General features: G+C 63.4%; 109 protein-coding genes and 2 pseudogenes (2 of these 111 only partly in view). 50 read left to right on the top strand and 61 right to left on the bottom strand.

The features are described from left to right. The 4 genes from uvrD to V9K84_RS22070 all read left to right on the top strand — a co-directional run. Window positions 1-2,111, top strand: partial view of a DNA helicase II gene (uvrD, locus tag V9K84_RS22085; protein ID WP_054916451.1) — the 3' portion only. Its footprint begins 73 nt before the window's first position; the window shows 2,111 of its 2,184 coding nt (coding positions 74-2,184); its start codon lies off the left edge, out of view; the stop codon is at window positions 2,109-2,111. Window positions 2,112-2,303: 192 nt separating this feature from the next. Then, a complete protein-coding gene (locus tag V9K84_RS22080; RefSeq protein ID WP_043861520.1) occupies window positions 2,304-3,155 on the top strand; it encodes a TIM44-like domain-containing protein in 852 nt (283 codons plus the stop codon). 111 nt (window positions 3,156-3,266) lie between these two features. Then, a complete protein-coding gene (locus tag V9K84_RS22075) occupies window positions 3,267-3,674 on the top strand; it encodes an SMI1/KNR4 family protein (protein WP_014720555.1) in 408 nt (135 codons plus the stop codon). A gap of 157 nt (window positions 3,675-3,831) precedes the next feature. Beyond that, window positions 3,832-4,644, top strand: a complete 813-nt coding sequence (locus V9K84_RS22070) for an alpha/beta hydrolase (protein WP_088513964.1) — start codon at window positions 3,832-3,834, stop codon at window positions 4,642-4,644. Here V9K84_RS22070 and V9K84_RS22065 read toward each other — a convergent pair. Then, window positions 4,641-6,401, bottom strand: coding sequence for a cation:proton antiporter (locus V9K84_RS22065; RefSeq protein ID WP_338792552.1), 1,761 nt, complete (start codon window positions 6,399-6,401; stop codon window positions 4,641-4,643). The two genes, V9K84_RS22070 and V9K84_RS22065, sit on opposite strands and share 4 nt — an antisense overlap. Window positions 6,402-6,724: 323 nt before the next feature. Between V9K84_RS22065 and V9K84_RS22060 the strand changes: the two genes are divergently transcribed. Beyond that, on the top strand, window positions 6,725-7,210 hold the full coding sequence (locus V9K84_RS22060; RefSeq protein ID WP_043861517.1) for an acyl-CoA thioesterase: 486 nt from the start codon (window positions 6,725-6,727) through the stop codon (window positions 7,208-7,210). Here V9K84_RS22060 and pdxY read toward each other — a convergent pair. Beyond that, entirely contained in the window at window positions 7,207-8,079 is an 873-nt protein-coding gene (pdxY, locus tag V9K84_RS22055) for a pyridoxal kinase PdxY (RefSeq protein ID WP_088513963.1), read from the bottom strand. The genes V9K84_RS22060 and pdxY overlap by 4 nt on opposite strands. Before the next feature lie 117 nt (window positions 8,080-8,196). Here pdxY and V9K84_RS22050 point away from each other — a divergent pair, with 117 nt between their 5' ends. Continuing rightward, window positions 8,197-8,589 (top strand): DUF3301 domain-containing protein, encoded by a 393-nt coding sequence (locus V9K84_RS22050; protein WP_043861515.1) that lies wholly within the window; start codon window positions 8,197-8,199, stop codon window positions 8,587-8,589. Between the two features lie 54 nt (window positions 8,590-8,643). Here the strand turns inward: V9K84_RS22050 and V9K84_RS22045 are convergent, their stop codons facing one another. The 3 genes from V9K84_RS22045 to zigA are packed head-to-tail and all read right to left on the bottom strand — an operon-like array spanning window position 8,644 to window position 11,456. Continuing rightward, entirely contained in the window at window positions 8,644-9,606 is a 963-nt protein-coding gene (locus tag V9K84_RS22045) for a CobW family GTP-binding protein (protein WP_088513962.1), read from the bottom strand. A gap of 42 nt (window positions 9,607-9,648) precedes the next feature. Further along, window positions 9,649-10,248 carry a DUF1826 domain-containing protein gene (locus V9K84_RS22040; RefSeq protein ID WP_088513961.1) on the bottom strand — a complete coding sequence of 200 codons (600 nt, stop codon included), beginning with the start codon at window positions 10,246-10,248 and terminating at the stop codon, window positions 9,649-9,651. Beyond that, window positions 10,248-11,456 carry a zinc metallochaperone GTPase ZigA gene (gene zigA / locus V9K84_RS22035; protein WP_088513960.1) on the bottom strand — a complete coding sequence of 403 codons (1,209 nt, stop codon included), beginning with the start codon at window positions 11,454-11,456 and terminating at the stop codon, window positions 10,248-10,250. The genes V9K84_RS22040 and zigA overlap by 1 nt, the downstream gene beginning before the upstream one ends. Window positions 11,457-11,549: 93 nt before the next feature. Between zigA and V9K84_RS22030 the strand changes: the two genes are divergently transcribed. Both V9K84_RS22030 and folE2 read left to right on the top strand, forming a co-directional pair. Next, window positions 11,550-11,927 (top strand): glutamine synthetase, encoded by a 378-nt coding sequence (locus V9K84_RS22030; protein WP_088513959.1) that lies wholly within the window; start codon window positions 11,550-11,552, stop codon window positions 11,925-11,927. A 75-nt stretch (window positions 11,928-12,002) separates the two neighbouring features. After that, complete coding sequence (gene folE2, locus V9K84_RS22025) at window positions 12,003-12,902, top strand: GTP cyclohydrolase FolE2 (protein WP_088513958.1); 900 nt, start codon at window positions 12,003-12,005, stop codon at window positions 12,900-12,902. On the opposite strand, the gene V9K84_RS22020 is transcribed toward folE2, so the two are convergent. After that, a complete protein-coding gene (locus V9K84_RS22020) occupies window positions 12,903-13,430 on the bottom strand; it encodes a DUF3617 domain-containing protein (protein WP_043861510.1) in 528 nt (175 codons plus the stop codon). 128 nt (window positions 13,431-13,558) lie between these two features. Here V9K84_RS22020 and cls point away from each other — a divergent pair, with 128 nt between their 5' ends. After that, window positions 13,559-14,998, top strand: a complete 1,440-nt coding sequence (gene cls / locus V9K84_RS22015; RefSeq protein ID WP_043861509.1) for a cardiolipin synthase — start codon at window positions 13,559-13,561, stop codon at window positions 14,996-14,998. A gap of 9 nt (window positions 14,999-15,007) precedes the next feature. Here the strand turns inward: cls and cfaB are convergent, their stop codons facing one another. After that, window positions 15,008-16,192 (bottom strand): C17 cyclopropane fatty acid synthase CfaB, encoded by a 1,185-nt coding sequence (gene cfaB, locus V9K84_RS22010; protein ID WP_054916443.1) that lies wholly within the window; start codon window positions 16,190-16,192, stop codon window positions 15,008-15,010. A gap of 188 nt (window positions 16,193-16,380) precedes the next feature. Between cfaB and lpdA the strand changes: the two genes are divergently transcribed. After that, window positions 16,381-17,781 carry a dihydrolipoyl dehydrogenase gene (lpdA, locus tag V9K84_RS22005; RefSeq protein WP_088513957.1) on the top strand — a complete coding sequence of 467 codons (1,401 nt, stop codon included), beginning with the start codon at window positions 16,381-16,383 and terminating at the stop codon, window positions 17,779-17,781. Between the two features lie 77 nt (window positions 17,782-17,858). Here the strand turns inward: lpdA and hcnC are convergent, their stop codons facing one another. The 3 genes from hcnC to hcnA are packed head-to-tail and all read right to left on the bottom strand — an operon-like array spanning window position 17,859 to window position 20,814. Beyond that, a complete protein-coding gene (gene hcnC, locus V9K84_RS22000) occupies window positions 17,859-19,103 on the bottom strand; it encodes a cyanide-forming glycine dehydrogenase subunit HcnC (protein ID WP_043861506.1) in 1,245 nt (414 codons plus the stop codon). Next, window positions 19,100-20,503, bottom strand: coding sequence for a cyanide-forming glycine dehydrogenase subunit HcnB (gene hcnB / locus V9K84_RS21995; RefSeq protein WP_043861505.1), 1,404 nt, complete (start codon window positions 20,501-20,503; stop codon window positions 19,100-19,102). The genes hcnC and hcnB overlap by 4 nt, the downstream gene beginning before the upstream one ends. Then, window positions 20,500-20,814, bottom strand: a complete 315-nt coding sequence (gene hcnA / locus V9K84_RS21990) for a cyanide-forming glycine dehydrogenase subunit HcnA (protein ID WP_043861504.1) — start codon at window positions 20,812-20,814, stop codon at window positions 20,500-20,502. The genes hcnB and hcnA overlap by 4 nt, the downstream gene beginning before the upstream one ends. Before the next feature lie 176 nt (window positions 20,815-20,990). Here hcnA and V9K84_RS21985 point away from each other — a divergent pair, with 176 nt between their 5' ends. Both V9K84_RS21985 and V9K84_RS21980 read left to right on the top strand, forming a co-directional pair. Next, entirely contained in the window at window positions 20,991-23,204 is a 2,214-nt protein-coding gene (locus V9K84_RS21985; protein ID WP_256582761.1) for an LTA synthase family protein, read from the top strand. A 428-nt stretch (window positions 23,205-23,632) separates the two neighbouring features. Further along, window positions 23,633-24,313 carry a nucleotide-binding protein gene (locus V9K84_RS21980; RefSeq protein WP_338792529.1) on the top strand — a complete coding sequence of 227 codons (681 nt, stop codon included), beginning with the start codon at window positions 23,633-23,635 and terminating at the stop codon, window positions 24,311-24,313. Here V9K84_RS21980 and V9K84_RS21975 read toward each other — a convergent pair. The 23 genes and pseudogenes from V9K84_RS21975 to rpmH all read right to left on the bottom strand — a co-directional run bounded on the left by V9K84_RS21975 (window position 24,310) and on the right by rpmH (window position 46,612). Then, window positions 24,310-25,460 (bottom strand): IS3 family transposase gene (locus V9K84_RS21975; protein ID WP_095160079.1). Its coding sequence is split into 2 segments (ribosomal slippage): window positions 24,310-25,217 and window positions 25,217-25,460, totalling 1,152 coding nucleotides; the frame shifts between segments, so codons are not numbered across the junction. The two genes, V9K84_RS21980 and V9K84_RS21975, sit on opposite strands and share 4 nt — an antisense overlap. A 65-nt stretch (window positions 25,461-25,525) precedes the next feature. Continuing rightward, window positions 25,526-26,080: pseudogene (locus V9K84_RS21970) on the bottom strand (TnsA endonuclease N-terminal domain-containing protein); the annotation flags it as partial. Between the two features lie 283 nt (window positions 26,081-26,363). Continuing rightward, window positions 26,364-28,199, bottom strand: a complete 1,836-nt coding sequence (gene glmS, locus V9K84_RS21965; RefSeq protein WP_088514193.1) for a glutamine--fructose-6-phosphate transaminase (isomerizing) — start codon at window positions 28,197-28,199, stop codon at window positions 26,364-26,366. Window positions 28,200-28,210: 11 nt separating this feature from the next. Further along, a complete protein-coding gene (locus tag V9K84_RS21960) occupies window positions 28,211-28,978 on the bottom strand; it encodes a DeoR family transcriptional regulator (protein ID WP_043860660.1) in 768 nt (255 codons plus the stop codon). Window positions 28,979-29,170: 192 nt separating this feature from the next. Further along, the gene (gene glmU, locus V9K84_RS21955; RefSeq protein WP_054916062.1) at window positions 29,171-30,538 is read right to left on the bottom strand and encodes a bifunctional UDP-N-acetylglucosamine diphosphorylase/glucosamine-1-phosphate N-acetyltransferase GlmU; all 1,368 of its coding nucleotides are present in this window, start codon (window positions 30,536-30,538) and stop codon (window positions 29,171-29,173) included. A 127-nt stretch (window positions 30,539-30,665) separates the two neighbouring features. Beyond that, the gene (locus V9K84_RS21950) at window positions 30,666-31,085 is read right to left on the bottom strand and encodes a F0F1 ATP synthase subunit epsilon (RefSeq protein ID WP_043860662.1); all 420 of its coding nucleotides are present in this window, start codon (window positions 31,083-31,085) and stop codon (window positions 30,666-30,668) included. 44 nt (window positions 31,086-31,129) lie between these two features. Then, the gene (gene atpD / locus V9K84_RS21945) at window positions 31,130-32,506 is read right to left on the bottom strand and encodes a F0F1 ATP synthase subunit beta (protein ID WP_043860663.1); all 1,377 of its coding nucleotides are present in this window, start codon (window positions 32,504-32,506) and stop codon (window positions 31,130-31,132) included. Between the two features lie 27 nt (window positions 32,507-32,533). Continuing rightward, on the bottom strand, window positions 32,534-33,394 hold the full coding sequence (gene atpG, locus V9K84_RS21940; protein WP_054916061.1) for a F0F1 ATP synthase subunit gamma: 861 nt from the start codon (window positions 33,392-33,394) through the stop codon (window positions 32,534-32,536). A gap of 50 nt (window positions 33,395-33,444) precedes the next feature. Next, window positions 33,445-34,989, bottom strand: a complete 1,545-nt coding sequence (atpA, locus tag V9K84_RS21935) for a F0F1 ATP synthase subunit alpha (protein ID WP_043860665.1) — start codon at window positions 34,987-34,989, stop codon at window positions 33,445-33,447. 21 nt (window positions 34,990-35,010) lie between these two features. Beyond that, window positions 35,011-35,547, bottom strand: coding sequence for a F0F1 ATP synthase subunit delta (locus tag V9K84_RS21930; protein ID WP_088514194.1), 537 nt, complete (start codon window positions 35,545-35,547; stop codon window positions 35,011-35,013). A gap of 12 nt (window positions 35,548-35,559) precedes the next feature. Then, the gene (locus tag V9K84_RS21925; protein WP_043860667.1) at window positions 35,560-36,030 is read right to left on the bottom strand and encodes a F0F1 ATP synthase subunit B; all 471 of its coding nucleotides are present in this window, start codon (window positions 36,028-36,030) and stop codon (window positions 35,560-35,562) included. 57 nt (window positions 36,031-36,087) lie between these two features. Then, window positions 36,088-36,345, bottom strand: coding sequence for a F0F1 ATP synthase subunit C (gene atpE / locus V9K84_RS21920; RefSeq protein ID WP_003097235.1), 258 nt, complete (start codon window positions 36,343-36,345; stop codon window positions 36,088-36,090). A 142-nt stretch (window positions 36,346-36,487) separates the two neighbouring features. Then, the gene (atpB, locus tag V9K84_RS21915; protein ID WP_043860668.1) at window positions 36,488-37,357 is read right to left on the bottom strand and encodes a F0F1 ATP synthase subunit A; all 870 of its coding nucleotides are present in this window, start codon (window positions 37,355-37,357) and stop codon (window positions 36,488-36,490) included. A gap of 16 nt (window positions 37,358-37,373) precedes the next feature. Next, window positions 37,374-37,781 (bottom strand): F0F1 ATP synthase subunit I, encoded by a 408-nt coding sequence (locus tag V9K84_RS21910; RefSeq protein WP_043860669.1) that lies wholly within the window; start codon window positions 37,779-37,781, stop codon window positions 37,374-37,376. Between the two features lie 149 nt (window positions 37,782-37,930). Next, entirely contained in the window at window positions 37,931-38,803 is an 873-nt protein-coding gene (locus tag V9K84_RS21905) for a ParB/RepB/Spo0J family partition protein (RefSeq protein WP_043860670.1), read from the bottom strand. A 9-nt stretch (window positions 38,804-38,812) separates the two neighbouring features. Further along, window positions 38,813-39,607: a ParA family protein gene (locus tag V9K84_RS21900; RefSeq protein ID WP_043860671.1), complete on the bottom strand. Its 795-nt coding sequence runs from the start codon at window positions 39,605-39,607 to the stop codon at window positions 38,813-38,815. An 18-nt stretch (window positions 39,608-39,625) separates the two neighbouring features. Further along, entirely contained in the window at window positions 39,626-40,276 is a 651-nt protein-coding gene (gene rsmG / locus V9K84_RS21895) for a 16S rRNA (guanine(527)-N(7))-methyltransferase RsmG (RefSeq protein ID WP_058541972.1), read from the bottom strand. Further along, complete coding sequence (gene mnmG, locus V9K84_RS21890) at window positions 40,273-42,165, bottom strand: tRNA uridine-5-carboxymethylaminomethyl(34) synthesis enzyme MnmG (protein ID WP_088514224.1); 1,893 nt, start codon at window positions 42,163-42,165, stop codon at window positions 40,273-40,275. The genes rsmG and mnmG overlap by 4 nt, the downstream gene beginning before the upstream one ends. A 514-nt stretch (window positions 42,166-42,679) precedes the next feature. Next, complete coding sequence (gene mnmE / locus V9K84_RS21885; protein WP_088514195.1) at window positions 42,680-44,050, bottom strand: tRNA uridine-5-carboxymethylaminomethyl(34) synthesis GTPase MnmE; 1,371 nt, start codon at window positions 44,048-44,050, stop codon at window positions 42,680-42,682. Window positions 44,051-44,133: 83 nt separating this feature from the next. Then, entirely contained in the window at window positions 44,134-45,816 is a 1,683-nt protein-coding gene (gene yidC / locus V9K84_RS21880; RefSeq protein WP_043860674.1) for a membrane protein insertase YidC, read from the bottom strand. Between the two features lie 2 nt (window positions 45,817-45,818). Next, the gene (yidD, locus tag V9K84_RS21875) at window positions 45,819-46,067 is read right to left on the bottom strand and encodes a membrane protein insertion efficiency factor YidD (RefSeq protein ID WP_078481305.1); all 249 of its coding nucleotides are present in this window, start codon (window positions 46,065-46,067) and stop codon (window positions 45,819-45,821) included. Continuing rightward, entirely contained in the window at window positions 46,060-46,464 is a 405-nt protein-coding gene (gene rnpA / locus V9K84_RS21870; protein ID WP_196933215.1) for a ribonuclease P protein component, read from the bottom strand. Before rnpA ends, yidD begins: the two co-directional genes overlap by 8 nt. A 13-nt stretch (window positions 46,465-46,477) precedes the next feature. Further along, entirely contained in the window at window positions 46,478-46,612 is a 135-nt protein-coding gene (gene rpmH, locus V9K84_RS21865; RefSeq protein WP_002551315.1) for a 50S ribosomal protein L34, read from the bottom strand. Window positions 46,613-47,215: 603 nt separating this feature from the next. Here rpmH and dnaA point away from each other — a divergent pair. The 4 genes from dnaA to gyrB are packed head-to-tail and all read left to right on the top strand — an operon-like array spanning window position 47,216 to window position 53,424. Further along, window positions 47,216-48,733 (top strand): chromosomal replication initiator protein DnaA, encoded by a 1,518-nt coding sequence (gene dnaA, locus V9K84_RS21860; RefSeq protein WP_058541975.1) that lies wholly within the window; start codon window positions 47,216-47,218, stop codon window positions 48,731-48,733. 42 nt (window positions 48,734-48,775) lie between these two features. Next, complete coding sequence (gene dnaN / locus V9K84_RS21855; RefSeq protein ID WP_043860677.1) at window positions 48,776-49,879, top strand: DNA polymerase III subunit beta; 1,104 nt, start codon at window positions 48,776-48,778, stop codon at window positions 49,877-49,879. A 19-nt stretch (window positions 49,880-49,898) separates the two neighbouring features. Continuing rightward, complete coding sequence (gene recF, locus V9K84_RS21850) at window positions 49,899-51,002, top strand: DNA replication/repair protein RecF (protein WP_043860678.1); 1,104 nt, start codon at window positions 49,899-49,901, stop codon at window positions 51,000-51,002. 4 nt (window positions 51,003-51,006) lie between these two features. Beyond that, the gene (gene gyrB / locus V9K84_RS21845; RefSeq protein WP_054916057.1) at window positions 51,007-53,424 is read left to right on the top strand and encodes a DNA topoisomerase (ATP-hydrolyzing) subunit B; all 2,418 of its coding nucleotides are present in this window, start codon (window positions 51,007-51,009) and stop codon (window positions 53,422-53,424) included. 124 nt (window positions 53,425-53,548) lie between these two features. Here the strand turns inward: gyrB and V9K84_RS21840 are convergent, their stop codons facing one another. Next, window positions 53,549-54,859, bottom strand: coding sequence for a sigma-54-dependent Fis family transcriptional regulator (locus tag V9K84_RS21840; protein ID WP_078481299.1), 1,311 nt, complete (start codon window positions 54,857-54,859; stop codon window positions 53,549-53,551). A gap of 252 nt (window positions 54,860-55,111) precedes the next feature. On the opposite strand from V9K84_RS21840, the gene V9K84_RS21835 reads away from it, so the two are divergent. The 3 genes from V9K84_RS21835 to V9K84_RS21825 are packed head-to-tail and all read left to right on the top strand — an operon-like array spanning window position 55,112 to window position 58,128. Next, the gene (locus V9K84_RS21835) at window positions 55,112-55,996 is read left to right on the top strand and encodes an MBL fold metallo-hydrolase (protein ID WP_088514196.1); all 885 of its coding nucleotides are present in this window, start codon (window positions 55,112-55,114) and stop codon (window positions 55,994-55,996) included. A 39-nt stretch (window positions 55,997-56,035) separates the two neighbouring features. Then, a complete protein-coding gene (locus tag V9K84_RS21830) occupies window positions 56,036-57,313 on the top strand; it encodes an FAD/NAD(P)-binding oxidoreductase (RefSeq protein WP_088514197.1) in 1,278 nt (425 codons plus the stop codon). Beyond that, window positions 57,310-58,128: a sulfite exporter TauE/SafE family protein gene (locus V9K84_RS21825; RefSeq protein WP_043862235.1), complete on the top strand. Its 819-nt coding sequence runs from the start codon at window positions 57,310-57,312 to the stop codon at window positions 58,126-58,128. Before V9K84_RS21830 ends, V9K84_RS21825 begins: the two co-directional genes overlap by 4 nt. Before the next feature lie 7 nt (window positions 58,129-58,135). Here V9K84_RS21825 and V9K84_RS21820 read toward each other — a convergent pair whose 3' ends face one another. Continuing rightward, window positions 58,136-59,023: a LysR family transcriptional regulator gene (locus V9K84_RS21820; RefSeq protein ID WP_054916053.1), complete on the bottom strand. Its 888-nt coding sequence runs from the start codon at window positions 59,021-59,023 to the stop codon at window positions 58,136-58,138. Window positions 59,024-59,159: 136 nt separating this feature from the next. Here V9K84_RS21820 and V9K84_RS21815 point away from each other — a divergent pair, with 136 nt between their 5' ends. After that, window positions 59,160-60,809 (top strand): GMC family oxidoreductase N-terminal domain-containing protein, encoded by a 1,650-nt coding sequence (locus V9K84_RS21815; protein ID WP_088514198.1) that lies wholly within the window; start codon window positions 59,160-59,162, stop codon window positions 60,807-60,809. Window positions 60,810-60,903: 94 nt separating this feature from the next. Next, window positions 60,904-62,526, top strand: coding sequence for an MFS transporter (locus V9K84_RS21810; protein WP_043862238.1), 1,623 nt, complete (start codon window positions 60,904-60,906; stop codon window positions 62,524-62,526). 179 nt (window positions 62,527-62,705) lie between these two features. On the opposite strand, the pseudogene V9K84_RS21805 reads toward V9K84_RS21810, so the two are convergent. The 4 genes and pseudogenes from V9K84_RS21805 to glyQ all read right to left on the bottom strand — a co-directional run bounded on the left by V9K84_RS21805 (window position 62,706) and on the right by glyQ (window position 67,047). Next, window positions 62,706-63,475, bottom strand: a pseudogene (locus V9K84_RS21805) (lysophospholipid acyltransferase family protein). Between the two features lie 21 nt (window positions 63,476-63,496). After that, a complete protein-coding gene (gene gmhB, locus V9K84_RS21800; protein WP_043862240.1) occupies window positions 63,497-64,039 on the bottom strand; it encodes a D-glycero-beta-D-manno-heptose 1,7-bisphosphate 7-phosphatase in 543 nt (180 codons plus the stop codon). 3 nt (window positions 64,040-64,042) lie between these two features. Next, the gene (gene glyS / locus V9K84_RS21795) at window positions 64,043-66,097 is read right to left on the bottom strand and encodes a glycine--tRNA ligase subunit beta (RefSeq protein WP_043862241.1); all 2,055 of its coding nucleotides are present in this window, start codon (window positions 66,095-66,097) and stop codon (window positions 64,043-64,045) included. Continuing rightward, entirely contained in the window at window positions 66,094-67,047 is a 954-nt protein-coding gene (gene glyQ, locus V9K84_RS21790) for a glycine--tRNA ligase subunit alpha (RefSeq protein WP_043862242.1), read from the bottom strand. The genes glyS and glyQ overlap by 4 nt, the downstream gene beginning before the upstream one ends. Window positions 67,048-67,128: 81 nt before the next feature. On the opposite strand from glyQ, the gene V9K84_RS21785 reads away from it, so the two are divergent. Together V9K84_RS21785 and V9K84_RS21780 are read left to right on the top strand one after the other, a co-directional pair. Further along, window positions 67,129-67,680: a DNA-3-methyladenine glycosylase I gene (locus tag V9K84_RS21785; protein ID WP_043862243.1), complete on the top strand. Its 552-nt coding sequence runs from the start codon at window positions 67,129-67,131 to the stop codon at window positions 67,678-67,680. A gap of 39 nt (window positions 67,681-67,719) precedes the next feature. Beyond that, window positions 67,720-68,607 (top strand): lysophospholipid acyltransferase, encoded by an 888-nt coding sequence (locus V9K84_RS21780; RefSeq protein WP_054916050.1) that lies wholly within the window; start codon window positions 67,720-67,722, stop codon window positions 68,605-68,607. Window positions 68,608-68,688: 81 nt separating this feature from the next. Here the strand turns inward: V9K84_RS21780 and V9K84_RS21775 are convergent, their stop codons facing one another. From V9K84_RS21775 to def, 5 genes are read right to left on the bottom strand one after another with little or no spacing between them, the layout of a single operon-like run. Beyond that, a complete protein-coding gene (locus V9K84_RS21775) occupies window positions 68,689-68,997 on the bottom strand; it encodes a tetratricopeptide repeat protein (protein WP_088514199.1) in 309 nt (102 codons plus the stop codon). A gap of 12 nt (window positions 68,998-69,009) precedes the next feature. Further along, entirely contained in the window at window positions 69,010-70,383 is a 1,374-nt protein-coding gene (trkA, locus tag V9K84_RS21770; protein ID WP_043862246.1) for a Trk system potassium transporter TrkA, read from the bottom strand. A gap of 19 nt (window positions 70,384-70,402) precedes the next feature. Next, window positions 70,403-71,716 carry a 16S rRNA (cytosine(967)-C(5))-methyltransferase RsmB gene (gene rsmB / locus V9K84_RS21765; protein ID WP_058541981.1) on the bottom strand — a complete coding sequence of 438 codons (1,314 nt, stop codon included), beginning with the start codon at window positions 71,714-71,716 and terminating at the stop codon, window positions 70,403-70,405. Then, window positions 71,713-72,645: a methionyl-tRNA formyltransferase gene (fmt, locus tag V9K84_RS21760; RefSeq protein WP_088514200.1), complete on the bottom strand. Its 933-nt coding sequence runs from the start codon at window positions 72,643-72,645 to the stop codon at window positions 71,713-71,715. Before fmt ends, rsmB begins: the two co-directional genes overlap by 4 nt. A 57-nt stretch (window positions 72,646-72,702) precedes the next feature. Then, window positions 72,703-73,209, bottom strand: a complete 507-nt coding sequence (def, locus tag V9K84_RS21755) for a peptide deformylase (protein ID WP_043862249.1) — start codon at window positions 73,207-73,209, stop codon at window positions 72,703-72,705. A gap of 209 nt (window positions 73,210-73,418) precedes the next feature. On the opposite strand from def, the gene dprA reads away from it, so the two are divergent. Further along, a complete protein-coding gene (gene dprA, locus V9K84_RS21750; protein WP_088514201.1) occupies window positions 73,419-74,516 on the top strand; it encodes a DNA-processing protein DprA in 1,098 nt (365 codons plus the stop codon). 39 nt (window positions 74,517-74,555) lie between these two features. Next, on the top strand, window positions 74,556-75,113 hold the full coding sequence (locus V9K84_RS21745) for an L-threonylcarbamoyladenylate synthase (RefSeq protein ID WP_043862251.1): 558 nt from the start codon (window positions 74,556-74,558) through the stop codon (window positions 75,111-75,113). Window positions 75,114-75,197: 84 nt separating this feature from the next. On the opposite strand, the gene V9K84_RS21740 is transcribed toward V9K84_RS21745, so the two are convergent. Continuing rightward, entirely contained in the window at window positions 75,198-76,175 is a 978-nt protein-coding gene (locus V9K84_RS21740) for an NADPH:quinone reductase (protein ID WP_088514202.1), read from the bottom strand. 155 nt (window positions 76,176-76,330) lie between these two features. Between V9K84_RS21740 and hemF the strand changes: the two genes are divergently transcribed. Together hemF and aroE are read left to right on the top strand one after the other, a co-directional pair. Beyond that, the gene (gene hemF, locus V9K84_RS21735; RefSeq protein ID WP_088514203.1) at window positions 76,331-77,257 is read left to right on the top strand and encodes an oxygen-dependent coproporphyrinogen oxidase; all 927 of its coding nucleotides are present in this window, start codon (window positions 76,331-76,333) and stop codon (window positions 77,255-77,257) included. Between the two features lie 52 nt (window positions 77,258-77,309). Continuing rightward, the gene (gene aroE, locus V9K84_RS21730; RefSeq protein ID WP_043862253.1) at window positions 77,310-78,137 is read left to right on the top strand and encodes a shikimate dehydrogenase; all 828 of its coding nucleotides are present in this window, start codon (window positions 77,310-77,312) and stop codon (window positions 78,135-78,137) included. Window positions 78,138-78,206: 69 nt separating this feature from the next. Here aroE and V9K84_RS21725 read toward each other — a convergent pair whose 3' ends face one another. Both V9K84_RS21725 and V9K84_RS21720 read right to left on the bottom strand, forming a co-directional pair. Beyond that, entirely contained in the window at window positions 78,207-79,778 is a 1,572-nt protein-coding gene (locus V9K84_RS21725; protein WP_088514204.1) for a SulP family inorganic anion transporter, read from the bottom strand. Window positions 79,779-79,838: 60 nt separating this feature from the next. Continuing rightward, window positions 79,839-80,360, bottom strand: coding sequence for an NAD(P)H-binding protein (locus V9K84_RS21720; protein ID WP_058541986.1), 522 nt, complete (start codon window positions 80,358-80,360; stop codon window positions 79,839-79,841). 78 nt (window positions 80,361-80,438) lie between these two features. Between V9K84_RS21720 and V9K84_RS21715 the strand changes: the two genes are divergently transcribed. Then, window positions 80,439-80,774 (top strand): DOPA 4,5-dioxygenase family protein, encoded by a 336-nt coding sequence (locus tag V9K84_RS21715; protein WP_043862256.1) that lies wholly within the window; start codon window positions 80,439-80,441, stop codon window positions 80,772-80,774. A 93-nt stretch (window positions 80,775-80,867) separates the two neighbouring features. Here the strand turns inward: V9K84_RS21715 and trpA are convergent, their stop codons facing one another. Both trpA and trpB read right to left on the bottom strand, forming a co-directional pair. Continuing rightward, complete coding sequence (trpA, locus tag V9K84_RS21710; RefSeq protein WP_043862257.1) at window positions 80,868-81,680, bottom strand: tryptophan synthase subunit alpha; 813 nt, start codon at window positions 81,678-81,680, stop codon at window positions 80,868-80,870. Then, window positions 81,677-82,894: a tryptophan synthase subunit beta gene (gene trpB / locus V9K84_RS21705; protein ID WP_043862258.1), complete on the bottom strand. Its 1,218-nt coding sequence runs from the start codon at window positions 82,892-82,894 to the stop codon at window positions 81,677-81,679. The genes trpA and trpB overlap by 4 nt, the downstream gene beginning before the upstream one ends. A gap of 111 nt (window positions 82,895-83,005) precedes the next feature. On the opposite strand from trpB, the gene V9K84_RS21700 reads away from it, so the two are divergent. Then, complete coding sequence (locus V9K84_RS21700) at window positions 83,006-83,902, top strand: LysR family transcriptional regulator (RefSeq protein WP_043862259.1); 897 nt, start codon at window positions 83,006-83,008, stop codon at window positions 83,900-83,902. Here the strand turns inward: V9K84_RS21700 and V9K84_RS21695 are convergent. Next, entirely contained in the window at window positions 83,899-84,225 is a 327-nt protein-coding gene (locus V9K84_RS21695; RefSeq protein ID WP_043862260.1) for a DUF883 family protein, read from the bottom strand. The two genes, V9K84_RS21700 and V9K84_RS21695, sit on opposite strands and share 4 nt — an antisense overlap. 157 nt (window positions 84,226-84,382) lie before the next feature. Here V9K84_RS21695 and V9K84_RS21690 point away from each other — a divergent pair, with 157 nt between their 5' ends. After that, window positions 84,383-84,598, top strand: a complete 216-nt coding sequence (locus V9K84_RS21690) for a dodecin (RefSeq protein WP_043862261.1) — start codon at window positions 84,383-84,385, stop codon at window positions 84,596-84,598. 52 nt (window positions 84,599-84,650) lie between these two features. Further along, window positions 84,651-84,875 (top strand): DUF1161 domain-containing protein, encoded by a 225-nt coding sequence (locus V9K84_RS21685; protein WP_054916042.1) that lies wholly within the window; start codon window positions 84,651-84,653, stop codon window positions 84,873-84,875. A 66-nt stretch (window positions 84,876-84,941) separates the two neighbouring features. On the opposite strand, the gene V9K84_RS21680 is transcribed toward V9K84_RS21685, so the two are convergent. Then, a complete protein-coding gene (locus V9K84_RS21680) occupies window positions 84,942-85,946 on the bottom strand; it encodes an LLM class flavin-dependent oxidoreductase (protein WP_043862263.1) in 1,005 nt (334 codons plus the stop codon). A 181-nt stretch (window positions 85,947-86,127) separates the two neighbouring features. Between V9K84_RS21680 and V9K84_RS21675 the strand changes: the two genes are divergently transcribed. Together V9K84_RS21675 and V9K84_RS21670 are read left to right on the top strand one after the other, a co-directional pair. Next, window positions 86,128-86,562 carry an OsmC family protein gene (locus tag V9K84_RS21675; RefSeq protein WP_088514205.1) on the top strand — a complete coding sequence of 145 codons (435 nt, stop codon included), beginning with the start codon at window positions 86,128-86,130 and terminating at the stop codon, window positions 86,560-86,562. 85 nt (window positions 86,563-86,647) lie between these two features. Beyond that, entirely contained in the window at window positions 86,648-86,881 is a 234-nt protein-coding gene (locus V9K84_RS21670) for a DUF1161 domain-containing protein (protein ID WP_043862264.1), read from the top strand. Window positions 86,882-86,884: 3 nt separating this feature from the next. On the opposite strand, the gene V9K84_RS21665 is transcribed toward V9K84_RS21670, so the two are convergent. Next, window positions 86,885-87,298, bottom strand: a complete 414-nt coding sequence (locus tag V9K84_RS21665; protein ID WP_043862265.1) for a hypothetical protein — start codon at window positions 87,296-87,298, stop codon at window positions 86,885-86,887. A gap of 52 nt (window positions 87,299-87,350) precedes the next feature. Further along, complete coding sequence (locus V9K84_RS21660) at window positions 87,351-87,764, bottom strand: hypothetical protein (RefSeq protein WP_054916040.1); 414 nt, start codon at window positions 87,762-87,764, stop codon at window positions 87,351-87,353. 66 nt (window positions 87,765-87,830) lie between these two features. On the opposite strand from V9K84_RS21660, the gene V9K84_RS21655 reads away from it, so the two are divergent. Next, on the top strand, window positions 87,831-88,937 hold the full coding sequence (locus V9K84_RS21655; RefSeq protein WP_088514206.1) for an aminopeptidase: 1,107 nt from the start codon (window positions 87,831-87,833) through the stop codon (window positions 88,935-88,937). 27 nt (window positions 88,938-88,964) lie between these two features. On the opposite strand, the gene V9K84_RS21650 is transcribed toward V9K84_RS21655, so the two are convergent. Further along, window positions 88,965-89,615, bottom strand: coding sequence for an HAD family hydrolase (locus V9K84_RS21650; RefSeq protein ID WP_088514207.1), 651 nt, complete (start codon window positions 89,613-89,615; stop codon window positions 88,965-88,967). Window positions 89,616-89,647: 32 nt separating this feature from the next. After that, window positions 89,648-90,196, bottom strand: a complete 549-nt coding sequence (locus tag V9K84_RS21645) for a gamma carbonic anhydrase family protein (protein ID WP_043862269.1) — start codon at window positions 90,194-90,196, stop codon at window positions 89,648-89,650. 90 nt (window positions 90,197-90,286) lie between these two features. Here V9K84_RS21645 and prlC point away from each other — a divergent pair, with 90 nt between their 5' ends. From prlC to V9K84_RS21615, 6 genes are all read left to right on the top strand, one after another. Next, window positions 90,287-92,338 carry an oligopeptidase A gene (gene prlC, locus V9K84_RS21640; protein WP_088514208.1) on the top strand — a complete coding sequence of 684 codons (2,052 nt, stop codon included), beginning with the start codon at window positions 90,287-90,289 and terminating at the stop codon, window positions 92,336-92,338. Next, entirely contained in the window at window positions 92,335-92,595 is a 261-nt protein-coding gene (locus tag V9K84_RS21635) for a YheV family putative zinc ribbon protein (protein WP_043862271.1), read from the top strand. Before prlC ends, V9K84_RS21635 begins: the two co-directional genes overlap by 4 nt. 99 nt (window positions 92,596-92,694) lie before the next feature. Continuing rightward, entirely contained in the window at window positions 92,695-94,719 is a 2,025-nt protein-coding gene (locus V9K84_RS21630; RefSeq protein ID WP_088514209.1) for a M3 family metallopeptidase, read from the top strand. A gap of 78 nt (window positions 94,720-94,797) precedes the next feature. Beyond that, window positions 94,798-95,856 (top strand): PA0069 family radical SAM protein, encoded by a 1,059-nt coding sequence (locus V9K84_RS21625; RefSeq protein WP_043862273.1) that lies wholly within the window; start codon window positions 94,798-94,800, stop codon window positions 95,854-95,856. A 243-nt stretch (window positions 95,857-96,099) separates the two neighbouring features. Then, on the top strand, window positions 96,100-96,819 hold the full coding sequence (locus V9K84_RS21620; protein ID WP_043862274.1) for a carbonic anhydrase: 720 nt from the start codon (window positions 96,100-96,102) through the stop codon (window positions 96,817-96,819). Window positions 96,820-97,013: 194 nt separating this feature from the next. Further along, window positions 97,014-98,540 (top strand): SulP family inorganic anion transporter, encoded by a 1,527-nt coding sequence (locus V9K84_RS21615; RefSeq protein WP_168186824.1) that lies wholly within the window; start codon window positions 97,014-97,016, stop codon window positions 98,538-98,540. 86 nt (window positions 98,541-98,626) lie between these two features. On the opposite strand, the gene V9K84_RS21610 is transcribed toward V9K84_RS21615, so the two are convergent. Continuing rightward, window positions 98,627-99,274, bottom strand: a complete 648-nt coding sequence (locus tag V9K84_RS21610; RefSeq protein ID WP_088514211.1) for a hypothetical protein — start codon at window positions 99,272-99,274, stop codon at window positions 98,627-98,629. Window positions 99,275-99,585: 311 nt separating this feature from the next. Between V9K84_RS21610 and coxB the strand changes: the two genes are divergently transcribed. From coxB to V9K84_RS21590, 4 genes are read left to right on the top strand one after another with little or no spacing between them, the layout of a single operon-like run. Beyond that, window positions 99,586-100,713, top strand: a complete 1,128-nt coding sequence (gene coxB, locus V9K84_RS21605) for a cytochrome c oxidase subunit II (RefSeq protein ID WP_043862277.1) — start codon at window positions 99,586-99,588, stop codon at window positions 100,711-100,713. Window positions 100,714-100,729: 16 nt separating this feature from the next. Beyond that, entirely contained in the window at window positions 100,730-102,322 is a 1,593-nt protein-coding gene (gene ctaD, locus V9K84_RS21600) for a cytochrome c oxidase subunit I (protein WP_054916033.1), read from the top strand. 10 nt (window positions 102,323-102,332) lie between these two features. Then, window positions 102,333-102,902 (top strand): cytochrome c oxidase assembly protein, encoded by a 570-nt coding sequence (locus V9K84_RS21595; protein ID WP_043862279.1) that lies wholly within the window; start codon window positions 102,333-102,335, stop codon window positions 102,900-102,902. Between the two features lie 12 nt (window positions 102,903-102,914). After that, a complete protein-coding gene (locus V9K84_RS21590; RefSeq protein WP_043862280.1) occupies window positions 102,915-103,802 on the top strand; it encodes a cytochrome c oxidase subunit 3 in 888 nt (295 codons plus the stop codon). A 6-nt stretch (window positions 103,803-103,808) separates the two neighbouring features. Here V9K84_RS21590 and V9K84_RS21585 read toward each other — a convergent pair whose 3' ends face one another. Beyond that, window positions 103,809-104,012: a twin transmembrane helix small protein gene (locus V9K84_RS21585; RefSeq protein WP_043862281.1), complete on the bottom strand. Its 204-nt coding sequence runs from the start codon at window positions 104,010-104,012 to the stop codon at window positions 103,809-103,811. A gap of 62 nt (window positions 104,013-104,074) precedes the next feature. Between V9K84_RS21585 and V9K84_RS21580 the strand changes: the two genes are divergently transcribed. From V9K84_RS21580 to V9K84_RS21560, 5 genes are read left to right on the top strand one after another with little or no spacing between them, the layout of a single operon-like run. After that, window positions 104,075-104,815 (top strand): SURF1 family protein, encoded by a 741-nt coding sequence (locus V9K84_RS21580; protein ID WP_054916032.1) that lies wholly within the window; start codon window positions 104,075-104,077, stop codon window positions 104,813-104,815. Then, window positions 104,781-105,368, top strand: coding sequence for a hypothetical protein (locus V9K84_RS21575; RefSeq protein ID WP_058541993.1), 588 nt, complete (start codon window positions 104,781-104,783; stop codon window positions 105,366-105,368). The genes V9K84_RS21580 and V9K84_RS21575 overlap by 35 nt, the downstream gene beginning before the upstream one ends. Window positions 105,369-105,380: 12 nt before the next feature. After that, complete coding sequence (locus V9K84_RS21570; RefSeq protein ID WP_054916030.1) at window positions 105,381-106,463, top strand: COX15/CtaA family protein; 1,083 nt, start codon at window positions 105,381-105,383, stop codon at window positions 106,461-106,463. After that, complete coding sequence (gene cyoE / locus V9K84_RS21565; RefSeq protein ID WP_043862285.1) at window positions 106,448-107,347, top strand: heme o synthase; 900 nt, start codon at window positions 106,448-106,450, stop codon at window positions 107,345-107,347. The genes V9K84_RS21570 and cyoE overlap by 16 nt, the downstream gene beginning before the upstream one ends. After that, the gene (locus V9K84_RS21560; protein ID WP_088514212.1) at window positions 107,344-107,976 is read left to right on the top strand and encodes an SCO family protein; all 633 of its coding nucleotides are present in this window, start codon (window positions 107,344-107,346) and stop codon (window positions 107,974-107,976) included. The genes cyoE and V9K84_RS21560 overlap by 4 nt, the downstream gene beginning before the upstream one ends. Window positions 107,977-108,064: 88 nt before the next feature. Here the strand turns inward: V9K84_RS21560 and V9K84_RS21555 are convergent, their stop codons facing one another. From V9K84_RS21555 to V9K84_RS21545, 3 genes are read right to left on the bottom strand one after another with little or no spacing between them, the layout of a single operon-like run. Next, a complete protein-coding gene (locus V9K84_RS21555) occupies window positions 108,065-108,838 on the bottom strand; it encodes a MetQ/NlpA family ABC transporter substrate-binding protein (protein WP_043862287.1) in 774 nt (257 codons plus the stop codon). A 60-nt stretch (window positions 108,839-108,898) separates the two neighbouring features. Further along, window positions 108,899-109,570: a methionine ABC transporter permease gene (locus tag V9K84_RS21550; protein WP_043862288.1), complete on the bottom strand. Its 672-nt coding sequence runs from the start codon at window positions 109,568-109,570 to the stop codon at window positions 108,899-108,901. Then, window positions 109,570-110,577 (bottom strand): methionine ABC transporter ATP-binding protein, encoded by a 1,008-nt coding sequence (locus tag V9K84_RS21545; protein WP_054916029.1) that lies wholly within the window; start codon window positions 110,575-110,577, stop codon window positions 109,570-109,572. Before V9K84_RS21545 ends, V9K84_RS21550 begins: the two co-directional genes overlap by 1 nt. A gap of 235 nt (window positions 110,578-110,812) precedes the next feature. Here V9K84_RS21545 and katE point away from each other — a divergent pair, with 235 nt between their 5' ends. Then, complete coding sequence (gene katE, locus V9K84_RS21540; RefSeq protein ID WP_043862290.1) at window positions 110,813-112,951, top strand: catalase HPII; 2,139 nt, start codon at window positions 110,813-110,815, stop codon at window positions 112,949-112,951. Between the two features lie 58 nt (window positions 112,952-113,009). Here the strand turns inward: katE and V9K84_RS21535 are convergent, their stop codons facing one another. After that, window positions 113,010-113,072, bottom strand: partial view of a PA5502 family lipoprotein gene (locus tag V9K84_RS21535; RefSeq protein WP_043862291.1) — the 3' portion only. The gene runs 651 nt beyond the window's last position; only the last 63 of its 714 coding nucleotides appear in the window; its start codon lies off the right edge, out of view; the stop codon is at window positions 113,010-113,012.

The following is a 113,072-nucleotide window of genomic DNA, read 5'->3' as shown; positions in this document are numbered from 1 at the left end:
GTCGCCAGTTGGTTCTGGCCGGTGCCGGCTCCGGTAAGACCCGAGTGCTGGTGCACCGTATCGCCTGGTTGATCCAGGTCGAGCAGGCCTCACCCCATTCGGTGCTGTCGGTGACCTTCACCAACAAGGCCGCCGCCGAGATGCGCCAGCGCATCGAGCAGTTGATGGGCATCAACCCGGCCGGCATGTGGGTGGGTACCTTCCACGGCCTGGCGCACCGCCTGTTGCGTGCCCATTGGCAGGAAGCGGGGCTGAACCAGAACTTCCAGATCCTCGACAGCGACGACCAGCAACGCCTGGTCAAGCGGGTGATCCGCGAGCTGGGCCTGGACGAACAGCGCTGGCCGGTACGCCAGGCGCAGTGGTTCATCAACGGGCAGAAGGACGAAGGGCTGCGCCCGCAGCACATCCAGGCCAGCGGCGACCTGTTCCTGGGCACCATGCGCAGCATCTACGAGGCCTACGAGGCAGCCTGCCAGCGCGCCGGCGTGATCGACTTCTCCGAACTGCTGCTGCGCGCGCTGGACCTGTGGCGCGACAACCCGGGCCTGCTGCAGCACTACCAGCGGCGCTTCCGCCACCTGCTGGTGGACGAGTTCCAGGACACCAACGCCGTGCAGTACGCCTGGTTGCGCCTGCTGGCCCAGGGCGGTGACAGCCTGATGGTGGTGGGCGACGACGACCAGTCCATCTATGGCTGGCGCGGCGCCAAGATCGAGAACATCCACCAGTACAGTGCCGACTTCCCCGACACCCAGATGATCCGCCTGGAGCAGAACTACCGCTCCACCGCCGGCATCCTCAAGGCGGCCAACGCCCTGATCGCCAACAACAGTGATCGCCTGGGCAAGGAGCTGTGGACCGACGGCGGCGACGGCGAACCGCTGAGCCTGTACGCCGCCTTCAACGAACACGACGAAGCGCGCTATGTGGTCGAGACCATCGAGAGCGCGCTCAAGACCGGCATGGCGCGCAGCGACATCGCCATCCTGTACCGCTCCAACGCCCAGTCGCGGGTGCTCGAGGAAGCCCTGCTGCGCGAGCGCATCCCGTACCGCATCTATGGTGGTCAGCGCTTCTTCGAACGCGCCGAGATCAAGAACGCCATGGCCTACCTGCGCCTGCTTGAAGGGCGTGGCAATGACGCGGCGCTGGAGCGGGTGATCAACGTGCCGCCGCGCGGCATCGGCGAAAAGACCGTGGAGGCGATTCGCGAACACGCCCGTCACGCCCAGGTATCGATGTGGGAGTCGATGAGCCTGCTGATCGCCAACAAGGGCCTCAAGGGCCGTGCCGCCAGCGCCCTGGCCGCGTTCATCGAGCTGATCGAGAACCTCTCGGCCAAGGTCATGGACATGCCGTTGCACCTGATGACCCAGACCGTGATCGAGCAGTCCGGGCTGATCATCTATCACCAGGAAGAAAAGGGTGAAAAGGGCCAGGCACGGGTAGAAAACCTTGAAGAACTGGTCAGCGCCGCGCGCAACTTCGAAAGCGCCGAGGAAGACGCCGAGCTGTCGCCGCTGGCTGCGTTCCTGGGCCACGCCTCCCTCGAGGCCGGGGATGCCCAGGCCGAGGAACACGAAGACAGCATCCAGCTGATGACCCTGCACAGCGCCAAGGGCCTGGAGTTCCCCCACGTGTTCCTGGTGGGCATGGAAGAGGGCCTGTTCCCGCACAAGATGAGCCTGGAAGAGCCCGGCCGCCTGGAAGAGGAACGCCGCCTGGCCTATGTGGGCATTACCCGCGCCATGCAGCAGCTGGTGATGACCTACGCCGAGACCCGGCGCCTGTACGGCAGCGAAACCTATAACAAGGTGTCGCGATTCGTGCGTGAGATCCCTGCGGGGCTGGTGCAGGAAGTGCGCTTGTCCAACAGCGTCAGCCGGCCGTTCGGCTCGGGTCAGAAACAGAATTCGAGCAGCCTGTTCGGTGCGGCGAACATCCCCGAAACCGCGTTCAACCTCGGCCAGCGCGTGCAGCACGCGGTGTTTGGCGAGGGCGTGATCCTCAATTTCGAGGGCGCCGGTGCCCAGGCGCGGGTGCAGGTGAACTTCGCCGAAGGCAGCAAGTGGCTGATGCTTGGCTACGCCAAGCTGGAGCCGCTGTAACGCCCTCCGCCGGCAAGGCCGTCCCCTGTGGGAGCCGGTCTTGCCGGCGAAGAGGTCGGCCAGTTCCTACACGCACTTGATAAACATCCCACAGCACCAAGCAAAAGATAGAAACATTATGGCGCTAGTCATGTGTCCTACAACCTGTGCACCATGGCGCGCGTGCACTCCACAAAACGGGAATACCCTTCTATGCAACGTTTTCTTAGCATCGCCTTGGCGCTGTGCATCGGCCTTACGCTGAGCCTCGACGCCAACGCCAAGCGCTTCGGCGGCGGCAAGAGCTCGGGCGCCGCGCCGACCCACCAGACGCGCCAGGCCGCTCCGGCCACGCCGGCCGCCACGCCAAATGCGGCAGGCCGTCCACCGGCAGCCGCCAGCGGTGCTTCGCGCTGGCTCGGCCCTCTGGCCGGCCTCGCCGCCGGTGGCCTGCTGGCCTCCATGTTCATGGGCGACGGCTTCCAGGGCATGCAGATCTTCGACATCCTGATCATGGCGGTCATCGCCTTCCTGATCTTCCGTTTCATTGCCGCCCGTCGCCGCAAGCAACAGCCGCAGATGGCCGCTGCCGGTCACGCGCCGTTCCAGCGTGAAGTTCACGAGCAACCGGCTCAGCCGTCGATCTTCGGTGGTTCTGCTGCACCTGCCGCGGCCCGCCCGGTAATCAACGCACCAGCCTGGTTCAATGAAGAGAGCTTCCTGGCCGCTGCACGCAACCACTTCCAGACCCTGCAGCAGCACTGGGACGCCAACGAGATCGACAAGATCGCCGAGTTCGTTACCCCGCAGATGCTGCAGTTCCTGAAAAAGGAACGTGCCGAGCTGGGTGAAGGCTTCCAGTCCACCTACATCGACGACCTGAACGTGCAGCTGGAAGGCGTGGATGACCGTGCCGACCGCACCATCGCCACCCTGACCTTCAGCGGTGTGTCGAAAACCTCGCGTTTCGACCAGGGCGAAGTGTTCAGCGAAAGCTGGAACATGGAACGTGCCCAGGGCGAAAACCAGCCTTGGCTGGTCGCAGGGATCCGCCAGAACGGCTGATCTTGAGGCATTGCACAAAAAACCCCGGGCTTGCCCGGGGTTTTGCTTTTAGCGTAGCGTCCTACTAGGGTATAACGCGCAGCGTGTCGTCAAGGTAAGAGGATTGAACCCGTGGAAGAAATCATCGAGCAACTGCGTGAAGCCAACGAACCGGTACCCGTACCGCTTGAGTTGCCCGACGAAGACCTGCTGGTCGAGATTGAAGAACAGCTGTTCATCGATATCCCGTTCGTCTTCAGAGAGTTCCTGTTGACCGTCAGCGATGTGGTGTACGGCAGCCTGGAGCCGGTGACCGTCACCGACCCGCAATCGCATACCTACCTGCCTGACGTGGCGGCCAATGCCTGGGATGCCGGCGTGGACCGTTCGCTGATTCCGATCTGCCAGGATGGTGACGATTACTACTGCGTCGAGGAAGATGGCACCGTGGTGCTGTGGTCGGCCGAAGAAGAGCTGGTGACCGAAGAAACCTGGGAATCGGTATGGCACTGGGCGCGCGACGTGTGGCTGGAAAGCTGATCCGTCAGTTTGTCGGACAAAAATGATGGCTCTGAGCCATCAATCTTCGTAGAATCGCCGCGCCTTCCTGTGCGCGGCGGTGTTGCTACCGCTCCATCCCCTCGGACATACGACCCGCGCGCACAGGAATGCACCTTCACATGCCGGGGCCCTGTCGATGTACTCCAGACTGTTCACACTGCTCGCCCTGCTGCTGGCGAGCGGCTGCCAGGCGCCGCTGACACAGTTGCAGACCCTCAGCCAGGCCCATGGCCATCGTGTCGAGATCCAGCCTACCCAGCCCTTCCCGCTGGCGCTGAGCGTTCCGCTCAAGGCGCCAGGCGCCCTGCGCCTGCGTGTCTATCTGGAAGGTGACGGACGCGCCTGGGCCACCGCCAGCCAACCCAGCCTGGACCCCAGCCCGCGCAACCTTTTGCTGGCGCGACTGGCCCTTGAAGACCCACAGCCCAGCCTGTACCTGGCGCGCCCTTGCCAATTCGTCAGTGCGCCTGGCTGCCGCGCAGCGATGTGGACCGACCAGCGCTTTGGCAAGGCAGTGCTCGATAGCCTGGACCAAGCCTTGAGCGGCATCAAGCAGCGCTATGGCAACCAGGAGTTCGAGCTGATCGGCTATTCCGGCGGGGGTGCGCTGGCCTTGCTGCTGGCCGCCCGGCGAAGCGACGTTACCCAGGTACAGACCCTGGCCGGCAACCTCAGCCCGCGGTACTGGGCACAGACCCTGCAACTGACGCCACTGGCGGGCTCACTGGAGCCGCTGGACTATCGCCAGCGCCTGCGCGACCTGCCGCAGCGCCACCTTCTCGGCCTGCAGGACCGCAGCGTGCCGGCCTCGCTGTTCGAGCACTACCGCGTGGAACTGGGCAGTGCCCGCTGCATGCAGCAGGTTGCGCTGCCCGGTGTGAGCCACGCCGAAGGCTGGACACAGGCCTGGGCCCAGTGGCGGGACCAGGCGCTGCGCTGCAAACCCTAGGGGTGATGTTCCTTCTGATTGTCGAGGGTTTCGAGCAGTGCGATCTGCATGCGCGTGTGCACCCGGATGAACCAGCGCCACAGCAACGCCACCACACCGGCCGCCACCACCGCGATCAGCAACAGCAGCTCGCTGGTGGGCAGGATGCTCGCCGACAGCGCCGACAGCAGCAGAAAGATCACCAGCAGCGACAGCAGCGGGATCACCTCGGCGATCACCCGGCGCACGCGCTGGGTATGGCGCCCGGCCATTTCCGGCTTGACCCCCATTTCGGCCAGCAGCATCGACAGCGCCTTGAGCTTGCGATACGCGGCAATCAGGAACGGCAATGACAGCAGCAACGCCGCGCCCCAGATCAGCGCTTTCTGCTGGGCCAGGTCGGGCAACCATTCGCTCAGGTACTCGCCGATGCGTGCCGCGAAGTAACCACCACTGAAGAAGATCGCCACCACCAGCGCCAGGTTGACCCCCACCTGCAGCAGGATGCGCCGGATCATCGCCGCCACCATCGCGCCCTCGCCTTGCGGCTGGATGCTGCGCAGCCATTCGCCGTACAGCGACAGCACCCGCGACAGGCGCTTGGGCACCACACTGGCAAGCTTGAGCGACAGCGGGTCGGCGGCGCGAATCAGGTAGGGCGTGAGCAAGGTGGTAATGGCCGACACCGCCACCGCCACCGGGTAAAGGAAGTCGCTGGTGACCTGCAGGGTCATGCCCAGCGCAGCGATGATGAAGGAGAACTCGCCGATCTGCGAAAGCCCCATGCCCACCCGCAACGAGGTGCGACCGTCGTTGCCGGCGATGAAGGCGCCCATGCCGCACGAGAGCATCTTGCCCAGGACCACCGCTACAGTGATGACCACGATCGGCCAGATGTACTCGATGAGCACGCTCAGGTCGATCATCAGGCCGATGGCGACGAAGAAGATGGCACTGAACAGGTCGCGAACCGGCTCGATCAACTGCTCGATCTTCAGCAACTGGCGCGATTCGGCCATGATCGCCCCGATCAGGAACGCGCCCAGTACCATGCTGTACTCGAGCTTGACCACCAGAAGGCAGAAGCCGAAGCACAGTCCCAGCACGGTAATCAGCAGCATCTCGTTGCTTTCGAACCTGGCCACGTAGGCCAGTACCCGCGGTACCAGCAGTATGCCGATGACCAGCGCCACGATCATGAACAGCGAGAGCTTGCCGACGGTGGAGAACACCTCGCCGGAACTGACCGCGCCGCTGACCGCAATGCCCGACAGCAGGGCAATGATGCCGATACCGAGGATGTCCTCGACGATCAGCACACCGAAGATCAGCTGAGCGAAGCGCTCGTTCTTCATCTTCAGGTCGTTGAGCGCCTTGACGATGATGGTGGTGGAAGAAATTGCCAGGATTGCGCCCAGGAACAGCGAGTCCATGGTGTTCCAGCCGAACCAGCGGCCGATCTCGAAGCCGATCCAGATCATCAGCACGATTTCGAGGAAGGCCGCAATGAACGCCGTGGCCCCCACCTTGAACAGCTTGCGCAGGCTGAACTCCAGCCCCAGGCAGAACATCAGGAAGATCACCCCGAGTTCGGCCAGCGTCTTGATCGTCTCTTCGTCGTGGATGAGGCCGAATGGCGGGGTGTGCGGGCCGATGATGAAGCCGGCGACGATATAGCCGAGTACCACCGGCTGCTTGAAACGGTGAAACAGGATGGTGACCACACCGGCAACCAGCATGATCACCGCCAGATCCTGAATAAAGCTGATGGCATGCACGGCGTGGAGCTCCTTACTTCGAACCGAAGAACAAGCCCGCCGCTCGATGACATGCCTGTCGTGGAGCGGCGGGGGAATTAGTCTGTCAAATGACGCCAGGCACCACATTGCATGGGCTTGGTCAGGTTAACACCGGCGCCTGCGACGAAATGGCGGTGTAATATCAAGAAACAGATAGACCGGTAACACGCCAAAGATGGCACGAACGGCGTGACGGCAACGGCGCTGTCAGCGTCCCGTTTTCATGGGATTCGAAATTGGGGAAAAGAAGCGTGACGACCACTCGCCACCCCGCCTCAGCGCAACCTTACCGTGAGCACACTATGGAACCTGGAAACGCCCAGCTGTCGATGACCGTCCTGATGACCCCGGACATGGCCAACTTTTCTGGCAACGTACACGGCGGCACCCTGCTCAAGTACCTCGATGAAGTCGCCTATGCCTGCGCCAGCCGCTACGCGGGCCGTTATGTGGTGACGTTGTCGGTGGATCAGGTGGTCTTTCGCGAGCCGGTACACGTGGGCGAACTAGTGACCTTCCTGGCGTCGGTGAACTACACCGGCAACACCTCGATGGAGGTCGGGATCAAGGTCGTCACCGAAAATATCCGCGAGCGCTCGGTGCGCCACAGCAACAGCTGCTTCTTCACCATGGTCGCGGTGGACGACGATCGCAAGCCGGTCGCCGTGCCGCCACGCCAGCCAGAGACCAGCGAGGAAAAGCGCCGCTTCGTGCAAGGCAAGCAGCGCCGCCTGATTCGCCAGGAACTCGAAAAGCGCTACCAGGAACTCAAGGGCGACGCCTTCTAGAGCGCCAGGCGCCGCGCCTCGAAGCGCACCCGCGGGTGCATGATGCGGTCCTGGGCACGCACCAGCTCCAGCTCGTAGCTGGTGCAAGCCTGGGTTTCCAGCAGCACCTCGTGCACGGCCGCGGCAGTGAATTCGAAAGCCGCCACCCAGCTGTCACCCAGCAGCACCCGCGCCAGGAACAGGCCGGAGGTCAGGTCGCCGACCCCTACCGGCTGCCGCGCAAACGCCAGCAGCGGTCGCTGCAGGTGCCAACTGCCTTCGGCAGTCACCAGCAGCATCTCGAAGTCTTCAGCCTTGCGTCCCGGGTATGCCAGGTGCTTGACCAGCACAGCCTTGGGCCCGCGGGCGAGCAGGCTGCGCGCCATGGCCACGCAGTCCTCCAACGACTCGGCCCGACGCCCGCAGAAGCTGTCGAGCTCCAACTGATTGGGGCACAGCACATCCGCCACCGCAACCGCTTCATCGAGCAGGAAGTCACTGACCTCGGCGGGTACGATGCAGCCTTTTTCCGGATGCCCCATGACGGGGTCGCACAGGTACAGGGCGTTCGGGTTGACCGCCTTGATCCGCGCCACCCCAGTGAGAATCGCACGGCCCTGGGCGGCGCTGCCGAGGTAGCCGGAAAGCACCGCATCACAGTTGCCCAGCTCGCCGATCGTCGCAATCCCGTCCACCAGCGCCGGAATTTGCTCTGGCGCAAGCACTTCGCCGGTCCACTGGCCATACTGAGTATGGTTGGAGAACTGAACGGTGTTCAGCGGCCAGACATTGACCCCCACCCGTTGCATCGGAAACACCGCGGCGCTGTTGCCGGCGTGGCCGAATACCACGTGTGACTGGATGGCGAGCAGATGCGGTATACGTTTCATGCAGGGCTTCCAAACGATCGAATGAAAAACAAGGCGCGCAGTATGGCGCCAAATGCCACCTGTACGACAGACCGGGGTGGCAGTTAAGCTGAGCCTATCTGGTTGGAGCGAACGTAGATGTTAACCCTCGAAAACCTTCTGGTGCTGATGCTGCTGGCCACCGCAGGCGCCTGGCTGTGGCATAACCACGGCCTGCGCGAAAAGGCACTGGAACGGGTCAAGCAGCATTGCGCCAAGCTCGACCTGGAACTGCTGGATGGCAACGTGGCGCTCAAGCGCATCGGTTTTGTGCGCGATGCCAACGGGCGCAAGCGCCTGGCCCGTGTGTACAACTTCGAATTCACAGTGACAGGCGAACATCGTCACCCCGGTACGGTGACGCAGTTTGGCGCGCATACGATGCAGATCGAACTGGCACCCTACCCGTTCGAGATCAAGCCGCCGGTGCAGGGCGGCAACGTGATCGAGATGAACCAGTGGCGCCAGGAGCACAATCGCTGGCGCCAGTGACGTTCCCTTTGTATACCGGGGCCAGCCTTGCCTGCAAAAAGGCCGGCCCTGTCTTCAGGGAATCCGGCATTCCTGCATCCCCTGCTCCAAGGCCGCCACTGCCTGCGGCTGTGCAAAAATCAGCTCGATACGCGAGTCGCGCCGCCACTCGCTGGCCTGCCAGCGCAGCGCCTGCCCCTCCAGCGCATTGGCCGACTGCCAACCCTCCGGGCTGTGGATAACCAGTTTGGCCCTGCGCCACCCAAGGCCTGCAAGCCATTGCTGCAAACGCTGCGGGTGCAACTGCTGGCTCGGGTGCCAGCGCCAGCCAATGCTCCAGCCCTGCTCCAGCTGTTGATAAAGACAGATCGGCGTCAGCGGGTTTATCCACAGCGCCGCCGGCAACGGCCTGGCCTCCGGCAGCTTGAAGTTATCCACCGGCAACGGATGCACACCAACGCCCGGCAGGCTGTTCAGCGCAATCTGCCCATGGTCCGTCCAAAGCTGGGGTACATCAGGCAACCCCTGGCTTATCCACAGGCGCGTGGCGGCCGCCAAGCCTTCAGATTTGTTGAGCACCAGCAGCCCCGCATCGTGCAGTGCCTGCGCCTGCGGCTGGGGTAGTACCTGGCCTGCCGCTAATGCCTGGGCGTCCAGTACCAGCACCGACGGCTGAACCGCCAGCACGCCTTGCCAGGGAGCCTCGCCAAGCTGTGCCAGCAACTGGGCAGGATGACCCAGCCCCGAAGGCTCGATGAACAGTCGATGAGGGCGCGCCTTGCGCAACAAGCGCCCCAGGCCCACCTGGAACGGTGCGCCATTCACGCAGCACAGGCATCCGCCCGCCACTTCGCCCATCGCCACGCCATCATCGTCGGTGGCGAGCAAGGCGGCATCCAGGCCGATCTGGCCGAACTCGTTGATCAGCACCGCCCACCGCTCGTGGGCCGGGCGCTGGGCCAGCAGGTGCCGAATCAGGCTGGTCTTGCCGGCGCCCAGGGGGCCGCCGATCAGGTGGGTGGGTATGTTCTGCAGCATACGCATCGATTCGTCAGGAAGGATACGCACTATGCTGCGCGCTCAGGCCATCCAGTCAAGCGTCAGCATAAGGCGGCGCTGCCCCGCAGGTACCGCCGGCGAACGGTGCACCAGCCCCTGCCCCTCATTGCCCAGCCACCTCTCGCCCTTGAGCACGGCCACATCACCGGTCGACAACTGCTCCACCTGCACCGCATCGGGCGCCGTCAGCCATTCACTGCCGGGGCCCGCATAGGTACAGATCAGCCGCGCCGGCACGTGGTCGACGTGAAAACGCGGGCACATTGCGCCCTCCAGTGCGCGCAGGCGCAGGCCCACCCGACGCGCGTCGAGCAGGCAGGCGTACGCGCCCACCAGCCAGCGCACATCGCAGATGAACCCCTCATACCCCTGCAGATCGGCACACGCTGCCGCCAACCCGCGCAGGGCGGGTGCGTCGTCATCTGGCTGCAACTCCAGGGTCAGGGACTCGGCCAGCGGCTGCCCAAGGGACAACAGCACCTGGGCAAAATCGGCCACATGCACCGGCAACTGGCGCTGCCACACGGCCAGATTGACGCCATCCTGCAGCACCTCGGTCAGCACCTGGGACGATTCGCCGACTGTTTGCCGGGCGCTGCCACGGCGTTTCAGGGCCAGCATCAGGCCGCCTCTTCGTCGTGCCAGTCGCCAAACGGGTCGGGCAGGCGTTGCCAGCCCTCGGCGCCCAATGCCATTTCTTCATCGCTCAGCAGGCAGGCGCCCAGCTCGGCATCCAGTTGCGCAAAGTCGATGTGCTGCCCGATGAACACCAGCTCCTGTCGGCAATCGCCGCATTCGGCCGTCCAGTGCTTGAGGATCGCCGCCGCGTCCTGCGGGTCCTGGGGCCATTGCCCGCGTGGTACGAAACGCCACCAGCGACCGGCAAAGCCGTGGCGCATCATGCCGCCGGCCTGGGACCAGCTGCCGGCTTCCTGGTGCTTGCTGGCCAGCCAGAAAAAGCCCTTGGAACGCAACAGGCGGCCGTTGCTCCAGGGCCTGTGGATAAAGTCGAAAAAACGCTGTGGGTGCAAGGGGCGGCGGGCCTGCCAGGTGGTGGCGGCAATGCCGTACTCCTGGGTTTCCGGCACATGCGTACCGCGCAGTTCCTGCAGCCAGCCCGGCGCCTGGGCAGCACGCTCGAAGTCGAACAGGCCGGTATCGAGAATCTGCGCCAATGGCACCTGCCCCATCACCATCGGCACGATCTGGGCGTGGGCATTGAGCGAGCGCAGAATGGCGCAGAGTTCTTCGCGCTCATCGCTGCCGATCAGGTCGATCTTGCTCAACAGGATCACATCGGCGAACTCGACCTGCTCGATCAGCAGGTCGCTGATGGAACGTTCATCGCCCTCGCCCAGGGTCTCGCCGCGCGAAGCCAGGCTGTCGGCGGCCTGGTAGTCACCCAGGAAATTCAGCCCGTCTACCACCGTGACCATGGTGTCCAGCCGCGCCTGGTCGGCCAGGCTGCGGCCTTGTTCATCACGGAAGGTAAAGGTTTCGGCTACCGGTAGCGGCTCGGATATGCCGGTGGACTCGATCAACAGGTAATCGAAACGCCCCTCGCGGGCAAGCCGCGCGACCTCTTCGAGCAGATCTTCGCGCAGGGTGCAGCAGATGCAGCCATTGCTCATCTCGACCAGTTTTTCTTCTGCACGATTGAGGCTGACGTTGCGCTGCACTTCGCTGGCGTCGATATTGATTTCACTCATGTCGTTGACGATCACCGCCACCCGCAGGTTGTCGCGGTTACGCAGCACATGGTTGAGCAGGGTGCTCTTGCCGGCACCTAGAAAGCCGGACAGCACAGTAACGGGGAGACGGTCGGTCATGGCGCAAATACCTCATCAGGGCGTCGGAGCATTCGAAGGATGCCTTTTTCAATGTTATATTATAACAATGCAATTTAGCCAATCGGAGATTGGATGAAAACCTTCGTACTGCTTCCGCTCCTGCTGATCCCCGTCGCGACGGTTCACGCCGCGATGCCGCGCAGTGAGCCTGCCCAATGCACGCGCAGCGCCAACCTGCTGGCCTGCCAAGATCGCGACGGCAATGTGTACAGCGTGCACAGCCAGGGCAACACCCAGTACGTGCGCGGCGTTGAGGTGCTGGGGCAGCGACGCTGGGTACAAACCAACAGCCTCTATGGGCCGCTGACCTTCTACACGGGCCTGGCCAGCGACGGCGAAGCCTGGGTCGGCTATAGCCGCCGGGTGGGTTGGACCACGCAGAACCGGGTGTCCAGCTCCAGCGGCCAACGCTTCAGCCTGCGTTGCAATCGCCTTGGAGGCTGCGAGTGAGGACTCGGAAAAAGCTATGATGAATGAATCGTTATAATGTAACGTATCGGTTTTTAATTCAGCGATGGTTTCAGCATGAACGCCCTGACCCTTCCCGATATCGCCGCTCAGGCCAGCCATCAATCCATGCCTCTGGAATGGGTTGGCATGTGCGGCATCGCACTGCCGATCACACTCGACGGCGTGCAGGTACGCGCCAGCGCCGATGCCGGCGTCAGCCTGGATGATGGAGCCTCGCGGGGGATTCACATGTCGCGCCTGTATCTCGCGTTGGAGGCATTCGAGCACGCGGCGTTTTCAGTAGGGTTGGTGCGCCAGGTCCTGGAACGGTTTATCGACAGCCATCAGGGCCTCTCTACCACCGCTTACCTGCGTCTGGGCTTTGAACTGTTGCTCAAGCGGCCTGCGCTGGTCAGCCCGCTGGCAGGCTGGAAGGCTTACCCGATGAGTGTGGACGCACGTTTGGAAAACGGAGTGTTCCACGTGGAACTAAACGCACAAGTCGAGTATTCCTCGACCTGCCCATGCTCCGCCGCGCTCGCCCGCCAATTGATTCAGCAGCAGTTCGTCGATGATTTCGCCAACCGCAGTAACCTCGATCATGCTGCCATCCTGCATTGGCTCGGCACCGCCCAAGGCATCGTGGCAACACCACACAGCCAACGCAGCACGGCCCATCTGCACCTGCGCCTGGCCCCAGGCGAGGAGCAAATGCCCTTTCGACAGCTGATCGACCTGGCCGAGGCAGCTCTCGGCACTGCTGTGCAGACAGCCGTGAAACGAGCCGACGAACAGGCGTTTGCGCTGGCCAACGGGCAGAACCTGATGTTCTGCGAAGACGCCGCGAGGCGCCTGCATCTGGCCCTGCAACCGCTGCCGTGGATCGACGGCTTCAAGCTGCGTGTGGAACATGCCGAAAGCCTGCATGCCCACGACGCTGTCGCGCAAAGCCAATGGCAGTGGCACCTGCGCTGATCAGGTGCGCGGCTTGACCGTGCCGCAATCGTTGCCCAGCCACACCGCACGGGTGTTCATGCTGCCCTTTTGCTCAACACCGGACGCATTGAACGTGCCGCTGACCTTGGTCAGAAATTCCCGATCGCTGAGAAACTGCGCTTCACCGTTGCCTTGAGCCTTGGGGCAACTGAAGGTGAACTTCCACACATTGCCGTTGCGCTCGGTGATCTTCTGCGTGCACCCCGACTGCGGGTCCTGCAGCGGAATGTCGTTGGTCTGAACCTGCTCCTGGGTCAGGCACGAACGCACCCCTTTGCCCCCGACGCTGATGCCTTGCTTGGCCAGGCCACCCTCGATCATCGCGCGCTGCTCGGGCGGCAGGTTCTTCAACTGGCCGAGCATGAATTCCATGTCGGGCAGTGGCTTGCCATCGACCTGCATGTTGCTGCTGGTCAACTCCCACAGGCCCGGTTGCAACATCTGCGCATGCACCAACGGGCTCGCCAGGCCCAGTACCAGTGCCAGCATCGGCAGACGACTTTTCATGTAGTGACTCCTTCAGAATCCGGCCCCAAGCCGGAACACAGCTTAGACGCGTTTTCGTGCTTTCAGTTGCAAGTGCAGGCGCGAACGTGCTCTGTTAGCGGGCAGTGCCCTCGGATAGCAGAATGTGTATGGATTACCACAGCCCTTACTTCTTCGGTTACCTCATCGGTGTGATTCACCTGCTGGGCGTGATTGCCGCCCTGCATGCCGTGTTCACCGTGCGCACCGCCCAAGGTGCAATTGCCTGGGCCATGTCGCTGCTGTTTATCCCCTACTTCACGCTGATTCCGTACCTGGTGTTCGGCAGTCGCACCTTCGACGCCTACATCCAGGCCCGCCGCCAGGCCAACCGCGAAATGCACGTGGCCATGGCCGACCTCAACTGGCGCCCCTGGGTGGAAGAGGCGCTGACCGCGCGCAACTCCGAATCCTATGCGGCGCTGCGGGCCATGCCCAAGCTTGGGCGCATGCCGTGCCTGGCCAACAACCAGGTCAGCCTGCTGATCGACGGGCAGGCCACCTTCGACGCGATCTTCAAGGCGATAGAAGCGGCCCACGACACGGTACTGATCCAGTTCTTCATCATCCACGACGACGGCATCGGCCGTGAGCTCAAGGCGCTGCTGCTGAGAAAGGCCGCTGAAGGGGTGAAGATCTACGTGCTGTTCGACAGCGTTGGCAGTCACGCCCTGCCCTCCGCCTATATACAGAGCTTGCGCGAAGGCGGCGTGAACATCCGCGCCTTCGCCACCCGCCGCGGTTGGTTCAACCGCTTCCAGGTCAACTTCCGCAACCATCGCAAGATCGTGGTGGTCGACGGCATGCTGGGGTTCATGGGGGGCCATAACGTGGGCGACGAATACCTGGGCGGCAACCCCAGGCTATCGCCCTGGCGCGACACCCATGTGCAGGTCAGCGGCCCGGTGCTGGCCTGCCTGCAGGAATCCTTTGCCGAAGACTGGTACTGGGCGGCGCGCCAGTTGCCGCCACTGATCCTGCCCGACACCTACCCCGACAACGGCGTACTTTGCCAGGTACTGGCCAGCGGGCCGGCCGATCCGCAGGAGACCTGTTCGCTGTTTTTTGTCGACGCCATCCACGCGGCGCGCGAGCGGCTCTGGATCACCAGCCCGTACTTCATTCCCGACGAGGCCGTGTCGGCCGCGCTGCGCCTGGCGGTGTTGCGGGGCGTCGACGTGCGTATCCTGATTCCCTCGCGCCCTGACCACCGTATCGTGTACGCCGCCTCCAGCCTGTTCGCCTTCGAGGCGGTGCAGGCCGGGGTGCGCATGTTCCGCTACGGGCCGGGGTTTCTGCACCAGAAGGTGGTGCTGGTCGACAACGAAGTCAGCGCCATCGGCAGTGCCAACCTGGACAACCGCTCGTTCCGCCTGAACTTCGAAATCATGCTGCTGACCGTAGACCTTGCCTTTGCCGCGCAGGTCGAAGCCATGCTCCAGCACGACTTCGACCAAGCGCGGGAAATCACCCCCGAGGACAGCCAGCAGACGCGCCGCCTGCAACAACTGGGGATGCGCATCGCCCGACTGATCTCGCCGATCCTCTGAGCGCGACTGTCAGCGGTACAGGTCCTCGCGGGTCAGCGGCAGGTCGTGGCCACCATCGGCGAACGGCTTGACTGCCAGAATCTGGTGCAGGTTGATCCAGCCCTTGGCAAAGGCATAGGAGCAACCGGCCAGGTACAGCCGCCAGATGCGCAGGGCCTTTTCCGGCACCAGGCTCGCGGCCTTGTCCAGCTGGCTTTCCAGGCGATCGCTCCACTGCGCCAACGTCCGTGCGTAATGCAGGCGCAGGCTCTCGACGTCGACCACTTCCAGCCCCGCTTCGCTGATACGCGCACTGATCATCGACAGGTGCGGCAGCTCGCCATGGGGGAATACATAGCGCTCGATGAAATTGCCCGCGCCGCGCCCCACCGGGCGCCCGTCCACATGCTTGGCGGTGATGCCGTGGTTCATCACCAGGCCGCCTTCGCGCACCGCGCCGAACAAGCGCTGGCAGTACAACGCCAGGTTGGCATGCCCCACGTGTTCGAACATGCCGACACTCACCACCTTGTCGAAGCGACCGTCCTGGGGCAGGTCGCGGTAGTCGAGAATCTGCAGTTCCACCTGATCTTCAAGCCCTTCTGCCTTGACCCGTTCACGCCCCAATTTGAGCTGCTCCTTGCTCAGGGTGATGCCGAACACCTTGGCGCCGAACTCGCGTGCGGCATAACGTGACAACCCGCCCCAGCCACAGCCCACGTCCAGCAGGTAGTCGCCCTGCTTGAGCCGCAGCTTGCGGCACAGGTGCTCGAACTTGTTCTGCTGGGCCTGCTCAAGGGTGTCGCCGGGGGTCTTGAAGTAGGCGCAGGAATACGCCATGTCGCGGTCCAGCCACAGCTGGTAGAAATCGTTGGACAGGTCGTAGTGGTAGGAAATGGCCGCCGCGTCGGTGGCCTTGTCATGCTCGCTGCGCACCGGCTGGTCTTCTTCCTCGTCCGTGAGCAACGCCTGACTGAGCTCGTCGCACACGCGGATGACTTCGCCGATGGTGCCCTCCAGTTCCAGCTTGCCCTCGACGAACGCCGCGCCCAGCTCATCCAGGCTGGGGTGGGTCAACTGGCCGATCAGCTGGGGATCCTTGACCACGATGGTGACCTGCGGCTGGGGGCCCAGATCGAATTCGTGACCATCCCAAAGCTTGAGTCGCAAGGGCAACCGCAGGCTTTGCAGAACAGGTGGAAGTTGCGCAAGCATGAAATGAGCCTCCCGTAATCTTCGGACGTCTGCACAAAAGGGTAGCCCATCCTCAAGAACAGGGAGGCATGCCGGACTATCGTCGTAGACCGGCCGATGCAAAAAGGTAGTGGCATAAATTGTATACAACCTCCAGATCGGCCCCTAACCTTGGCTGCATTGTCGATTCTTCATCCGGGAGTACAACAATGAAAACCTATGATGTCGTGATCATCGGCGGCGGCCCTGGCGGCTACAACGCTGCCATTCGCGCAGGCCAGCTGGGCCTGAGCGTGGCCTGTGTCGAAGGTCGCCCGACCCTCGGTGGCACCTGCCTGAACGTTGGCTGCATGCCGTCCAAGGCCCTGCTGCATGCCTCCGAACTCTACGAAGCGGCTGCCGGCAGCGAGTTCGCCAACCTCGGTATCGAGGTCAAGCCAAGCCTGAACCTGGCGCAGATGATGAAACAGAAGGACGAGAGCGTCGCGGGCCTGACCAAGGGCATCGAGTTTCTGTTTCGCAAGAACAAGGTCGACTGGATCAAGGGCTGGGGCCAGCTCGATGGCGTGGGCAAGGTCAAGGTCACCGATGACCAGGGCGCCGTGACCGAACTGCAGGCCAAGGACATCGTCATCGCCACCGGGTCCGAGCCGACTCCGCTGCCCGGCGTGACCATCGACAACCAGCGCATCATCGACTCCACCGGCGCCCTCGCCCTGCCCCAGGTGCCCAAACACCTGGTGGTGATCGGCGCGGGCGTGATCGGGCTGGAGCTGGGCTCGGTGTGGCGCCGCCTCGGTAGCCAGGTCACCGTGGTGGAATACCTCGACCGCATCTGCCCCGGCACCGACGAAGAAACCGCCAAGACCCTGCAGCGCGCATTGGCCAAGCAAGGCATGAGCTTCAAGCTGGGCAGCAAGGTGACCCAGGCCACGCCGTCGGCCGACGGTGTCAGCCTGACCCTCGAACCGGCCGCCGGCGGCACCGCCGAAACCCTGCAGGCCGACTACGTGCTGGTCGCCATCGGCCGTCGCCCCTACACCCAGGGCCTGGGCCTGGAAACGGTAGGCCTGCAGACCGACAAGCGCGGCATGCTCGAGAACCAGGGCCATCGCACCAGCGTGCCGGGCGTGTGGGTGATCGGCGACGTCACCAGCGGCCCGATGCTCGCCCACAAGGCCGAAGACGAAGCCATCGCCTGCATCGAGCGCATCCACGGCAAGGCCCACGAAGTGAACTACGGGCTGATCCCGGGGGTGATCTACACCCGCCCCGAACTGGCCAGCGTGGGCAAGACCGAAGAGCAGCTCAAGGCCGAAGGCCGCGCCTACAAGGTCGGCAAGTTCCCGTTCATGGCCAACAGCCGGGCCAAGATCAACCACGAGACCGAAGGCTTCGCCAAGGTGCTGGCCGATGCCGAAACCGACGAGGTACTCGGCGTGCACCTGGTTGGCCCGTGCGTCAGCGAGATGATCGGTGAGTACTGCGTGGCCATGGAGTTCTCGGCCTCGGCCGAAGACATCGCCCTCACCTGCCACCCGCACCCGACTCGCTCCGAGGTCTTGCGCCAGGCGGCGATGAACGTCGAAGGCATGGCCATGCAGATCTGACCCCGGTCAGCCTGCACGCTTGATCCGTGCGCCTGAACCGACGGCGACCATCACCGCAGGTTCAGGCACGCACCGGGTCAGGCCTGGGCGGCTTTGGGCTGAGTACCGAAGCGGTCCGCGAGGAACGGCGTCAGGTCCAGCGGCAGTGCCTCCTCATGCAGCACCTTGTCGATCAGCACGCCAGTGATCGCCGAGGTCAGGATGCCGGTACGAAAGTGCCCACAGGCATTGAGGTAGCCACTCACGCTCTGCACCGGGCCGAGAATCGGCAGCTCGTCCGGGGAACCGGGACGCAGTCCTGCCCAGCTGCGCTTGAGGTTGATCTGCGCCAGCTCCGGAATGCAGCGCACCGCGCCCTGTACCAGACCATTGATTTCCGGATAGGTGGTGGTGACGTCGAAGCCCTTGTCTTCGGTGGTGCTGCCGATCAGGATCTCGCCGTTGTCCTTCTGCGCCATGTAGCAATCGGCGGTGGTCAGGCAGCCCTGCAGCAGCTTGGGCATGCGCTCGGTGAGCAGGATCTGGCCCTTGACCGGCTTGACCGGAATGCTCAGGCCGGTGGCCATCTCGCTCAGTTCTGCCGCCCAGGCGCCGCCGGCGTTGATCAGGGTCTGGCAGTGAAACTCGCCTTCCACGTCGGTCTTGACCCCCACCACCCGGTCGCCCTGGTGCAGCACGCCGGTGACGTTGGTGTTGAGGAACAGGTCGACGCCGTTCTGCCGCGCACCTTCGGTGTAGGCATCGGCCAGACGGAACGGGCTGACCTGGTGATCGCACAGGAACTCCAGCGCGCCGTGGGCATGGTGGCTGACGGCTGGCTCGGCCTTGCGCAGGGCATCGCGGTCGAGCCAGCGAACCTCGTGGGCCAGGTGCGGGATCTGCGCGACGATATGCTCGGCGTACAGGCGGTCCTCGTCGTCGTAGATCACGTACTTGAGGCCGGTGCGCTCGAACTTGAAGTCCATGCCGTGGCGCTCCATCAGTTCCTGGTGCAGGCCTGGGTACAAGGCATTGGATTGCAGCGCGAAGTCGAAGAACGACTGCGGCAGGATGTGCGGGGTGCTGGAATCGACCGCCACGGCGGCGCCGTTGGCTTCGCGCTTGTGCTTTTGCGACATCATGCGAAAGAAGATCACCCCGCAGCCCAGGCCGACCGATTCGCCGATCGCCCACAACCCGCCCGCCGAGGCGCGGGTAGCGTTGCCGGGGCGCTTGGCGTCGATCAGCGCGATCCTGAGGTTGCCACGCTTGGACAACTGGTAGGCGCAGGAAGCGCCGATCACACCGCCGCCGGCGATGACCACATCATAGGTTCTGTTCATGCTTCAGCTTCCGTGCCGAGGTTCTTGAATGCGGAGAAAGGGATCGGGTCGATGGGGAACCGCGGGCGCAGCCAGCCCACATCGGCACGCCCGGTGGCCTGGCGCAGGCGATCGTTGCAGTAGCCCACGCACATGCGGCCCTGGCAATCGCCCATGCTCACGCGGGTGCGCATCTTCAGCCCGGCCATGTCCTGTACACCCTGCTCCAGGGCGCGGTCGATGTCGCTGCGGGTGACGTGCTCGCAGCGGCAGATGACGGTGTCGGGTGCGGGCAGCGTGATCTGCTCAGTGCCGCGCAGTGTGTAGCGGTCTACCCCGGCACGAAAGCGCTTGATCGCGGCCAGCTTGCCCAGGTAGCGCTCGCGCAGGTCCAGCGCCTGTTCGGGGGTGATGACCTGAGCCTGGTGCAGGATCGACACGGCGGCGATGCGCCCGGTGAGCATCGCGGCTTCGCCACCGCGAATCCCGCCCATGTCACCGGCCAGGTGAATGTGCGGCTCGCTGCTCTGTTGCCACACGTTGCTTTCGGCGCGCAGGTAGCCGTCTTCGTTGAAGCCGTGGGCCAGGCCCATCTGCTGACTGAGCTGGGTGCGCGGAATGAAGCCGTAGCCCACGGCCAGGGTCTGCGCCGAGACGCGCTGCACACGGCTGATGTCCGGCTGCCAGTTGTCACTGTAGGGGGCCAGGCGCACTTCGGTGAGTTCGCCCTCGCCGTTGGCACCTACCACGCCCCAGCCGTAGTTCATGGGGATACCGTTGAGCTTCAGATAACCGAGCATGCTCAGGCCGTCGAGAAACAGCTGCGGCTTGTTCAGCAGCGCCAGGCTTTCCTTGGCGATCTTGCCGAAGGCACATGCCTCGTACACCCCTTCCACCTTGACCCCGGCCGCGTGCAGTTGGCATGCCACCAGGGGCAGCAGCGGGCCGGTGCCGGCGATGACGGTGGTGCCCAGCGGCTTGACCACGCCGCTCTTGATCTGCAACTGCAGACCGCCCAGCAGCATCACGCCGGGCAGGGTCCAGCCGGGGAACGGCACGTTGCGCTCGTGGCAGCCGGCGGACAGTACCAGGTGGCTGTATTCCACTTCGTGCAGCTGCTCGTCGCTGTCCAGCACCATCAGGCGGTTGCCGCCTTCGCCCCCGACCACACGGGTTTCCAGGCGCACGTCGATGCGCTCGGCACAATCGGCGAACTCTTCGTGCAGGGTGTTCAGCGCGCTGGCATAACGCTTGCCCAGGTAGCCCAGGTCGACGCCGCTGCGCAAAGGGCCGCGATAGACCACCCCGCCCAGACGCGAAGCTTCGTCGAACAGCACGCTGGAGACGCCATGCCGGGCCAGTTCGATGGCAGCCGCCATGCCTGCCGAACCGCCGCCGACTATTACCGGACGCAGGCTCATTCGACACCCTCCACGTCGAAGCGGTTGACCCCGGTTTCGACCTGCATGCCCGGCTTGACGATGGTCTGGCAGGCGCGGCGCTTGGGGCGACCGTTGATCGACACCAGGCAGCAGTGGCACACGCCCATGCCGCAGAAGGCACCCGTGACCTGGCCATGGTCGTTGCGCGCCACCTGGCGCAGGCCCACCGCGTGCAGCACGTTGAGCACGCTTTCGCCTGCCGCGGCCGGTACAGGCCGACCGTTGAGCTCGATGGTCATGTCTGCCCGCGACAGGGGCTGAATATCATGATTGCGGTCCATTGACTGCATTGCGTTTCATCCTTGAAAAGAGTGGCAGGAACCCACCACGGTAAGCCATGAAGGCGCATTCGACATTGATCCAGGCCAGAAAACTGGGTTTCGACTTGTTGCCGGAATGCTGTGGAGATGTACTGCACTTGGTACCATCACCACATTTACATGACGACATGATGACGAACGCCCCCGTGAAACGTATCTATCGCTGGTTGCAGCACCCTCGCGCTTCGCTCGCCGCCCTGTTCGGGCTGCTGGTGGTGGTTCCTGTATGCCTGCGCGTGGCGAACGGCTGGGCTGATCCGCTGGGGTACCTGTCCGACGTGGGCCTCGGTGGAGCACTGGTCGTTCTGCTGTACCGTCGTCCGGTATGGCTGGCAGTGCCCGTGGTGCTGGCGTGGGGAGTGCTGAGCCTGGCCAGTGCCGAGCTGGTGGCCGCAGTAGGCCGATTGCCGACCCCGGCCGACCTGCACTACCTCACCGATGTTCAGTTCATGGAAAACTCCGCCGGTGGCAGCCTGGCCAACCCTGGCTTCGCCATTGCCCTGGGGCTTGGCCTGCTGTTGTGGCTTGCGACCCGCTGGGCGGCCCGGGCCAGACCCGTCGCGCCATTGCCGCGGCACCTGTGGGCGGTGCCCGTGACCTGCCTGCTGGTGCATGCCGGTACCCAGGCCTGGGAACCTGCCGAAGCGGACGAGTGGCAGGTGTTCAACCTGCCACATCAATTGCTGGCGGTAGGCGTGGGTGAAAGCCAGGCGCGTATCGAAGACTGGCTGGAGGCCGATGTGGTCGACCCACCCGTGGCCATGGCCGGCCTGACCCGCCTGGACCTGAGCGGCAAGCCGCTGCTCGACGCGCCCGGCAGCGCGCGCAACGTGCTGGTGGTCGCGCTGGAAGGCATCCCGGGGGCTTACCTGGACATCAACCGACGCACCCTCAACCCCGCCTACCAGGAACACCTGATGCCCAAGCTGAGCGCCTGGGCCGAACGCGGCATGAACACCCCCGACTACGTGCTGCATACCCACCAGACCATCCGTGGCCTCTACGCCATGCTGTGTGGCGACTACGACAAGCTCGACAACGGTACCCCCAAGGGGGTCGAGTTGCTGACGCAGAACCAGCGCAACCAGGAATGCCTGCCGGCGCAATTGCGCGAACATGGCTTCAGCACGCACTACCTGCAGGGTGCCGGGCTGCGCTTCATGGCCAAGGACAAGATCATGCCGCACATCGGCTTCGATACCACCCTGGGCCTGGACTGGTTCAAGAACCCCAACTACCTGGACTTCCCGTGGGGCAAGGACGACAAGGCGTTTTTCGAAGGCGCGCTGGACTATGTCGGCCAACTGCAGAAGCAGCCTGAACCCTGGATGCTCACCCTGCTGACCGTGGGCACCCACCAGCCCTATTCCGCGCCGGCGGAGTACCTCGAAGGCTACGCCACGCCCAAGCAGGCGGCAGTGGCCTACCTCGACGACGCTGTGGATAACTTTCTTGCCGGGCTGGAACGTCAGGGGGTACTCAAGGACACCCTGGTGGTGATCACCTCGGACGAATCCCATGGCATCGACGGTGTACGCCTGGCGTCTTCGTGGGGCTTCAACCTGATGCTGGCGCCCGAGCAGGCACAACTGCCACAGGTGAAATCCGGCGTGTACGGTCACGTCGACCTGACCGCATCGGTGCTCGACTACTTCGGCTTCCCGGTGCCCAACGCCCTCAGTGGGCGTTCGCTGCTGCGCGACTATGACAACGGGCGTGAAATCATGTCGTTCACCAACGGCAAGCTGCGCTATCACGATGGCAATGCCACCTTCACCGAATGCGATTTCCAGCAGCGCTGCCGGTCGTATGCCAGTACCGGCTTCATTGCCGAACGCGCCAACCTGACAGATCGCTTCCGTGGCCAGCGGGCACGCCAGGTGCAGGCGCGCGCCAGCACACTGGATCAGTCAGTGATGGGCTCAGCGCTGAACCAGCACTACCAGTTCGGCAGTGCGACGGTGATCCCGCTGCAGCCGCAGATCAAGGATGACTGGGCCGACAACCTGATCGGCGCGCAGTACCTGGAGATGCCCAAGGGCTCGCACACCCGGGTGCGCCTGACGGTACGCTCGGCCGACCCGCAGCAGAACGCCTATATCGTGCTCAAGACCAAGGAGTTCGAGCAGGAGGTGCTGGTGGGGCTACCTACCGAGGAGATGCTGGTCACGCCGGATCAGCCCCTGGAAATGGAGTTCACGTTCGACAACAACGAGTCGCGCAAGGCGTTCTCGTTCCACCTGCTGGGGCATGGGTTGGGGGCGGTCGAAGTGAGCGACTTCAGTGTGGTGACCGAAGCGCCGGGGCAGATTGATGAGCTGGATGAAACGCTGGCGCGGTTGAACGGCAAACCCAGTTGATTCCCTGATTGTCGGTGGACGGTTCACCGGCCTTCAGCGCACAACGCGGCTGTTCAACCAGCAGAAGCGGCTGCCCGCTTTTTCCGGTGGAAGCGTGGCGCTGGCCGACGCTGTGATGGCCTGAGAGCGGCCGCACGGGTGTGCGGGGCAAGCAGGATCCGGGAAGGCGAACCTTGCCGGATCCTTTGGCGGTGTGGAGTTGATCTTAAACAATTAAGTCAGTCTCGTCGGCTAGCGTAGCTTGGCGTCTGTAGGTTGCCACTTTGAGTTTTAAAGTCAGTCTCGCGACGCCACCAACGTGGGTTTGCGCCTCGCAAAAATAATTAAGTCAGTCTCGCTTGAAGAAAAGGCGTCCGTGGGACCAGAGGCTGAACAGACACTTCAAAATCAGCAATAATCGCCTACCGCTACCAAGGAATGCGTAGACCATGGCACGAAAAACCACCTCTGTTACACCTCCGCAGCCGAAGCTGAGACTGACATCTCAAGAGATCGATCGTGGCCTTGCTCGGCTATCTGAACGAATTGCAGAGCTTCGCGCTTTTGACCTCAATACTGTCCGGGCTGGTAATACGCCCGAGCTGAAGGCTTTGGAAGTTGCCATAAAGGATAGTCTGGCCAGATGCTTCGGGGAGGACACCAGCGCCTATCGCACCTACACTGCCGCCACTGACCTCACGTATTATCCGATGATGATCACTAGCGGACAGCGGATCGATTACCACTCGCCAATCCAACGACGGGTGTTGAACTCTATTGCTTTGCTTGAGCAAGCACAGAAAAGCTTGAAGGAGGACTTGGCAGATCTCCCAGCATCGGAATATGTCGAGACCGTCTCGGCCCCTGAAAATAAAACTGTCCATTCAGATCGAGTATTTGTGGTTCACGGCCATGACGAGGGAGCTAGAGAGTCGGTGGCTCGATTTCTTGAGAAACTTGGTCTTGAGCCAGTCATTCTCCATGAACAGGCAAATCGTGGTCGCACCGTAATCGAGAAGATTGAAGGACACCGAGACGTAGGATTTGCAGTGGTGCTGCTCACGCCTGACGACGAAGGCTGCGTAAAGGGCGGACAATTGGAGCCACGTGAATCGCCCCTGGTTTCCTAGACACTCTCCAAGCTCAGGAAATAGCGTTTCTCATACTCTACTGGAGACAGCTGCATAGCACTGCTGTGTCGGCGTTTAGGGTTATAGAACATCTCGATGTAATCGAAAATATCACTTCGGGCTTCTTCACGGGTTGTGTAGATCTTTCGTCGGACTCGCTCCCGCTTCAAAAGCTGGAAAAAGCTCTCGGCTACGGCATTGTCGTGGCAGTTTCCCCGCCGGCTCATGCTGCTGATTACATTGTTGGCCTTCAAGAAACTTTGCCAATCCGAGCTACTGAACTGACTGCCTTGATCTGAGTGAATCATCACTTGCTGCTGAGGCTTGCGTCGCCAAACAGCCATCAACATCGCGTCGATAGCTAGGTCGCTGCTCATCCTTGGCTTCATTGACCAACCAATTACTTGGCGTGAGAACAGATCCAGCACTACCGCGAGGTAGAGCCACCCTTCATAGGTGCGGATGTAAGTGATATCTGTCACCCAGACCTTGTTCGGCTCACTGACCTTGAACTGCCGCGCGAGGTGGTTGGGCGAGGCCACTGTTGGTTTTCCACCATAGAACCCTGGACGCCGCCGATAGCCCGTTTGAGAACGCAGCCCCTCCGCCTGCATCAAGCGCCCGACTCGATTTCGACCGCATTCCTCTCCCAGCTCACGCAGGTCATCGTGAATTTTGCGGTAGCCGTATACACCTCCGCTTTCCAGCCAAGCGTGTTTGATCAAGCCAAGCAGACGTTGATCTTCTTTTGCTCGGGAAGATTGAGGCTCGGCCAGCCAGGCGTAATAACCGCTGGGGTGCACCTTGAGGGTATGGCAAAGGCGCCGCACCGGGTAATCAGTCGAGTGCTTCTTGATGAAGGCGTACTTCAGCCGCACTCCTTGGCAAAGTACGCGGCGGCCTTTTTTAAGATGTCTCGCTCTTCCGTCACGCGCTTGAGTTCAGCGCGTAGCTTGCGCAGTTCGGCCTGCTGATCGTCGTCTTGCTGACGCTGCTCTTGGGGCTTGCTGTAGACCTTGATCCAGGCGTAAAGGCTGTGCACGGACATACCCAGGCGCTGGGCGACATCGGCGACAGGTTTGCCTTTCTCGGTCACTTGCTTGACCGCTTCGATCTTGAATTCTTCGGGGTAACGCTGACGACTCATGGCTCCTCCTATTTGGGCCTCATTATGAGGCTTGGAGGTGTCTACGAAACTAGGGGCGATTCAAACAGCCCGAGATTCTTAATCAGATTAGGTGTGAACAACTCCTCGGTGACAATGCTCCAGTCCACGTCCTGGCTCATCCAGAATCGTCTCTCAATCTCCAATTTCTCCAATGTCCGGACAGAGTCCTCCCCGACGAGATCTTGCTGATACTTGATTGTCCTTGCGACGGACCTGAAATCCCCATTCGGCTGCTTCACGGTCAAAAGGAAGTCTGTCGTCATGACTAGCGGGAGGGTGGTTCCTTTGTATCTCGGATATCGGACACCAATTGCCCGGGCAATTGCTTGGGTGCTTTCCACCTGGAGCAGCGGATACTGCTCACGGATGTCCACGACGTCTTCAGAGAATTCGCAAACCAGGAAAAAGGCGCGTTCGAGATCGGACAAAAAGTGATGTATACGATCGATTTTCACGCCTTGGATTTTGTGAGACCGCCCCCGCGACGGGACGTCCTGTACACGCAACCAGGGCACGTAACTGGCTCCGGCTCCGGCACCAAATCCGTTGGCAATGTGCCGTTCAATATCCTGCTTCGAAGCAAACCTACGACCGCGCAACACTGCCTCCTCAGACCAAACGAAGCGCTGTACCTCACATTCAAAAAAATAGTTCTAGGAAAACACCGCCCACGAGGAGCTGCTCAGAGGGTCGTACCTAGACTACTCCGGCTGAAAAGCGAAGCAGCTAATCCGGACCAATGGCGTGGTCCAGAAACGGGAAACCCCCGTAAATACGGGGGTTTGCGCGTTGTGTCAAACTTTAATAGCTTGTGTCAAACTTTATTATTTTGTGTCAATCTTTATTATTCAAAGCCAAGAGTGCCTGGGCCTGACCGGCCCCTTACTCCACCGTCACCGACTTGGCCAGGTTGCGGGGCTGGTCGACGTCGGTGCCCTTGAGCACGGCCACGTAGTACGACAGCAATTGCAGCGGGATGGTGTACAGGATCGGTGCCAGCGCATCGATGATGTGCGGCATGGCAATCACATGGGTGCCCTCGCCATTGCTCATGCCTGCCTTCTCGTCGGCGAACACGATCAGCTCGCCGCCACGGGCGCGCACTTCCTGCAGGTTGGACTTGAGCTTCTCCAGCAGCTCGTTGTTCGGTGCCACGGTAACGACCGGCATGTCGGCATCCACCAGCGCCAGCGGGCCGTGCTTGAGCTCGCCAGCCGGGTAGGCTTCGGCGTGGATGTAGGAGATTTCCTTGAGCTTGAGCGCCCCTTCCATCGCCACCGGGAACTGCGCGCCACGGCCCAGGAACAGGGTGTGATGCTTGTCGGCGAACAGCTCGGACGTCTTCTCGATGGTGGCGTCCATCGCCAGCGCTTCGCCCAGGCGTACCGGCAGACGACGCAGTTGTTCGACCAGTTCGGCTTCGACGCCAGCCGGCAAGGTGCCACGCACGCGCCCCAGCGACAGGGTCAGCAACATCAGCGACACCAGCTGGGTGGTGAACGCCTTGGTCGAGGCCACGCCGATTTCAGGGCCGGCACGGGTCAGCAGGGTCAGGTCCGATTCACGCACCAGCGAGCTGATGCCGACGTTGCAGATGGCCAGGCTGGCAAGGAAGCCCAGCTCCTTGGCATTGCGCAGCGCCGCCAGGGTGTCTGCAGTTTCGCCCGACTGGGAAATCGACACGAACAGGGTGTCGGGCTGCACCACCACCTTGCGGTAGCGGAATTCACTGGCCACTTCGACCTGGCACGGAATACCGGCCAGCTCTTCGAGCCAGTAACGCGCAACCATGCCCGCATGGTAGCTGGTGCCGCAGGCCACGATCTGTACATTGCGCACCTTGGGGAACAGCTCGGCCGCCTTGGGGCCGAAAGCCTGCACCAACACGTGATCCGAACCCAGGCGGTCTTCCAGGGTGCGCTGCACCACGGTGGGCTGCTCGTGGATTTCCTTGAGCATGAAGTGGCGGTAATGGCCCTTGTCGGCCGCCTCCGCACCTTCGTGGTACTGCACCGCCTCGCGCTGCACCGGCTGGCCATCGACGGCCCAGATGGTGATCTGGTCGCGGCGAATCTCGGCGATGTCGCCCTCCTCCAGGTACATGAAGCGGTCGGTGACCTGGCGCAGGGCCAACTGGTCGGAGGCCAGGAAGTTCTCGCCGTGGCCCAGGCCGATCACCAGCGGGCTGCCGCTGCGGGCGGCCAGCAGGCGGTCTGGCTGGCTGGCGCTGATCACCGCCAGGCCATAGGCGCCATGCAGTTGCTTGACGGTCGCCTTGAGGGCGTCGGCCAGGTCCGGCAGGCTTTTGAGGGTGTGGTGCAGCAGGTGCACGATCACTTCGGTGTCGGTCTGCGAGGTGAATACGTAGCCCAGGCCCTTGAGCTGTTCACGCAGCACATCGTGGTTCTCGATGATGCCGTTGTGCACCACCGCCAGGTCGTGGCCGGAGAAATGCGGGTGTGCATTGCCTTCGGTTGGCGCGCCATGGGTCGCCCAGCGGGTGTGGGCGATACCCAGGTTGCCGACCAGCGGCTCGCCGGCAACGGCCGCTTCCAGCTCGCTGACCTTGCCGATGCGACGACGGCGTTCAAGGTGGCCCTGCTGGGTGAAGACAGCCAGGCCGGCACTGTCATAGCCGCGGTATTCCAGGCGCTTGAGGCCTTCGATCAGGATGGTGGTGATGTTGCGTTCGGCGACGGCGCCCACGATTCCACACATAGATGTTGCTCCTAGCTGATAGCGGCACAGATGAGGTTGATGCCGCGGGCTTGAATTTGATCGCGTGCCTCCTGGGGCAGGCGTTCGTCGGTAATCAGGGTATTCACGCTGGCCCAGGGCAGCTCCAGGTTGGGAATCTTGCGCCCGACCTTGTCCGACTCGACCATCACGATCACTTCGCGGGCCACCTCGGCCATCACCCGGCTCAAGCCAAGCAATTCGTTGAAGGTGGTGGTGCCGCGCACCAGGTCGATGCCATCGGCACCAATGAACAGCTGGTCGAAATCGTAGGAGCGTAGTACCTGCTCGGCAACCTGGCCCTGGAACGATTCGGAATGCGGGTCCCAGGTGCCGCCGGTCATCAGCAGTACCGGTTCGTGTTCCAGTTCGCTCAGGGCACGGGCCACGTTCAGCGAGTTGGTCATCACCACCAGCCCCGGTTGCTGACCCAGTTCGGGGATCATCGAAGCCGTGGTGCTGCCGCTGTCGATGATGATGCGCGCATGCTCGCGAATCCGCGCCACGGCGGCACGGGCGATGGCCTGTTTGTAGAGAGAGACGCGCTGGCCCTGGTCGGCGAACAGTTCCTGAGGCAGGGTCACCGCGCCACCGTAGCGGCGCAGCAGCAAGCCGTTGGCCTCCAACGCGGCGAGGTCCTTGCGAATGGTGACTTCGGAGGTTTCGAAACGCTTGGCCAGTGCATCCACACTCACCTCGCCCTGCTCATGCAGCAAGGCCAGGATGTTGTGGCGGCGTTGAGGTGTGTTTCGTTTCGACATGGGAAGTTAAGTTTCGATTCGAAAGATAATGACGCCAATCAAAACCTAAAGCTTTCATTTGGTCAAGCAGGCAATGAAATTATTTTTGTGGATAAGGCGTTGCTGGGGTCAGGTTATCCACACTCGAATGCCAGGCAAAAAAAAAGCCGACTTATGCACAATGCGGTCGGCTTTCTCAGAGCTGTGGACAACTCAGCTCTTCTTGATCTTCTCTGGCCGTTTCCAGCCATCGATATTGCGCTGACGACCGCGGGCCACGCCCAACTGGCCAGCCTCGACCGTCTGGGTGATGGTGGACCCTGCAGCGGTGGTGGCCCCATCAAGGATATCCACAGGCGCCACCAGCGAGTTGTTGGAACCGATGAAGACATCCTCGCCCAGTACGGTACGGAATTTGTTGGCACCGTCGTAGTTGCAGGTGATGGTGCCGGCGCCGATATTGGTGCGCGCCCCCACCTCGGCATCACCCAGGTAGGTCAGGTGGCCTGCTTTGGCACCTTCACCCAGGTGGGCATTCTTCAGTTCGACAAAGTTACCCACATGCGCTCGGGCATCCAGCACGCTGCCCGGGCGCAGCCGCGCGAACGGACCGGCATCGCTGCCCTCGCCCAGCACGGCACCTTCGAGGTGGCTGTTGGCCTTGACCACCGCACCCTTGCGCAGGGTGCTGTTCTTGATCACGCAGTTCGGGCCGATGACCACGTCATCCTCGATCACCACGCGGCCTTCGAGGATAACGTTGACGTCGATGAGCACGTCACGCCCCACGATGACTTCGCCGCGTACGTCGAAACGCGCCGGGTCACGCAGGGTCACGCCCTGGGCCATCAGGCGACGACCTTCGCGCAATTGATAATGACGCTCCAGTTCGGCCAACTGACGACGGTCGTTGGCGCCCTGCACTTCCATCGGGTCCAGCGGCTGCTCGGTGGCCACCACCAGGCCGTCGGCCACTGCCATGGCGATCACGTCGGTCAGGTAGTACTCACCCTGTGCGTTGTGGTTCGACAGGCGGCCCAGCCACTCGGCCAACCGAGCCCCCGGTACGGCAAGGATGCCGGTGTTGCCTTCATTGATCGCCTTCTGTGCGTCGCTGGCATCCTTGTGCTCGACAATGGCAGCCACCTGGCCCTGGTCGTCGCGCACGATACGGCCGTAGCCGGTCGGGTCGGCCAGGGTCACAGTGAGCAGGCCCAGTTGCTGCGGGTTTACCCTGGCCAGCAAACGCTGCAGGGTGTCCACCTCGATCAGCGGTACATCGCCGTAGAGGATCAGCACGGTGTCGGCACTGAGCGCCGGCAAGGCCTGGGCCACGGCGTGGCCTGTGCCCAGCTGTTTGTCCTGCAACACGAAATTCAGGTCATCGGCAGCCAGTCGCTCGCGAACCAGCTCGGCACCATGTCCGATCACCACGTGAATACCCTGGGGCTCGAGCTGGCGGGCGCTGTGGATAACATGGCCAAGCATCGAGTTGCCGGCGACCGGGTGCAGTACCTTGGGCACGGCCGAGCGCATGCGTGTGCCCTGGCCTGCCGCGAGAATAACGATATCGAGAGACATTGACTGGCTACCAAATCCGGGGAGAGGTCGATGAATGACCGAAATGAGATATGCAGAAAAAGAAAAAGGGTAGCCGAGGCTACCCTTTAACTCAATCGCGGCGAAAGCAATCGGCCTGTAGGCCGAATTACCTTCCCTTGCGCAACTGCTGGACGGTGCGCAGCTGAGCTGCGGCTTCGGCCAGACGTGCGGCAGCGGCGCCGTAGTCGAACTCCGCGCCTTTGGCGTTCAGGGCGTTCTCGGCAGCCTTGAGGGCTTCCTGGGCCTGAGCTTCGTCCAGGTCGGCAGCACGTTGCACGGTATCGGCAAGCACCTTGACCATGTTCGGCTGGACCTCGAGGAAACCACCAGAGATGTAGAACACCTCTTGGGCGCCACCCTGCTTGGTCAGCGTGATCGGACCAGGCTTCAGATTAGTGATCAGCGGGGCGTGGCCTGGAGCGATACCAAGATCACCCAGGTTGCCGTGCGCAATCACCATCTCGACCAGGCCGGAGAAGATCTCTCCTTCCGCGCTGACGATATCGCAATGGACTGTCATAGCCATCTGCTTGCCTCAACCTGATTAGCGCCCCTCGCGGGGCGCCGGGATTACAGTTTCTTGGCTTTCTCGACTGCTTCTTCGATGCCGCCGACCATGTAGAACGCTTGTTCTGGCAGGTGGTCGTAGTCACCGTTGAGGATGCCTTTGAAGCCAGCAATGGTGTCTTTCAGGGAAACGTATTTGCCTGGAGAACCGGTGAAGACTTCAGCCACGAAGAACGGCTGGGACAGGAAGCGCTGGATCTTACGAGCACGGGAAACCAGTTGCTTGTCGGTCTCGGACAGTTCGTCCATGCCCAGGATAGCAATGATGTCCTTCAGCTCTTTGTAGCGCTGCAGCACGTACTGAACGCCGCGAGCGGTTTCGTAGTGCTCGTTGCCGATCACGTTCGGGTCCAGCTGGCGCGAAGTCGAGTCCAGTGGATCGACCGCTGGGTAGATACCCAGGGAGGCGATGTCACGGGACAGTACGACGGTGGCGTCCAAGTGGGCGAAGGTGGTGGCTGGCGACGGGTCGGTCAGGTCGTCCGCAGGTACGTATACGGCCTGGATCGAGGTGATCGAACCTTCCTTGGTCGAAGTGATACGTTCTTGCAGAACGCCCATCTCTTCAGCCAGGGTCGGCTGGTAACCTACCGCCGAAGGCATACGGCCCAGCAGTGCGGATACTTCGGTACCGGCCAGGGTGTAACGATAGATGTTGTCGACGAACAGCAGAACGTCGTTACCTTCGTCACGGAACTTCTCGGCCATGGTCAGGCCGGTCAGCGCTACGCGCAGACGGTTTCCTGGTGGCTCGTTCATCTGACCGTAGACCAGCGCTACCTTGTCGAGAACGTTGGAGTCCTTCATCTCGTGGTAGAAGTCGTTACCCTCACGAGTACGCTCACCCACACCGGCGAACACGGAATAACCGCTGTGCTCGATGGCGATGTTACGGATCAGCTCCATCATGTTTACGGTCTTGCCTACACCGGCACCACCGAACAGACCAACTTTACCGCCTTTGGCAAACGGGCAGACCAGGTCGATAACCTTGATGCCGGTTTCCAGCAGGTCGTTGCCGCCTGCCTGGTCAGCGAACGAAGGCGCTTCGCGGTGAATGCCCCAGCGCTCTTCTTCACCGATCGGACCAGCTTCGTCGATCGGGTTGCCCAGCACGTCCATGATCCGGCCCAGGGTCGCTTTACCGACCGGTACGGAGATGGCTGCGCCGCTGTCGACGACGTCCAGACCGCGCTTCAAGCCTTCGGTCGAGCCCATCGCAATGGTACGGACCACGCCGTCGCCCAGCTGCTGCTGAACTTCCAGGGTGGTTTCCGCGCCTTGTACTTTCAGTGCGTTGTACACGCTCGGCACGCTGTCACGTGGGAATTCCACGTCGATGACGGCGCCGATGATTTGAACGATACGTCCGCTACTCATAGCTGGATCCTCTGAATATTTGAACCGTTAAACCGCGGCAGCGCCGCCGACGATTTCCGAGATCTCTTGGGTGATCGCAGCCTGACGCGCCTTGTTGTAGATCAGCTGCAATTCGCTGATCAGGTCGCCGGCGTTGTCGGTGGCGTTCTTCATTGCGATCATCCGCGCAGCTTGTTCGGCCGCGTTGTTCTCGACCACCGCCTGGTAGACCTGCGACTCCACGTAACGCACCATCAGGCCGTCCAGCAGCTCCTTGGCGTCAGGTTCGTAGAGGTAGTCCCAGTGGTGCTTGAGTTCTTGATCCGGGGTTGCAACCAACGGAATCAACTGCTCGACCGTTGGGGCTTGCGTCATGGTATTGATGAACTTGTTCGATACCACGGACAGACGATCGATACGACCATCCAGGTAAGCGTCCAGCATGACCTTGACGCTGCCGATCAGATCATTGATCGACGGCTCTTCGCCCAGGTGGCTGATCGCTGCAACGACGTTACCGCCGTAGCTGCGGAAAAACGCCGCACCTTTGCTGCCCACCACGCACAGGTCGATTTCGACCCCTTGCTCGCGGTTGGCTGCCATGTCCTTGACCAGGGCCTTGAACAGGTTGGTGTTCAAGCCACCGCACAGACCACGGTCACTGCTCACAACCACATAACCGGCGCGCTTGACAGGGCGTTCGATCATGAAGGGGTGGCGGTATTCCGGGTTGGCGTTGGCCAGATGACCAATCACCTGGCGGATACGCTCCGCATAGGGACGGCTAGCAGCCATGCGCATTTGAGCCTTGCGCATCTTGCTGACCGCCACTTTTTCCATGGCGCTGGTAATTTTTTGCGTGCTTTTGATGCTCGCAATCTTACTGCGAATCTCTTTTGCGCCTGCCATGTAACACCTATCAGGTTAGCAAGCGGGGGCTGCAAAGCCCCCGCTGCGGCTTACCAGGTTTGGGTGGCCTTGAACTTCTCGATACCGGCTTTGATGCCAGCGTCGATTTCGTCGTTGAAGTCACCCTTCACGTTGATCTTCGCCATCAGTTCGGCGTGATCACGGTTGAAGAAAGCGATCAGCGCTTGTTCGAAGCTGCCGATCTTGGTGATTTCGACGTCGGTCAGGAACCCACGCTCAGCGGCATACAGCGACAGCGCCATGTCCGCGATGGACATTGGAGCGTATTGCTTCTGCTTCATCAGCTCGGTAACACGTTGACCGTGCTCGAGTTGCTTGCGGGTGGCTTCGTCCAGGTCAGAAGCGAACTGGGCGAATGCCGCCAGTTCACGGTACTGAGCCAGAGCGGTACGGATACCACCGGAGAGCTTCTTGATGATCTTGGTCTGAGCGGCACCACCTACACGGGATACCGAAACACCGGCGTTCACTGCAGGGCGGATGCCCGAGTTGAACATGGCCGATTCCAGGAAGATCTGACCGTCGGTGATCGAGATCACGTTGGTCGGAACGAACGCGGAAACGTCGCCAGCCTGGGTTTCGATGATCGGCAGTGCGGTCAGCGAGCCGGTCTTGCCAGTTACGGCACCGTTGGTGAACTTCTCTACGTACTCTTCGGAAACGCGCGATGCACGCTCCAGCAGACGGGAGTGGAGATAGAACACGTCACCTGGGTATGCTTCGCGTCCTGGTGGACGGCGCAGCAGCAGGGAGATCTGACGGTAGGCAACAGCCTGCTTGGACAGGTCATCGTAGACGATCAGTGCGTCTTCGCCCCGGTCACGGAAGAACTCGCCCATGGTGCAACCGGCGTATGGCGCCAGGAATTGCAGTGCGGCGGATTCCGAAGCACTGGCAACCACCACGATGGTGTTGGCCAGGGCGCCGTTTTCTTCCAGCTTGCGAACGATGTTGGCAACGGTCGAACGCTTCTGGCCGACAGCAACATACACACAGAAAATACCGGAGTCTTTCTGGTTGATGATGGCGTCGATGGCCATGGCGGTCTTGCCGATCTGACGGTCACCGATGATCAGCTCACGCTGGCCACGGCCGACAGGGATCATGGCGTCAACCGATTTGTAGCCAGTCTGTACAGGCTGGTCTACCGATTTACGCCAGATAACGCCCGGTGCAACCTTTTCAACAGCGTCGGTCTCGGTGTTGTTCAGCGGACCTTTGCCATCGATTGGGTTACCCAGTGCGTCGACGACGCGACCCAGCAGTTCCTTACCAACCGGAACTTCGAGGATGCGGCCGGTGCACTTGGCGCTCATGCCTTCAGCGAGGGTGTCGTACGCGCCCAGTACTACCGCACCAACGGAGTCTTGCTCCAGGTTGAGGGCCATACCGAACACGCCGCCCGGAAACTCGATCATTTCGCCGTACATAGCGTCGGCCAGACCGTGAATCCGCACGATACCGTCAGAAACGCTGACGACAGTACCTTCGTTGCGGGCTTGGGAGGCTACATCGAGTTTCTCGATGCGGCCCTTGATGATTTCACTAATTTCGGAAGGATTGAGTTGCTGCATTGCTCTGCTGCCCCTTCAAACTCAAGATTTCAATGCTTCGGCCAGTTTCGCGATTTTGCCGCGTACTGAGCCATCGATAACCAGGTCGCCGGCGCGGATTACGACACCACCGATCAGGCTGGCATCCTCCGTCGCGTGCAGGCGCACTTCCCGGCTGAGTCGTGCACTGAGAACCTTGGCGAGTTTGTCTTGCTGTTCTTGGTTCAACGCAAAAGCACTGGTGACTTCCACGTCCACGGATTTCTCTTGTTCGGCCTTGTACAGATCGAACAGAGCCGAAATCTCCGGCAACAGCAGGAGACGTTCGTTTTCCGCGGCAACATGAATGAAATTCTGTGCCTGTGCATCGAACTTGTCACCGCACACGTCAATAAACGCGGCGGCCTTTTCTGCGCTCGTCAGTCGCGGGGCCTTGAGCAGGCGCTGCATTGTGCCGTCTTGAGACACTGCAGCAGCCAGGCCGAGCATGGCTGACCAATTGGCCAGTTGCTGATGGGCCTGGGCGTGCTCAAAGGCCGCCTTAGCGTAAGGTCGGGCCAACGTGGTCAGTTCTGCCATGATCGCCCTCGCTTAAATTTCAGCGGCCAGTTTATTAACCAGCTCCGCATGCGCGTTTTGATCGATTGTGGCGCCAAGGATCTTTTCAGCACCGTTGACGGCCAGGCTACCCACTTGGGCGCGCAGCGCGTCTTTGACACCGTTCAGTTCCTGTTCGATCTCGGCTTGAGCCTGGGCCTTCACACGGTCAGCTTCGACGCGAGCCTGGTCACGGGCTTCCTCGACGATCTGGTTACCGCGTTTCTTGGCTTGCTCAATGATTTCGGCTGCCTGAGCTTTAGCTTCGCGCAGTTGCTGACCCGCTTTATCTTGGGCCAGCTCCAGGTCGCGAGCTGCTCGGTTGGCAGCGTCCAGTCCTTCCGCGATCTTCTTCTGACGTTCTTGCAAAGCCGCGATGACCGGAGGCCACACGAACTTCATGCAAAACAGTACAAAAATGAAGAACGCAACGGACTGGCCAATCAGGGTTGCATTAATGTTCACGCCAACACCTCGCTCGTTCTAAGTCCATCACACCAATCCACTCGAAAATTCGAGTGATTAGCCAGCGATTTGACCAACGAAGGGATTAGCGAAGGTGAAGAACAGAGCGATACCAACACCGATCATGGTCACGGCGTCGAGCAGACCGGCGACGATGAACATTTTGACTTGCAGCATCGGAACCATTTCTGGCTGGCGAGCAGCGCCTTCCAGGAACTTGCCGCCCAGCAGGCCGAAACCAATGGCGGTACCCAGGGCACCCAGGCCGATCAGCAGAGCAACAGCGATAGCGGTAAGACCAACTACAGTTTCCATCTTTCCTCCCGACTTTTACGTCGTATTGGTTAGGTTTTTTAGTTTGAAGCGGTAAAACAAAATCGTTTGGTACAGCTGCCCTTGCGGACTTTTTCGGCCTCCCCCCACCCCGGCGGAGAGGCCTCAGACACGCCAGGCGGTCTTAATGGTTATCTTCGTGAGCCATCGACAGGTAGACGATGGTAAGCATCATGAAGATGAACGCTTGCAGGGTGATGATCAGGATGTGGAACACAGCCCACGCCCATTGCAGCACCACGCCCAGGCCGCTCAGCCACAGCAGACCGGCACCGAACATCACGGCGATCAGGATGAACACCAGCTCGCCGGCATACATGTTGCCGAACAGACGCAGGGCCAGCGAGATCGGCTTGGCGATCAGGGTCACGAATTCCAGCAGGAAGTTGACCGGGATCAGCAGGATCTGGACGAAGATGTTCTTGCTGCCGAACGGGTGCAGGGTCAGCTCGCCGATGAAGCCGCCGATGCCCTTGACCTTGATGCTGTAGAAGATGATCAGCGCGAACACGCAGAAGGCCATCGCGATGGTGGCGTTCGGGTCGGTGGTGGATACGGCACGGAACGGGATGTGCGGATCACCGGAGATCAGCATCGCCAGTTGCGGGATCCAGTCGACCGGGATCAGGTCGACGGCGTTCATCAGGAACACCCACACGAAGATGGTCAGGGCCAGCGGTGCGATGACCGGGCTGCGGCCGTGGAACGAATCCTTGACGCTGCCGTTGACGAATTCGACCATCACCTCGACGAAGTTCTGCAGGCCGCCGGGTTGACCGGAAGTCGCTTTTTTCGCCGCCATGCGGAACAGGAGGATGAAGATCAGACCCAGCGCAACGGACCAACCCAGGGTGTCCACGTGGAACGCCCAGAAGCCCATTGCCTTGGCTTCTGCTGCGGAATGGGCAAAGCCCCAACCGCCGTCTGGTAATTGCCCGAAGGTCAAGTTCTGCAAGTGGTGCTGGATATAGCCCGAAGCGGTTTCTGCTGCCATGTTTGCCTCAAACGCCCTAAGGTCTCGAAAGTCTCGTTTTTATCAGCAGGGGCGCGAACCAGCTGACCAACTGGGTCAGCAAGAAGACGCCGAATACTGCTAATGGCGCCAATGGCTTCACTCCTGCGAACGTCAATGCGAACAGCACTGCCGTCAAAATCAATTTGCCTGCCTCGCCAGCGTAGAACGACTTGACGATGGCCTGCGCTGCCCTGGCGCCGGTGTAACGGAACGCCTTGTAGGCAAAGTACAGATTCGGCAGCCAGGCGATCAGTCCTCCGCAGAGTGCCGAATAGCCGCTGACCACCCCATGCCACTGCCACACCCCCAACGATGCCAGCAGCAACACGACAAATTGAGCGAACAGTACCGGAAAAACCGCCCAGCGATGGAAAGGCAAGCGGTTTGGCGTGCGGGTCTCCATCACAACTGCTCCTCGAAAGTCGACCAACCAGTCAGTAATGACTTGGCATAATTTGTGCCGACAAAATGCGCGCAGAGTATAGGGGCGCTTGGACCCCTATTCAACTGCTGGGTAGTGATTTCCGACTGCGCGCTACAAAGCGAATTGTTTCAGCGGATGTGAGCAAGCACGCCCTGCAACTCGTCCAGGGAGTTGTAACGGATCACCAACTGGCCTTTGCCCTTGTTGCCGTGACGGATCTGTACCGCCGAGCCCAGCCGCTCTGCCAGACGCTGTTCAAGGCGGGTGATGTCCGGATCGGGCTTGGCCGGCTCCACCGGCTCGGGCTTGCCGCTGAGCCACTGGCGAACCAGGGCTTCGGTCTGGCGTACGGTCAGGCCTCGTGCGACAACGTGTCGCGCCCCGTCGACCTGCTGTTCTTCAGGCAAACCGAGCAGCGCACGGGCATGACCCATCTCCAGGTCGCCGTGGGACAGCATGGTCTTGATGACTTCCGGCAGCGAGATCAGGCGCAGCAGGTTGGCCACGGTCACCCGCGACTTGCCCACAGCATCCGCGACCTGTTGCTGGGTCAGCTGGAACTCCTGCTGCAGGCGCTGCAGCGCGATGGCCTCTTCCACAGGGTTGAGGTCTTCGCGCTGGATGTTCTCGATCAGCGCCATGGCGATGGCGGTTTCATCCGGCACATCGCGCACCATCGCCGGGATGGTCTCCATGCCGGCCTGCTGGCTGGCGCGCCAGCGGCGTTCGCCGGCGATGATCTCGAAGCGGTCGTCACCGATCGGGCGGACCACGATCGGCTGCATCACGCCCTGGCTCTTGATCGAATGCGCCAGTTCTTCAAGGGCCTGCGGGTCCATGTCCCGACGGGGCTGGTATTTGCCGCGCTGGATCAGGTCCAGCGGCAGGTGTTGCAGTTCTTTCTGGTCGACCTTGACAGCCTGCTCTTCGAGCGCGCTGACGGTAGGACCACTGAGCAGTGCATCCAACCCACGTCCGAGACCTCGTTTCTTAACGGCCATGCGGATTCCTTAAGTTGCCTGTGCGGCAGTGCGGGTTTGACGGCGTTGACGGCGTACCAGTTCACCGGCCAGGGCCAGATAGGCCAGGGCGCCACGGGACTGCTTGTCGTAGGCCAGGGCCGGCATACCGAAGCTCGGGGCCTCGGCCAGGCGGATGTTGCGCGGGATCACCGTATCGTAGAGCTGCTCGCCGAAGTGTTCCTTGAGCTGCGCGGACACGTCGTTGATCAGGCTCAGACGCGGGTCGTACATGGTGCGCAACAGGCCTTCGATCTTGAGCTGCGGATTGAGCTTGGCAGCGATGCGCTTGATGTTATCCACAAGGTCGCTCAAGCCTTCCAAGGCAAAGTATTCACATTGCATCGGAATGATCACGCCATCGGCGGCCACCAGGGCATTGAGCGTCAGCATCGACAGCGACGGCGGGCAGTCGATCAGGATGTAGTCGTAACTCTCGCGGATCGGCGCCAGCGCTGTGCGCAGCCGGCTCTCCTTCATCTGCATTTCTAGCAGAACCACTTCGGCCGCAGTGAGGTCGCGGTTGGCCGGCAGCAGTTGATAACCACCGTGTTCGGACACGTGCATGGCCTGAGCCAGGTCGCACTCGCCGATCAGCAGGTCATAGACCGAATGTTCAAGGACGTGTTTATCCACACCGCTACCCATGGTGGCGTTGCCCTGTGGATCGAGGTCAATCAGCAGCACGCGGCGCTTGGTAGCCACCAGCGATGCAGCGAGATTGATGCAGGTGGTGGTCTTGCCCACACCACCTTTCTGGTTCGCGATCGCGAATACCTTAGCCATTCTTGCTTGTGTTCCCAGTCATGCCGTGCGGCGCAGTATCAGCAGATGGCGCTGGCCTTGGCAACCCGGAACGGTCAAGGCCTGCTCGCTATCCACTTTGAAATCTGCCGGCAATGCTACCAGCTCATCAGCCGGATGCAGCCCTTTCATTGCCAGCCACTGCGTCTGGGCGTCGCCAAGGTGGCGCGTCCAATTGGTGAAGTTCTCCATGCTGCTGAAAGCACGAGAAACAATTCCGGAGAAAGGCTGTTCCGGCTGGAACGCCTCGACCCGGCTGTGGATAACTTGCAGGTTATCCAGCTTCAGCTCCAGTTTCACCTGGGTGAGGAAGCGGGTTTTCTTGCCGTTGCTGTCCAGCACCGTGACCTGCTTGTGCGGATGCAGGATAGCCAGGGGAATGCCCGGCATGCCGCCGCCGCTACCGACGTCGAGCCAGCGCTCGGTGTCGCTGTGGATAAACGGCATGACGCTCAGGCTGTCCAGCAGGTGGCGGGACACCATTTCGTCGGGATTGCGCACTGCAGTCAGGTTGTAAGCCTTGTTCCACTTGATCAGCAGCGCCAGATAAGCCAGCAGTTGCGCGTGCTGGGCCTCGCTCAGCTCGACACCAAGCTGGCGGGCACCTGTGGACAACTCCTGGGCGTGTTGAGGGGTGACCATAGAACTCAAGCGCTTTGCTCCAACTCGCGGCCTGCGCCGCGTTTTTTCAGGTGAATCAGCAACAGGGAAATAGCCGCCGGGGTCACGCCGGGAACGCGCGAGGCCTGGCCGAGTGTCTCTGGGCGGGCCTGGCTGAGCTTACCCTGAATCTCCTTGGACAACCCGGAAATACCAGCGTAGTCGATATCCTCGGGCAGGCGGGTGTCTTCGCTAGCCCGCAGGCGAGCGATTTCTTCCTGTTGCCGGTCGATGTAACCGGCGTATTTGGTCTTGATCTCGACCTGCTCGGCCACCTGAGGGTCGATTTCTCCACCGCCGGTCACTTCCACCAACCCGGCATAGTCGATTTCCGGACGGGTCAGCAGGTTGAGCAGGTTGTATTCATGGCTGAGCGGCGTGCCGAACTTATCCACAATCGCCTGGCCCATCGCGGTATTGGGCTGAACCCAGGTGGACTTCAGGCGTTGCTCCTCGCGCTCGATGCGTTCGCGCTTGGCGCTGAACGCGGCCCAGCGTGCATCGTCGACCAGGCCCAGTTCACGGCCTTTTTCGGTCAGACGCAGGTCGGCGTTGTCTTCACGCAGAATCAGGCGGTACTCGGCCCGCGAGGTGAACATGCGGTACGGCTCCTGGGTACCCAGGGTGATCAGGTCGTCGACCAGCACCCCGATGTACGCCTCGTCGCGGCGCGGGCACCAGCTTTCGCGGCCCTGTGCACGCAGCGCGGCGTTGGCACCGGCCAGCAGCCCCTGCGCGCCGGCCTCTTCGTAACCGGTGGTGCCGTTGATCTGGCCGGCGAAGAACAACCCGCCGATGGCCTTGGTTTCCAGGCTGTACTTCAGGTCACGCGGGTCGAAGTAGTCGTATTCGATGGCATAGCCCGGGCGCACGATGTGCGCGTTTTCCATGCCGCGGATCGAACGCACCAATTGCAGCTGCACGTCGAACGGCAGGGATGTGGATATCCCGTTCGGGTACAGCTCGTGGGTATTGAGCCCTTCTGGCTCGATGAATACCTGGTGGCTCTGCTTGTCGGCAAACCGGTGGATCTTGTCTTCGATCGACGGGCAGTAACGCGGGCCGATGCCCTCGATCACGCCGGAGTACATCGGCGAACGATCGAGGTTGGAAGCAATGATCTCGTGAGTGCGTTCGTTGGTGTGGGTAATCCAGCAACTGACCTGACGCGGGTGCATGGCCTTGTCGCCCATGAACGACATCACCGGTATCGGGGTGTCGCCGGCCTGTTCGGTCATCACCGAGAAATCCACCGAACGCCCGTCGATACGCGGCGGCGTGCCGGTTTTCAGGCGACCCATGCGCAGCGACAGCTCACGCATGCGGTGCGCCAGAGCGATGGCCGGCGGATCGCCGGCACGCCCACCGGAATAATTCTGCAGACCGATGTGGATAAGTCCGCTGAGGAAGGTACCCGTGGTCAGCACCACAGAATCGGCATGGAAACGCAGACCCATCTGCGTGACGACGCCGCGTACCTGGTCCTGCTCGACGATCAGGTCGTCACAGGCCTGCTGGAATATCCACAGGTTGGGCTGGTTTTCGAGAATCTCGCGTACCACGGCCTTGTAGATGGCGCGGTCGGCCTGGGCGCGGGTTGCACGCACCGCCGGGCCTTTGCGGTTGTTCAAAACGCGGAATTGGATACCGCTCTTGTCGGTAGCCAGGGCCATGACACCGCCCAGCGCATCGATCTCCTTGACCAGATGGCTCTTGCCAATACCGCCAATGGCCGGGTTGCAGCTCATGTGCCCGAGGGTTTCCACGTTGTGGGTCAGCAGCAGGGTTTTCACACCCATGCGTGCAGACGCAAGCGCAGCCTCGGTTCCGGCATGGCCGCCGCCGATGACGATCACTTCAAAACGGGAAGGGAAATCCACCACGCACCTCGTGCCTGTTTCGGGAATAGATAGGAATAACGCACAAGTATAGGGACTTACCCCCCTTCTAGGAACCGCTTGAACAAAATTTAACCAGCCTGTGGATGAGTGGCTGACAATAGAAATAAAGAGAGAGAAATTTATTAAAGCTTTGTTTTTATGTTTATTCTTAGTGAGGCACCTTTCTGTGGATAAACCTCTACAGCCCTTATTCCACCTTATGTACAGAGGTTCAAAAGGCTGTGGTCTAGTGGCCATGAGGGGTCTGGATAAGCGCCTTAAGCCTGTGGATGAAACACCCAGTTATCAACAGGGGGAGTTATCTCCAGCCTTGAGGCCGGGTTATCAACCGAGCTGAGGCGGGGTTTTCCACAGGGCTTATTCTGCGGTTTGTGAGTAAGACAGGCACGCGAAAGCCCCGGAGCGTTCCGGAATTCTCGACAGGGGATAAAAAATTGAGGGGGATGACAGCCGACAACGAGGCCCTGGATCGGCCCCGTTGTGGATAAATGGACTACTTGCCGATGCAGAAGCTGGAGAAGATGCGCCCCAGCAGGTCATCGGAGCTGAAGGCGCCGGTAATTTCGCCCAGGGACTGCTGGGCCTGGCGCAGGTCTTCGGCCAGCAGCTCTCCAGCGCCCGCCAGGGTCAATTGCGCATGACCGTGGTCCAGGTGCGAACTGGCCTGGCGCAGGGCGTCCAGGTGGCGCCGGCGGGCACTGAAGCCGCTTTCGGCAGTCTGTTCGTAACCCATGCAGGCCTTGAGGTGATCGCGCAGCAGTTCCAGGCCCTGGTCGGCGCCCTTGGCACTGAGGGTGATGGTGACGTGGCCATCGTCGGACAACTGCAGGCCCACGGGGTCGCCACTGAGGTCGGCCTTGTTGCGAATCAGCGTGACCTTGGCCGGGTCGGGGCGCTGTTCAAGGAATTCAGGCCACAATGCGAACGGATCATTGGCTTCAGGTGCCGTGGCATCCACCACCAATAGCACCCGATCGGCCTCGCCAATGGCTTTGAGGGCACGTTCCACCCCAATCTTTTCCACATGGTCTTCGGTATCGCGCAGGCCGGCGGTGTCCACCACGTGCAACGGCATGCCGTCGATGTGGATATGTTCGCGCAGCACATCCCGGGTAGTACCGGCGATGTCCGTCACGATGGCCGCCTCGCGCCCGGCCAGTGCGTTGAGCAGGCTGGACTTGCCGGCATTCGGCCGCCCGGCGATCACCACCGTCATGCCGTCGCGCAACAGCGCCCCCTGCCCCGCCTCGCGCTGCACTGTGGATAAACTTTCGCGTACCTCCTCGAGCATGCGCAGGACGTGGCCATCGGCAAGAAAATCGATTTCCTCTTCAGGAAAGTCGATTGCCGCCTCGACGTAGATACGCAGGCTGATCAGTTTTTCGGTGAGGTTATCCACACGGCGGGAGAATTCGCCCTGCAACGAGCGCAGCGCATTACGCGCCGCCTGTGCAGAACTGGCCTCGATCAGGTCGGCGATGGCTTCGGCCTGCGCCAGGTCGAGCTTGTCGTTGAGAAAGGCGCGCTCGCTGAATTCGCCCGGACGCGCCAGGCGGCAACCCAGTTCCACGCAGCGCTGCAGCAGCATGTCGAGCACAACCGGGCCGCCGTGGCCCTGCAGCTCCAGTACATCTTCACCGGTAAAGGAGTTGGGCCCGGGAAAATACAGGGCAATGCCTTCATCCAGTACCAGGCCATCGTCGCCCTTGAACGGGCCGTAATGGGCATACCGCGGGGTGAGCTCACGGCCGGTGATGGCCAACCCGGCCTTGCTGGCCAGCGGTCCGGAAATACGCACGATTCCTACACCGCCACGACCCTGGGCAGTGGCAATTGCAGTGATGGTTTCACGACGAGCATTCATCAGCGAAGGCCTCAAACAAAAACGACAGATAGCAAAACGCCCCACGAGGGGGCGTTTTATCCACAGGTTAGCTGGCTAACCCGTCAAGCGGTGGCTTTGTTGCTCGCCGCTTCGATCTTGCGGGTGATGTACCACTGCTGTGCGATCGACAAGCAGTTGTTCACAACCCAGTACAGCACCAGACCTGCCGGGAACCACAGGAAGAAGAAGGTGAAGATGATCGGCATCAGCTTCATCACCTTGGCCTGCATCGGATCCGGCGGCGTCGGGTTCAGGCGCTGCTGGATGAACATGGTCGCGCCCATGATGATCGGCAGGATGAAGAACGGATCCTTGATCGACAGGTCGGTAATCCAGAACATCCACGGGGCCTGGCGCATTTCAACGCTTTCCAGCAATACCCAGTAGAGCGAAAGGAAGACTGGCATTTGCACCAGGATCGGCAGGCAGCCGCCCAGCGGGTTGATCTTCTCTTTCTTGTACAGCTCCATCATGGCCTGCGACATCTTCTGCCGGTCATCGCCATGTTGCTCTTTCAGCGCGGCCAGTTTAGGTGCCACGGCACGCATGCGCGCCATCGACTTGTAGCTGGCAGCGGACAGCGGGAAGAACAGCAGCTTGATCAGCATGGTCAGGACGATGATCGACCAGCCCCAGTTGCCGAGCAGCTCATGGATATGTTGCAGCAGCCAGAAGATCGGCTGGGCAATGAACCACAGGATGCCGTAGTCGACGGTCAGCTCCAGGCCCGGGGACAGCGCCTTGAGTTTTTCCTGGCTCTTGGGACCGGCGTACAGCAGCGTGCTGGTTTCGCCCTGGGCGCCGGCAGCCACGTTCAGCTCCGGACCGGTGAACCCGATGATGTAGTTGCCCTGGCTGTCCTTGCGTGTCTGAACAACGTTGTTGTCCGACTTGTTGGGAATCCAGGCGGTCACGAAGTAGTGCTGCAACCAGGCAACCCAGCCGCCGGTAACATTTTCTTTCAAACTACCTTTGTCGATGTCCTTCATCGACACTTTCTTGTACGGCTCGGCACTTGTCCACAGGGCGGCGCCCAGATAGGTGGCGGTACCGGTGGCGGTGCTCGACGACGGATCGGAGCTGGCATCGCGCTTGAGCTGTGCAAACAGGTTGCCTGTCCACGGCTTGCCGCTCTGGTTGTCGATCAGGTGAGTGACTTTCAGGTCATATTCACCACGGTTCAGGGTGAAACGCTTGATGTAGTTCACACCCGCGTCGCTGAACTTGAGGTCGACGACCAGTTGGTTCTGGCCATCGGCCAGTTGATAACTTTTCTGCTCGGCGGAATACAGCGGGCGACCAGCGGCACGTGCATCGGGGCCGTTGGCACCGGTCAGGCCGCTCTGGGCCAGGTAAACGCGCTCGCCGCCGTTATCGAACAGCTGGAACGGAATTTCCGGATGGTCCTGGCGACGTGGATATTTCGGCAGGGTCAGCTGCGCGATATCACCGCCGTTGGGGTTGATAGCCAGGTCGAGGACATCGGTCTTGACCCTAATCAGGTCTGTGCTGACGGCAACCGGTGCAATTTCTGCAGGGGTGGTTTCAGCAGTGGCGCTCGGAACATCGGCGCTGGCGCCGGATGTGCCAACGGTCGGGGTATCGGGCAAGCCCGGCGCGACGGTGCTGGCAGCAGTATTCTGAGTCGGCAGGGCAGCCTGGCCGTAGTCCTGGTTCCACTTGAGGACCATGACATAGGACACGATTGCCAGGGCGGCGATCAGGATCGTGCGTTTAATATCCATGATTACTCGGCTATCGAAGAAGAAGTACGGGAAGTGGGAGCAGGCGGAACCGGGTCATAACCGCCGGCATTCCACGGATGACAACGCCCGAGACGACGAGCGGTCAACCATCCACCGCGCAATGCGCCATGTGTTTCGATGGCTTCAATCGCATAGGTGGAACAGGTCGGATAGAAACGACAGTGGCTGGCCATCAGAGGGCTAATGGCGTAACGGTAAAACTGGATCGGAACGAGTACCAGTTTACGCATCTGGACGGTCTACCCCTGCAGATTCGCTGTTAACCACTGGAGCGGGCCGACTGCGTGCAAGGCGCTTCCAGAGCTTGCCAAAATGTTGGTGCAATTCTGGGTTTTCTACGTCGCCCAGGCCTTTGCGCGCGACGATCACGATGTCCCAACCGGCCAGCAAATGCTGGTGGAGACGAAACGAATCGCGCATCAAACGCTTCAAGCGGTTGCGTTGAACGGAGAGCTTGACGCTCTTTTTCCCGATCACGAGCCCCAGGCGGGGATGATCCAGGCCGTTCTCGCGGGCAAGGAGCAAGAGACTCTTGCCTGGCACCTTGCCGGATGGAGAGTCAAAGACCGCTTTGAAGTGTCGGGGTGTCAGAAGACGCTTTTCCCGACTGAAGTCCTGACTCACCACCTGTGCCGAAAAATCAAACTGCCAGACGCTTACGGCCTTTGGCACGACGGCGGGACAGTACGGCACGGCCGTTCTTGGTAGCCATACGGGCACGGAAACCGTGAGTGCGGGCGCGCTTGATGGTGCTTGGTTGGAAAGTACGTTTCATGGCGTGTTACCTGGTTCGTCGACAACGGGCCGGAATGGCCCCCGTTTTAAGAGACCGGCGATTCTAGAGAAAGCAGCGCCATAGGTCAATTTCCAACCAGCTTTTCCTTATGGATAAAAAACCGGGCGCCTTCGCGTGCTCGTCCACAGGCCTGTGCCCCGGATGACAGGGACACAGCCTTGCCGGACGCTTAAACATAGAAAAAAGAAGAGAAGGTATTTAAAGCTTTTTTGTAAATCTTATAGAACTTAGGCAGCTGTTTTCTGTGGATAGAACGCTACAGGCCTTGTTCTACGTACTGTACAGAGAAAAGAAACCCTGTCGGGAAGCGGTGCTCTGGCTGTGCTGTGCAGGCGCAAAAGCTGTGGATTAAAAGGCCTGTTATCCACAGCGCAGTTATCCACCGATTTCGACCCCCACTTGTGCAAAGTGCTCAGGCATGGTTATCCACAGGGCTTATTCACAGCGGTAAAGTGACGTTTTTGCCACTAACCTGCTGATTTATCGCCACCCTCGACACACCTGCATGTGGATAACTGCGCTGGTGGTCGGTACAATGGCCGCTTGTTTTTGCCTCACCGGCGTTCAACTCAGGGGATATCCGTGTCAGTGGAACTTTGGCAGCAGTGCGTGGACCTTCTGCGCGACGAACTGCCTGCCCAGCAATTCAACACCTGGATCCGTCCGCTACAGGTCGAAGCCGAAGGCGACGAGTTGCGCGTCTATGCGCCTAACCGGTTCGTACTCGATTGGGTCAATGAAAAGTACCTGGGTCGCTTGCTCGAACTGCTGGGCGAACACGGCAACGGCATCGCCCCTGCGCTTTCCTTATTAATAGGCAGCCGACGCAGTTCGGCACCCCGTGCTGCGCCCAACGCACCGCTCGCCGCCTCGGTCGCCGCTTCCCAGGCCCAGCAGGCTGCCCAGGTCGCCGCCGTGGCAGCCCCGGCAGCGCCAGCACCTGTGCCGGCAGCGCCCCAGGTCGAAGATGCACCTTCGCGCGACAGCTTCGACTCGATGGGCGAGAACACTGCCGTGGTGGCTCCACCCAGCAGCCGTACCGAACAACGTACTGTGCAGGTAGAGGGTGCGCTCAAACACACGAGCTACCTGAACCGCACCTTCACCTTCGAGAATTTCGTCGAGGGCAAGTCCAACCAGCTGGCCCGCGCGGCAGCCTGGCAGGTCGCCGACAACCCCAAGCATGGCTACAACCCGTTGTTCCTCTATGGCGGGGTGGGCCTGGGTAAGACTCACTTGATGCACGCTGTGGGTAACCACCTGCTCAAGAAGAATCCGAATGCCAAGGTGGTGTACCTGCACTCGGAGCGCTTCGTCGCCGACATGGTCAAGGCGTTGCAGCTCAATGCCATCAACGAGTTCAAGCGCTTCTACCGCTCGGTCGATGCGCTTCTGATTGACGACATTCAATTCTTTGCCCGCAAGGAGCGTTCGCAGGAGGAGTTTTTCCACACCTTCAACGCCCTGCTCGAAGGTGGCCAGCAGGTGATTCTCACCAGCGACCGCTACCCCAAGGAAATCGAAGGCCTCGAGGAGCGCCTCAAGTCCCGCTTTGGCTGGGGCCTGACCGTTGCCGTAGAGCCGCCGGAGCTCGAGACCCGCGTTGCGATCCTGATGAAGAAGGCCGACCAGGCCAAGGTCGACCTGCCACATGACGCTGCGTTCTTCATTGCCCAGCGCATCCGCTCCAACGTGCGGGAACTGGAAGGCGCGCTGAAGCGGGTCATTGCCCACTCGCACTTCATGGGCCGCGATATCACCATCGAGTTGATTCGCGAGTCGCTCAAGGATCTGCTGGCACTGCAGGACAAGCTGGTGAGTGTGGATAACATTCAGCGCACAGTGGCCGAGTACTACAAGATCAAGATTTCCGATCTGCTGTCCAAGCGGCGTTCGCGTTCGGTGGCCAGGCCGCGTCAGGTGGCCATGGCCCTGTCCAAGGAACTGACCAACCACAGCCTGCCGGAAATCGGCGACGTCTTCGGCGGCCGCGATCACACCACGGTGTTGCACGCGTGCCGCAAGATCAACGAACTCAAGGAATCCGACGCGGATATCCGCGAGGACTACAAGAACCTGCTGCGGACCCTGACGACGTGATGAACGTCAGCGCGGCTTTTTTTTAAGGCAAGGGACTAGACCATGCATTTCACCATTCAACGCGAAGCCCTGTTGAAACCCCTGCAACTGGTCGCAGGCGTCGTCGAGCGCCGCCAGACCTTGCCGGTATTGTCCAACGTGCTGCTGGTGGTCCAAGGCCAGCAACTGTCGCTTACAGGTACTGACCTGGAAGTGGAACTGGTTGGCCGTGTGCAACTGGAACACCCTGCCGAGCCCGGCGAGATCACCGTACCTGCACGCAAGCTGATGGATATCTGCAAGAGCCTGCCGAGCGAAGCGGAGATCAGCATCAAGGTCGACGAGCAGAAGGTCATCATCAAGGCCGGCCGCAGCCGTTTCACCTTGTCGACCCTGCCAGCCAACGATTTCCCCACCGTCGAGGAAGGCCCGGGTTCGCTGACCTGCACCCTGGAGCAGAGCCGCCTGCGCCGCCTGATCGAGCGCACCAGCTTCGCAATGGCCGTGCAGGACGTGCGCTACTACCTGAACGGCATGCTGCTGGAAGTCTCCACCGGCACTCTGCGCGCGGTCGCCACCGATGGTCACCGTCTGGCCATGTGCTCGATGCAGGCCGATATCGGTCAGGCTGATCGCCACCAGGTGATCGTGCCTCGCAAGGGTATCCTTGAGCTGGCGCGCCTGCTCACTGATCCGGAAGGCACCGTTGCCATCGTGCTGGGTCAGCAACACATTCGCGCCACTACTGGCGAATTCACCTTCACCTCCAAGCTGGTGGATGGCAAGTTCCCGGACTACGAGCGCGTATTGCCAAAGGGCGGCGACAAACTGGTACTGGGTGATCGCCAGGCACTTCGCGAAGCGTTCAGCCGTACCGCGATTCTGTCCAACGAAAAGTACCGCGGCATTCGTCTGCAACTGGCGGCTGGCCAACTGAAGATTCAGGCCAACAACCCTGAGCAGGAAGAAGCCGAAGAAGAGATCGGCGTCGACTACAACGGCGGTTCGCTGGAAATCGGTTTCAACGTGAGCTACCTGCTCGACGTGCTGGGCGTGATGACCACCGAACAGGTTCGTCTGATCCTGTCCGATTCCAACAGCAGCGCCCTGCTGCAAGAGGCGGACAATGACGATTCTGCATACGTCGTCATGCCGATGCGCCTGTAATTTGTCCAGCACTCGCTAGATGTCCCTCAGTCGCGTTTCAGTCACCGCGGTGCGCAACCTGCACCCGGTGACCTTCTCCCCCTCCCCCCGCATTAACATCCTGTATGGCGCCAACGGCAGCGGCAAAACCAGCGTGCTGGAAGCCATCCATTTGCTCGGCCTGGCCCGTTCATTTCGCAGCACTCGCCTTACACCGGTCATCCAGTATGAAGAACTGGCGTGTACGGTATTCGGCCAGGTCGAACTGAATGAAGGTGGTTCCAGCAACCTGGGCATATCGCGGGAACGGCAAGGGGATTTCACCATTCGCATCGACGGGCAGAACGCCCGCAGTGCCGCCCAACTGGCAGAGATACTGCCGCTGCAACTGATCAACCCGGACAGTTTTCGCCTGCTCGAAGGTGCGCCCAAGATTCGCCGGCAATTCCTGGATTGGGGTGTGTTCCACGTGGAACCTCGCTTCATGTCCACCTGGCAGCGCCTGCAGAAGGCCCTGCGGCAGCGGAACTCATGGTTGCGGCATGGTACACTTGACGCTGTTTCGCAAGCAGCCTGGGACCGGGAGTTATGCCTGGCCAGTGCGGAAATCGACGAGTACCGCCGTAATTACATCAAAGCGCTGAAACCCGTCTTCGAACAAACCTTGAGCGAATTGCTGGAGCTCGAGGGGCTGACCCTGAGTTACTACCGAGGGTGGGACAAGGACAGAGACCTCAGTGAGGTCCTGGCTGGCTCGCTCCATCGGGATCAGCAGATGGGCCACACACAGGCAGGTCCGCAACGTGCGGATCTGCGGCTCAGGTTAGGCGCCAACAACGCTGCCGATATCCTGTCTCGCGGCCAGCAGAAACTGGTGGTGTGCGCACTGCGTATCGCCCAGGGGCATCTGGTCAGCCAGGCACGCCGCGGCCAATGTATTTATCTGGTGGATGACCTGCCGTCCGAATTGGACGAGCAGCACCGTCGTGCACTTTGCCGCTTGCTGGAAGACTTACGCTGCCAGGTGTTCATCACCTGTGTAGACCACGAATTATTGAGGGAAGGCTGGCAGACGGATACGCCAGTTGCCTTGTTCCACGTGGAACAAGGCCGTATCACCCAGACCCACGACCATCGGGAGTGAAGGCATGAGCGAAAATCAAACGTACGACTCCTCCAGCATTAAAGTGCTCAAAGGGTTGGATGCCGTACGCAAGCGTCCCGGTATGTACATTGGCGACACCGATGATGGTAGCGGCCTGCACCACATGGTGTTCGAGGTGGTCGATAACTCGATCGACGAAGCCCTCGCCGGCCACTGTGACGACATTACCGTAATCATCCACCCGGATGAGTCCATCACCGTTCGCGACAACGGCCGCGGCATCCCGGTCGATGTACACAAGGAAGAAGGGGTTTCCGCCGCAGAGGTCATCATGACCGTACTGCACGCCGGCGGTAAGTTCGACGACAACTCCTACAAGGTATCCGGCGGCCTGCACGGTGTGGGCGTCTCGGTGGTGAACGCGCTTTCCGAAGAGTTGATCCTCACCGTTCGCCGCAGCGGCAAGATCTGGGAGCAGACCTACGTTCACGGTGTACCGCAGGCTCCGATGAAGATTGTCGGCGACAGCGAAACCACCGGCACCCAGATCCACTTCAAGCCATCGTCCGAAACCTTCAAGAACATCCACTTCAGCTGGGACATCCTGGCCAAGCGGATTCGTGAACTGTCGTTCCTCAACTCTGGCGTAGGCATCCTGTTGAAGGACGAACGCTCGGGTAAGGAAGAGGAATTCAAGTACGAAGGTGGCCTGCGCGCATTCGTCGAATACCTGAACACCAACAAGACTCCGGTGAACGAAGTGTTCCACTTCAGCGTTCAGCGCGAGGATGGTGTGGGTGTGGAAATCGCCCTGCAGTGGAACGACAGCTTCAACGAGAACCTGTTGTGCTTCACCAACAACATTCCGCAGCGCGACGGCGGTACTCACCTGGTGGGTTTCCGTTCGGCGCTGACGCGTAACCTGAACAACTACATCGAGCAGGAAGGTCTGGCCAAGAAGAACAAGGTCGCGACCACCGGTGATGATGCCCGTGAAGGCCTGACCGCAATCATCTCGGTGAAGGTGCCTGATCCCAAGTTCAGCTCGCAGACCAAGGACAAGCTGGTTTCGTCCGAAGTCAAAACTGCGGTGGAACAGGAGATGGGCAAGTACTTCTCCGACTTCCTGCTGGAAAACCCGAACGAAGCCAAGGCTGTGGTCGGCAAGATGATCGACGCTGCGCGCGCCCGTGAAGCGGCCCGTAAAGCGCGTGAAATGACCCGTCGCAAGGGCGCGCTGGACATTGCCGGGCTGCCGGGCAAGCTTGCCGACTGCCAGGAGAAAGACCCTGCCCTCTCCGAACTGTACCTGGTGGAGGGTGACTCCGCAGGCGGCTCGGCCAAGCAAGGCCGCAACCGCAAGACCCAGGCTATCCTACCGCTCAAGGGCAAGATCCTCAACGTCGAGAAAGCACGTTTCGACAAGATGATCTCGTCCCAGGAAGTGGGCACGCTGATCACCGCACTGGGCTGTGGCATCGGCCGCGAAGAGTACAACATCGAGAAGCTGCGCTATCACAACATCATCATCATGACCGATGCTGACGTCGACGGTTCGCACATCCGTACCCTGCTGCTGACCTTCTTCTTCCGTCAGTTGCCGGAGCTGGTCGAGCGCGGCTACATCTACATCGCGCAGCCGCCGCTGTACAAGGTCAAGAAGGGCAAGCAGGAGCAGTACATCAAGGACGACGAGGCCATGGAAGAGTACATGACCCAGTCAGCCCTCGAAGATGCCAGCCTGCACCTGGACGAGTCCGCGCCACCGGTTTCCGGTGTCGAGCTGGAGCGTCTGGTCAACGAATTCCGTACCGTGATGAAGACTCTCAAGCGTCTGTCGCGCCTGTACCCGCAAGAGCTCACCGAGCACTTCGTGTACCTGCCGGCCATCTCGGTGGAGCAGCTGTCCGACCACGCGCACATGCAGAACTGGCTCGCCAGGTTCGATGAGCGCCTGCGCAATACCGAGAAGTCGGGCTTGCTGTACAAGGCCAGCCTGCGTGAAGACCGCGAGCGCAATGTGTGGCTGCCAGAAGTGGAAATCACTTCCCACGGCCTTGCCAGCTACGTGACCTTCAACCGCGACTTCTTCGGCAGCAACGACTACCGCACCGTGACCGCGCTGGGCGCCCAGCTTGCCACCCTGCTGGGTGAAGGTGCCTACGTGCAGCGTGGCGAACGCAAGAAAGCCATCACCGAGTTCAAGGAAGCCCTGGACTGGCTGATGGCCGAAAGCACCAAGCGTCACACCATCCAGCGCTACAAAGGGCTGGGCGAGATGAACCCGGACCAGCTGTGGGAAACCACCATGGACCCGACTGTGCGCCGCATGCTCAAGGTGACCATCGAAGACGCGATCGCTGCCGATCAGATCTTCAACACCCTGATGGGCGACGCCGTGGAACCGCGCCGCGAGTTCATCGAAAGCAACGCCCTGGCGGTATCCAACCTGGACTTCTGACCGGTTGCAGTACCTCTGAAAGCGGGCAGTTATCCACAGTGACAACGCCCTCGAAAGGCCAACCCTCAGGGGTTGGCCTTTTTGTTTTCCTGCCTAGGTGCTGCTGCGCCCTAGGCGTGAGCACTCAAGAAACACCCAGCTCGCGCAGGCGCCGATACAGGGTGCGCTCGCTCAGCCCCAAGTGGCGGGCAAGCTCGCTGCGCGATCCTTCGAAGCTGTCCAGCGCCTGGGCGATGTCGCGCAACCGGGTATTCGAGCGGTGTGGGGCACTGGCGGGCGAGTCGGCTCTCAGCTCCGTGGGCAGGTGCTCGGCGCGGATGATGCCGTCGTCGCTGAACAACCTCGCCCGCTCCAGAATGTTGCGCAGCTCGCGGATGTTGCCGGGGTAGCGGTACAGCCCCAGCAAGGTCATGGCCTCCTCGTCGACCCGCGGCGCAGCGGACCCGGCCAGGCGCTGCAGCAGGGTCTCGATCAGCAGGGGCAGGTCTTCGAAGCGCTCGCGCAGTGAAGGCAGGCGGATCGGGAAGCCGCTGATACGGTAGTAGAGGTCTTCGCGAAAGCTGCCGGCGGTGGCCATTTCCTTGAGTGGCTTGTGGGTGGCCGAGATCAGGCGGAAATCCGAATGCACCGTGCGCAGGCTGCCCACCGGGCGAAAGCTGCCCGACTCGATCAGACGCAGCAGCTTGACCTGCATCGCCAGCGGCACCTCACCGATCTCGTCGAGAAACAGGGTGCCGCCATGGGCGGCTTCGGCCAGGCCGATCTTGCGCTGGTTGGCACCGGTGAATGCGCCCTTCTCGTAGCCGAACAGCTCGCTCTCCAGCAACGTCTCGGTCAGCCCCGTGCAGTCCACCACCACCAACGGACCGCTGGCACGCGGGCTGCTGGCATGCAGGGCGCGGGCGAACAGCTCCTTGCCGGTGCCGGACTCCCCTTGCAGCAGCACCGGTATCTGCGCCGGCGCGGCCCGCTGGACACCGGCAAGGGCCTCCTGGAAGGCCGCCGAACGCCCTACCAGGCCGAACTGCTGCGGCTGTGCCGACGCCACGGCAATACTGGTCAGGCGCTCCACGAACGCGATCACCTCGCCCTGCTCGTCCAGGATTGGGCGCAGTTCCACGTCCACATGCTCGGGCCCGCGCGGGGTGTGATGCACATGCAGCACCCGCTCGGGGGTGCGGCTGTGCCTGGCCTTGCGCATCGGGCAGTGCTCGCCCGCCTGGTCGCACGGCACCGCGTAGTGGTGCGAGACGTGGTGGCACTTCTGGCCGATCGGCGCGGCGCCCACCACCCCGAATTGATGCAGGTACGCGGTGTTGGCGGCAAGAATGTTGTACTGCAGGTCGAGCACGATGCTCGGCTGAGGTTCGTGTTCGAGGTAGGACACCAGCGCCTGCAGGGCGGGGCTGGCGGGTGTGTCGGGGTTCATGGGCATGACGGCACCAGGGGCAAGGCAGGCCCGCAGCTTAACCGAACGCCACGCCCACTGCCAAAAACTGCCAGCCTCTGCCAACCAGCTGCCAGAACCGTGGCAGGCAGTTTCGGCCAGAGGGTCCAGACTCAGGTAAACCGGGCGTGCTGGCCGGGGGCAGGCGTGAATCTGCGCTGGCACATATCTTGATGACTGTTGGTCGAATGCCTGCACGGCTGGCCGGCAGGCATCAGCGGATTTCTCTGGAGAGCGGTAATGATCATCGGCGGTAACCTGTATGTAGAAGCGCTGTTCGACAGCGCGACCTCGACCATCAGCTACCTGGTCATGGACCAGGCCAGCGCGCACTGCGCCCTGATCGACAGCGTGCTGGACTATGACCCCAAGGCCGGGCGTACCGATACCGCCTCGGCCGACAAGCTGATCGCCCGGGTACGCGAGCTGGGTGGCCAGGTGCAGTGGATACTCGAGACCCATGTGCACGCCGATCACCTCTCTGCTGCCGCCTATCTCAAGCAGGCGCTGGGTGGCCAGGTGGCCATCGGCAGCCGCATCACCCAGGTGCAGAAGGTGTTCGGCACGCTGTTCAATGCCGAACCCGGCTTTGCCCGTGATGGCAGCCAGTTCGATGTGCTGCTGGACGACAACGGCGAGCTCGCCCTTGGCACGCTCAAGCTGCTTGCCTTGCACACACCAGGGCATACCCCGGCCTGCATGACCTACCTGGTACAGGCCGGTGACGAGTGCGTCGCGTTCGTCGGCGACACCTTGTTCATGCCGGATTACGGCACGGCCCGCTGCGACTTCCCCGGGGCCGATGCGCGCACCCTGTACCGCTCGATCCAGCGCATCCTGGCCCTGCCGGATGCCACCCGCCTGTTCATGTGCCACGACTACCTGCCCGGAGGCCGTGCGTTGCGCTACATGACCACGGTGGGCGAACAGCGCGCCAGCAACATTCACATTCGCGACGGCATCAGCGAGGACTGCTTCGTGGCCATGCGCGAAGCCCGTGATGCCACCCTCGACATGCCGCAACTGATCCTGCCCTCGGTGCAGGTGAACATGCGCAGCGGCCAGTTGCCCGAGCCGGAAGACAACGGTGTGCGCTACCTGAAGATCCCGCTCAACAAGCTCTGAACCTGCTGCACCAGAATTATTATTAAAGGACGTACTGCCATGCCTGCCCCCTCCTCTGCCGCTGCCCGCGAGGTCAGCCACCACAAGGTGCTGATCGTCGGCGCCGGTGCCGCCGGAATCGCCACCGCCTCCAGCCTGCTGGCGCGTGATGCCTCGCTGGATATCGCGATCATCGACCCCGCCGACGTTCACTACTATCAACCTGGCTGGACCATGGTCGGCGCGGGCGTGTTCCGTGCAGCGTCCACCGCCCGCACCCTGGCCTCGACCGTGCCGGCGGCGGTCAGGTGGATCAAGGCCGCCGTGCGACAGTTCGACCCCCAGGCGCAGACCGTCAGCCTGGATGACGGGCGCCTGGTGAGTTACGAACAGCTGGTGGTATGCCCCGGGCTGCGGTTGGCCTGGGACGCCATCGACGGCCTGGTCGAGACCCTCGGCCAGAACGGCGTGACCTCCAATTACCGCTACGACCTGGCGCCCTACACCTGGCAGCTGGTGCAGGGCCTGAAGGAAGGCCGCGCCGTGTTCACCCAGCCACCTATGCCGATCAAGTGCGCCGGTGCTCCACAAAAAGCCCTGTACCTGTCGTGCGACCACTGGCTGCGCAGCGGGCGCCTGGGGGCGATCCAGGCGCAGTTCTTCAACGCCGGCAACGTGCTGTTCGGTGTCGCCGACTATGTGCCGGCGCTGATGGAATACATTGACCGTTACGGTGTGGACCTCAACTATTCACACCGGCTGGTGGCAGTGGACGGGTCGGGCAAGCGCGCGACCTTTCTGCGCACCCTGCCCGACGGCAGCAGCGAAACCGTGGTGCAGGCATTTGACATGCTGCATGTGGTACCGCCGCAGGTTTCGCCGGACTTCATCCGCAACAGCCCGCTGGCCGATGCGGCCGGTTGGCTCGAGGTCGACCCGGCCACCCTGCGCCATGCGCGCTACGGCAACATCCATGGCCTGGGCGATGTGATCAACACCAGCAATGCCAAGACGGCCGCCGCTGCCCGCAAGCAGGCGCCGGTGGTGGCCAACAACGTGCTGGTGGCACTGGGGCGCCTGTCCCGTCTGGCCGAATACGACGGCTACGGGTCGTGCCCGCTGACGGTGGAACGCGGCAGGATCGTGCTGGCCGAGTTCACCTACGGCGGCAAGCTGGCACCGAGTTTTCCGCGCTGGTTGCTCGACGGGCGCAGGCCAACGCGCCTGGCCTGGCTGCTCAAGGCGCGGATACTGCCGCCGCTGTACTGGCGCTGCATGCTCAAGGGGCGCGAATGGCTGGCCAAGCCGGTTGCGCGACTGCGTGAGGCGCGCCAGTGACAGAGCATGAACTGGTCGGCGCCGGTCTGGGCGCCCTCATTGGCATCATCCTGGCCCTGACGGGCGCCGGTGGCGGCATTCTTGCGGTGCCGCTGCTGGTGTTCGGCCTGGGCCTGAGCATGGTCGAGGCGGCCCCGGTCGGCCTGCTGGCGGTGGGCCTGGCGGCAGGTGTAGGTGCGGTGCTGGGGCTGCGTCAGGGGCTGGTGCGCTACCGGGCCGCGCTGTTCGTCGCGCTGATCGGCATGTGCGCTACCCCCTTCGGCCTGCTGCTGGCGCATCGCCTGCCCAATGCACCGCTGGCGCTGGGGTTCAGCGTGGTGCTGGTGTATGCCTGCGCACGCATGCTGCGCAAGGCCCGGCGCGAGCTGCGGGGCGAGCCGCCCTGTGCGGATCGTGCCCTGCAGCCCTGTGTGCTCAACCCGTTGCAGGGGCGCTTGCGCTGGACCCTGCCCTGCGCCCGCGCGTTGGCCTTCACCGGCTTGCTCAGCGGCCTGCTGTCCGGCCTGCTCGGGGTCGGTGGCGGGTTTGTGATCGTGCCTGCCCTGGGGCGCTACACCAACCTTGAGATGAAAAGCATCGTCGCCACGTCGCTGGCGGTGATCGCCCTGGTGTCGCTGGGCAGCGTGTTGAGCGCCAGCCTCAGCGGGGTGATGCACTGGGGTGTCGGCGTGCCGTTTGCCGGCGGTGCGGTGGCGGGCCTGGTGGTTGCGCGCCAGTTCGCCCACCGCCTGGCCGGGCCGCGTCTGCAACAGGGCTTTGCGCTGGTGGGGATAGCGGCTGCCCTGTTGCTGGCGGTCAACACCCTGGCGCGCTGAACGCCGCTCACTCGGCGAGCAGTTCGCCCTGCTCGTCGGCGCACAGCGCCAGCAGGTAGTCCCACACTACCCGCAGGCGCACCGACTTGTGCAGTTCGCGCCGGGTGCTGATCCAGTAGCTGCGCTGGATGGTTTCGCTGGGCAGCACGCGCACCAGGTGCGGGTCGTGGCGGGCCATGTAGTTGGGCAGTACCGCGATGCCCAGCCCGGCACGCGCCGCATGCTGCTGGGCGATCACGCTGGTGCTGCGAAACACCACGTTCGGTGCGCGGCAGAAGCTGTTGAGAAACAGCAACTGCTGGCTGAACAGCAGGTCGTCTACGTAGCCGATCCAGCTGTGCCGGGCCAGGTCTTCGCGGCTGTTGAGCGGCGCAGCCCTGGCCAGGTACTCGGGGCTGGCATACAGCGCCAGGCGGTAATCGGTGAGTTTTCGCGTGATCAACAGGTCGGCATGCGGGCGTTCCAGGTGAATGCTGATCTCTGCCTCGCGGTTGATGATGCTGACAAAGCGCGGCACTGCAACCAGCTCCACCTCCAGCCCGGGGTAGCGTTCGAACAGGCTGCCCATGCGCGGGGTGAAGAACATGATGCCGATGCCCTCGGTCACCCCCAGGCGAATCTTGCCCAGCGGCGTGATGGCCTGGGTGATCTCCTCCTGCGCCAGCAAGGCGACGTTCTCCATGGCTTCGGCGTGCTTGAGCAGGGCCTGCCCGGCCGGGGTCAGTTCATAGCCCTGGGCGTGCTGCACGAACAGTGCCGTGCCCAGGCTGCTCTCGATGCTCTCGATATGCCGGGCCACGGTGCTATGGGTGGTGTTGAGGCGCTTGGCGGCGGTCAGCAGGCGGCCGCTACGCTGCAACTCGAGAAAAAACCGCAGGTCATTCCAGTCGAACATGCTTTTCCTTGTGAATCAGAGGTTCACTTGCGTTGTTCTAAAACGCACAGCCGTTGCGTGAAATCTAACGTGTTCAACTCGAAAATAATCAATAACACTGGCCTGGACAAGAATAAAAATCAGGCGCGAGGTCTTCATGGCACCAGCCGATCATTCCTACGACTACGTGGTAGTCGGTGCCGGCCCTGCCGGCTGTCTACTGGCCAATCGGCTGTCTGCCGACCCTGGCTGCCGCGTGCTGCTGCTCGAAGCCGGCGGTCGCGACAACTACCCCTGGATCCACATTCCGGTGGGCTACCTCTATTGCATTGGCAACCCGCGTACCGACTGGTGCTTCAAGACCGAAGCGCAACCGGGGCTCGACGGTCGCAGCCTGGGCTACCCACGGGGCAAGGTGCTGGGCGGGTGTTCCTCGATCAACGGCATGATCTACATGCGCGGTCAGGCCCGCGACTACGATCACTGGGCCGAACAGGGCAATCCCGGGTGGGCCTGGAATGACGTGCTGCCACTGTTCAAGGCCAGCGAAAACCATTTTGGCGGCGCCAGCGAGCTGCATGGCAACGCTGGCGAATGGCGGGTCGAACGCCAGCGCTATTCGTGGGCGATCCTCGATGCGTTTCGCGAGGCGGCAGCCCAGAGCGGCATCGCCAGCATCGACGACTTCAACGGTGGGGATAACCAGGGCTGTGGATACTTTCAGGTCAACCAGCGCAGCGGCGTGCGCTGGAATGCGGCCAAGGCATTCCTGCGCCCCGTGCGCCACCGCCCCAACCTGACGGTGCTGACCGGCGTCGAGGTGGACAAGGTGCTGCTCGACAATGGTCGCGCTTCGGCCGTTCAGGCGCGCTGGCAGGGCAGCGAACAGCGTTACCTGGCCCGCCGCGAAATCATCCTGTGTGCCGGGGCGGTGGGCTCGCCGGGCATTCTTCAACGCTCCGGCATCGGCCCGCGGCCATTGCTGGAACGCCTAGGCATCCCGGTACTGCACGAATTGCCCGGCGTGGGCGGCAACCTGCAGGATCACCTGCAACTGCGCCTGATCTACAAGGTCAGCAACGTGCGCACCCTCAACCAGGTGGCCAACACCCACTGGGGAAAACTGGGCATGGGCCTGCGCTATCTGTATGACCGCAGCGGCCCGTTGGCCATGGCGCCGAGCCAGCTGGGGGCGTTCGTGCGCTCGCACCCCGAGCAGCCCACGCCCAACCTGCAGTACCACGTGCAGCCCCTGTCGCTGGACCGCTTCGGCGAGCCGCTGCACCGCTTTGCCGCATTTACCGCCTCGGTGTGCAACCTGCGCCCGCTCAGCCGCGGGCGTGTGGATATCCGCTCGGCCAACCCGGGCGATGCACCGGTCATCGACCCCAACTACCTCAGCGAGCCTGAAGACCTGCGCGTCGCCGCCCAGGCCATCCGCCTTACCCGACAGATCGTGCAGGCCCCTGCCCTCGCCGCTTTTGCACCGGTCGAATACCTGCCAGGCGCAGCACTCGATACCGAGGAGCAGTTGCAGCAGGCTGCCGGGCAGATCGGCACCACCATTTTCCACCCGGTAGGTACCTGCCGCATGGGCAACGGCCCGCTGGATGTGGTGGACGCACAGTTGCGCGTGCATGGCGTGGCGGGGTTGCGCATCGCCGATGCCTCGATCATGCCGCAGATCACCTCTGGCAATACCTGTTCACCCACCCTGATGATCGGCGAAAAGGCCGCGCAACTGATTCTTAAGGCCGCACCCGCAGCCAGCAACAGCAGTGGCAAGACCGCGTTAGCGACGCCCTGAGGGCGGCGTGCAGTGACGTCGGCAGCAGTCGGCCGGCGACGACAGTGGAACAACAACAAGAATCACTGTGCCCGCAAGGGCCGAGGACAGCACGATGTCGGACACTCTTCAACAGCAGGGCGCTGCAGCCGCGGGCAACAGCCGCCGCGAAGAACGCAAGATCATTTTCGCGTCATCCCTCGGGACGGTTTTCGAGTGGTATGACTTTTTTCTCTATGGGGCGCTGGCGGTCGTCATCAGCAAGCAGTTCTTCGCCGGGGTCAACGACACCACGGCGTTCATCTTCGCGCTGATGGCGTTCTCTGCCGGGTTTCTGGTAAGGCCCTTCGGCGCTCTGGTGTTCGGGCGCCTGGGCGACATGATCGGGCGCAAATACACCTTCCTGGTCACCATCGTGCTGATGGGCCTGTCGACCTTTGCGGTGGGCCTGCTGCCCAACTACGCCAGCATCGGCATTGCCGCGCCGATCATCCTGGTGGTGCTGCGCATGCTCCAGGGCCTGGCCCTGGGCGGCGAATACGGCGGCGCGGCCACCTATGTGGCCGAGCACGCGCCGCCCGGCAAGCGCGGCTTTCACACCGGGTTCATCCAGTCCACCGCTACCCTCGGCCTGCTGCTTTCGCTGCTGGTGGTGCTGGGCAGCCGTTACCTCACGGGCGACCAGTTCGAGGTATGGGGCTGGCGCCTGCCGTTTTTGCTGTCGATCGTGCTGCTGGGTATCTCCACCTGGATCCGCATGAGCATGCACGAGTCGCCGGCCTTCGTGAAAATGAAAGCCCAGGGCAAGACCAGCAAGTCGCCGATTCGTGAGTCGTTCGGCTCGTGGGCCAACCTCAAGATCGTGCTCACCGCACTGTTCAGCATCAACGCCGGCCAGGCGGTGACCTTCTACACCGCGCAGTTCTACGTGCTGTTCTTCATGACCCAGATGCTCAAGATGGACCCGGCCCAGGCCAATACCCTGCTGATCATCAGCGTGGTGATCGGCGCGCCGTTCTTCGTGTTCTTCGGCTGGCTGTCGGACCGGATCGGGCGCAAGCCGATCCTGATGCTCGGCCTGCTGCTGGCCACCGTGCTGTACTTCCCGCTGTTCAAGGGCCTGAGCCACTACGCCAACCCGCAGATCGACGCGGCCAGCCGCCAGGCGCCGATCGTGGTGATGGCCGACCCGCAGGGCTGCACCTTCCAGTTCGACCCGGTGGGCAAGGCACGTTTCGACAGCACCTGCGACAAGGTCAAGACCTTCCTGGTCAAGCAGGGCCTGCCGTACAGCTCGCAATCGGTGCCTGCCGGTACCGAGGTGGTGGTGACCATCGGCGAGCAGCGTATCGACGGCTTCGACGAAGCGGCCATGCGTGCGGCCATCGAAAAGGCTGGCTACCCGGCCAAGGCAGACCCGGCCAACGTGAACCAGCCGATGGTGGTGCTGCTGATCGTGGTGATGATCCTGATCGCGACCATGACCTATGGTCCGCTGGCGGCGGTGATGGTGGAGCTGTTCCCCACGCGCATCCGCTACACCTCGATGTCGCTGCCGTATCACATCGGCAATGGCTGGTTCGGCGGCTTCCTGCCGACGGTATCGTTCGCGCTGGTGGTGTATACCGGGGATATCTTCTACGGGCTGTGGTACCCGGTGCTGATTACCGGGGTGAGCCTGGTGGTGGGGATCTTCTGCCTGAAGGAGACCAACAAGGTGGACCTGGACAAGGTGTGAAAGGGACTTAAGTAATCCACAAAAAAACCGGCCTAAAAGCCGGTTTTTTTATCGCGCGAAAAAACTTATGCACGATTTTCGCAAAACAGTCATACAGAGAAATAAGCAGTTAAATCATAAGGTTAGCGAATTTTTCTGAAAGAAATCCAAATACTGTACACACGTTATCCACAGAACGGTCAGGTCACCGGCTGGGCGTCGTCGGGGGCGTGCGCCGGCAGCGAACCGAGGTCGCGCTGGGTCTGCTCGTTCCATGCCGCCGCACGGTCGTTGAGCGCTGCGATGGCGCGTGGCCCGGTGCCTTCGGCATACATAGGCTCGCCGATCACCACCTCGATGGTGCCGGCGCGCTTGCCCAGCCTTCCTTGGGCCAGTACTTGCCGGCGTTGTGCGCGATCGGCAGCACCGGCAGGTTGGCATTAACCGCCAGCGCGGTACCGCCACGGGAGAACTTGCCGATCTTGCCGAACGGCACGCGGGTACCCTCCGGGAAGATCAGCACCCACACACCGTCCTTGAGCAGCTTGTCGCCTTCGGTGGCCACCTGCTTGAGCGCAGCCTTGGGATTGTCGCGGTCGATGGCGATGGGCCGCAGCATGGCCATGGCCCAGCCGAAGAACGGCACGTACAGCAGTTCGCGCTTGAGCACCTGGCTCAAGGGCTGGAAATAGGCGGAGAGGAAAAACGTCTCCCAGGTGCTCTGGTGATTGGAGAGGATCACGCAGGGTTGCGCCGGAATGTTCTCGGCCCCGGTGACGTTCACCCGAATGTTCAGGAAAACACGCACCAGCACCAGCGCAAAACGGCACCAGTACACATTGATGAAGCGGTAACGGGCGCGGAACGAAAGGAACGGCGCGATAAAGAAGCTCAGGGTGCACCACAGCAACGAGCTGGTACCCAGCAGCAGGTAAAAAAGAAAAATTCTGATCGCCTGCAGGATCGACATAGCGGAATGTACCGTTGCGGGCTAACCCGCCTGTGTGTGGATAAGTGCACTGGCGATCGACGCCAGGTCATCGAAAATCAGCGTTGCCTCGGGCACACCCTTGCTCAGGGTCTGCTCGCCTTTGCCGGTCCTTACCAGAACCGGTTGTGCATCGACGGCGCGCGCGGCTTCCAGGTCACCCTTGCTGTCACCCACGAACCACACCCCGGCCAGGTCGACCGCGTAATGGTTGGCAATGGTGCGCAGCATGCCCGGCCTGGGCTTGCGGCAATCGCAGCCGTCGTCCGGGCCATGCGGGCAATAGACGATCAGGCCCACCTCGCCGCCCTGCGCCGCCACCAGCTCGCGCAGGCGCGCGTGCATGGCGTCGAGGGTGGCCAGGCTGTAATAGCCACGGGCGATGCCCGACTGGTTGGTGGCCACCGCCACCGTCCAGCCGGCCTTGCTCAGCTGCGCAATGGCCTCGATCGAACCCGGGATGGGAATCCACTCGTCCAGCGACTTGATGTAGGCGTCGGAGTCCTGGTTGATCACCCCGTCCCGATCGAGAATCAGCAGCTTCACGTCCTACCCCAGCAGCGAGATGTCGGCCACGCCCAGGAACAGGCCGCGCAGGCGGCTGAGCAGGGCATAACGGTTGGCTCGCACGTTGGCGTCGTCGGCGTTGACCATCACCGCCTCGAAGAACGCATCCACCGGCTCGCGCAGCGCGGCCAGGCGCGCCAGCGACTCGCTGTACTGACGCGCAGCGGCCATCGGTTGTACCGCCTGATCGGCCTGTTGAATGGCCGAGTACAGCGAGAACTCGTTGGCGTTGTCGAAGTACTTGGGCTCTACCGAGGTCGCCACCGAACCTTCGGCCTTGCTCAGCAGGTTGGACACACGCTTGTTCACCGCAGCCAGGGCTGCGGCTTCCGGCAGCTTGCGGAACGCCTGCACGGCTTGCACGCGCTGGTCGAAGTCCAGTGCCGAGCCTGGCTTGAGCGCACGTACCGAGAGGTAGGTGGCCACGTCGATGCCTTCATCTTCGTAACGCGCACGCAGGCGGTCGAAGACGAATTCCAGCACCTGCTCGCTCAGGCCGGCAGCCTTGACCTTGGCACCGAACTGGGCGACGGCGACGTTCACCGCCTCGTTCAGGTCCAGGTCCAGCTGCTTCTCGATCAGGATACGCAGCACGCCCAGGGCGGCGCGGCGCAGGGCATAGGGGTCCTTGCTGCCGGTTGGCAGCATGCCGATGCCGAAGATGCCGACCAGGGTGTCGAGCTTGTCGGCGATGGCCACGGCCGCACCGGTCAGGGTCGAGGGCAGTTCGGCACCGGCACCGCGCGGCATGTACTGCTCGTTCAGGGCCAGGGCGACGTCTTCGGGCTCGCCGTCGTTGAGGGCGTAGTAGTAGCCGGCAACGCCCTGCATTTCAGGGAACTCGCCAACCATCTCGGTGGCCAGGTCGCACTTGGACAGCAGGCCGGCACGCGCCGCGCGCTGGGCGTCGCCGCCGATGCGCTGGGCAATGAACGCAGCCAGCTTGGCCACGCGCTCGGCCTTGTCGAACACGCTGCCCAGCTGTGCCTGGAACACCACGTTCTGCAGGCGCTCGTTGAAGCTTTCGAGCTTCTGCTTCTTGTCCTGCTTGAAGAAGAACTCGGCGTCGGTCAGGCGCGGGCGCACGACCTTCTCGTTGCCTTCGATGATCTGCTTCGGATCGCGGCTCTCGATGTTGGCCACGGTGATGAAGCGCGGCAGCAGCTTGCCGTCCACGTCCAGCAGGCAGAAGTACTTCTGGTTGTCCTGCATGGTGGTGATCAGGGCTTCCTGCGGCACCTCGAGGAAACGCTCCTCGAACGAGCACACCAGCGGCACCGGCCATTCGACCAGCGCGGTCACTTCGTCAAGCAGGGCCGGCGGCACGATCGCGGTGCCTTCCTGCAGGGTGGCCAGTTCGGCGGTGCGTTTGCTGATCAGCTCGCGGCGCTCGTTGGCGTCGGCCAGCACATAGGCAGCGCGCAGGTCGGCCAGGTAGTTGGCAGGCGAGGTGATGCGCACGGCTTCAGGGTGGTGGAAGCGGTGGCCACGCGAGTCGCGGCCGGCCTTCTGGGCGAGGATGGTGCAATCGATGACCTGGTCACCGAGCAGCATCACCAGCCACTGGGTCGGACGTACGAACTCTTCCTTGCGTGCACCCCAGCGCATGCGCTTGGGAATCGGCAGGTCGTTGAGCGAGTCTTCGACGATGGTCGGCAGCAGGCTGGCGGTCGGCTTGCCGACGATGTTCTGGCTGTAGCGCAGCTTCGGCCCGCTCTGGTCGATTTCACTGAGGTCCACGCCGCACTTCTTGGCAAAACCCAGGGCGGCCTGGGTCGGGTTGCCGTCGGCGTCGAACGCGGCCTGGCGTGGCGGGCCGTCGAGGTTGACGCTGCGGTCCGGCTGCTGGGTGGCCAGGGCGGTGATCAGCACCGCCAGGCGACGTGGCGCGGCGTACACGGTCTTGCTCTCGAAGCTCAGGCCGGCCGCTTGCAGGCCCTTGTCGATGCCGGCCAGGAAGGCTTCGGCCAGGGTGTTCAGGGCCTTGGGTGGCAGCTCTTCGGTGCCCAGTTCTACCAGGAAATCTTGAGCACTCATTGTGCAGCCTCCAGCTTGGCCAATACTTCGTCACGCAGGTCCGGGGTCGCCATCGGGAAGCCCAGCTTGGCACGGGCCAGCAGGTAGGCCTGGGCCACGGCACGCGCCAGGGTGCGCACGCGCAGGATGTACTGCTGACGCGCGGTCACCGAGATGGCGCGGCGTGCATCCAGCAGGTTGAAGGTGTGCGAGGCCTTGAGCACCATTTCATAGCTTGGCAGCGGCAGCGGCTGGTCCAGTTCGATCAGGCGCTTGGCCTCGCTCTCGTAGAAGTCGAACAGTTCGAACAGCTTGTCGACGTTGGCGTGCTCGAAGTTGTAGGTGGACTGCTCCACCTCGTTCTGGTGGAACACGTCGCCGTAGGTCACCTTGCCGAACGGGCCGTCGGCCCATACCAGGTCGTAGACCGAGTCCACGCCCTGCAGGTACATGGCCAGGCGCTCCAGACCGTAGGTGATCTCGCCGGTGACCGGGTAGCACTCGATGCCGCCGGCCTGCTGGAAGTAGGTGAACTGGGTCACTTCCATACCGTTGAGCCAGACTTCCCAGCCCAGGCCCCAGGCGCCCAGGGTCGGCGACTCCCAGTTGTCTTCGACGAAGCGGATGTCGTGCACCAGCGGGTCCAGGCCCACGTGCTTGAGCGAGCCCAGATACAGTTCCTGGAAGTTGTCCGGGTTCGGCTTCAGGACCACCTGGAACTGATAGTAGTGCTGCAGGCGGTTGGGGTTTTCGCCGTAGCGGCCGTCAGTCGGGCGACGACTGGGCTGCACATAAGCGGCGTTCCAGGTTTCCGGGCCGATGGCGCGCAGGAAGGTGGCGGTATGAAAAGTGCCGGCGCCTACTTCCATATCGTAGGGCTGAAGTACCACACAACCTTGCTCGGCCCAGTACTGCTGCAGGGCGAGGATCAGGTCTTGGAAGGTACGCACGGCTGGCGTAGGCTGGCTCACGAAATTCACCTTTTCCAGGGCTGCGAATATAAAGAGCGGGAGTATAACCCGATTCGCCCCCGCCTCTACCCTTGGAGCCTTATGCCACGCTGCTTTTGGTGTACCGATGATCCGTTGTACCAGGCCTACCACGACAGCGAGTGGGGCACGCCCCAGCGCGAGCCTGGCGCGCTGTTCGAAATGCTGCTGCTCGAAGGCTTTCAGGCCGGGTTGTCGTGGATCACGGTGCTGAAGAAGCGCGAGCGCTACCGTGAGGTGCTGTTCGGCTTCGACCCGCAGCGCCTGGCGCAGATGACCGATGCCGAGATCGAGGAGCGCATGCTCGACCCCGGCATCATCCGCAACCGCCTCAAGCTCAACGCCGCGCGGCGCAACGCCAGGGCCTGGCTGGCGCTGGACGAGCCGGCGCAGTGGCTCTGGTCGTTCGTCGGCGGGGTGCCGAAAATCAATCATTTTAGCCAGCGCAACGAGGTGCCGGCCGTGACCGACGAGGCCACGGCCATGAGCAAGGCCCTGAAGAAGGCCGGCTTCACCTTTGTCGGGCCGACCATCTGCTATGCCTTCATGCAGGCCACTGGCATGGTCATGGATCACACCACCGATTGCGATCGTTACGCCGCCCTGCGCCGCTGACGGTTACAATGCGCGGCTTGCAGAAGGAGGAACCTGCCTGTGGATAAGTTCAAGGGCGCCTTGATGGTCGGGGCGTTGCGATTGTTTGCCAAGTTGCCCTGGGGCGCGGTGCAGCGGGTTGGCGCGGCCATCGGCTGGATCATGTGGAAGGTGCCCAACAGCTCGCGCAACGTGGTGCGCATCAACCTGGCCAAGTGTTTCCCCGAGATGGACCCGGCCGAACGCGAGCGCCTTGTGGGCCGCACGCTGATGGACATCGGCAAGTCGTTCACCGAAAGCGCCTGTGCGTGGATCTGGCCGGCGCAGCGCTCCATCGACCTGGTGCGCGAGGTCGAGGGCCTGGAGGTGCTGCACGAGGCACTGGCGTCGGGCAAGGGCGTGGTGGGCATCACCAGCCACCTGGGCAACTGGGAAGTGCTCAACCACTTCTATTGCAGCCAGTGCAAGCCGATCATCTTCTACCGCCCGCCCAAGCTCAAGGCGGTGGATGACCTGCTGCGCGAACAGCGCGTGCAACTGGGCAACCGCGTGGCGGCGTCGACCAAGGAAGGCATCCTCAGCATCATCAAGGAAGTGCGCAAGGGCGGCCAGGTGGGCATTCCGGCCGACCCGGAGCCGGCGGAATCGGCGGGGGTGTTCGTGCCGTTCTTTGCCACCAAGGCACTGACCAGCAAGTTCGTGCCGAACATGCTGGCCGGTGGCAAGGCGGTGGGGGTGTTCCTGCATGCGTTGCGCCTGCCGGACGGTTCGGGCTTCAAGGTGATCCTGGAAGCGGCGCCGGATGCGATGTACAGCACCGACGTGGAGACCTCGGCGGCGGCCATGAGCAAGGTGGTGGAGCGTTATGTACGGGCGTATCCAAGCCAGTACATGTGGAGCATGAAGCGCTTCAAGAAGCGCCCGCCGGGCGAGACGCGCTGGTACTGAGTGCCCCTTCGCCGGCAATGCCGGCTCCTACAGGCGATTTGCGTAGGAGCCGGCATTGCCGGCGAATGAAGCGACGCGCGCTCAGGCCTTGTCGAGCTTCCTGAGAAACACCGTCATCTCCTTCTCCGCCTGCTTGTCCCCATGCGCCTGCGCTGCAGCCAGCCCTTCGGTCCAGGCCTGGCGCGCGCCGGCCACGTCGCCCTGCACCTGATACGCCTTGCCCAGCAGCTTCCACGCCGCCGAGTACTTGGGGTCGAACTCCACGCAGCGGCGCAGGTGCAGCGCGGCCTCTGCGCCGTTGCCCTCATCCAGCCAGGCCTTGCCCAGGCCGAAGCGCAGCAGCGAGTTATCCACACCCTTGGCCAGCATCTTTTCCAGTGATTCGCGCATTCCGGTTTCTCCCTAGAAGAAGCTCAGGCCCACGTGGAACAGCTTCTCCACGTCGCGGATGTACTTTTTATCCACAACGAACAGGATCACGTGGTCGCCGGACTCGATCACCGTGTCGTCGTGGGCGATCAGCACCTGCTCGTCGCGGATGATCGCACCGATGGTGGTGCCCGGCGGCAGCGCGATGTCCTCGATGGCCTTGCCGATCACCTTGCTCGACTTCGAATCGCCGTGGGCAATGGCCTCGATGGCTTCGGCCGCGCCACGGCGCAGCGAGTGCACGCTGACGATGTCACCGCGGCGCACGTGGGCCAGCAAGGTGCCGATGGTGGCCTGCTGCGGGCTGATGGCGATGTCGATCTCGCCGCCCTGCACCAGGTCGACATAGGCCGGGTTGTTGATGATGGTCATCACCTTCTTCGCGCCCAGGCGCTTGGCCAGTAGCGAGGACATGATGTTGGCTTCGTCATCGTTGGTCAGGGCCAGGAAGATGTCGGCGTCGGCGATGTTCTCTTCCAGCATCAAGTCGCGGTCCGAGGCGCTGCCCTGCAGCACCACCGTGCTGTCGAGGGTGTCGGACAGATAGCGGCAACGGGCCGCGTTCATCTCGATGATCTTGACCTGGTAGCGGCTCTCGATGGCCTCGGCCAGGCGTTCGCCGATCTGCCCGCCGCCGGCAATCACCACGCGCTTGTTGGTTTCGTCGATGCGGCGCAGCTCGCCCATCACTGCGCGGATGTGGTTTTTGGCGGCGATGAAGAACACCTCGTCGTCGGCCTCGATCACCGTGTCGCCCTGTGGCTTGATCGGCCGGTCGCGACGGAAGATCGCCGCCACGCGGGTGTCCACGTTGGGCATGTGCTCGCGGATCTGGCGCAGCTGCTGGCCCACCAGCGGGCCGCCGTAGTAGGCCTTGACCGCCACCAGCTGGACCTTGCCCTCGGCGAAGTCGATCACCTGCAGGGCGCCGGGGTGCTCGATCAGGCGCTTGATGTAATGGGTGACCACCTGTTCGGGGCTGATCAGCACGTCGACCGGGATCGCCTCGTTGTTGAACAGGCCGCTGCGGGTCAGATACGCCGACTCGCGAACCCGGGCAATCTTGGTCGGGGTGTGGAACAGGGTGTAGGCCACCTGGCAGGCGACCATGTTGGTCTCGTCGCTGTTGGTCACCGCCACCAGCATGTCGGCATCATCCGCACCGGCCTGGCGCAGCACCGTCGGCAGCGAGGCGCGGCCCTGCACGGTGCGGATGTCGAGGCGATCGCCCAGATCGCGCAGGCGGTCGCCATCGGTGTCGACCACGGTGATGTCGTTGGCTTCGCTGGCCAGGTGCTCGGCCAGCGTGCCGCCGACCTGCCCCGCGCCCAGGATGATGATCTTCATCCGCTCTCCCTTGTGCTGGTTAGTGTCCGCGAACGGCGGCGATCTTGATCAGCTTGGCATAGTAGAAGCCATCGTGGCCGCCTTCCTGCGCGAGCAACTGCCGGCCATGGGGCTGGCGGATGCCGGCCTCGGTGGCCAGGTCCAGCTCGCGCGCGCCCGGCGTGCGGGCCAGGAACGCCTCGATCACTTCGGTGTTCTCGGTCGGCAGGGTCGAGCAGGTGGCGTAGAGCAGGATGCCGCCCACTTCGAGGGTTGGCCACAGCGCGTCGAGCAACTCGCCCTGCAGGCTGGCCAGGGCAGCGATGTCATCGGCCTGGCGGGTCAGCTTGATGTCCGGGTGGCGACGGATCACACCGGTGGCCGAGCAAGGGGCGTCCAGCAGGATGCGCTGGAAGGTCTTGCCGTCCCACCAGCTGGCGGTGTCGCGGGCATCGCAGGCGATCAACTGGGCCTCCAGGCCCAGGCGGTCGAGGTTTTCACGCACGCGGGTCAGGCGCTTGGCTTCCAGGTCGATGGCCACCACCGCCTCCAGCCCGGCATGCGCCTCGAGCAGGTGGCAGGTCTTGCCGCCGGGGGCGCAGCAGGCGTCGAGCACGCGCTGGCCGGGCGCCAGGTCGAGCAGGTCGGCGGCCAGCTGCGCGGCTTCGTCCTGCACGCTGATCCAGCCCTGTTCGAAGCCCGGCAAACCGCGCACGTCGCAGGCCTCGGCGAGCAGGATACCGTCACGGCTGTACGTGCACGGCGCGGCATCGATGCCGGCTTCGCGCAGCAGGCCCAGGTAGGCATCGCGGCTGTGGTGGCGGCGGTTGACCCGCAGGATCATCGGCGGGTGGGCATTGTTGGCGGCGCAGATGGCTTCCCACTGCTCGGGCCAGAACGCCTTGAGCGACTTCTGCAGCCAGCGCGGGTGCGCGGTGCGCACCACCGGGTCGCGTTCGAGTTCGGCAAGCATCTCGCTGCTCTCGCGCTGGGCGCGGCGCAGCACGGCATTGAGCAGGGCCTTGGCCCAGGGCTTTTTCAGCTTGTCGGCGCACCCGACCGTTTCGCCGATGGCGGCGTGGGCCGGCACGCGGGTGTACAGCAGCTGGTAGAGGCCCACCAGCAGCAACGCCTCGACATCCGCGTCGGCGGCCTTGAACGGCTTTTGCAGCAGGCGCTCGGCCAGTGCCGACAGGCGTGGCTGCCAGCGTGCTGTACCGAAGGCCAGGTCCTGGGTGAGGCCGCGATCGCGGGCCTCGACCTTGTCCAGCTGGGCGGGCAGCGAACTGTTGAGCGAGGCCTTGCCGCTGAGCACGGCGGCCAGGGCGCGGGCGGCGGCCAGACGCGGGTTCATTGGCCCAGCACCGTGCCGCTGGCGAATTTTTCGCGGCGGCTGTTGTACAGGTCGCTGAAGTTCAGCGCCTTGCCGCCGGGCAGTTGCAGGCGGGTCAGGCACAGCGCCTGCTCGCCGCAGGCCACGATCAGGCCGTCCTTGCTGGCAGACAGGATCTCGCCCGGCGTGCCCTTGCCATCGGCCAGGCGCGCACCCAGCACCTTGAGGGTTTCGCCGCCCAGGGTGCTGTGGCAGATCGGCCACGGGTTGAAGGCGCGGATCAGGCGCTCCAGTTCCTCGGCGGGGCGCGACCAGTCCAGACGCGCCTCGTCCTTGTTCAGCTTGTGGGCATACGTGGCCAGCGCGTCGTCCTGCACTTCGCCGTGCAGGGTGCCCGCGCCCAGGCCGTCGATGGCCTGCAGCACCGCGGGCGGGCCCAGTTCGGCCAGGCGATCGTGCAGGCTGCCGCCGGTGTCGCTGGCGCTGATCGGGGTGCTGACCTTGAGCAGCATCGGCCCGGTGTCCAGGCCGGCCTCCATGCGCATGACCGTCACGCCGCTTTCGGCGTCGCCGGCCTGCACCGCGCGCTGGATCGGCGCGGCGCCGCGCCAGCGTGGCAGCAACGAGGCGTGGCTGTTGATGCAGCCCAGGCGCGGAATATCCAGCACCGCCTGGGGCAGGATCAGGCCGTAGGCCACCACCACCATCAGGTCGGGCTTGAGTGCGGCCAGCTCGGCCTGCGCCTCGGGGCTGCGCAGCGTCGGCGGTTGCAGCACCGAGATGGCGTTATCCACAGCCAGCTGCTTGACCGGGCTGGGCATCAGCTTCTGGCCACGGCCGGCCGGGCGGTCTGGCTGGGTGTAGACCGCGACGATTTCATGGGGGCTGGCCAGCAGGGCCTTGAGGTGTTCGGCGGCAAACTCGGGGGTGCCCGCGAAGACGATGCGCATGCAGTTCTCGCTTAAAAAGAAAAAGGCTTGCCGGAGCAAGCCTTCTGGAATGAGGGATCAAGCGTTCTGGCGGTGCTGCTTTTCCAGTTTCTTCTTGATGCGGTCGCGCTTGAGGTTCGACAGGTAGTCGACGAACAGCTTGCCGTTGAGGTGGTCGCATTCGTGCTGGATGCACACGGCCAGCAGGCCTTCGGCGATCAGTTCGAAGGGCTTGCCGTCGCGATCCAGGGCCTTGACCCTGACCTTCACCGGGCGGTCGACGTTCTCGTAGAAGCCGGGTACCGACAGGCAGCCTTCCTGATACTGGTCCATGTCGTCGGTGAGCATTTCCAGCTCGGGGTTGATGAAGACCCGCGGTTCGCTGCGGTCTTCGCTCAGGTCCATGACCACCACGCGCTTGTGCACGTTGATCTGGGTGGCGGCCAGGCCGATGCCAGGGGCTTCGTACATGGTTTCAAACATGTCATCGATCAACTGACGGATGCTGTCGTCCACTTCCGTCACCGGTTTGGCGATGGTGCGCAGGCGCGGGTCCGGGAATTCGAGGATGTTCAAGATGGCCATAAGCGTATGAGCTGCACTGTGCGATGGGTTGCAAACATGAATGCACATAATAAAGGTATTCGGCGCGTTCGGCACCCTTCTCAAGGTCGGCTAGGGTTTTGAAGGCGACTGGCGGCCCGCACCGGGCGGCGAGTTGTCAAACTATTATCAACAGAGTTATCCACAGGTTTTCACGCGTGGCTGACCCGCCTTCGATCAAGGATGATCCGATGCCCCTCCCGCCTGTTGCGGCGTGCTCGCCGGTTGAACTCGAGGCACGTCTGCGCCTGCACCGCCTTCCCGATATCGGGCCAAAGGGCTTTGGCCTGTTGCTGGAAGCCTTTGGCAGCGCGGCCGCCGCGCTTGATGCGCCCGCCACACAATGGCGGGCGCTGGGCCGCAGCCCGGCCAGCATAACGGCCCGCCACAGTGCCGAGGCTTACGCCGGCGCAGCGGCTGCAATGGCCTGGCTAGAGCGGCCCGGGCAGTATTTGCTGATGTGGGACGCCCCCACCTACCCTGGCTTGCTGGCCGAGCTTTGCGATGCCCCGCCCCTTCTGTTCATTGCCGGCGACCCGACGATTCTGGAGCAGCCGCAGCTGGCCATCGTCGGCAGCCGGCGTGCTTCACGCCCGGCCCTGGACACCGCGGCCGCGTTTTCCAGGCAACTGGCCCAGGCCGGTTTCGTGATTACCAGCGGCCTGGCGCTGGGGGTCGACGGTGCCGCTCACCAGGCTGCAATGGATGCTGGCGGACGCACTATCGGCGTGCTCGGCACCGGCCTGCAAAAACTTTATCCACAGCGACATCATGCCCTCGCGCAGGCCATGGCCGAGCGCGGTAGCGCAGTGGTCTCGGAGTTCCCGCTGGATGCCGGACCGGTGGCGGCCAACTTCCCGCGGCGCAATCGCATCATCAGCGGGCTGTCGCTCGGCGTGCTGGTGGTGGAGGCCAGCCTGGCCAGCGGTTCGCTGATCACCGCGCGCCTGGCGGCCGAACAGGGGCGCGAGGTGTACGCGATTCCTGGCTCCATCTACCATCCGGGGGCCAGGGGTTGCCATCAATTGATACGTGATGGCGCGATGCTGGTGGAGAGCATAGAGCAGATTCTGGAAAGTTTGCGTGGCTGGCAGAACCTTCCGTCGGCCGCCCCCGAGCCGGTGGTGCACCAGCTGCTGGGATTGCTGCTGGCGGCGCCGCACACCACCGAGGCGTTGGCGCTGGCCAGCGGTCAGGCCCTGCCCCAGGTGCTGGCCACGCTCACCGAACTGGAGCTGGACGGGCGTGTGTGCAGTGACGCGGGGCGTTGGTTTGCCCGGCCGGGCTAAGTACACTGCGTACCAGCCTTTGAACGCGGAGTGACAACGATGGTGAACAGTTGGCGTGTGCAACAAGCCGCGCGGGAAATTCGGGCGGGTGCGGTACTGGCCTATCCGACCGAGGCGGTCTGGGGCCTGGGCTGTGACCCGTGGAACGAGGAGGCGGTGGACCGCCTGCTGGCGCTCAAGTCCCGCTCGGTGAACAAGGGGCTGATCCTGATTGCGGACAACATCCGCCAGTTCGACTTCTTGTTCGAGGACTTCCCCGAGCTGTGGCTGGACCGCATGGCCAGCACCTGGCCGGGGCCCAATACCTGGCTGGTGCCGCACCAGGGCATGTTGCCGGAATGGATCACCGGCGTGCATGACACCGTGGCGCTGCGGGTCAGCGACCACCCGGTGGTGCGCGACCTGTGTTCGCTGGTGGGCCCGCTGGTGTCGACCTCGGCCAACCCGCAGGGCCGGCCGGCAGCGCGCTCGCGCCTGCGCGTGGAACAGTACTTCCACGGGCAGCTGGATGTGATCCTGGGCGGCAGCCTGGGCGGGCGGCGCAACCCGAGCGTGATTCGCGACCTGGCCACGGGGCAGGTGGTGAGAGCGGGGTGACCCCATTCGCCGGCAAGGCCGGCTCCTACAGGCGCGCCAACGTCTGTAGGAGCCGGCCTTGCCGGCGAAGCATTCAGCGCCGATTCAGGGCAACAACACCGTAGACCCCACCGTCCGCCGCGCCGACAGCTCTGCCTGAGCCTTGGCCGCCTCGGCCAGCGGATAGCGCTGCTGGATATCCACAGCCAGCTTGCCGCTGGCGATCATTTCGAACAGCTCGTCGGCCATCGCCTGGGTGTTCTCGGCATTGTTGGCATAGCTGGCCAGCGTCGGCCGGGTCACATACAGCGAGCCCTTCTGCGCCAGGATCCCCAGGTTGACTCCGCTCACCGCGCCCGACGCATTGCCGAAGCTCACCATCAGCCCGCGCGGCGCCAGGCAGTCCAGCGAGGTCAGCCAGGTGTCCTGGCCCACGCCGTCGTACACCACCGGGCACTTCTTGCCGCCGGTCAGCTCCAGCACGCGCTGCGCCACGTCTTCACGGCTGTAGTCGATGGTTTCCCATGCACCCAGGGCCTTGGCCCGCGCCGCCTTCTCCGGCGAGCTCACGGTACCGATCAGCTTCACGCCCAGGGCCTTGGCCCACTGGCAGGCCAGCGAACCCACCCCACCGGCGGCGGCATGGAACAGCACCGTCTGGCCGGCCTGCAGCGCGTAGGTCTGGCGCAGCAGGTACTGCACGGTCAGGCCCTTGAGCATCACCGCGGCGGCCTGCTCGAAGCTGATGCTCTCGGGCAGCTTCACCAGGTTGGCCTCAGGCAGCGTGTGCACCTCGCTGTAGGCACCCAGCGGACCGCCAGCGTAGGCCACCCGATCGCCCACCTTGATCCGCGTCACGCCCTCGCCCACCGCCTCGACCACGCCGGCAGCTTCGGTGCCCAGGCCCGAGGGCAGTGCCGGCGGCGCGTACAGCCCGCTGCGGAAATAGGTTTCGATGAAGTTCAGACCAATGGCGTGGTTGCGCACGCGGACCTGTTGCGGGCCGGGCGCGGCGGGTTCGAAGTCGACCAGGGTCAATACCTCGGGGCCGCCATGCTGGCTGAACTGGATACGCTTGGCCATCTGCACTCTCCTGCTGGATCCGGGAAAACCCCTATCGGACGCCTTTGCTTGATCGCCGTCAACTGCGGGTGGCCTGCCGCCGGTGGTATGCTACGCGCCGAATTCAGCGCCGGCCCCCGCCTGGCCCTGCCCTAGCCCGTTTCCAAGGTGACCTGATGACTACCCGCACCGAGGCCGTGAAGGCCTACCTGCTCGACCTGCAAGACCGGATTTGCGCCGCCCTGGAAAGCGAAGACGGCGGCGCCCGCTTCGTCGAGGACGCCTGGGTACGCGAAGCCGGTGGCGGTGGGCGCACGCGGGTGATCGGCGAAGGCAACGTCATCGAAAAAGGCGGGGTCAACTTCTCGCACGTGTTCGGCAGCGGCCTGCCGCCGTCTGCCAGCGCGCACCGCCCCGAACTTGCTGGCCGTGGTTTCGAGGCGCTGGGGGTGTCGCTGGTGATCCATCCGCACAACCCCCATGTACCGACCTCCCACGCCAACGTGCGCTTCTTCATTGCCGAGAAGGAAGGTGAAGAGGCGGTATGGTGGTTCGGCGGCGGCTTCGACCTCACGCCCTACTACGCCCACGAAGAAGACTGCATCCACTGGCACCGCGTGGCCGAGCAGGCCTGCGCACCGTTCGGCGCCGATGTGTACCCGCGCTACAAGGCCTGGTGCGACCGCTACTTCCACCTCAAGCACCGGGGCGAGCCGCGGGGCATCGGCGGCTTGTTCTTCGACGACCTGAACGAGTGGGACTTCGACACCTGCTTCGCCTTCATCCGCGCCATCGGCGATGCCTACGTCGAGGCCTACCTGCCCATCGTGCAGCGGCGCAAGGCGCAGCCGTACACCACCCAGCAGCGTGAATTCCAGGAGTTCCGCCGCGGGCGCTACGTGGAATTCAACCTGGTGTACGACCGTGGCACCCTGTTCGGCCTGCAATCGGGCGGCCGTACCGAGTCGATCCTGATGTCGCTGCCGCCGCAGGTGCGCTGGGGCTATGACTGGAAGGCTGCGCCGGGCAGCGAAGAAGCACGCCTGACCGAGTACTTCCTGCAGGACCGCGACTGGCTGGGCCTGGACAAGGCCGGTCACTGAACCCATTGTGGATAACGTGCCCGATTCGCCGGGCGGACTCAGGAAACGCGTCATGGACCAGTACGTTGTATTCGGCAACCCGATCGGCCACAGCAAGTCGCCGCTGATTCACCGGCTGTTCGCCGACCAGACCGGCCAGCAGCTGGAGTACAACACCCTGCTGGCGCCGCTGGACGACTTCAGCATGTGCGCGCTGGGCTTCTTCAAGCAGGGCAGTGGCGCCAACGTCACCGTGCCCTTCAAGGAGGAAGCCTACCGCCTGGTGGGTGACGGCCTGACCGCACGCGCCTGGCGAGCCGGGGCGGTGAACACGCTGACCCGGCTGCCCGACGGCAGCCTGCAGGGCGACAACACCGACGGTGCCGGCCTGGTGCGCGACCTCACGGTGAATGCCGGGGTCGAGCTCAAGGGCAAGCGCATCCTGCTGCTGGGGGCCGGCGGCGCGGTGCGCGGGGTGCTCGAGCCGTTGCTGGCGCATGAGCCTGCGTCGCTGGTGATTGCCAACCGTACGGTAGAAAAGGCCGAGCAGCTGGCCCGCGAGTTCGACGACCTGGGGCCGGTGGCCGCCAGCGGCTTCAGCTGGCTGGAAGAGCCGGTGGACCTGATCATCAATGCCACCTCGGCGAGCCTGGCCGGCGAGATGCCGCCGATTGCCGCGAGCCTGATCGAACCGGGCGTGACCGTGTGCTACGACATGATGTATGCCAAGGAGCCCACGCCGTTCTGTCGCTGGGCCACCGAGCACGGGGCGGCCAAGGTGCTGGACGGGCTGGGAATGCTGGCTGAGCAGGCGGCGGAGGCGTTCTTCATCTGGCGCGGGGTGCGCCCGGACACCGGGCCGGTGCTCGATGAGCTGCGCCGGCAGCTGGCGCGGGGCTAGAACGCGGCGCTGCCTTCGCCGGCAAGGCCGGCCCCTGTAGGCGCCGGCCTTGCCGGCGAAGGGCGCAACTCAATCCTCAAACTGGACCGGGCAATCAGCCGCCCCTTCCAGCTTCTGCAACTCCTCCACCACCAGCCCCCTCGCCCGCCGCAGCACCAGCTGACGCCCCTGCCGGCGCAGCCGCCGCGCCTCCTGGTGCAGCATTTCCACCCCCGAGTAATCGATGAAGTTGATCTGCCGCGCATCGATCACCACCACCGGTGCCTGGCACCGCTGCAGGCGCACCTGCAGATAATGGCTGGCGCCGAAGAAGATCGAGCCGAACACCCGCAGCACATCCGCCTCGCCTTCGCGCGACTGCTGTACCCGTGGCTGCGAAGTGCGCTTGAGGTAGAAGAACAGCGACGCCAGCACCCCGGCATAAATCGCCGTCTGCAGTTCCAGCAGCAAGGTGGCGACGCAGGTCAGCAGCATCACCAGAAACTCCGGCCGGCTGACCCGGTACAGCGCCCGAATCGCACGGTAATCCACCAGCCCCCAGCAGATCAGCAGGATGCTGCCGGCCATCGCCGGGATCGGGATGTGCGCGATCAGGCTGGCGCCCGCCACGGCGAACAGCGCCACCCACAGGGCCGAGAACACCCCCGCCAGCGGTGACTGCGCCCCGGCCTCATAGCTGAGCCCGGAACGGGTGAACGAGCCCGACGACAGGTAGCCGGAGAACCACGCACCGCCCAGGTTGGACAGGCCCTGGGCGCGGATCTCCTGGTTGGCGTCGATCAGCTGTTCGGAGCGGATCGACAGCGAGCGCGCAATCGACAGGCTGGTGACCAGCCCCAGCATGCCCACCGCCACGGCACTGGGCAGCAGGCGCAGGATCAGCTCCAGGTCCAGCAGCGGCAGCGGGCTCAGCGGTGGCAGCCGGCCAATGAACGCCGGCACCAGCGCCACATGGCCGAACAGTGCCGGCCACAGCCACACCAGCAGGCTGGCGCCGGCAAGGCTGATCAACAGCGCCGGCCAGCGCGGCCGTGCGAGCTTGATCGACAGCCCCAGCAGCAAGGTGCCCAGCCCCAGCAGCAGCGATGGCCAGTCGATGTCGCCGGCATGCTGCAGCAGGCCTTGCAGGGTTCTGAGGGCGGTGGCCTGGCTGGCGAGGTCGAGCCCCAGCAGGTTCGGCACCTGGCCCAGGGCGATCACCACTGCAGCGCCGAGGGTGAAGCCGAGCACCACCGAGTGCGAGACGAAATTCACCAGCGCGCCGAAGCGCAGCATGCCCAGCAGCCACTGGAACACCCCGGCCAGGAAGGTCAGCAGCAGGATCAGGCGGATGTAGTCGTCGCTGCCGGGCACCGCCACGGGGCTGATGCTGGCGTAGAGCACGATGGAGATGGCAGCGGTGGGCCCGCAGATCAGGTGCCACGACGAGCCCCACAGGCACGCGATCAGCACCGGCACGATGGCCGCGTACAGCCCGTACTCGGCGGGCAGGCCGGCGATCAGCGCATAGGCGATCGACTGCGGCAGGGCCAGGATCGCCCCGCTGAGCCCCACCAGCAGGTCGCGCCGCACGCTGGCACGGGTTTGCCGAGGCAACCAGGCGAGAAAGGGAAACAGACGGTGGCGCTCTAGCCAGGCCATGAAGCTCTCTATGCAGTGCGGTGAAGGCTCAGGGTGCAGGCTATGGCGGCCCGGTGCAAGTCAGGGGGCCTCGATGAAATTCACCTGTTCGCCAACATGCAGGTTCAGGTCCAGCAGGTCGGCAATGCCCGCAGCGATGCCTGCCAGGCTGTCCGGGTGCTCGCTCAGTGGCGTGTTGACCAACGTCCAGCGCAGGCCGCCGGCCTGCAACAACTCCGCCAGCGGCGCCGCGCCGCCGCCAAACTGGCCCACCAGCACGATGCGACGCAGGGGCGTGCGGGCCATGCCCGCGAGCAGGGCCTGGGTCATCAGCCCCTGGCGCGAGAAGTCGCCGGGCGCCAGGCCGTCGAGCAGGCACACCACGGCCGAACCGCCGGCGATGCTCTGTTCGGCCTGGTCTGCGCTGGCCAGGCCGCCGTTCTTGACGTGCAGGCCGGGGCGCGCCTGGGGCTGGTTGAGGTCGTCGAGGATCAGGGTCACCTCGTGCTGGCGCTGCAGCAGTTCGCTTACCAGCGCATCACCCAGGGTGCACTGGCCGCCGAGCAGGATCAGTTTGAAGACAGGTGTTTCGGCGTTTTTCACGATAGCGCTCCGGGGGTATCCTGATGGCCTTTGGACCTGCGGGAGCACCTGGGGGTTCGGTCGAATTCAGGAGGCAGCGTGCAACGGATAAAGGGGTATCACGCCCATGTGTATTACGACGCCGGTACGATGGAGCAGGCGCGGGCGCTGTGCGAGGAAGCCGCCACGCTGTTTGGCGTGAGCATGGGGCGCATGCATCAGAAACCGGTGGGGCCGCACCCGGACTGGAGCTGCCAGCTGGCATTCGGGCCGGAGATGGTGGGCGTGGTGCTGCCGTGGCTGGCGTTGTACCGCAAGGGGCTGGTGGTATTTCTGCATCCGCTGACCGGCGATGAGCTGGCCGATCATCGGGACCATGCGATCTGGATGGGGGCCGTGCGGCCGCTGGATCTTTCGATGTTCGAAGGGGCCTGAAGCGGCGGTGAGGCTTTCGCCGGCAAGGCCGGCTCCTACAGGACTGCGGTGTCTGTAGGAACCGGCCTTGCCGGCGAATGAGGCGACGCGGTATCAGCCTTTGCGCGCGCCGCGCACACCTTCGGCCAGCGCCGAACACAGCGCCAGCACATCGCTTACCGCCTGCTCGCCCGTGCTGGCGTTGGCCACCTTGTCCACCAGCGCCGAACCCACGACCACACCATCGGCCAGCCGCGCAATGGCTGCCGCCTGTTCAGGCGTGCGAATGCCGAAGCCTACGCTGATCGGCAGGTCGGTGTGGCGGCGCAGGCGCTCGATGGCGCCGCTTACCTGATCGCTGGTCGCCGAGCCTGCGCCGGTCACGCCGGCTACCGACACGTAGTACACAAAGCCCGAACTGCGCTCAAGCACGCGCGGCAGGCGCGCGTCATCGGTGGTCGGGGTGGTCAGGCGGATGAAGTCGATGCCCGCGGCCTGGGCCGGGGTGGCCAGCTCGGCGTCGTGCTCCGGCGGCAGGTCGACGATGATCAGGCCGTCCACGCCCGCATCCCTGGCCTCGGCCACGAACTTCTCCACGCCGAAGCGGTGGATCGGGTTGTAGTAACCCATCAGCACGATCGGCGTGGTGGCATTGCCGGTGCGGAACTCACGCACCATCTGCAGGGTTTTGGCCAGGGTCTGCCCGGCCTCCAGCGCACGCAGGGTGGCCAGCTGGATGGCCACGCCGTCGGCCATCGGGTCGGTGAACGGCATGCCCAGCTCGATCACGTCGGCACCCGCAGCCGGCAGGCCCTTGAGGATCGCCAGCGAAGCGTCGTAGCCCGGGTCACCGGCGGTCACGAAGGTCACCAGGGCAGCGCGGCCCTCGCGCTTGAGGTCGGCAAAACGTTGTTCAAGACGGCTCATGCCTGCTTCTCCTGCGCGGCCATATGGCTCATTACGGTTTGCATGTCCTTGTCGCCACGCCCCGAAAGGCACACCACCATCAGGTGGTCCCTGGGCAGGGTGGGCGCACGCTTGATGGCTTCTGCCAGCGCGTGGGAGGTTTCCAGCGCCGGGATGATGCCTTCCAGGCGGCAGGTAGCGTGGAACGCATCCAGCGCCTCGTCGTCGGTGATGCTCACGTACTCGACGCGCTTCACTTCGTGCAGGTAGGCGTGCTCCGGGCCGATGCCGGGGTAGTCCAGGCCGGCGGAAATCGAGTGGGCGTCGGTGATCTGGCCATCGGCGTCCTGCAGCAGGTAGGTGCGGTTGCCGTGCAGCACGCCGGGCACGCCGCCGTTGAGGCTCGCTGCGTGCTTGTCGGTGTCGACCCCGTGGCCGCCGGCCTCGACGCCGATGATCTGCACACTGGCGTCATCGAGGAAGTCATGGAACAGGCCCATGGCGTTGGAGCCACCACCCACGCAGGCGATCAGGCTGTCGGGCAGGCGCCCTTCCTTGGCCTGCAGCTGCTCGCGGGTTTCCTTGCCGATGATCGACTGGAAGTCGCGCACCATCGCCGGGTACGGGTGCGGGCCGGCCACGGTGCCGATCAGGTAGAAGGTGTCGTCGACGTTGGTCACCCAGTCGCGCAGCGCTTCGTTCATGGCGTCCTTGAGGGTGCCGGTGCCGGCGGTGACCGGCACGATCTCGGCGCCCAGCAGCTTCATGCGGAACACGTTGGCCTGCTGGCGCTCGATGTCGGTGGCGCCCATGTAGATCACGCAGGGCAGGCCGAAACGTGCGGCCACGGTGGCGGTGGCCACACCGTGCATGCCGGCGCCGGTTTCGGCGATCAGGCGCTTCTTGCCCATGCGCTTGGCCAGCAGCACCTGGCCGATGCAGTTGTTCACCTTGTGCGCGCCGGTGTGGTTGAGCTCTTCGCGCTTGAAGAAGATCTTCGCCCCGCCGCAGTGTTCGGTGAGGCGCTCGGCGAAGTACAGCGGGTTAGGACGGCCGATGTAGTCGCGCTGGAAGTACGCCAGTTGCTCGTTGAACTCGGGGTCGGCCTTGGCCGCTTCGTATTCACGGGCCAGGTCGAGCACCAGCGGCATCAGGGTTTCGGCCACGTAGCGGCCACCGAATGCGCCAAACAGGCCGTTGGCATCGGGGCCGCTGCGGAAGTTGGTCTGGGTCATGGGTCGCTCCAGGGCGTGGGTATGAGGTCGCAATGGGCCTACTCTACCCACGACACGCGCCGCTGAAAACCGATAAGATCGCCACAACCTGTCAGGAAAACTCACACGTCAATGGCCAGAGAACTGCCCCCGCTCAATGCCCTTCGGGCCTTTGAAGCCACCGCCCGGCTCAACAGCGTCAGCCAGGCTGCCGAGCAACTGCACGTGACCCACGGTGCGGTGAGCCGGCAGTTGAAGGTGCTTGAAGAGCACCTGGGCGTGAGCCTGTTCGTCAAGGAAGGGCGCGGCATTAAACTCACAGATGCCGGTGTGCGCCTGCGCGACGCCAGCAGCGACGCCTTCGAGCGCCTGCGCAGCGTGTGCGCCGAGCTGGGCCAGGACCGCGCCGACGCACCGTTCGTGCTGGGTTGTTCAGGCAGCCTGCTGGCGCGCTGGTTCATTCCGCGCCTTGGGCGCCTGCAGGCCGACCTGCCGGAGCTGCGACTGCACCTGTCGGCGGGCGAAGGCGACCTGGACCCGCGCCGGCCGGGGCTGGATGCGCTGCTGGTATTCGCCGAGCCGCCGTGGCCGGCCGACATGCAGGTGCACGTGCTGGCACAGGAATGCATCGGGCCGGTGCTCAGCCCGCACTTTCCAGGGTTCGACCGCCTGCGTCAGGCGCCAGCCAGCGCCTTGCTGGGGGAAACCCTGCTACACACCACCTCGCGGCCTCAGGCCTGGCCCGACTGGGCCCGCCAACAGCACATCGACCCGCAGGCAATGCGCTACGGGCAAGGTTTCGAGCATCTGTATTACTTGCTGGAGGCAGCTGTGGCCGGCCTGGGGGTGGCGATCGCCCCGCAGCCGCTGGTGGCCGATGACCTGCGTGCCGGCAGGCTGGCGGCACCGTGGGGCTTTGGTCCTACGCGGGCGTCATTGGCCCTGTGGGTGCCCCGGCGCGCCGCGGACGGGCGCGCCGAGCAGCTGGCGCACTGGTTGCGCGCCGAACTGGGGCGGCAGGCGCTTTAGTCGCCGCGCTTGCACAGCAGGTAGGCGGCCAGCAGGCCCAGTGCGCCCACGGCCACGCCGGCGGTGGTCCAGGGGTGTTGCTGGGCATAGTCACGGGTGGCGATGCCGGTTTCGCGGGTCTTGGTCTTGACCTCTTCATAGGCATCGGTGAGCAGGCTGCGCGAGTGACGCAGGGCATTTTCGGCATTGCCCTTGAGGCTCTTCAAGGTCTTGCGCGACTCGTCCGAAGCATCGTCTTTGAGGTTTTCCAGGGATTTGAGGAGACTTTCGATTTCCGCTTCCATGCTTTGCAACGAGGCTTTACGTAGCGAGCTATTGGCCATGGTGGCTCTCCTTCAGGGTTTGAGTGGCATGTGAAGAATGGGACTGCGCAGTGCCGCGAAAGTGCAGAGCAATCGAACTTTTGCCAGGTTTTTACCCACACAGGTAAACCTGCCTGGCGCTGCTAGGCTCAATGCACACCATTGATGGAGAGTAGTCATGTCTGATCACCACACGTACAAGAAGGTCGAACTGGTCGGCTCCTCGCCCAGCAGCATCGAGGACGCGATCAACAATGCCCTGGCCGAAGCGGCCAAGAGCATCAAGCACCTGGAGTGGTTCGAAGTGACCGAGACCCGGGGCCATATCAAGGATGGCAAGGCGGCGCATTTTCAGGTAACCATCAAGGTGGGCTTCCGTATCGCCAACAGCTGATGGCGGCCGGCTGGCCCTGAACCCTTTTTGATCTGAACAAGGAATGCGATCGATGAAGAAGCTGGTATTGGCGTTTGGCTTGATGACCCTGGCCGGGACTGCGCTGGCGGCGGGCAAGCCGTGTGAAGAATTGAAGAGCGAGATTGCCGCAAAGATCGACGCCAATGGCGTACCGCACTATTCGCTGGAGATCGTCGACAAGGGCGCTGCGACCGATGGCAAGGTGGTGGGGTCGTGTGAAGGCGGTACCAAGGAAATCGTGTACAAGCGCGGTTGATCGGTGAGTCTTTCGCCAGCCAGGCTGGCTCCCACGTAGGAGCCAGCCTTACTGGCAAAAGGGCCCTCAGTTGCCCTTGATGACCTGAGACAGAATCTCGTAGGACCGGATCCGGTCCGCATGCTCGTACAGGTCGCAGGTAAAGATCAGCTCATCAGCACCGGTCTGCTCCAGCAGCACGTCCAGTTTGGCGCGGATCTTCTCTGGCCCGCCCACCATCGCCAGGCCCAGGAAACTTCCCACTGCCTCCCGCTCATGGGGCTGCCACAGGCCGTCCATGCTATCGACGGGCGGGCGCTGCACCAGGCTCTGCCCACGCATCAACGCCAGAATTCGCTGATACACCGAGGTGGCCAGGTACTCGGCCTGCTCGTCGGTATCGGCCGCCACCAGCGGTACACCCAACATCACGTAGGGCTTGTCGAGCACTGTCGAGGGCTTGAAGTGGTTGCGGTACACGCGGATCGCCTCATGCATCATGCGCGGCGCAAAGTGCGAGGCAAACGCATACGGCAAGCCGCGCATCCCCGCCAACTGTGCACTGAACAGGCTCGAGCCCAGCAGCCAGATCGGCACCTCGGTGCCATACCCCGGCACGGCAATCACTTTCTGGTCGGGCGTGCGCGGGCCCAGGTAGCGCACCAGTTCCTCTACATCGTCCGGGAAGTCGTCGGCGCTGCCCGAGCGCTCGCGGCGCAGGGCGCGGGCGGTCATCTGGTCGGAGCCCGGCGCACGTCCCAGGCCCAGGTCGATACGGCCCGGGTACAGGCTGGCCAGGGTGCCGAACTGCTCGGCAATCACCAGCGGCGCGTGGTTGGGCAGCATCACCCCGCCTGCACCCACGCGGATCGTCGAGGTGCCACCGGCCAGGTACCCCAGCAGCACCGAGGTGGCGGAGCTGGCAATGCCGTCCATGTTGTGGTGCTCGGCCACCCAGAAGCGGTTGTAGCCGAATTTCTCCACGTGTTGCGCCAGGTCCAGCGAGTTGCGCAGCGACTGGGCCGGGCCGCTGTCCTGGCGTACCGGTACCAGGTCGAGGGTGGAGTATTTGATGTCCGCGAGTCGCGTCATGGCGTGTACGCCTCCTGAATGGTTAGGCCGACAGCATGCCGCGACCTTTCTGACTCTGTATGGGCAGATCACAGGTATTCAATGCCTGCCCCTGCAATCGGGCTGAACTTGCCCGTGGTGACGCCCTCTGAATTGAACGCCAGGCGCGATCCCCCGCGCTCTCAGGCACTCAGGAGGCTTTATGAGTTCGATAAAAAAGACAGCATCGGCAATCTGGCAAGGCGACCTGAAAACCGGCAAGGGCCAGCTCTCCACCGAGAGTGGCGCCTTGAAGGCCAACCCCTATGGCTTCAACACCCGGTTCGAAGGCCAGCCTGGTACCAACCCTGAAGAACTGATCGGCGCTGCCCATGCAGGCTGCTTCTCCATGGCCTTTTCGATGATCCTCGGCGAAGCCGGCCTGACCGCCGAGCGTATCGACACCATCGCCGAAGTGACCCTGGACAAGCAGCCCGATGGTTTTGCCATCACCGCCGTGCACCTGATCCTCAAGGCCAAGGTGCCCGGTGCCGACAAGGCGAAATTCGAGGAGCTGGCCAACAAGGCCAAGGCGGGATGTCCGGTATCCAAGGTGCTCAAGGCCCAGATCAGCCTGGACGCCACCCTGGTGGACTGACGCCGGCGCAGATCAGAACGACGCACGGCTTCTTGTGGTCAAATGGCTGTCGGCAGATGGTCTGCCGCCACAAGGAGCTGTTCTGATGACTCGTATTGCATTCGCTGTGCTGACCTCGTTGCTGGCCACCAGTGCGCTGGCCGCGCCCAAGGACTGCGCCGAGCTCAAGGCCGAGATCGAAGCCAAGATCCAGGCCAACAATGTCTCTTCCTACACCCTGGAAATCGTGACCAACGATGAAGTCCATGACCAGAACATGGTGGTGGGCAGCTGTGAGAACGGCACCAAGAAAATCATCTACCAGAAAAACGATCGCTAGCCGTCACGGGATGCAGAAGATGTCGTTCTGTTCTTCGGCGACCAGCTTGCGCTGCGCGTCGTACAGATAGGCACTGGGCTGCATGGCCGGGGCGCGGGCTTCGATGCGGTAGCGCTGGCCGGCCTGGAAGTCGTCGTAGCGAATCTTCAGGTAGCAGGTGCGTTCGGTAGGGTCGGTGCTGAAACCGCCTGAATACACCTCGAAATCAAAGCGCACCACCAGTTCATGTTTGCCCGGCGTGACCTGGAAGAAACGGCCGTCGTTCAGGCGCTGACCATCCAGGCGGTCGGCCATGAGCACCTTGCCCGGCGTGACGGTATACAGGTCGATCCAGGCCTGCTTGCTGTCGACCGGTGGCAGGGGACTGGCACAGGCCCCCAAGGTACTGATGGCAAGCAGCATCATGGGCTGGCGCATGGCAATCTCCGCTGGCGGGCTACAAGCTACAAGCATAGCGCCATTAGTCTGTTCAGGTACGCTGGCATCCGGCAGGCAAACCGGTGCCGACCAGTTTGCGCTGCTCGTCGTAGAGCTTGGCCCAGGGCCTGAAGCCGATGCTGCCGGCCTGCAACTGATAGCGCTGGCCGGCATTGAAATCCTTGAATTTCACGTTCAGCTGGCAATCGCGCCACAGTGGTTCGTCCACCGGCCCGATATTGCCGGGCGCTACCGCGAACTGATAGCGCACCGTCAGCTCGTGACTGCCCGGCGTGACTTCGAAGTAGCGGGTGTCGGCCCAGCTGCGCTCGTCCACCTCCAGCGCGTGCAGGGTGTCGTCGGCAGCGGGCTGGAGGTCGACCCAGGCCTGGTTCGGGTCGGCGGCGGGCAGGCCGGCGCAGCCGGTCAGGGCCAGCACAGCGCTGGCGGCAAGCATCGTACGCATGGCAAAACTCCGGGCAGGCAGGATAGTCTTGGGCCGATGAGCACTTGAGCGAGACAATCCCTGCACATGGTTCGAATTTTTTTCTGGTTGCGCTCAAGCCCCGGGGCACTCGACCGCGTTTTCCGCGGGTTGGTTCCCGTGCTGCTGATCGGGCTGCTCAACGGTTGCACCAGCCTCGGCTACTACAGCCAGCTGGCCAGCGGGCAATGGCAGCTGCTGCGCGCGCGCGAGCCGGTGGCGGTGCTGGTGGCCGACCCGGCCACCCCCCCTGCCCTGCGCCAGCACCTGGCGAAAGCGCAGCAGGCACGCGCTTTTGCCAGCAGCCACCTTAAGCTGCCGGACAACCGCAGCTACCGGGTGTACGCCGATATCGGGCGCCCGTTCGTGGTGTGGAACGTGTTCGCCACCCCGGAGTTTTCGCTGGAACCGCATACCTACTGCTTCCCCATCGCCGGTTGCGTGGCCTATCGCGGCTACTACAGCCAGGGTGCGGCGCGCGGGGCGGCGGCGTTGCAGAAGGCGCAGGGGCAGGATGTGTATGTGGGCGGGGTGGAGGCCTATTCGACCCTGGGCTGGTTCGACGACCCGATTCTCAATTCGATGCTGGGCTGGGGCGACGAGCGCCTGGCCACGGTGATCTTCCACGAACTGGCGCACCAGCGCGTGTACGTGAAGGACGACACGGCGTTCAACGAGTCGTTTGCCACCTTTGTGGAGCAGGAAGGTTCGCGCCAGTGGCGCGCGGCCCGCGGGCTGGCGCCCTTGCCGCAGGGTGGAGCGCGCCAGCGTGATGAGTTCGTCGGGCTGGTGCTGGCCAGCCGCGAGCGGCTCAAGACGTTGTATGCACAGCCGCTGGACGAGGTCGCGATGCGCGCGGGCAAGCAGGCCGAGTTCGAGCGCCTGCGCAGCGAGTACCGGGTGCTGCGCGATACAAGGTGGCAGGGCGACAAGCGCTATGACGCGTGGATCAACGCGCCGATGAACAACGCCAAGCTGCTGCCGTTCGGGCTGTATGACCAGTGGGTGCCTGCGTTTGCAGCGTTGTTCCGGGAGGTTGGCGGAGATTGGGCGGTGTTCTACCAGCGGGTCGAGGCCTGGGGGCGGTTGCCGTTCGAGCAGCGCCAGCAGGCCCTGGAAAGCTCCGCCGGCAAGGCCGGGTCGCATCCCCTGTAGGAGCCGGCATTGCCGGCGAAAAGGCCCTCAGGACCGCATGAAGGCCTGATGCAGCTCGCCCAGCGTGTCGAAATGATAAGCCGGCTGCTCTGCGGTCAATTCCTCGCGGCTGCCAAACCCGTAGCCCACCGCCACTGCTTCCAGCCCGTTGCTGCGCGCGCCGATCAGGTCGTGCTTGCGGTCGCCGATCATCAGCGTCTGCGCCGGGTCCAGGTTTTCTTCGGCCAGCAGGTGCGCAATCAGCTCCACCTTGTTGGTGCGCGTACCGTCCAGCTCGCTGCCGTAGATGACCTTGAAATACCGGGCAAAATCGAAGTGCCGGGCAATCTCGCGGGCGAACTCCCAGGGCTTGGAGGTGGCGATGTACAGCGTGCGCCCCTGCGCCTGCAGCCCTTCGAGCAGCTCGCTCACGCCTTCGAACACGCGGTTCTCGTACAACCCGGTGACCTTGAAGCGCTCACGGTAGAAGTTCACCGCCTGCCATGCCTTGGCCTCGTCGAAGCCGTAGAACTGCATGAACGCCTGCAGCAAGGGCGGGCCGATGAAGTGTTCCAGGCGGGCCAGGTCCGGCTCGTCGATGTCCAGCTTGGCCAGGGCGTACTGGATGGAGCGCGTGATGCCTTCACGGGGGTCGGTGAGTGTACCGTCGAGGTCGAACAGAATGGTTTGCTGGTGCATGACAGTCTCGAAAAAAGGGGGCTGTGGATAACTCACTCGGGCTGGTCGAAGCCTTCGGCCAGGTGCAGGTCCTTGAGCTTCACGTAGTTGGCGGCGCTGTAGGGGAAGAACGCGCGTTCCTTGTCGGTCAGCGCCCGTGCCTGCTTCACCGGGCTGCCCACGTACAGGAAGCCGCTCTCCAGCGTCTTGCCCGGCGGTACCAGGCTGCCGGCACCGATGATCACCTCGTCCTCGACCACCGCGCCGTCCATGATGGTGCTGCCCATGCCGACCAGAATGCGGTTGCCCAGGGTGCAGCCATGCAGCATGACCTTGTGGCCAATGGTCACGTCATCGCCGATCAGCAGCGGGTAGCCGTCGGGATTGAACGGGCCGGCATGGGTGATGTGCAGCACGCTGGCGTCCTGCACGCTGGTGCGCGCGCCGATGCGGATGCGGTGCATGTCGCCGCGGATCACCGTCAGAGGCCATACCGAGCTGTCCTCGCCGATCTCGACATCACCCAGCACCACTGCGCTGCGGTCGACGAAGGCGCGGGCGCCGAGACGCGGAATGTGTTGCTGGAAGCTGCGGATGGCCATGAATAGTGTCTCTCTGTAAGGCTGATAGCTGCGGTCAGCGTCGATTGTAATTAAGATGGAGCGGTGTTTCTTCTGCCAAGGTGTTTAACCGTGAGTGCGAACAACCCGCTTCTGCAGTCTTATGACCTGCCGCCCTTCTCGGCGATCCGTGCCGAGCATGTGCTGCCGGCGATCGAACAGATCCTGGCCGACAACCGCAGCGCCATCGCCTCGATCCTGAAAACCCAGGGCCAGAACCCCTCCTGGGCCGGCCTGGTGCTGGCCATGGACGAACTCAACGACCGACTGGGTGCCGCCTGGAGCCCGGTCAGCCACCTCAACGCGGTGTGCAACAGCGCCGAGCTGCGCGAGGCCTACGAGGCCTGCCTGCCGGCCCTGAGCGCCTACGCCACCGAAATGGGCCAGAACCGCGAGCTGTTCCAGGCCTACGAAGCGTTGATCGCCAGCCCCGAAGCTGCCGGCTTCGATGTGGCGCAGAAAACCATCCTCGAACATGCCCTGCGTGACTTCCGCCTGTCGGGTATCGACTTGCCGGCCGACCAGCAGAAGCGATATGCCGAGGTGCAGAGCAAGCTCTCGGAGCTGGGCAGCCGTTTCTCCAACCAGCTGCTCGACGCCACCCAGGCCTGGACCAAGCACGTCACCGACGAGGCCGCACTGGCCGGCCTGACCGAATCGGCCAAGGCGCAGATGGCGGCCGCCGCGCAGGCCAAGGGCCTGGATGGCTGGCTGATCAGCCTGGAATTCCCCAGCTACTACGCCGTGATGACCTACGCCCACGACCGTGCCCTGCGCGAAGAACTGTACGCGGCCTACTGCACCCGCGCCTCGGACCAGGGCCCCAATGCCGGCCAGTTCGACAACGGCCCGGTGATGCGCGAGATCCTCGACCTGCGTCAGGAACTGGCCGAGCTGCTGGGTTATGCCAACTTCGCCGAGCTGAGCCTGGCCACCAAGATGGCCGAGTCCAGCGACCAGGTGCTGAGCTTCCTGCGTGACCTGGCCAAGCGCAGCAAACCCTTCGCCGCCCAGGACCTGGCCCAGCTCAAGGCCTACGCCGCCGAGCAGGGCTGCCCGGACCTGCAGAGCTGGGACAGCGGTTTCTATGGCGAGAAGCTGCGCGAACAGCGGTACAGCGTGTCGCAGGAAGCCCTGCGTGCCTACTTCCCGATCGACAAGGTGCTGTCGGGCCTGTTCACCATCGTGCAGCGCCTGTACGGCATCGAGATCGCCGAGGTGAAAGGCTTCGATACCTGGCACCCGGACGTGCGCCTGTTCGAGATCAAGGAAAACGGCCAGCACGTGGGGCGCTTCTTCTTCGACCTGTACGCCCGCGCCAACAAGCGCGGCGGTGCCTGGATGGACGGCGCCCGCGACCGTCGCCGCACGGCCGATGGCAGCCTGCAGAGCCCGGTGGCCAACCTGGTGTGCAACTTCACCCCGGCCGCCCCGGGCAAGCCGGCGCTGCTGACCCACGATGAAGTCACCACCCTGTTTCACGAGTTTGGCCACGGCCTGCATCACCTGCTGACCCGCATCGAGCACGCCGGGGTATCCGGCATCAATGGCGTGGCCTGGGACGCGGTCGAGCTGCCGAGCCAGTTCATGGAGAACTGGTGCTGGGAGCCTGAAGGCCTGGCGTTGATCTCCGGTCATTACGAAAGTGGCGCTGCCCTGCCGCAGGACCTGCTGGAGAAGATGCTGGCGGCGAAGAACTTCCAGTCGGGCCTGATGATGGTGCGCCAGCTGGAGTTCTCGCTGTTCGACTTCGAACTGCACGCCAGCCACGGCGATGGCCGCAGCGTGCTGGAGGTGCTCGAAGGGGTGCGCGACGAGGTTTCGGTGATGCGCCCGCCGGCGTACAACCGCTTCCCCAACAGCTTTGCGCACATCTTCGCCGGCGGCTACGCGGCCGGTTACTACAGCTACAAGTGGGCTGAAGTGCTGTCGGCCGATGCCTTCTCGCGCTTCGAGGAAGAGGGTGTGCTCAACGCCGAAACCGGTCGCGCCTTCCGCGAGGCGATTCTGGCCCGTGGCGGCTCGCAGGCGCCGATGCGCCTGTTCGTCGACTTCCGTGGCCGTGAGCCGTCGATCGATGCGCTGTTGCGCCACAGTGGCCTGAGCGAGGACCTGGCGGCATGAGCAAGACCAAGAAACGCTTCATTGCCGGGGCCGTATGCCCGGCGTGCAGCGAGCCGGACAAGCTGATGATGTGGAGCGAAGACGGCGTGCCACACCGCGAGTGCGTGGCCTGCGGGTTCTCCGACACGCTCAACGAACAGGGCCTGTCGGTGCCCAAGGAACTGGGCACCCGCGTCAACCAGGCCGAGGCCAAGGCGCCCCAGCCTGCGGTGCAGACGGTGCAGTTCTTCCCCAATCCGAAGCTGAAGAAGCCCTAGCGGGCCGTGTGGCTGGTGCAGGGGCATACATAGTTAGCCCCTGGCGCACCGGCAACCCTTGAAAGTGACGGGATCTTCCCGTCACTCAAGGAGCTGCCCATGACCAGCAATCCCCTGCTCGCCCCCCTCGATCCGCCAGCCTACGCCGACATCCGCCTGGAACACCTGACGGCGGGCATCGACCAGATCATCCTCGACAACCACAACGCCCTGGCCCGCATCATCCTGGCCCAGCGTGGCCTGCCCACCTGGGACGACCTGGTGATGGCCATCGATGCACTGGATGCGCGCCTCAACAACGCCGTGCGCCTGATCGTGCCCCTGTACACCCGCGGCGAGGCCTGGAAGGCCGCCGTGGACGAGTGCTGGCTCAAGACGCAGGCCTATCATCAGGCAAAGCTGCAGAACGCCACGTTGCTGGCGCTCTATCAGCGTCTGGCCGACAGCGCCCACGGTGCGCTGTTCAGCCACGAACGCAGGATGTCGCTGCAGCAGTCGATCAAGGCCTTTCGCCTGAGCGGCGCCGAGCTCGGTGAAACCGAGCGTGCCCGCCTGATGAACCTGCAAACCAGCATCAGTGCCCAGCGCAACCTGTTCCTCGACAACCTGGCACACGCCACCGGCGCCTGGACCCTGCTGATCACCGATGCCCGGCGCCTGCAGGGGGTCGACGCGCTGGAGACCGCCGCCATGGCGCGCAAGGCCCAGGCCAAGGGCCTCGAGGGCTGGCTGGTGACCTTGGAAGAGGCCCCGTGCCTGGCGATCCTGCAGCAGGCCACAGACCGTAGCCTGCGTGAAACCGTGTATCGGGCCTACCATGGCCGCGCGTCGGAGCTGGACGCAGGCCCCGACAACGGCCCGGTGCTGCTGGAGTTGCGACGACTGCGCCATGAGCAGGCGCAACTGCTGGGGTTTGCCAGCTTTGCCGAACTCAGCCTGCAGACCAAGACGGCAGAATCGACGCAACAGGTCACGCGGTTTCTGCAGGACCTGAGCACCCACAGCGCCGCCTGGCGTAGCGCCGAAACTGCGCGGTTGCGGGCCTTCGACCAGCAGGCGCGCCTGGGTGGCCTGCAGCCTTGGGACATCGCCTTCTACGCGCAGCGTGCGCATCGGCACCCGCTGGCGCTGTCTGGCGAGGAAATGCGGGGCTACTTCCCGCTGGAGCAGGTGGTGCTGGCCATGACGCAGCTGGCCGATACCCTGTTCGGCGTGCAGATCACACCGTCCAGCACGTTGCAGGCCTGGCATGCGGATGTGCGGTGCTTCGAGGTAACCCAGGGCCATGCGCTGGTGGGGTACCTGTACATGGATGCGATCACCCGCCCGGGCAAGGAGGACTACGCCTGGAGCCTGCGGGTATGGAACCGCCACGTGGATGCCGAGGGTCGTTTTCACAAGGGCGCGGCGGCGCTGTTCTGCGCAGTCGAGCGTGGCGACGGGGTTGCCCCACCGTTGCTGACCCACCTGGAGCTGCGCAAGCTGTACCACGAGTTCGGTCACTGCCTGCACCAGCTGCTGGTGGCCACCACCGATTACCGCCTGTCCGATATCGACAGCCTGGGGCCGGACGGGATCGAGTTCTTCAGTGAGCTGCTGGAGCGCTGGTGCTGGTCGGCCGAGTACCTGGCCGGTATCTCCCATCACTACCAGACGGGCAAGGCACTGCCGCAGTCCACGGTGCAGGCGTTTCTCGACCAGCAGAAACAGCAGCAAGGGCTCACGTTTGCCCGAGACCTGGCAATGGCGCGCCTGGACCTGCACCTGCATGGCGAGACCTACCCGGCTGCTGCGCAAAGCCTGCAGCAGCAGGTGGTGGAACAGTTCGACGCAGTGCTGCCCTGGCCGCTGGGCGATTTCGAGCGCCCGGCCCAGGCCTTCGATCACCTGGCCAGCGGCTACGAGGCGGGCTATTACAGCTACCTGTGGTCGCGGGTCTACGCGATCGATGCCTTCGCCCGGTTCGAAGCCGAAGGCGTGCTCAACCCGGCCACCGGGCGTGCCCTGCTCGAGGCCATTGTTGCCCCGGGGGCCGGGCGCTCGATCACGGCAGGGTTCAAGGTGTTTCGCGGGCGTGACGTGAGCCCCCTGCCGTTTCTGCAGTGGCATGGCCTTACCCCGTAGCCACGTCGGACGCCGAGCGGTGCTGGAGGTCCTGGTGGCGATGCAGTACTGTATATAAAAACAGTACAGGGGCTCGCCATGTTCACTCCAGCGCCTGTGCGTGGTCGCGGTACCGCGCACAACCCGCACAACCGCTTCGCCCCTGCCCGCTCTGTGGCCGAGGATGATGGCTGGTACCAGGAGGTGCCGCTGACCCAGGGCACTGAAGTCCGCATCGAGACGGCCAAAACCATCATCACCCGTAACACCTCGCCCGACCTGCCCTTCGACCGCTCGATCAACCCCTACCGAGGTTGCGAGCATGGTTGCATCTATTGCTATGCCCGCCCCAGCCACGCCTACTGGGACCTGTCGCCGGGGCTCGATTTCGAGACCAAGCTGATCGCCAAGACCAACGCGGCGGCGGTGCTGGAACAACAGCTGTCGAAGAAAGGCTACGTGTGCGCCCCGATCAACCTGGGGTCCAACACCGACCCGTACCAGCCCATCGAGCGCGAACAGCAGCTGACCCGGCGCCTGCTCGAAGTGCTGCTGCGCTACCGTCACCCGGTCACCATCGTGACCAAGGGCTCGCTGATCCTGCGCGACCTCGACCTGCTGGCCGAACTGGCACAGCAGCGCCTGGTGTCGGTGATGATCAGCCTGACCACCCTCGACGACGAGCTCAAGCGCACCCTGGAACCGCGTGCCGCCGCGCCCAAGGCGCGGTTGCGGGCGATTCGGGTGATGCGCGAGGCGGGTGTACCGGTAGGTGTGCTGTGTTCGCCGATGATCCCGATGATCAACGACAGCGAACTGGAACACCTGCTGGAGGCGGCCAAGCAGGCCGGGGCACTGCACGCGGCCTACATGCTGCTGCGCCTGCCGCTGGAGGTGGCGCCGCTGTTCGAGCAATGGCTGCAGGATCATTACCCGCAACGTGCGACCCATGTGCTGAGCCTGATCCGTCAGAGCCGTGGCGGCGAGCTGTACGACAGCCGTTTTGGCGCACGCATGCGGGGCGAAGGCGTGTTTGCCGACTTGCTGGCGCAGCGTTTCGACAAGGCCATGCGCCGCCTGGGACTGAACCGGCGTGAAGGCCATGCGCTCGATTGCAGCGCGTTCTGCCCGCCCGGTGGGCAGTTGTCGCTGCTGTAATGCATTAATGGGTAGTTGCCATTAATGCTTTTTTGCTAGTATCCGAGGCCCGCCCCTTTGTTCTGGAACTCCCGTTCTAGAGCCTCCAAATTCAGTTTGAGTTAAGTTTTTCCGCGTAGCGTGAAACGCCAGGCAGCCGCACTGTGCTTTATTGAGCGTGAGCGACATCCAAGCTTCATTGCGTTGTCTGAATCTTGAACCGGTAAAATGGACTTACCTTCAAACCGTCAAAGAGGATCAACAATGAAAGACCAGGACCCCTCTCAAAACGGCCCGGCTGATCAAGCCGAAAGCGCCGATGCCGCACTGAAGCATATCGTCGACGGCTTTTTGCATTTTCATCATGAAGTCTTCCCGCAACAGGAAGAGCTCTTCAAGAAACTCGCCACTGCGCAGAAGCCGCGGGCGATGTTCATTACCTGCGCCGACTCGCGCATCGTGCCCGAACTGATTACCCACAGCTCCCCAGGCGACCTGTTCGTGACCCGCAATGTGGGTAACGTGGTGCCGCCCTACGGGCAGATGAACGGTGGTGTATCCACGGCCATCGAGTACGCGGTGATGGCCCTGGGCGTGCAGCACATCATCGTGTGCGGGCATTCCGATTGCGGGGCCATGCGTGCCGTGCTCAACCCGCAGAGCCTGGAGAAGATGCCCACGGTCAAGGCCTGGTTGCGGCATGCCGAGGTGGCGCGCACGGTGGTCGAAGACAATTGCCATTGCCACAACGAACACGAAAGCATGCAGGTGCTGACCAAGGAAAACGTCATCGCGCAGTTGCAGCACCTGCGTACCCACCCTTCGGTCGCCTCGCGCCTGGCGGCCGGCCAGTTGTATATCCACGGCTGGATCTACGACATCGAAACCAGCGAAATCACCGCCTATGACGCGGTAAGCGACCGCTTCCTGCCCCTGCAGAGCGGCCAGCCGATTCCCTGCGCCACCCCGCGCGGGCGCTACTAGCCACACCTCATTCGCAACAGGGTGACTGAAGGCTGCACGTTCGCGTGCAGCCCAGGTAGTCGGCTGCCTTGAATTTCCATGAATGCCTTGCCGGCCTGCCGGCGGCTTGCGGCTGCCCGCGTGGCGGCGTTACTGCGGCGTGCGGGCCAGCGGAATGGCCCGGCGTGATCGATAGAGGGAGAATCAAGGTGAACATGACGCAATTGAAAGCGGCCCTGCCGCGTGAACTGCTGGCTTCGGTGGTGGTGTTTCTGGTGGCGCTGCCGCTGTGCATGGGCATTGCCATCGCTTCCGGCATGCCCCCGGCCAAGGGTCTGATCACCGGCATCGTCGGTGGCCTGGTGGTGGGGTTCATCGCCGGCTCGCCATTGCAGGTCAGCGGCCCGGCGGCGGGCCTGGCGGTGCTGGTGTTCGAGCTGGTACGCCAGCATGGCATGGCCATGCTCGGGCCGATCCTGCTGCTGGCGGGCCTGCTGCAACTGCTGGCAGGGCGCCTGCGCCTGGGCTGCTGGTTCCGGGTCACGGCGCCAGCGGTGGTGTACGGCATGCTCGCCGGTATCGGCGTGCTGATCGTACTGTCGCAGGTGCATGTGATGTTCGACGCCAGCCCGCAGCCTTCCGGGCTGGCCAACCTGACGGCGTTCCCACAGACCGTACTGCAGGCGCTGACCCCGGAAGGCCCCGGCAATGCCTGGCAGGCGGGTGCGTTGGGCCTGGGCACCATCGCGATCATGTGGGGCTGGGAGCGCCTGCGCCCGCAGCGTCTGCGCTTCGTGCCGGGGGCCTTGCTCGGGGTGGCGCTGATGACCCTGCTGAGCCTGTGGCTGGCGTTGCCGGTGAACCGCGTGGTGGTGCCCGCCAACCTGGCCGAGGCCATCGACTGGCTGCGCCCCGCCGACCTGCTGCAACTGGCCAACCCGCACCTGCTGGTGGCGGCGCTCGCCCTGGCATTCATCGCCAGTGCCGAGACGCTGCTGTCGGCGGCAGCGGTGGACCGCATGCACAGTGGCCAGCGTTCGGATTTCGACCGTGAACTGTCGGCCCAGGGGGTGGGCAACATGCTCTGCGGCGTGCTGGGGGCGTTGCCGATGACCGGGGTGATCGTACGCAGTTCGGCCAACGTGCAGGCCGGTGCGCAGACGCGGCTGTCGGCTATTCTGCATGGGGCATGGTTGCTGGCGTTCGTGGTGGTGCTGAGCAGTGTGCTGCAGCAGATCCCGGTGGCGAGCCTGGCAGGTGTACTGGTGTACACCGGCTTCAAGCTGGTGGACTTCAAGGCGTTCCGCGGGTTGGGGCGCTATGGGCGCATGCCGATGTTCACCTACGCGGCGACCGCACTGGCGATCATCTTCACCGACCTGTTGACCGGCGTACTGCTGGGTTTCGCCCTGACTTTGCTCAAGCTTGCACTGAAGGCGGCGCGGTTGAAGATCAGCGTCAGCCACTTGGATACGCCGGGGCACCTGGAGCTTCGCTTGAGCGGTGCGGCGACGTTTCTCAAGGTCCCGGCACTCGCCCGGGCGCTGGATAACGTACCGGTATGTACCACGTTGCATGTACCGCTGGCCCAACTCAGCTACATCGACCACGCGTGTCTCGAGCTGCTGGAGGACTGGGGCCGGGCGAATGCGGGCAATGGATCGGTGCTGGTGATCGAGCCGCGCGGGTTGAAGCGGCGCACCGAGGGGCGGGCGCGTATGGCGGCAGGGCTTGGCGCCTGAACGAAACGCCAGCAAGGCTGGCTCCTACACGGGGTGTAATCCTGTAGGAGCCAGCCTTGCTGGCGAAGGCTGCGCCGCCGAGCCGATCAGGCCGACTGATCCAGCTCCAGCCCCACGCCCAGCTGGCGCGACAGGCACGGCCAGCGCTTCCACGCCGCGCCGGTGTCCGGGCTGCTCAGCTTGTCTCGGTAGGCCTCCACCGATTCGAGCGCGAAGCTTTCGTCGTTGAGCATTTCGTCCACCGAGTGGTGCACCACCTCATCCAGCTGGTTGGCGAATGCCTCGCCGATCAGCTGATGCGCGATCAGGTTGGCCACGGTGGTATCCAGCGGGATCAGTGGCTGCTTGAAATGCTTGATGTACAGGTCGTTCACTTCCTCCACCAGGCGGTGCGCCAGGTAGGCCTCATCCAGCAGGCAGCCCAGGCCGACCTGGCCTTGCATGATCGCCGGCGGCTGCAGGAAATAGGCTTCGGCAATTTTCAGTACCGGTTTGATCTGCGACTCGATGCCCGCCTCGCGCGCCACCGTATTGGCGGCCTCCAGCAATTCGGGTACCTGATCGATGTACGCGTCGACAAACCCCACAAGCGCTGCATGCGGGTCTTGCTCAGGCAGATTGATCGAGGGATGCAGGTGGGGCAGTTGCACTTCAAGTTGCTTTTTCAACTGGCCGGTTTGGACCTCATGTTGACGGGCACGGGTGATCTGCTCGCGCAAAGCGGCGATGTTCATGACAACTCCAGGGACAAGGGAAACACACGGATGACATAAGGTAGCTCGGTTCGAAAAAGAGTTAAGACGGATTTGTCATAAACGATGTGCGTTTATGTCGCCGTAAGGCATATCAAATGGCCATCAACCCCCTCTCGGCGATTTTTTGCGCGGTCCGGGCGGCTGTCTATACTCCGCTTTGAAAGTGATTGGTTGATGAGGCCCGCCTGCTGTCCAGCAGGGGCTCGCCGTCGAAGTTCGCCGTCTTGACGCCGTACCCTTAGCCGTAGGCCCTGCCTCCGGGATAACAAGAATCATAAGGGGAACCCGCAATGATGCGACATCCACATGCCTGGATGGGCCTGCTGTTGTGGTCACTGTTCACGCCGGCACACGCCGCCTGGACCGTGAATATGGCGCCGGGGGCGACTGAAGTCAGCAACGCCGTGTTCGACCTGCACATGACCATCTTCTGGATCTGCGTGGTGATCGGCATCGTGGTGTTCGGCGCGATGTTCTGGTCGATGATGGTGCACCGTCGCTCCACCGGCCAGCAGCCGGCGCATTTTCATGAGCACACCTGGGTCGAGATCATGTGGACGGTGGTGCCGTTCCTGATCCTGGTGGCCATGGCCATCCCCGCCACCAAGACCCTGGTGGACATCTACGATGCCAGCGAGTCGGACGTGGATATCCAGGTCACCGGCTACCAGTGGAAGTGGCACTACAAGTACCTGGGCCAGGACGTGGAGTTCTTCAGCAACCTGGCCACCCCCGCCGATCAGATCCACAACAAGGCACCCAAGGACGAGCACTACCTGCTGGAGGTCGATCAGCCGCTGGTGATCCCGGTGGGTGCCAAGGTGCGCTTTCTGGTGACTGCCGCCGACGTCATCCATTCCTGGTGGGTGCCGGCGTTCGCGGTCAAGCGCGATGCCATCCCCGGTTTCGTCAACGAGGCCTGGACCCGTGTCGAGAAGCCGGGCATCTACCGCGGCCAGTGCACCGAACTGTGCGGCAAGGACCACGGCTTCATGCCGGTGGTGGTGGAGGTCAAGTCCAGGGCCGACTACGACACCTGGCTGGCCGAACGCAAGGCCGAGTCGGCCAAGCTCAAGGAGCTGACCAGCAAGGAGTGGACCCTGCAGGAGCTCAGCGAGCGCGGCGACAAGGTCTACCACACCACCTGCGTGGCCTGTCACCAGGCCGAAGGCCAGGGCCTGCCGCCGATGTTCCCGGCGCTCAAGGGTTCGAAGATCGCCACCGGCCCGATCAAGGATCACCTGAACATCGTCTTCCACGGCAAGGCCGGCACGGCCATGGCGGCGTTCGGCAAGCAGCTCTCGGAAGTGGATATCGCCGCCGTGATCACCTACGAGCGCAACGCCTGGGGCAACAACAAGGGCGACATGGTCACGCCGAAGGATGTGCTGGCGCTCAAGCAGGCCGACAGCCAATGAACCGGGGAGACAGGACATGAGTACAGTCATCGACGACCACGGTCATGCCGCCCATGACCACGCCCACGGCCCGGCCAAGGGCCTGATGCGCTGGGTGCTGACCACCAACCACAAGGACATCGGCACGATGTACCTGTGGTTCGCCTTCGCCATGTTCCTGCTCGGCGGCTCGTTCGCCATGGTGATCCGCGCCGAGCTGTTCCAGCCCGGCCTGCAGATCGTGGAGCCGGCGTTCTTCAACCAGATGACCACCATGCACGGCCTGATCATGGTGTTCGGTGCGGTGATGCCGGCCTTCGTCGGCCTGGCCAACTGGATGATCCCGCTGATGATCGGCGCGCCGGACATGGCCCTGCCGCGCATGAACAACTTCAGCTTCTGGCTGCTGCCGGCAGCGTTCCTGCTGCTGGTATCGACCCTGTTCAGCCCCGGCGGCGGGCCGAATTTCGGCTGGACCTTCTATGCCCCGCTGTCGACCACCTACGCACCGGCCAGCGTGACCTTCTTCATTTTCGCCATCCACCTGATGGGCATCAGCTCGATCATGGGCGCGATCAACGTGATCGCCACCATCCTCAACCTGCGCGCACCCGGCATGACCCTGATGAAGATGCCGCTGTTCGTCTGGACCTGGCTGATCACCGCGTTCCTGCTGATCGCGGTGATGCCGGTGCTGGCCGGGGTGGTGACCATGATGCTGATGGACATCCATTTCGGCACCAGCTTCTTCAGCGCCGCCGGTGGTGGCGACCCGGTACTGTTCCAGCACGTGTTCTGGTTCTTCGGTCACCCCGAGGTGTACATCATGATCCTGCCGGCGTTCGGCGCGGTCAGCTCGATCATACCGGCGTTCTCGCGCAAGCCGCTGTTCGGCTACACCTCGATGGTCTACGCCACCGGGGCCATCGCCTTCCTGTCGTTCATCGTGTGGGCGCACCACATGTTCGTGGTCGGCATCCCGGTGGTGGGCGAGCTGTTCTTCATGTACGCCACCATGCTCATCGCGGTGCCCACCGGGGTGAAGGTGTTCAACTGGGTGAGCACCATGTGGGAAGGTTCGCTGACCTTCGAGACGCCGATGCTGTTCGCCATCGCCTTCGTCATCCTGTTCACCATCGGCGGCTTCTCGGGGTTGATGCTGGCCATCGCCCCGGCCGACTTCCAGTACCACGACACCTACTTCGTGGTGGCGCACTTCCACTACGTGCTGGTGCCGGGGGCGATCTTCGGCATCTTCGCCTCCGCCTACTACTGGCTGCCCAAGTGGACCGGGCACATGTACGACGAAACCCTCGGCAAGCTGCACTTCTGGCTGTCGTTCATCGGCATGAACATGGCGTTCTTCCCGATGCACTTCGTTGGCCTGGCGGGCATGCCGCGCCGGGTGCCGGACTACAACCTGCAGTTCGCCGACTTCAACATGGTGTCGTCGATCGGCGCTTTCACCTTCGGCGTCACGCAGATCTTCTTCCTGTTCATCGTGATCAAGTGCATCCGTGGCGGCAAGCCGGCCCCGGCCAAGCCATGGGATGGCGCCGAAGGGCTGGAATGGTCGGTGCCCTCGCCCGCGCCCTACCACACCTTCCAGACCCCGCCGGAAGTGAAATGAGGGTGCTGCCATGAACGAGCGCACGTCGCTGCGGCGACTGGTGACGCGGCTGATGCTGCTGACCGTGGTGATGTTCGCCTTCGGCTTTGCCCTGGTGCCGATCTACGACGTGATGTGCAAGGCCTTCGGCATCAACGGCAAGACCGGCGGACAGTACGCAGGCAGCCAGGTCAGCGACCCCACGCGCTCGGTGAAGGTGCAGTTCCTGTCGACCAATGCCAGCGACATGGTCTGGGACTTCTACTCCACCGCCGACCAGATCGACGTCAACCCGGGCGCGGTGAACCAGATGATCTTCGTGGCGCGCAACCCCACCGACAAGCCGATGACCGCCCAGGCCATCCCCAGCATCAGCCCGGCGGAGGCGGCCGCATACTTTCACAAGACCGAATGCTTCTGCTTCAGCCAGCAGGTGCTGCAGCCGGGGGAGCGCATCGAGATGCCGGTGCGCTTCATCGTCGATCGCGACCTGCCCAAGGATGTGAAACACCTGACGCTTGCCTACACGCTGTTCGATATCACCGCTCGCCAGCCGCCGGTGGCCCACGTGGCCACCCAGACCGTACAGAGCGCCCGATAAGGAGAACGATCCATGGCTGCTCATCAGCACTACTACGTACCGGCGCAGAGCAAGTGGCCGATCATCGCCACCCTCGGCATGCTGATCACGGTGTTCGGCCTGGGCACCTGGTTCAACGACATGAAGGCCGGCCACGAGGACTCCCATGGCCCGCTGATCTTCTTCGTCGGCGCACTGTGCCTGGCCTACATGCTGTTCGGCTGGTTCGGCGCGGTGATCAAGGAAAGCCGCGCCGGGCTCTACAGCCCGCAGCTGGACCGCTCGTTCCGCTGGGGCATGTCGTGGTTCATCTTTTCGGAGGTGATGTTCTTCGTGGCCTTCTTCGGTGCGCTGTTCTACGTGCGCCACCTGGCAGGCCCGGCGCTGGGTGGGGAAGGTGCCAAGGGCGTGGCGCACATGCTGTGGCCGAACTTCCAGTTCGCCTGGCCGCTGCTGCATACCCCCGACCCCAAGCTGTTCCCGCCGCCCAGCGATGTGATCGACCCGTGGCACCTGCCGCTGATCAACACCATTCTGCTGGTCAGCTCCAGCGTGACCATCACCATCGCCCACCATGCCCTGCGCAAGGATCACCGCGGTGCGCTGAAATTCTGGCTGGCGCTGACCATCGTGCTGGGCGTGGCGTTTCTCATCCTGCAGGCCTACGAGTACCACGAGGCCTACACCGAACTGGGCCTGACCCTGCATTCGGGGATCTACGGCGCCACCTTCTTCATGCTCACCGGGTTCCACGGGGCCCACGTGACCATGGGCACGATCATCCTGTTCGTGATGCTGATGCGCATCCTGCGCGGGCACTTCAGCGCCGACAAGCACTTCGGCTTCGAGGCGGCCAGCTGGTACTGGCACTTCGTGGATGTGGTGTGGGTGGGGTTGTTCATCTTCGTGTATGTGCTGTAGCCGCGCCTAGAACGGCGCGTGGGACACCAGTTGGCCGCTGTAGAAACCCCAGGCGACCAGCGCCAGGGTGATGGCGGCCAGGCTGACACGGATTTTCAGGGCGGTGAGCAGGCGGGTCGAGTTGTCATCGTCCTTGACCAGAAAGAACAGGCCGCTGAACAGGCTGATCACGGTCGCCAGCAGCATCAGGACAATCGCGGCTTTGAGCATGGCGGTACTCCGGGGGATGCGATGACTACAACAAGTATAGCGACAGCCGTTGCGGGGCCCCGATGAGGCCGTTCCGCCCCGGCCGGGTGCCGACCCTGGTGGTGATGTTGCTGCTGCCGGGGCTGATTGCGCTGGGCTGCTGGCAGTTGGGGCGCGCCGCCGAAAAGCGCGAGTTGCTGGCCACCTATGCAGAGCGCCGGGTGGCAGCGCCCCTGGCCAGCGAGCAACTGGCGCAGGCGAGCGACCCGGCCTATCGCCGGGTGCACCTGTATGGCCGTTTCGACCGCACCCACAGTGTGCTGCTCGACAACCGCCTGCGCGACGGCCAGGCCGGGGTCGAGCTGCTGCAACCCTTTCACGACCAGGCCAGCGGCCTGTGGCTGCTGGTCAATCGCGGCTGGCTGCCCTGGCCCGACCGGCGTGTGGCGGTGCAGTTCAGCACCCCCGAGACACCGCTTGCCCTGCAGGCCTGGGTCTATGTGGCGCCGGGCAGCACCTTCCAGTTGCACGCCGACCCGCAAGGGGGCCGCTGGCCGCACCTGCTCACGGCGGTGGATGCCGCGCAGCTGTGGCCGCAGCTGGGCCGCGAGGGCTTTGCCCATGAACTGCGCCTGGAACCGGGCCCGGCCAGCTACCGGCTGGACTGGCCAGTGGTAGCGATGGGCCCGGAGAAACACCTGGGCTACGCCGTGCAATGGTTTGCCCTGGCCGCGGCGCTGGTTGCGCTGTACCTCTATTTCGGCTGGCACAACGACAAGGAGAACCACCATGGGCGCCGTCATGCATCCATCCGGCACGTCTGAAGTGCCGCGCCGTCGTTGGCGCGGGCGGTTGCAGCTGATTCTGATCTTGCTGGTGGTGGTGGGGCCGATGATGCTCGCCACCGGCATGTACAAGCTGCAGTTCTGGGTGCCGGAAAGCCGCAGCTACCACGGCGAACTGATCGGCAACGGCCAGGGCCGCGCCGAGCTGGGGGTCGCGACCGACGAGGCGCGCTGGCAGCTGCTGGTCAGCACCCCTGGTGACTGTGACGCAGACTGCCAGCAACTGGTGTACCTGGCGCGCCAGGTACAGATCGGCCTTGGCCGCGACGCCGCCCGTGCCAGCCACGCGCTGGCCGCCGGGCAACCGTTGAGCGAGGCGTATCAGGCCAGGCTTGCGCGCGAGTACCCGCAACTGCAGCGCTATGCGCTGGAGCTGGCGCAGTACAGCAGGGCCGCCGGGGGCCTGAAGGGCGCGCAGCTGTGGATCGTCGACCCCCACGGCAACCTGGTGTTGCGCTACGACGCACGGGTCAAGGGCAAGGACCTGCTCAACGACCTGCGCCATCTGCTCAAGCTGTCCAACATCGGCTAGGAGGCACGCACCATGGCCAGACCTGGATACCGCCTCGCCGTGTTCGCCACCTTCCTCGCGCTGGTGGTGGTGCTGCTGGGGGCCTATACCCGCCTGACCCACGCCGGCCTGGGCTGCCCCGACTGGCCGGGCTGCTACGGCTTCATCAGCGTGCCCAAGACCGAGGCGCAACTGGCACATGCCGAACGCCACTACCCGGACACGCCGGTCGAGGCCCACAAGGGCCGCAACGAGATGGTGCACCGTTATTTTGCCGGCACCCTGGCGCTGGTGATCGCCATGCTGGCGGTGCAGGCGCTGCGTCGGCATGGGCACAACGGCCAGCCGTACCGCCTGCCGCTGCTGCTGTTGGCGGTGGTGTTCTTCCAGGCCGCGTTCGGCATGTGGACGGTCACCCTCAAGCTGTGGCCGCAGGTGGTCACGGCGCACTTGCTGGGCGGCTTTGCCACCCTGAGCCTGCTGTTTCTGCTGAGCCTGCGCCTGTCGCGCGCGTTCATGCCCCTGCCCGGCCTGCCGCTGCGGCTAAGGCGCCTGGCGGCACTGGCGTTGCTGCTGGTGATCGGGCAAGTCGCCCTGGGCGGCTGGGTGAGCGCCAACTATGCCGCGGTGGCCTGCGTCGACCTGCCGACCTGTCACGGCCAGTGGTGGCCCGAGGCGGATTTTGCCAACGGCTTTCACCTCACCCAGCACATCGGCCCCAACTACCTGGGCGGACAGCTCGACAGCGAGGCGCGTACCGCCATCCATATCACCCACCGCCTGGGGGCGCTGCTGGTCACGCTGGTGTTGCTGACCCTGGCCTGGCAGCTGCACGCTATCGGCCTGCGGCGCCTGGCCAGGCTGGTGCTGCTGGCGCTGGCGGTGCAGGTGGGGCTGGGCATCAGCAATGTGGCGTTCGGGCTGCCGCTGGCGGTGGCGGTGGCGCACAACGCCGGTGGCGCGGCGCTGCTGCTGACGCTGGTGCTGGTCAACTACCGCACGCGCCTGGCCACGCAGCCCAAGGCGCGCAGGGTCAGCCAGGGCTGGCGCCTGACGCCGCTGCGCCCGGTGGGCGTGGTGCATTATCTGGGAGAGAACCCATGGCAACGCTTCTGAACCCCGCGCGCCAGCAGGCGCTGTGGCGCGACTACCTGGAGCTGACCAAGCCCAAGGTGGTGGTGCTGATGCTCATCACCTCGCTGGTGGGGATGTTCCTGGCCACCCGCGCGGGCGTGCCATGGACGGTGCTGGTGTTCGGCAACCTGGGCATCGGCCTGTGTGCGGGTGCCGCGGCGGCGGTCAACCATGTGGTGGACCGGCGCATCGACGCACTGATGGCGCGCACCCACAAGCGGCCGCTGGCCGAGGGGCGCGTCGCACCGCTGGCGGCGCTGGCGTTCGCCTTGCTGCTGGCGGTGCTGGGCATGGTGCTGCTGCTGAGCTTCACCAACGCACTGACCGCCTGGCTGACCCTGGCCTCGCTGCTGGGCTATGCGGTGCTCTACACCGGCTTTCTCAAGCGGGCCACGCCGCAGAACATCGTGATCGGCGGGCTGGCCGGGGCGGCGCCGCCGCTGCTGGGCTGGGTGGCGGTGACCGGGCATGTGGGCGCCGAGCCCCTGTTGCTGGTGCTGATCATCTTCGCCTGGACCCCGCCGCACTTCTGGGCCCTGGCCATCCATCGCAAGGAGGAGTACGCCAAGGCCGATATCCCGATGCTGCCGGTGACCCACGGCGAGCACTACACCAAGCTGCACATTCTGCTGTACACCGCCGCCCTGCTGGCGGTGAGCCTGTTGCCTTACGTGATCCACATGAGCGGGCCGCTGTACCTGGCCTGCGCCGTGGTGCTGGGCGGGCGCTTCCTGCACTGGGCCTGGGTGTTGTACCGTGGCAGTCGGCCGCACGCGGCGATCAGGACCTTCAAGTACTCTATCGCGTACCTGTTCCTGCTGTTCATCGCGCTGCTTGTTGACCATTACCTACTGTTGAACCTATGACTCGAACCCAGAAAACCGTTTTCATCCTCGTTGCCCTGGTCGCACTGATTCTCGGGCTTACCATCAACAAGGTGCTGAGCAATCGCAGCCAGGGCGACCCCACGGCGCTGATCGATGCCGGGATCATCCTGCTGCCGCAGAGCCGCCAGGTGCCGGCGCTGCAGATGACCGACGAGAACGGCCAGCCGGTGGTGCTGGACCAGCTCAAGGGCAAGTGGTCGCTGCTGTTCTTCGGCTACACCTTCTGCCCGGACATCTGCCCGACCACGCTGGCGCAACTGCGGCAGGTCAAGAGCGAGCTGCCCAAGGAGGCGGTGGACCGTTTGCAGGTGGTGCTGGTGAGCGTCGACCCGAACCGGGATACACCGGCGCAGTTGAAGACGTACCTGGGCTACTTCGACAAGGATTTTCGCGGGGTGACGGGGACGCTGGAGGATACGCAGAAGCTGGCCAATGCGGTGAGCATCCCGTTCATTCCGGCCGATACCAGCAAGCCGAACTACACGGTCGATCACAGTGGCAACCTGGCGCTGCTCGGGCCGGATGGTACCCAGCGGGGGTTCATTCGGGCGCCGTTCAACAACCAGAAGCTGGTGGCGCAGTTGCCGGGGCTGGTCAAGCGCGACTGAAAAAACTTCGCCGGCAAGGCCGGCTCCTACAGGTTGTACGTAACCCTGCAGGAGCCGGCCTTGCCGGCGAATGGGGCGCTGCGGTCTATCAGAACGCTGGCTTGACCGCGCCCTTGTACTTCTCTTCGATGAACTTCTTCACTTCAGGCGTGTGCAGTGCTGCTACCAGCTTCTTCACCGCGTCCGAATCCTTGTTGTCCTCGCGGGTCACCAGGATGTTCACATAAGGCGAATCGCTGCCTTCGATGACCAGGGCGTCCTTTTCAGGGTTGAGCTTGGCTTCCAGCGCATAGTTGGTGTTGATCAGCGCCAGGTCGACCTGGGTCAGCACGCGCGGAATGGTGGCAGCTTCCAGCTCACGGAATTTCAGACCCTTGTCGTTACCGGTGATGTCCTTCACGGTCGACAGGATGTTGGTGTTGTCCTTGAGCTTGATCACGCCAGCCTTGTCCAGCAGCAGCAAGGCACGGCCGCCGTTGGTGGCATCGTTGGGGATGACCACGGTGGCGCCCGATGGCAGTTCGTCGAGCTTCTTGAGCTTGTTCGAATAGGCGCCCAGCGGCTCCAGGTGCACGCCGGCAACGCTGACCAGGTGAGTGCCCTTGGCCTTGTTGAACTCGTCCAGGTACGGCTGGTGCTGGAAGAAGTTGGCATCCAGGCGCTTCTCGGCCACCTGCACGTTGGGCTGGACGTAGTCGGTGAACACCTTCACCTTCAGGTCCACGCCTTCCTTGGCCAGCGCCGGTTTGACGAACTCGAGGATCTCGGCGTGCGGTACCGGGGTGGCGGCAACAGTCAGGGTCTCGGCCGCGTGGGCAGAGAAGGCCGCGACGGCGGCAACAGCAGCAAGCAGTCTTTTCATCTAATCGCTCCTTGTGAGGGCCGTTCCGGCCCCCGGCGCGTCGGCGTGGCCGACCCTTGGTTACTTACGGGAAAAATGCACAACCAGTTTGTCGCCGACACTCTGCAGAACTTGAACCAGCACCAGCAGCAGTACCACGGTGACTACCATCACGTCGGTCTGAAAGCGCTGGTAGCCGAAGCGGATGGCCAGGTCACCCAGCCCGCCGGCACCCACCACACCCGCCATCGCGGTGTACGACACCAGGGTGATGGCCGTCACGGTGATGGCTGCGAAGATGCCCGGCCGCGCTTCGGGCAGCAGGGCGTTCATGATGATCTGGCGCGTGGTGGCCCCCATCGACTGGGTGGCCTCGATGATGCCGCGGTCGACCTCGCGCAGGGCGGTTTCCACCAGTCGCGCGAAGAACGGCGTGGCACCGACCACCAGTGGCGGGATGGCCCCGGCCACGCCCAGCGAGGTGCCGGTGATGAGCACGGTGAACGGGATCATCACGATCAGCAGGATGATGAACGGCAGCGAACGCAGCACGTTGACCACCAGCGACAGCAGCGCATACACGCGCTTTTCTTCGAACAGCTGGCGCGGGCCGCACAGAAACAGCAGCACGCCCAGTGGCAGGCCCAGCAGTACGGTGAACAGCAGCGAGCCGAACAGCATGATCATGGTATCGATCGTGGCCAGCCAGATTTCGGCCCAGTCGATGTTGGCAAAGAAACTCAGGGCGTCCATCAGCGCAGTACCTCCATATGAACATCTGCCGCAATGAAGCGGGCAAATGCCGCCTCGATGTCGCCACCGGTGATGGCCAGGGTCAGTTGACCGTAGGGGGTGTCCTTGATGCGGTCGATACGCCCGGCGAGGATGCTGTAGTCCACCCCGGTTTCACGGGCCACGGTGCCCAGCAGCGGCGCATAGGTGGCGTCGCCCTGGAAGGTCAGGCGCACGATGCGCCCCGGTACATGGGCAAAATCGTCGCGCTGTTCGCTTTCGTCGACCTGCTCGTCTTCCTGCACGAAACGCTTGGTGGTCGGGTGCTTGGGGTGCAGGAACACCTGCGCCACCGGGCCCTGTTCGACGATCTGCCCGGCGTCCATCACTGCCACCTGGTCGCACACGCGGCGGATCACGTCCATCTCGTGGGTGATGAGCACGATGGTCAGCTTCAGCTCGCGGTTGATCTCGGCCAGCAATTGCAGCACCGAGGCGGTGGTTTGCGGGTCCAGGGCGCTGGTGGCCTCGTCGCACAGCAGGATCTTGGGCTTGGTGGCCAGGGCGCGGGCGATGCCGACGCGCTGCTTCTGGCCGCCGGACAGCTGTGCCGGGTACTTCCTGGCATGCTCGCTCAGCCCTACGCGGGCCAGCAGCTCGCCGACGCGCTGGTCGATCTCGGCGCGCGACATGCGCCCGGCCAGGGTCAGCGGCAGCGCCACGTTGTCGGCCACGGTCTTGGAGGCCAGCAGGTTGAAGTGCTGGAAGATCATCCCGACCTGCTGGCGGAAGCGGCGCAGGTCGTTGGCGTTGAACGCCGTGACGTCTTCGCCGTCGACGATGATCTTGCCGCCGCTGGGGGCCTCGAGGCGGTTGATCAGGCGCAGAAGGGTACTTTTGCCGGCACCGGAATGGCCGATCAGACCGAACACCTGGCCGTCTTCGACGCGCAGGCTGGTCGGGTGCAGTGCGGGGATGTCCCTACCGGCGACGCGGTAGGTTTTATGGACTTGTTGAAACTCGATCACGTAGCGAACCTTGTGGGGCGCATGAAATAGGGTCAGCTGTTAGCCGGGGGCGCATTTTAGCCTGTTCGTATATAGGTTCTTAGCATTTATTTCGTGTTTGACCAACGCTTGAGGAATAACGCGATCAGTGGTTGCTCGCTGGTCATTCGAAAGGAACGCCCGGCACTCCTGTCAGTCACTACCTGAAGAGCCCCATCCAGGGGCCCCGCGTACGATGATGAGGAGTTGCAGACCCATGCCCAGCAAGAAGAATGCGCCCCAGGAAAGTCAACTCGCCGGCGCCCAGACGCCCGACAAGGCCAACACCAACGCCAAGCTGCAGAGCCTGGAGCCGTTTCGCAGCGATGCCACCGGCCAGGCGCTGCGCACCAACCAGGGGGTCAAGGTTGCCGACAACCAGAACACCCTCAAGGCCGGTGACCGCGGCCCCTCGCTGCTTGAAGACTTCATCATGCGCGAGAAGATCACGCATTTCGACCATGAGCGCATTCCCGAGCGCATCGTGCATGCCCGCGGCACCGGCGCCCATGGCTACTTCCAGGCTTACGAGTCGCATGCCGCACTGACCAAGGCCGGCTTCTTGCAGGACCCGGACAAGATCACCCCGGTGTTCGTGCGCTTCTCCACCGTGCAGGGGCCGCGTGGCTCGGGTGACACGGTGCGCGACGTGCGCGGCTTTGCCGTCAAGTTCTTTACCGATGAGGGCAACTTCGACCTGGTTGGCAACAACATGCCGGTGTTCTTCATTCAGGACGCGATCAAGTTTCCCGACTTCGTGCATGCGGTCAAACCCGAACCGCACAACGAGATCCCCACCGGCGGTTCGGCCCACGACACCTTCTGGGACTTCGTCTCGCTGGTGCCCGAGTCGGCGCACATGGTGATCTGGGCGATGTCCGACCGCGCGATACCGAAAAGCCTGCGCACCATGCAGGGCTTTGGCGTGCACACCTTCCGCCTGATCAACGCCGAAGGCGTGGCCAGTTTCGTCAAGTTCCACTGGAAGCCCAAGCAGGGTGTGCATTCGCTGCTGTGGGACGAGGCGCAGAAGCTGGCGGGCAAGGACACTGACTATCACCGCCGCGACCTGTGGGAAGCGATCGAGACCGGCAACTACCCGGAATGGGAACTGGGCGTGCAGATCGTGCCCGAGGCCGACGAGCATAAGTTCGAGTTCGACCTGCTCGACCCGACCAAGATCATCCCAGAAGAGCTGGTACCGGTGACGCCGCTTGGCAAGATGGTGCTCAACCGCAACCCGGACAACTTCTTTGCCGAAATCGAGCAGGTGGCGTTCTGCCCCGGTCATATCGTGCCGGGCATCGACTTTTCCAACGACCCGCTGCTGCAGGGCCGGTTGTTCTCCTACACCGATACGCAGATCAGCCGCCTGGGTGGCCCGAACTTCCACGAGATCCCGATCAACCGGCCCGTGGCGCCCAACCACAACGGCCAGCGCGATGCCCAGCACCGTACCACCGTGCACAAGGGCCGGGCGTCCTACGAGCCCAACTCCATCGATGGCGGCTGGCCGAAGGAAACCCCGCCGGCGGCGCAGGATGGCGGCTTCGAGACCTACCCCGAGCGCATCGAGGCGCACAAGGTGCGCCAGCGCAGCCCCTCGTTCGGCGATCACTTCTCCCAGGCGCGGCTGTTCTTCCAGAGCATGAGCCCGACCGAGCAGGAGCACATCATCAGTGCCTACAGCTTCGAGCTGGGCAAGGTGGAGCGCGAGCATATCCGTGCCCGCGAGGTGAACGAGATTCTCGCCAACATCGACCTCAAGCTGGCGGCGCGGGTAGCGCAGAACCTTGGCCTGCCGGCGCCCAAGGCCGGCACCGTGGACGTCAAGCCACAGTCGCTCAAGGCTTCGCCGGCGCTGAGCCAGATGAACCTGCTGGGCGAAGGCATCAAGGGGCGCAAGGTGGCGATTCTGGTGGCCGATGGCGTGGATGCCACGCTGGTGGACCCGCTGGTGAAGGCATTGCAGGCCGAGAGCGCCCAGGGCGTGCTGCTGGGGCCGACCTCGGCACCGGTGAAGACCGCTGCCGGCAAGACCCTGGCGGTGGATGCCTCGATGGAAGGCATGCCGTCGGTGGTGTTCGATGCGGTATGGATCGCCGGTGGCAAGGCCAGCCTGCAGGCCCTGAGCGGCGATGGCGTGGCGCTGCACTTCGTGCTGGAGGCCTACAAGCACCTCAAGCCGCTGGGTACCGATAGCGATGCCAAGGCCGTGCTCGACAAGCTGGGCCTCAAGGCGGATGAAGGCATGGTGGTGGGCAGCGATCAGAAGGCCTACAAGGCGTTGATCGCGGCGATTGCCAAGCACCGGGTGTGGTCGCGGGAAGCGGCCGCCAAGGCCATTCCGGCGTAGTCAAAAAGGCCGGCTCCTGCAGGAGCCGGCCTTGCCGGCGAAGAAGGCACCGCCGACATCACTCGGCGCGCCGCGGCGTAAGCACCACCTGCGCCGGCTGGTTGCGATGAATCTCGTGGGC

Source organism: Pseudomonas sp. AE27, assembly GCF_037113495.1.
Classification (GTDB): domain Bacteria; phylum Pseudomonadota; class Gammaproteobacteria; order Pseudomonadales; family Pseudomonadaceae; genus Aquipseudomonas; species Aquipseudomonas palmensis.
Note: the sequence above shows the minus strand (reverse complement) of the source record. Positions and strands in the feature narration are given on the sequence as shown.

Bases quoted from the DNA above. Each gene is read 5' to 3' on its own strand.
- V9K84_RS22080 (WP_043861520.1), top strand. From the start codon at position 2,304: ATGCAACGTTTTCTTAGCATCGCCTTGGCGCTGTGCATCGGCCTTACG.
- V9K84_RS22070 (WP_088513964.1), top strand. From the start codon at position 3,832: ATGTACTCCAGACTGTTCACACTGCTCGCCCTGCTGCTGGCGAGCGGC.
- V9K84_RS22060 (WP_043861517.1), top strand. From the start codon at position 6,725: ATGGAACCTGGAAACGCCCAGCTGTCGATGACCGTCCTGATGACCCCG.
- pdxY (WP_088513963.1), bottom strand. From the start codon at position 8,079: ATGAAACGTATACCGCATCTGCTCGCCATCCAGTCACACGTGGTATTC.
- V9K84_RS22050 (WP_043861515.1), top strand. From the start codon at position 8,197: ATGTTAACCCTCGAAAACCTTCTGGTGCTGATGCTGCTGGCCACCGCA.
- V9K84_RS22045 (WP_088513962.1), bottom strand. From the start codon at position 9,606: ATGCTGCAGAACATACCCACCCACCTGATCGGCGGCCCCCTGGGCGCC.
- V9K84_RS22040 (WP_088513961.1), bottom strand. From the start codon at position 10,248: ATGCTGGCCCTGAAACGCCGTGGCAGCGCCCGGCAAACAGTCGGCGAA.
- zigA (WP_088513960.1), bottom strand. From the start codon at position 11,456: ATGACCGACCGTCTCCCCGTTACTGTGCTGTCCGGCTTTCTAGGTGCC.
- V9K84_RS22030 (WP_088513959.1), top strand. From the start codon at position 11,550: ATGAAAACCTTCGTACTGCTTCCGCTCCTGCTGATCCCCGTCGCGACG.
- folE2 (WP_088513958.1), top strand. From the start codon at position 12,003: ATGAACGCCCTGACCCTTCCCGATATCGCCGCTCAGGCCAGCCATCAA.
- V9K84_RS22020 (WP_043861510.1), bottom strand. From the start codon at position 13,430: ATGAAAAGTCGTCTGCCGATGCTGGCACTGGTACTGGGCCTGGCGAGC.
- cls (WP_043861509.1), top strand. From the start codon at position 13,559: ATGGATTACCACAGCCCTTACTTCTTCGGTTACCTCATCGGTGTGATT.
- cfaB (WP_054916443.1), bottom strand. From the start codon at position 16,192: ATGCTTGCGCAACTTCCACCTGTTCTGCAAAGCCTGCGGTTGCCCTTG.
- lpdA (WP_088513957.1), top strand. From the start codon at position 16,381: ATGAAAACCTATGATGTCGTGATCATCGGCGGCGGCCCTGGCGGCTAC.
- hcnC (WP_043861506.1), bottom strand. From the start codon at position 19,103: ATGAACAGAACCTATGATGTGGTCATCGCCGGCGGCGGTGTGATCGGC.
- hcnB (WP_043861505.1), bottom strand. From the start codon at position 20,503: ATGAGCCTGCGTCCGGTAATAGTCGGCGGCGGTTCGGCAGGCATGGCG.
- hcnA (WP_043861504.1), bottom strand. From the start codon at position 20,814: ATGCAGTCAATGGACCGCAATCATGATATTCAGCCCCTGTCGCGGGCA.
- V9K84_RS21980 (WP_338792529.1), top strand. From the start codon at position 23,633: ATGGCACGAAAAACCACCTCTGTTACACCTCCGCAGCCGAAGCTGAGA.
- glmS (WP_088514193.1), bottom strand. From the start codon at position 28,199: ATGTGTGGAATCGTGGGCGCCGTCGCCGAACGCAACATCACCACCATC.
- V9K84_RS21960 (WP_043860660.1), bottom strand. From the start codon at position 28,978: ATGTCGAAACGAAACACACCTCAACGCCGCCACAACATCCTGGCCTTG.
- glmU (WP_054916062.1), bottom strand. From the start codon at position 30,538: ATGTCTCTCGATATCGTTATTCTCGCGGCAGGCCAGGGCACACGCATG.
- V9K84_RS21950 (WP_043860662.1), bottom strand. From the start codon at position 31,085: ATGGCTATGACAGTCCATTGCGATATCGTCAGCGCGGAAGGAGAGATC.
- atpD (WP_043860663.1), bottom strand. From the start codon at position 32,506: ATGAGTAGCGGACGTATCGTTCAAATCATCGGCGCCGTCATCGACGTG.
- atpG (WP_054916061.1), bottom strand. From the start codon at position 33,394: ATGGCAGGCGCAAAAGAGATTCGCAGTAAGATTGCGAGCATCAAAAGC.
- atpA (WP_043860665.1), bottom strand. From the start codon at position 34,989: ATGCAGCAACTCAATCCTTCCGAAATTAGTGAAATCATCAAGGGCCGC.
- V9K84_RS21930 (WP_088514194.1), bottom strand. From the start codon at position 35,547: ATGGCAGAACTGACCACGTTGGCCCGACCTTACGCTAAGGCGGCCTTT.
- atpE (WP_003097235.1), bottom strand. From the start codon at position 36,345: ATGGAAACTGTAGTTGGTCTTACCGCTATCGCTGTTGCTCTGCTGATC.
- atpB (WP_043860668.1), bottom strand. From the start codon at position 37,357: ATGGCAGCAGAAACCGCTTCGGGCTATATCCAGCACCACTTGCAGAAC.
- V9K84_RS21910 (WP_043860669.1), bottom strand. From the start codon at position 37,781: ATGGAGACCCGCACGCCAAACCGCTTGCCTTTCCATCGCTGGGCGGTT.
- V9K84_RS21905 (WP_043860670.1), bottom strand. From the start codon at position 38,803: ATGGCCGTTAAGAAACGAGGTCTCGGACGTGGGTTGGATGCACTGCTC.
- V9K84_RS21900 (WP_043860671.1), bottom strand. From the start codon at position 39,607: ATGGCTAAGGTATTCGCGATCGCGAACCAGAAAGGTGGTGTGGGCAAG.
- mnmE (WP_088514195.1), bottom strand. From the start codon at position 44,050: ATGAATGCTCGTCGTGAAACCATCACTGCAATTGCCACTGCCCAGGGT.
- yidC (WP_043860674.1), bottom strand. From the start codon at position 45,816: ATGGATATTAAACGCACGATCCTGATCGCCGCCCTGGCAATCGTGTCC.
- yidD (WP_078481305.1), bottom strand. From the start codon at position 46,067: ATGCGTAAACTGGTACTCGTTCCGATCCAGTTTTACCGTTACGCCATT.
- rpmH (WP_002551315.1), bottom strand. From the start codon at position 46,612: ATGAAACGTACTTTCCAACCAAGCACCATCAAGCGCGCCCGCACTCAC.
- dnaN (WP_043860677.1), top strand. From the start codon at position 48,776: ATGCATTTCACCATTCAACGCGAAGCCCTGTTGAAACCCCTGCAACTG.
- recF (WP_043860678.1), top strand. From the start codon at position 49,899: ATGTCCCTCAGTCGCGTTTCAGTCACCGCGGTGCGCAACCTGCACCCG.
- gyrB (WP_054916057.1), top strand. From the start codon at position 51,007: ATGAGCGAAAATCAAACGTACGACTCCTCCAGCATTAAAGTGCTCAAA.
- V9K84_RS21840 (WP_078481299.1), bottom strand. From the start codon at position 54,859: ATGCCCATGAACCCCGACACACCCGCCAGCCCCGCCCTGCAGGCGCTG.
- V9K84_RS21835 (WP_088514196.1), top strand. From the start codon at position 55,112: ATGATCATCGGCGGTAACCTGTATGTAGAAGCGCTGTTCGACAGCGCG.
- V9K84_RS21830 (WP_088514197.1), top strand. From the start codon at position 56,036: ATGCCTGCCCCCTCCTCTGCCGCTGCCCGCGAGGTCAGCCACCACAAG.
- V9K84_RS21820 (WP_054916053.1), bottom strand. From the start codon at position 59,023: ATGTTCGACTGGAATGACCTGCGGTTTTTTCTCGAGTTGCAGCGTAGC.
- V9K84_RS21815 (WP_088514198.1), top strand. From the start codon at position 59,160: ATGGCACCAGCCGATCATTCCTACGACTACGTGGTAGTCGGTGCCGGC.
- V9K84_RS21810 (WP_043862238.1), top strand. From the start codon at position 60,904: ATGTCGGACACTCTTCAACAGCAGGGCGCTGCAGCCGCGGGCAACAGC.
- glyS (WP_043862241.1), bottom strand. From the start codon at position 66,097: ATGAGTGCTCAAGATTTCCTGGTAGAACTGGGCACCGAAGAGCTGCCA.
- V9K84_RS21785 (WP_043862243.1), top strand. From the start codon at position 67,129: ATGCCACGCTGCTTTTGGTGTACCGATGATCCGTTGTACCAGGCCTAC.
- V9K84_RS21775 (WP_088514199.1), bottom strand. From the start codon at position 68,997: ATGCGCGAATCACTGGAAAAGATGCTGGCCAAGGGTGTGGATAACTCG.
- trkA (WP_043862246.1), bottom strand. From the start codon at position 70,383: ATGAAGATCATCATCCTGGGCGCGGGGCAGGTCGGCGGCACGCTGGCC.
- rsmB (WP_058541981.1), bottom strand. From the start codon at position 71,716: ATGAACCCGCGTCTGGCCGCCGCCCGCGCCCTGGCCGCCGTGCTCAGC.
- fmt (WP_088514200.1), bottom strand. From the start codon at position 72,645: ATGCGCATCGTCTTCGCGGGCACCCCCGAGTTTGCCGCCGAACACCTC.
- def (WP_043862249.1), bottom strand. From the start codon at position 73,209: ATGGCCATCTTGAACATCCTCGAATTCCCGGACCCGCGCCTGCGCACC.
- dprA (WP_088514201.1), top strand. From the start codon at position 73,419: ATGCCCCTCCCGCCTGTTGCGGCGTGCTCGCCGGTTGAACTCGAGGCA.
- V9K84_RS21745 (WP_043862251.1), top strand. From the start codon at position 74,556: ATGGTGAACAGTTGGCGTGTGCAACAAGCCGCGCGGGAAATTCGGGCG.
- V9K84_RS21740 (WP_088514202.1), bottom strand. From the start codon at position 76,175: ATGGCCAAGCGTATCCAGTTCAGCCAGCATGGCGGCCCCGAGGTATTG.
- hemF (WP_088514203.1), top strand. From the start codon at position 76,331: ATGACTACCCGCACCGAGGCCGTGAAGGCCTACCTGCTCGACCTGCAA.
- aroE (WP_043862253.1), top strand. From the start codon at position 77,310: ATGGACCAGTACGTTGTATTCGGCAACCCGATCGGCCACAGCAAGTCG.
- V9K84_RS21725 (WP_088514204.1), bottom strand. From the start codon at position 79,778: ATGGCCTGGCTAGAGCGCCACCGTCTGTTTCCCTTTCTCGCCTGGTTG.
- trpA (WP_043862257.1), bottom strand. From the start codon at position 81,680: ATGAGCCGTCTTGAACAACGTTTTGCCGACCTCAAGCGCGAGGGCCGC.
- trpB (WP_043862258.1), bottom strand. From the start codon at position 82,894: ATGACCCAGACCAACTTCCGCAGCGGCCCCGATGCCAACGGCCTGTTT.
- V9K84_RS21700 (WP_043862259.1), top strand. From the start codon at position 83,006: ATGGCCAGAGAACTGCCCCCGCTCAATGCCCTTCGGGCCTTTGAAGCC.
- V9K84_RS21695 (WP_043862260.1), bottom strand. From the start codon at position 84,225: ATGGCCAATAGCTCGCTACGTAAAGCCTCGTTGCAAAGCATGGAAGCG.
- V9K84_RS21690 (WP_043862261.1), top strand. From the start codon at position 84,383: ATGTCTGATCACCACACGTACAAGAAGGTCGAACTGGTCGGCTCCTCG.
- V9K84_RS21685 (WP_054916042.1), top strand. From the start codon at position 84,651: ATGAAGAAGCTGGTATTGGCGTTTGGCTTGATGACCCTGGCCGGGACT.
- V9K84_RS21680 (WP_043862263.1), bottom strand. From the start codon at position 85,946: ATGACGCGACTCGCGGACATCAAATACTCCACCCTCGACCTGGTACCG.
- V9K84_RS21675 (WP_088514205.1), top strand. From the start codon at position 86,128: ATGAGTTCGATAAAAAAGACAGCATCGGCAATCTGGCAAGGCGACCTG.
- V9K84_RS21670 (WP_043862264.1), top strand. From the start codon at position 86,648: ATGACTCGTATTGCATTCGCTGTGCTGACCTCGTTGCTGGCCACCAGT.
- V9K84_RS21665 (WP_043862265.1), bottom strand. From the start codon at position 87,298: ATGCGCCAGCCCATGATGCTGCTTGCCATCAGTACCTTGGGGGCCTGT.
- V9K84_RS21660 (WP_054916040.1), bottom strand. From the start codon at position 87,764: ATGCGTACGATGCTTGCCGCCAGCGCTGTGCTGGCCCTGACCGGCTGC.
- V9K84_RS21655 (WP_088514206.1), top strand. From the start codon at position 87,831: ATGGTTCGAATTTTTTTCTGGTTGCGCTCAAGCCCCGGGGCACTCGAC.
- V9K84_RS21650 (WP_088514207.1), bottom strand. From the start codon at position 89,615: ATGCACCAGCAAACCATTCTGTTCGACCTCGACGGTACACTCACCGAC.
- V9K84_RS21645 (WP_043862269.1), bottom strand. From the start codon at position 90,196: ATGGCCATCCGCAGCTTCCAGCAACACATTCCGCGTCTCGGCGCCCGC.
- V9K84_RS21635 (WP_043862271.1), top strand. From the start codon at position 92,335: ATGAGCAAGACCAAGAAACGCTTCATTGCCGGGGCCGTATGCCCGGCG.
- V9K84_RS21630 (WP_088514209.1), top strand. From the start codon at position 92,695: ATGACCAGCAATCCCCTGCTCGCCCCCCTCGATCCGCCAGCCTACGCC.
- V9K84_RS21625 (WP_043862273.1), top strand. From the start codon at position 94,798: ATGTTCACTCCAGCGCCTGTGCGTGGTCGCGGTACCGCGCACAACCCG.
- V9K84_RS21620 (WP_043862274.1), top strand. From the start codon at position 96,100: ATGAAAGACCAGGACCCCTCTCAAAACGGCCCGGCTGATCAAGCCGAA.
- V9K84_RS21615 (WP_168186824.1), top strand. From the start codon at position 97,014: ATGACGCAATTGAAAGCGGCCCTGCCGCGTGAACTGCTGGCTTCGGTG.
- V9K84_RS21610 (WP_088514211.1), bottom strand. From the start codon at position 99,274: ATGAACATCGCCGCTTTGCGCGAGCAGATCACCCGTGCCCGTCAACAT.
- coxB (WP_043862277.1), top strand. From the start codon at position 99,586: ATGATGCGACATCCACATGCCTGGATGGGCCTGCTGTTGTGGTCACTG.
- ctaD (WP_054916033.1), top strand. From the start codon at position 100,730: ATGAGTACAGTCATCGACGACCACGGTCATGCCGCCCATGACCACGCC.
- V9K84_RS21595 (WP_043862279.1), top strand. From the start codon at position 102,333: ATGAACGAGCGCACGTCGCTGCGGCGACTGGTGACGCGGCTGATGCTG.
- V9K84_RS21590 (WP_043862280.1), top strand. From the start codon at position 102,915: ATGGCTGCTCATCAGCACTACTACGTACCGGCGCAGAGCAAGTGGCCG.
- V9K84_RS21585 (WP_043862281.1), bottom strand. From the start codon at position 104,012: ATGCTCAAAGCCGCGATTGTCCTGATGCTGCTGGCGACCGTGATCAGC.
- V9K84_RS21580 (WP_054916032.1), top strand. From the start codon at position 104,075: ATGAGGCCGTTCCGCCCCGGCCGGGTGCCGACCCTGGTGGTGATGTTG.
- V9K84_RS21575 (WP_058541993.1), top strand. From the start codon at position 104,781: ATGGGCGCCGTCATGCATCCATCCGGCACGTCTGAAGTGCCGCGCCGT.
- V9K84_RS21570 (WP_054916030.1), top strand. From the start codon at position 105,381: ATGGCCAGACCTGGATACCGCCTCGCCGTGTTCGCCACCTTCCTCGCG.
- cyoE (WP_043862285.1), top strand. From the start codon at position 106,448: ATGGCAACGCTTCTGAACCCCGCGCGCCAGCAGGCGCTGTGGCGCGAC.
- V9K84_RS21560 (WP_088514212.1), top strand. From the start codon at position 107,344: ATGACTCGAACCCAGAAAACCGTTTTCATCCTCGTTGCCCTGGTCGCA.
- V9K84_RS21555 (WP_043862287.1), bottom strand. From the start codon at position 108,838: ATGAAAAGACTGCTTGCTGCTGTTGCCGCCGTCGCGGCCTTCTCTGCC.
- V9K84_RS21550 (WP_043862288.1), bottom strand. From the start codon at position 109,570: ATGGACGCCCTGAGTTTCTTTGCCAACATCGACTGGGCCGAAATCTGG.
- katE (WP_043862290.1), top strand. From the start codon at position 110,813: ATGCCCAGCAAGAAGAATGCGCCCCAGGAAAGTCAACTCGCCGGCGCC.